This window comes from Amycolatopsis sp. NPDC051903 (assembly GCF_044452505.1).
Taxonomy (GTDB): domain Bacteria; phylum Actinomycetota; class Actinomycetes; order Mycobacteriales; family Pseudonocardiaceae; genus Amycolatopsis.
Map to the genome: position 1 here is coordinate 130,744 of NZ_JBITBT010000013.1, position 87,167 is coordinate 217,910.

Here is an 87,167-nt window from a genome sequence, read left to right on the forward strand (position 1 = left end):
TCGCGCCGGTTTTTTCCAACGGCGGGTGGCACCTCCCCACCCAGGATGACCCCACAACCCGCCGAACCACACCGCGAGATCGCGCCGGTTTTTTCCAACGGCGGGTGTCACCTCCCCACCCAGGATGACCCCACAACCCGCCGAACCACACCGCGAGATCGCGCCGGTTTTTTCCAACGGCGGGTGGCACCTCCCCACCCAGGATGACCCCACAACCCGCCGAACCACACCGCGAGATCGCGCCGGTTTTTTCCTCACGATGTGTTCGGCCCCCCGGGGCCGAGCACATCGTGAGGAAGAAGCCGGCTCAACGGCGATCTCGCCGCCCCGGCGGAGCCGGGGCCAAAAACACAGCCGGGGCCAAAAACACAGCCGGGGCCAACTAGTCAGTTCCCGACTCCATGGCGGCGCTGTCGAGGAGTTCGACGTCATCAGCGCGGCCGCGGGAGGCGATGGCCTGGGCGCCGCCCTCGGGCATGGCGCCGATGAGGCCCGTGGCGGCGGCCTGGGCGGCGCCGATGAGGGCCGGGTGGGCGTTGGTGTTGCCGACCATGCCGAGGCCCGCGTACTGCTCGAGCTTCGCCCGCGAGTCCGCGATGTCGAGGTTGCGCATGGTCAGCTGGCCGATGCGGTCGACCGGGCCGAAGGCCGAGTCCTCGGTGCGTTCCATGGACAGCTTGTCCGGGTGGTAGCTGAACGCGGGGCCCGAGGTGTCGAGGATCGAGTAGTCCTCGCCGCGGCGCAGGCGCAGCGTGACCTCACCCGTGATGGCCGTGCCGACCCACCGCTGCAGCGATTCGCGCAGCATCATGGCCTGCGGGTCGAGCCAGCGGCCCTCGTACATGAGCCGGCCGAGGCGGCGGCCCTCGTTGTGGTAGCTGGCCAGGGTGTCCTCGTTGTGGATCGCGTTCACGAGCCGCTCGTACGCCGCGTGCAGCAGCGCCATGCCCGGCGCTTCGTAGATGCCGCGGCTCTTGGCCTCGATGATGCGGTTCTCGATCTGATCCGACATGCCCAGGCCGTGGCGGCCGCCGATCGCGTTGGCCTCCAGCACGAGGTCGACGGACGTCGCGAACTGCTTGCCGTTGATCGACACCGGCCGGCCCAGCTCGAAGCCGATGGTGACGTCCTCGGCCTGGATCTCCACGTCCGGGTCCCAGAACCGCACGCCCATGATCGGGTCGACGATCTCGATGCCCGTGTCGAGGTGCTCCAGCGACTTGGCCTCGTGGGTGGCGCCCCAGATGTTGGCGTCGGTCGAGTACGCCTTCTCCGTGCTGTCCCGGTAGGGCAGCCCGTGGGCCACCAGCCACTCCGACATCTCCTTGCGGCCGCCGAGTTCGCTCACGAAGTCCGCGTCGAGCCACGGCTTGTAGATGCGCAGGCCGGGGTTGGCCAGGAGGCCGTAGCGGTAGAAGCGCTCGATGTCGTTGCCCTTGTAGGTGGACCCGTCGCCCCAGATCTGGACGTCGTCCTCGAGCATCGCGCGCACCAGCAGCGTGCCGGTGACCGCCCGGCCGAGCGGCGTGGTGTTGAAGTAGCTGCGGCCACCGGACCGGATGTGGAACGCGCCGCAGGTCAGCGCCGCGAGCCCCTCTTCGACCAGCGCCTCCTTGCAGTCGACGAGCCGGCCGAGCTCCGCGCCGTAGGTCGTCGCGCGGCCGGGCACCGACGCGATGTCGGGCTCGTCGTACTGGCCGATGTCGGCGGTGTAGGTGCAGGGGACCGCACCCTTGTCACGCATCCACGCCACCGCCACGGACGTGTCGAGGCCGCCGGAGAACGCGATGCCGACCCGCTCGCCGACGGGAAGGGAAGTGAGCACCTTGGACATGGGTATGATTATGCATCAGGATGTATGACTGTGCATAGTCGGGGTCGGAATCCGTGACGCAGATCGCTGTGTTGTCTGCCCCGGCTCCGCCGGGGCGGCGAGATCGCCGTTGAGCCGGCTTCTTCCTCACGATGTGCTCGGCCCCGGGGGGCCGAACCACATCGTGAGGAAAAAACCGGCGCGATCTCGCGGTGGTGGGCCGGCAGCGCATCGCACGGGCTGGGAAGGGGTGCCGTCGCGGCGTGATTACGGGGCGTGTGCCTGGGTTCGGGGGCCGGGGCTGGTCAGAGGAGGGTCAGTGTGCGGGGCCGGAAGGGGTGCGGCGGGCGGTGGTGGGAGGTGCTGGGGGCCGAGGACGGAGAGCAGGCGGAGTTTGTCGTGGCTGTCGGTGCCGGGGGCGGCAGTGAAGACCAGCAGGGCCTGGTACTGGTCGGGGTCCAGCAGGGTCTGGCCGTGGACTTCGAGTTCGCCGGCTTCCGGGTGCAGGATGCGTTTCGGCTCGCAGTAGGGGCCGAGGACGGGGTGTTCGTCCCACAGCCGCACGAATTCGGGGTGCGGCAGCAGAGCCGTGACGAGCTCGCCGGCCGGTGAGGTGCGGCCCGTTTTCGCGTAGACCTCGGCGAGGCGCGCGACGAGGGTGCGGCTGTGGTGCGCGTGGTCGGGCTCCGGCAGCCGCGAGCGGGCCGACGGGAGCGTGAACCACCGGTAGACCCGGGCGCCTTCCAAGCCCGTGTACGAAGTCTCGTCGCCCAGCAGGGCCACGGCCGGTGGGGTCTGGCGCAGCGTCACGCCCAGGACGTTCTCGATCTGGGCGGGCGTGTCGGACAGGCGGTCGAACACGCGCAGCAACCCGGCGTTGATGTGGTCGCCGCGGCTGACGCGGTGGCCCGTGGCGTGGCCGGCGAGACGGAAGACGTGGTCGCGTTCCTCGAGGCTCAGGTGCAGGCCGTGGGCGATCGCGGCGAGGCTCTGCTCCGAGGGCACCGGGCCGCGCTGCTGTTCGATGCGGCTGTAGTAGTCCGCGGACACGCCGCTGAGCGCCGCGACCTCCTCGCGCCGCAAGCCGCTGGTGCGGCGGCGCGGGCCGCGGGGCAGTCCGACGTCCTCGGGTTGCAACGCTTCGCGCCGCGCGCGCAGGAACTTCGCCAATTCGGAACGATCCACCCCTCCAGTGTCTGCTCGCCGCGCGCGCTCAACCACGGACAACTTTGACCTGGCTACCGCGAACGCTCGCGGGCCGCCGCCGCGGGTGTGAAGCACACCGGATCGAGCCGCGAAATCGCGCATCCGTTCAGCCGACGATCTTCGCGACGTCGCTCAGTCCGGAAACCGGCGCGGTGCGGTTCAGCTTCATTGTGCCGTTGCCACCGGAGGAGTCCTGGTTTCAGAACGTGGGCGGCGTGATGAGCCAGACCGCCTTCAGGTCCTCGCCTTCCCCGACGTGCCACCGGTGCGGGACGGTCGAGTCGAGGTAGATCGCGTCGCCCGCTTCGAGTTTGACCTCGTCGTCGCCGATCCAGAAGATCATCTGGCCGGCGAGCACGATGCCGCATTCCTCGCCGACGTGGGAGTGCGGGTGGCCGCCGCTCGTGGCGCCCACCGGGGCCTCGACCCAGACGACCTCCATCTGGTGCTGCAGGTCGGGGCTCAGCAGTTCGTTCATGATCCCCGAGCCCGGGTACATGATGCGTTTGCGCTCGCCGCGCTTGGAAACCGAGTAGCGCAAGGGGTTCGCGGGCGGCGCCTCGTTGCTGAACAGTTCCCCGACGGTGTGGCCGAGCACGTCCGCCAAGCGCTTCAACGCTTCCAGCGACGGGTTGGCCCGCCCGCGCTCGACCTGGCTGATGTAACCGACCGACAGCCCGACCGCCTCCGACACCTCGGTCAGCGTCGTGCGGCTGTCGTGGCGCCACTCGCGCAGTTTCGCGCCGATGTGCACGCCCTCCGAGGTGCTGCGCGGCTCGTCGGACTGCTCGGGGGGTGAGGCCATGTGTCGCTCCTGCGCCGGCGGGGGGTCGGGTCGGAAGGTCAGACAGCCACTCTACAAGTTTTACCGTGAGTTCAACCAGTAAAACATCACCGGCAGTTTTCAAGATCGTTGTGCGTCGGATGTCGATTTCACAACGACCGTTGCATCCGATTTACGCAGGGAGTAGCGCCCTGAACAGCGGTTTGATCACCAAGGTGCCCCTTGACACCCGGCTGAGGTGACAGTAAAAATCTGCACTCACAGTGCGCCTCCTGCGGATCTGGTCCCCGCCGCCGGCGTCCGTCTTCACGAATCATCCGAACCAATGACGCGGAGGAATGATGGTGACTTCCCCCGGACGCGCGCGACGTCCCCGAACTCTCGCGCTGGTCGCGGCCGTCGCCGCGGCGGCCGCGACGCTCACCGCCTGCGGCTCGAGCGGATCCAGCGGCGACAGCCTCAAGATCGGCGTGCAGTTCGGCCTCACCGGCGCCGACGCCGCGTTCGACGCCGTCTACCAGGACTCCGCGAAGCTCGCCTTCGCGGACATCGCGAAGAACGGCGTGAACGGCCACTCCGTCGAACTGCTCTACGCCGACGACGCGAGCGACCCGGCGACCGCGGTCACGGTGGCGCGCAAGTACATCACGCAGGACAAGGTCTCCGTGCTCTACGGCCCCGCGTTCACGCCCACCGCGCTGTCGACCATGCAGGTCGCGAGCAGCACGAAAACGCCCTTCTACACACCGGGCAGCATCAACCCGCAGCTGACCACGCCGCTCAACAAGTACACGTTCGCACCGGCGTTCTCCTCCAACGACGTCGCCACCGGCATCGCCAAGCTCGTGCACTCCATGGGCGCCAAGAAGGTCGGCATGATGGTGGAGAGCGACGCGTACGGCGACGCCGCGCTGTCCGGCGCCAAGGCCGCGCTCGCGAAGTACGGCCTGAACGTCGACGCCACGCAGAAGATCGCCGCCAACGCCACCGACGCCACCAGCCAGGTGCAGGCGCTCAAGGACGCCGGCGTCGACGCCGTGCTGCTCGGCATCACCGCGCCGCCGATGGCCGCGGTCATCAACGCCGAAATCCACCAGGCGACGTACCTGCCGATGGTCACGTTCGCCGGGTCCAACACCTCACTCGACCAGCTCGCGAAATCCGACCCGAAGGTGCGCTACTACGCGCTGACCCCGTTGGCGTGCCCCGTCGGGGACCCGTGCACGGCGGATTTCATGAAGGCGTGGAAGGCCGAGCACCCGGGCACCGAGCCGATCGTGTGGACCGTGCAGGCCTACGCGGCGGCCAAGGCGTTCATCGCCGGGCTGCAGAACGCGAAGGACACCACGCCCGACGGCCTGATCACCGGCCTGGAGACGATGAAACCGTTCAAGACACCCGAACTGCCGTGCCCCATCGCGTTCTCCGCGAGCTCGCACAAGGGCAACTCCTGCACCAACTTCTACGGCATCGCCGGGGGCAAGGTCTCCTTCTTCGGCAGCGACACCACGCAGAACCAGCTCACCGCCAACTGACCCGGCTCTGTGAGGACTGATCGATGGTCACCACCGCCACCTTCGGCACCGGAATCGTCAACGGGTTCGCCCTCGCCCTCGTCTCCCTCGGGTTCACGCTCGTCTACCGCGCGACGGGCGTGGTGAACTTCGCCAACGGCAGCCAGATGGTCCTCGGCGGTTACGTCGCGTGGGAACTGGCCACGCACGGCTACCCCGCCTGGCTCGTGATGCTCGGCGCGGTCGCCGCCGGTGTCGCGTCGGGCGCGGTCGTGGACCAGATCGCGTTGCGCCCCTTGCGCGGCGCGAGCCTGCTCGCGCAGATCATCGTGCTCATCGCGGTGACGGAAGTCGCGAGTGGACTGTTCCTGTCTTCGTTCGGGGCCGAGGCCAAGTCGATGCCGCCGTACGCGGGCCGCTCGCCGATCGTGCCGGGCCTCGGCTGGTCGGCGATGGACGTGGTGCTCATGGTGGTGAGCCTCGTGCTCATCGCCGGGCTCACGCTGGTGCTGCGCGGCACCTCGGCCGGGCTGCGGATGCGGCTCGTCGCGAGCAACCGCCTCGGCGCCACCGTCGTCGGCGTGAACCCGGCGCGGGTTTCGACGCTCGCGTGGTGCGTCGGCGGCGGCCTCGCGGCCCTGAGCGGCGCGCTGATCTTCCCGACCTACCTGCTCTCCCCCGATCTCGGCCAGCAGTACACCTTCGACAGCTTCGCCGCGGTGGTGCTCGGCGGGTTCGGCAGCCTGCCGGGCGCCGCCGTCGGCGGGCTGCTGATCGGGGTCGTGCAGGCGCTCGTGTCGGGGGCGATCGGGGCCAGCTACAGCGCCTTCGTCTCGCTGGGAGTGATGCTCGTGATCCTGCTGACGCGGCCCACCGGACTGTTCGGAGCACGCGCATGACCACCGTCACCGTCCCACGCCGCGTGCGCGCGATCGTCCGCGATTCCGCGCTGCCGGTCGAGAAGTGGCTGGGCCGGGTGCGCGTGACCACACCGGCGACGGTCACCTCACCGGCCGGCGAGAAGCGCTACCTCGGTTCACCGTGGACGACGGCCGGCGTCGTGCTCGTGGCGGTGGTCGTCGCCGGGTGGGCCGGCGTCGGCGGCGCGTACGTCCAGACTGTGGTCGGGCTCTTCGGCGCGTACCTGGTGTCCGCGCTCGGCTACACGGTCGTGCTCGGGCAGGCCGGGCAGTTCGCCTTCTGCCAGAACGCGTTCATGGCGCTGGGCGCCTACGGGTACGCGATTTCGCAGCCCCGGTTCGGTCCCGTCGCCGGGCTGCTGATCGGCGCGGCCGCGGCCACCGTCGCCGGCACGATCATCGGCTGCGCGATCATCCGCACCCGCGACCTGTACCTGGCGCTGCTGACGCTCGCGTTCTCGCAGGCCGCGCTGCTGGCGATCCAGCTGTGGCCACCGACCCAGGGCGACAACGGGATCCTCGTCGACTTCGGCGGCGACCAGGCCTACCTGCTGGCGGTGGTGTTCGCCACGGTCGCGCTGATCGTGGTGCAGCGCATGACCCGCTCGAAGATCGGCCGCGCGTTCGCCCTCGTGCGCACCGACGAGAAGGCGGCCGCGACGATGGGTGTGAACGTGCCGGTGACGCGCATGCTCGCGTTCGCGTTCAGCAGCCTGCTCGGCGGGCTCGGCGGCGTGCTGCTCGGGGCGGTGCTCACGTTCATCACGCCGACGAACTTCACGCTGGAACTGACCCTGCTGCTGCTCACGATGATCGTGATCGGCGGGGTCGGCAGCGTGTGGGGCGCGGTCACCGGCGTGCTGATCATGGTGGTGGTGCAGCAGTTCCTGCCCAGCAGCGGGAGTTTCGGCAGCTACCTCAACGCGGGCCTGCTGTTCGTGATCCTCGTGCTGCGCCCCGGCGGCCTGCGGTCGCTGGTGAACCTGCGTTCGACGGGTGGTCGTCGTGGCTGACGCGATTCTCGACCTCGACGCCGTGCAGGTCCGTTTCGGCGGCCTGGTGGCCGTCGACCGGGTGAGCTTCTCCGTCGCCCGCGGTTCGGTCACGGGCCTCGTCGGGCCCAACGGTGCGGGCAAGACCACGCTGTTCAACGCGATCAGCGGCCTCGTCCCCGTGGCCGGCGGCACGATCACGCTGCGGACCACCCGCGGCGAAGCGGATCTGACCCGCGTCGGCGCGTGGCGGCGGGCCGGGCTGGGCATCGGCCGCACGTTCCAGGACTCGCGGCTCATCGCCGGCCTGCCGGTGCTCGACCAGCTGTACACGGGCGCGTTCGCCGGGCGCGGCCGGTTCTTCGGTGCCGTGCTGCGCGGCCGCGGCTTCATGGCGGCCGAGCGGCAGCTCGTCGAACGGGCGCACGAAGTGCTGGCGCAGCTGAAGATCGAGCACCGCGCGGCCGTGAACGTCGACCTCCTCTCGGCGCCCGAACGACGGCTGGTCGACCTCGGCCGCGCGCTGATGAGCCGGCCCGAGCTGCTGCTGCTCGACGAGATCAGTGCCGGGATGCCCGTCGAGGACAAGGAGATGGTGGCCGATCGCGTGCTCGACTACGTGCGGTCCGCGGACGCCACCGTGATCTTCGTGGAGCACGACATGGCGTTCGTCCGGCGCGTCGCCGACCGGACCGTGGTGCTGGCCGAGGGCGAGATCCTCGCCGACGGCGGCCCCGACGAGGTGCTGCGCCGCCCGGACGTGCTCGCCGCCTACATCGGGCCCGGAGCCGAAGGAGCGTTGCGATGACCTTTGCGGTGCAGGGGATCCACGCCGGGTACGGGCGGATCCCGGTGGTGCACGACCTCGGCTTCGAGGTCGCCGCCGGTGGTTACCTCGGCGTGGTCGGCGCCAACGGCGCGGGCAAGAGCACGCTCATGAAGGCGCTGGCCGGGGTCGTCACGCCGCACGCCGGAACCGTCCGGCTCGGCGACGAGGACCTCACCGGCGTGCCGGCGTGGGACCGCGCGCGGCGCGGGCTCGCGTTCGTGCCCGAATCACGCGAGCTGTTCGGCGACCTGACCGTCGAAGAACACCTGCACGCTGGCTGCCTGCGAGTGCGCGGGCGGGCCAAGCGCGCCGAACGGATCGAGTTCGCGTACGAGCTCTTCCCCGTGCTGTGCGACCTTCGCCGCCGCGCTGCCGGGCGGCTGTCCGGTGGGCAGCAGCAATCACTGGCCGTCGCACGGGCCGTCGTGGCGCAGCCGCGGGTGCTGCTGCTCGACGAACCTTCGCTCGGCCTGTCCCCGATCGCGGTCAGCGGGCTCGTCGAATCGCTGACCCGGCTCGCGCGCACCACCGACACCGCGGTGGTGATCGCCGAGCAGAGCCTCACGGTCGTGCGCGAGCTGTGCGACGACGTGCTGGTGCTCAACCTCGGCCGGGCGGTCGAGCGCGGCCCGGCCGGTGCCGTGCTGACCCGCACGGTCATCGAGAACGCGTTCCTGTGAAAACTCCCCTGGAGGTGTGCGACAGGTGACAACCAGCAAGATCTCCTCGATCGACGTCATCCCGTTCCGGATCCCGCTCAAGCACGAGGTCAAGTTCGCGACGGGCCGGCTGACCCACGCGGAACACCTGCTCGTGCGGGTCCGCACGGCCGACGGCGCCGTCGGGCTGGCCGAGGCGATCCCGCGGCCGATGATCTACGGCGAGACCGGTGTGTCGATCGCGCACGTGATCGACTCGATGATCGCGCCGGCCGCGCAGTCGCTCGACCTGCTCGAAACCGAGGAGCTCGCGCACCGGCTGCGCCACCTCGCCGGCAACCCCACCGCCCGCGGGGCGGTGGAACTGGCGATGTTCGACGCGCTCGGCAAAACCCTCGGCGTGTCGTGTCACGAGCTGCTCGGCGGGTACGCGCCGCAGGCCCGCGTGACGGCCATCCTCGGCGCGGGCACGATCGACGAGGTCGTGGCCGAAACCGCGGCGGTGCGCGCGGACCACGGCATCACGAGCTACAAGGTGAAGGTCGGGCTCGACCTCGATCGCGACGTCCGGCTCGTCACGCAGCTTCGCGAACAGCACCCGGACGCACTGATCTACGTCGACGCCAACCACGGCTACTCGGCCGCCGACGCGACGACTTTCCTCGACGCCACCAAGGAAACGCGCCTCGCGTGGATCGAAGAGCCGTGCCCGGCCGAGGACGTGCTCGGGCGCGCGGACGTGGTGGCCAAGTCCGCCGTGCCCGTGCTCGGGGACGAGAGCTGCACGACGCCGCGCGAGGTCGCCACCGAGATCCTGGCCCGCCGCTGCACGATGATCAGCATCAAGCTCGCCCGCACCGGGATCCGGGCGTCAACGCGGATCCGCGAGTTCTGCGCGGCCGTGGGAGCGCAGGCGATCGCGGGCAGCCAGGGCGATTCGGCGATCGGCACGTACACGAGCGCAGCGTTCGCCGCCGCCAACCCGGTCACCGCCGAGCACCCGGCCGAACTCGCCTACCTGCTCAACCTCGACGGTGACCTCGTCACCAGCCCGCCCGAGATCCGGGACGGGGTGCTGCGGATCCCCGACGGACCCGGGTTCGGGTTCGCCATCGACGAAGACGCACTCGCGCGTTTCCGGACCGACCGGCCCGGGGAAAGGAGCTGACCCGCGTGTTCCGCTACGACCAGGCAAGGCAGGTGCTCACCGTGGGGGCCGGCACGATCGCGACCGTGCCGGACGAGCTCACCGCTCTGTCGGCCCGTTCCGTCTGCCTCGTCGGCAGCCCCAGCTCACTGCGTTCGACGGCCGGCCAGGCGACGCGCGAAGCGTTGCGCGGCTTCGACGTGCGGCACGAATTCGGCAAGATCGCCCCGCACGCGCCGATCACCGACACCGAGGCGATGGCCCGGCAGCTGCGGGACGACCCGCCCGACGCGCTGGTCGCCGTCGGCGGCGGCAGCGTGAGCGACACGGCGAAAGCGCTCTCCATCCTGCTGGCGGAAGGGTTTCCGCTCGAAGCGAAGTGCAGCACGTTCACCCCGCCCGACCAGCTGCGGCACGTGCAGCTCACCGCGCCGAAGATCCCCGTCGTCACGATCCCGACCACGTTGTCGGGCGCCGAGGTGACGCCGGGCGGCGGCGCGACGGACGCGCGGGGCATCAAACGCGTGTTCTGGGACCAGAAAGTCGCGTCGCGGGTCGTGGTCTACGACCCCGAGCTGCTCACCGACGTCCCCGCCGAACTGCTCCTGACCACCGGCATGAACGGGCTCGCGCACTGCGCCGAGGCGCTGTACTCGAAGTCCGCGTCACCGTTCACGGACGCGCTGGCGGCCGAAGGCGCGCGGCGGTTCGCCGAGGCGCTGCCGCGCATCGGCAGCGCGACCGGGCCCTTGGACGTCGGCCTGCTCGAGGACGCGCTGACGGCCGCGGCCATCGGCGGCCTCGTGATCAGCAACGCGCGCGTCGGCCTGCACCACGCCGTGTGCCACGTGCTCGGCGCCGCGTACGGCGTGCCACACGGGGTCGCGAACTCCGTGATGCTGCCCTACGTCCTGGAGTACAACCACGACCACACCGAAGCGAAGCAGGCGATCCTGGCCCGCGCGCTGGGCGAGGGCCTCGGCACCACCGGCGGCGCCGCCGTGCTGGCCGCCCTCGTGCAGCAACGGGCCGGCGTCCCGCGGACGCTCGCGGACACCGGGCTGGCGGAAGGCGACCTGGCGCGTGTCGCCGAAGAGGTCATGCAGGACCGCGGGTTGTTCTTCAACCCCAAGCGAGTTCCCGACGCCGGCGCGGTGCTGGGCGTGCTGCGGCGCGCGTGGGCCGGCGCCGTGACCGGGGCCGCGTGATGGCGGAGCTCGCGCAGCGCCGTCACGCCCTCGTCGACACAGTCACCTCGCCCCGCAGTGTGGTCGTGGTCGGCGCCTCGGCCGATCCGGCCAAGCCCGCCGGCCGTCCGCTGGCCTACCTGAGCAAGTACGGGTTCGCCGGTGACGTCTGGGTCGTCAACCCCCGCCACTCCGCCGTCGCCGGCTACCCGGCCGTGCCGACGGTGCTCGACGTGCCCGTCGACGCGGCGGAGGCGGCGATCGTCAACCTGCCCGCGGACCAGGTGCCGGGCGCGCTGCACGACCTCGACAGCCGGGGCGTGCGCGTCGCCGTCGTGATCGGCAGCGGCTTCGAACGCCCCGACAGCGCACCGCGTCAGGAACTGAACCGGTTCCTCGCCTCGCCCGATCGGCGGCTGCGCGTGATCGGCCCGAACTGCGTGGGCACGATGAGCGTGGTCTCCGGGGCGCACCTGAACTTCTCGAGCGTGCTGGGCCGCGGTCCCGCCCGGGCTGGTTCGGTCGCGCTGATCACGCAGAGCGGCGCCAGCGGCAACGGGCTGCTGATGTCGATCCTGCGCCGCGGCGGCGGCATCGCGCACTGGTTCAGCACCGGCGACGAGTTCGACGTCGGCGCGCTCGAACTGCTCGCCGGGCTGCTGCCGCGCGACGACGTGCAGACCGTGGGCCTGTTCCTGGAGGCGATCACCGACCTCGAGTGGCTGCCGGAGGTCACGGACGCCATCGCCCGCACGGGAAAGCGGGTGTTCCTGGTCAAGATCGCCGACAGCGACCTCGGCCAGCTCGCCGCGGGCGGGCACACCGGGCGCGTGGTCGGGTCGGGTGACATCTCGCACGCCGTGCTGCGCCGGGCCGGGTTCGTGCGGGTGCCGGGCATCGCGGAGCTGGCCGACTGCCTCGTCACGGCGCAGGTCGTCGGGCCGCTGCCCGCGCGGCCGCGGCTGGCGGCGGCGTCGGTCTCCGGGGCCGGAGCCGTGGTGCTGGCGGACCACGTGCAGCAGGCGCCCGCGTTGTCGCTGCCCGCGTGGGAGACGCCGACGCTCGGCCGGTTGCGCGAGGTGCTGGCCGATCGGGTGGAGCTGCACAACCCGATGGACGTGCCGTTCCTCGGGGAGACCGAGACGTTCGCGCGCACCGTGACGACGTTGTCCGAAGCGCCGGAGTCCGACGTCGTCGTGGCGGTGGAGAGCAGCCTCGCGCACGACCGCGACGTGCTGGCCGACGTGCTGACGGCCCGCGCGCCCGGCGCGAGTCCCGTGGTACTGAGCCACCTCAGCGAGGACGACCCGATCCCGGAAGACCTCGTCGCGCGGCTCGCCGCCGCGCGCGTCGCCGTGGTACCGACGCCGGAACGCGCGGTGCGGGCGCTGGGACTACTGGCCGGCGAACCGGACGCCGTCGCGCCGACGCCCGCGCCCGAAGACCTGACGGGGTATCTCGGACTGCCGGACGTCGCCGCGCTGCTGCCTGCGGATTTCCCCTGGGCGCCTTGGGTTTCCGCACCCGACCGGCAAGCCGCGGCGGAGGCGGCGCACCGGTGGGGTTACCCCGTGGCGCTCAAGGCGGCCGGGCGGACGATCGCGCACCGGTCCGAGCTGGGGGCGGTCGCCGTCGTCCGCGACGACGAGGAGCTCGCGGACGCGTACGAGCGGGTCGCGGCCGTGTGCGCCGAACACGGGGACGAAGTCGTGGTGCAGCAAGGCGCCGGCACCGGGCAGGAGGTGCTCGTGGCCGTGCTGCGCGACCCCGAGTACGGCCTGTCGGCGGTGATCCGGCCCGGCGGGATCGCCGCCGAACTGCTCGACGACCAGGTCGTGCTCTGGCACGGCTGGAGCGAAGCGCAGCGGCTCGCCGTCCTGCGGGAATCGCGGCTCGGTGTGCTGATGTCGGGCTACCGCGGCCGGCCCGCGCTCGACGTGGCCGCGCTCAACACCACGATCACCGCGCTGTTCACGGCGCTCGCCGAGCAGCCGGTGTCGTTCGTCGAGCTCAACCCCGTGGTCGTGCTGCCGCACGGCGTGCGGGCGATCGACGCCATCGGCCGGAAGTGACAGAACGGAAGGGAACGGCATGACCACGAGCAACCGGCTCGACCACTACCAGCAGTCCCTGGGCAACATCCCGCCCGCGATCTCCACGATGTTCGCGATGGACGAGGGCTTTGCGAACGACTACACCGACATCCGCGAGCGCATCTACACCCAGCACGTCGACGGGCTCTCGCTCGCGATGAAGGAGCTGCTGCTGGTCATGTTCGACCTCGCGGTGAGCAACGCCGGCGGCGCGATCAACCACCTGCGCGCCGCCAAGCGGGCCGGGCTCACGGCCGAGCAGCTGCGCGAATCGCTGCAGATCGCGTTCCTCGTGCTGGGTGTTTCGGGCTGGGGCAAGGTCGGCTACAAGCTGTGGGCGGCCTGGGAGAACGACTTCGAGGAAGAGGGGACGAGCACCAATGGCCACCACGCGTCTTGAGTTCAGCACGGAGATCACCGACGAGATGCTGTCCGAGGCGGCGGCGCTCGAAGGCCAGGAGATCCGAGTCGAACCCTGGAACAACGAAGCGACGCTCGACACCATCCGCCACTACGCGTGGGGCCTCGGCGACTACAACCCGCTCTACCACGACGAGGAGTACGCGGCGGCGAGCCCGCACGGCGGCGTGATCGCCCCGCCGACCTTCCTGTACTCCAGCTACGACGGCGCGGTCGGCCTCGGGTTCGCCGGTGTGCAGCCGATCTACTCGGGCACGGAGTGGGTGTTCCACGAGACGATCCGCCGCGGTGACCGGATCGTCCCGAAGGCGCGGCTGGGCAAGGTGACCGTCCACAGTGGCCGCCACGCCGACCGGTTCGCGATCCAGCGCGTGCACACGGAGTACCGGCGCGAGAGCGACGGCGCGCTGGTGGCCGAAGCGCTGGCCGGCACGTTCCGCGTGCCGCGCGCCGCGGCGTCGGGAGGCCTGTCGTACCAGGCTCGCGAGCGGCACACCTACCGCGACGAGGAGCTGGAGGAGATCCGCCGCTGGGCGACGACCGAGGAACGCCGGGGTGCTTCGCCGCGCGACCCGGCGGACGTCCGCGTCGGCGACGTGATCCCCGAGGTCGTGAAGGGCCCGATCGACCAGATCACGATGACGGCGTACTACGCGGGCTGCATCGGCTCCCCCGGCTACAAGGCCGGTGAGATCTCGTGGCTGTACCGCACGTGGGCCGTCGAGTCGCCGGAGCGGCTGCCGAACAACTACGACCCGACCTACTTCAGTGAGCGGGTGCTGCCGAGCCTCGGCCACCAGGATCCCGAGGTGGCCAAGGAGATCGGCATGCCGGGCGCGTACAACAACGGCCCGCAGAAGTGCGGCTGGATGGCCCACCCGGTGCTGAACTGGGTGGGTGACGCGGGGACGATGCGGGCGCTGACCGTGCGCCTGCGCCGCCCGGACATCTTCGGCGACACCGTGTGGTGCGGCGGCACGGTGACCGAGGTGCGCGAGAACGGTGAGGTGCTGATCGCGTTGTCGGCCCGCAACCAGCTCGGGGAGGCGACGGCGGAAGGCAGCGCTCTCGTGAAGCTGCCCTGACTGTCCTGTTGAGACAGATCCGGCGGGCGGGGCTCACGCGCCGCCCGCCGGAACCGTCAGTCGACCTCGGCCGCCACGGGTTCCGCGACCGTCCTCTTGCGCCGGGCCGATTCGGTCACCAGGAACACCGAGCCGAACGACACCGCGGCCATCAGCGCGAGGTACAGCGCGATCGCGTTGGCCGTGTGGAACGACGCGTAGAGCGACGTCGCGATGATCGGCGCCAGCGCGCCACCGGCGACCGCGCCGATCTGGTACCCCACGGACACGCCGGAGTAGCGGACACCGGCGCCGAACATCTCGGAGAACAGCGCCGGGCACGGACCGTACGTGAAGCTGAAGATGACCTGCGCGATCACGAGCGCCACCGCGATCAGCGTGGCGGAGCCCGTGTTCACGAGCCAGAACATCGGGAATCCCCACACCGCCAGCAGCAGGGCCCCCGTGAGGAACACCCGCCGGCGCCCGATGCGGTCGGACAGCGCGGCGGCCGCGGGGATCGTCAGGCCGGACGCGACGGCGGAGATCAGCACGCCCGTGAGGATCACGCCGCGCGACACGTGCAGCGCCTGCGTGGCGTAGGACAGGATGTACACGGTGAGCAGGTAGTACGCGCCGCCGTTGATCACAGTCGCGCCGGCGGCGAGCAGGATTTCCTTGGGGTGCGAGCGGAACAGTTCCAGCAACGGTGCCCGCCGGGGTTCTCGCGCGGCCGAGTGGGTTTCCGACGCCCGCGACTGCGCGTAGAGCCCGATGCCGATCAGCACGATGCTGAACAGGAACGGGATCCGCCAGCCCCACGCGAGGAACGCGTCGGGCGACACCGCCGCCGAGAGCACGAGGAACAGCACGTTGGAGACGACCAGCGCGATGGGTACGCCGAGCTGCGCGAAGCTGCCGTAGAACCCGCGTTTGCCCTCCGGCGCGCTTTCGGTCACGAGCAGCACCGCGCCACCCCATTGACCGCCGAGGGCGAGGCCCTGGATCAGCCGCAGCACCACGAGCAGGATCGGGGCGGCGACGCCGAGCGTGGCGTACGAGGGCAGCAGGCCGATCGCGGTGGTCGCGACCCCCATGATCATCATGGCGGTCACCAGCGTCGGCTTGCGGCCGAACTTGTCGCCGAAGTGCCCGAACACAGCCGCGCCGACGGGCCGGATCAGGAAGCCGACCGCGAACGTGCTGAACGCCAGCAGCGTGCCGGCGACGGAATCGACGGACGGGAAGAAGAGCTTGTTGAGAACCAGCGCCGAAGCCGACGCGTAGATGAAGAAGTCGTACCACTCGATGGCCGAGCCCGCGACGCTGACGAGCACGTTCTTTCTCATCTGCCGGGCCGGTGGGGACAGCTGACTCATGGGCGAACTCCGTTGTTCGGTGGGGAGGGGGAGGGGACTGGGACGGAGAGCTAGCGCGCGGCGAGCACCGAGGCGACCGCGCGGTCGTGTTCGATCAGGTCGACCAGGCCCTGCAGCACGGCGGTGAGGATCGGCAGCGACGGGGAACCCGCCGGCAGTTCACCCTCGCCGAGGGCCTGGTGGGCGTGGGGCAGCACGAACTCGGGCTGTCCCACCACGGCGGCGTTCATCTTGTGCAGCACCTGCCGCAGGTTCAGCTGCGCGCGGATCGTGCCCAGCGGGCCCTGCGAAGCGCCGATGATCGCGACGGGTTTGCGCGTCAGCGCCGGCCCGTCGCCGACGGGCCGCGAAAGCCAGTCCAGCGCGTTCTTCAGCACGCCGGGCATGGCGGCGTTGTACTCGGGGGTGGCGATGAGCACGCCGTCGGCCGCGCGGATCCGGCGCCGCAGGTCGGCGACGGTGGGCGGGGCGGGGTGCTCGGCGTCTTCGTTGAACAGCGGGATCGCCGCCAGCTCACCGAACCCGTCGAAGGTCAGCTCGGGCGGCGCGATCCGCGCCACCGACGAAAGCAGCCGCGTGTTGAGGGAGTCCTTGCGCAGGCTTCCGGACAGCGCGAGGATCGTCAGGTCCGACAAGGCTTTTCTCCACTTCAGGGGTGCTCGGGCTCCATCGACCACAGCTCGGGGAACGGCACCTCGGTGACGGTTTCGGCGAGCCAGCCGAGGCCGCTCGTGCCGTAGTAGCCCGGCCGGTGGCCGAAGGACCGGCGCGTGGCGACGAGGTGCAGGTGCTTGTACTCGGCGTAGCCCTCTGCCACGTGCATCAGGGCTTCACCGCAGAACCGCAGGTCGACGAGCTCAGGATCACCGCCGTAGAAGACGGTCGTCCAGGCGCGCGCCACGTCGGGGTGCGGTTCGTGCTGCGCCGCCGGGTCGCGGCCGAGCACGGCGTCCGGAATGGACAGTCCCCGCCGGCCCATGAGCGCGAGGATCTCGTCGTAGACGCTCGGTTCGCGCAGCGTGGTCAGCAGCGACGAATGCTCGTCGGGCATCGACGACACGGGCTCGGCGAGCTCGGGCGGCCGGATGCCGAGCAGGAACACCAGCTCCCGGTACTTCCACGACTGCAGCGACGACGACTTGCCGTGCGTCGAGCCGAGCCCGGCCTTGATCGGCAGGAAGTCGCCGACCGTCATCCACTCCAGCGACTTCCACGACGCGTTGAGGCCGACGAAGTGGTCGGCCGCCCGCCGCAGCGCCGCCGCGGCGTCCGGGGTCTCCCCGGCCCGCAGGTGCTGCGCGGCGAAGCGCAGCTCGGTGGTGATCAGGCAGAAGTACAGCTCCTGCACCTGGCACACGACGAGGAACGACCGCTCGCCCTCGGTGTCGGTGACCGGCTCCTGCAGCGAGTGCAGCACGTCCGCTTTGAGGTACGAGTTGTACGCGCTCATCTCACGTCCTCCAGCGAAAGGAACTTCGCCGCGTTGCCGCCCAGCAGCAGCGCGCGGTCGGCGTCGCTCAGGAACTGCGCCTTGCGCACGACCTGCCCCACCGGCCGTTCCCCGAGCGGGTACGGGTAGTCGCTGCCGAGCAGCACGTTCTCCACGCCGAGCACGTCCACGAGCAGCCTCAAGGCCGACGGTTCGAACACCACGGAGTCGACGGCGAAGCGCCCGACGTAGCTCGACGGCGGTTTCACCGAGCCGCCGATCACGTCGTGCCGCTCGTGCCAGGCGTTTTCGAGGCGGCCGAGCCAGAACGCGAACGAGCCGCCGCCGTGCGCGAAGCAGATCTTCAGCGATTCCGGCACCCGGTCGAACACGCCGCCGAGGATCAGGGCCAGCACGGACAGGTGCGTTTCGGCGGGCATGCCGGTGAGCCACTGCGCCATCCAGCGATTGAGCCGCGGCGAGCTCGGCATGTCCCACGGGTGCACGAACACCGGCGCCCCGCGCTCGGCGCAGTGCTGCAGGAACGTGACGATGCCGGCGTCGTCGAGGTCGCGATCGCCCACGTGGTTGCCGATCTCGACCCCGCGGTGGCCCGCGGCCAGACAGCGGTCCAGCTCCTCGCACGCCAGGTCCGGGTCCTGCAGCGGCACCTGGCAGAACGGCACGAGCCGCCCGTTCGCCGGTGCGCAGATCTCGAGTGCCAGGTCGTTGAAGACCTTGGCGATCCGCACGCCCTCGGCGGGGGTGCGGTCGTAGGAGAAGAACACCGGGGTCGGTGAGACGACCTGCACGTCGACCCCGTCCTCGGCCATCTCGCGCAGCCGGAAGTCCGCGTCCCAGCAGTTGGCGAGGATGCGGCGGAACTCCCGCGAGCCGACCATGATCGTGGCCTCGCGCTCGTTCTCCACGCGCAGCCACGGCGCCGTGCCGTCGTCGGCCAGCTGCGGCCACCCCTGCGGGACGTAGTGGGTGTGGACGTCGATGATCGGGGTCATCGGGCGGACTTCCCCGGGTGGACGGTGCCGCAGTTCGCGCACTTGCGCACCGACTCGTCGGCGTAGAACTGTTCGAACACCGGCGGCAGGTCGCTCACGATGTCGCGCACTTGCAGCTCGACCTCGTGCACCAGCGACTCGCAGTTGAGGCAGTACCACTGGAACTTCTCGCGCGTACCCTCTTCTCGGATCCGCTCGATCACGATGCCGATCGACCCGGCCTCCGGGCGCTGCGGCGAATGCGGCACGTTGCCGGGCAGCAGCCACATGTCGCCTTCCCGGATGTGGACGGTCTGCTGTCCGTCGTCGGTCATGACGTTGACGTGCATGTCGCCCTTGACCTGGTAGAACCACTCTTCGTAGGGATCCACGTGGAAATCGGTGCGCTGGTTGGGCCCGCCGACGACCTGCACGATGAAATCGCCCGTGCGTTCCCACATCTGCTTGTTGTTCACCGGCGGCTTGAGCAGGTGCTGGTGTTCCTCGACCCACTTCGAGAACGAGAAGACGGGGTTGATGTCGGTCACGGTGATCAGTTCCTTTCGCTCGGCGCGTAGGCGACGGCCTGGATTTCGATGAGCAGGTGCGGGTGCGGCAACTGGTGCACGGCGACGGTCGTGCGCGCCGGGCCGGTTTCGTCGAAGTAGCGGCCGTAGACCTCGTTGTAACCGCCGAAGTCGTTCATGTTCACGAGGTAGCTGGTGACCTGGACGACGTCGGCCAGGCTCGCGCCGACGGAGGCGAGGATGCCGGAGATGTTCTCCAGGACAGCCGCGGTCTGCGCGCGGATGTCGAGCGTCGTGGTACCGAACTCGTCGGCCTCGGCGCCGGCGAACGTGTTGTCCGGCCGGCGGCTGCTGGTGCCGGAGACGAACACGAAGTCACCGGCGCGCTTCACGTGCGGGTAGCGGCCGCGCGGGGTCGCTTTCCCTTCGACGGTCTTGGCTTGGGTCATCACTGTCCTCCTGGGCCGGGTGTCACCGAGAAGCGCGCCCGGCCGAGGCCGGACACGGTGGCGCTCACGTGCGTGCCCGCCCGCAGCGCGACGGCGGGGGTCGCGGCACCGGCGAGCAGCACGGTTCCCGCGGGCATCGGGAGCCCGTACCGGCGGGCCAGCCGGACGGCCGCGGGGATCGCGCGCAGCGGGTCGCCGAGGATCGCCGCGGTGGAGCCCGCGCCGGCGAGGCGACCGTCCACTTCGAGCAGCACGCCGCGGTTGTCGAGCCCCGCGTCGAGTGGCCGCCACGGCCCGAGCACCACGGCGGCGGCCGACGTGTTGTCCGCGACGACGTCGGCGAGGGAGAACTTGAAATCGCGGTACCTCGAGTCGATCACCTCGATCGCGGGGGCGACGGCCTCGACCACCGGCCCGTCGCCGGTGTCCTCGCCCAGCCGGAACGCGACCTCGGGCTCGCAGCGCGGGTGGATGAACGCGCGGAGGTCCAGCTCGCCGCCGTCGACGAGCACCATGCCGGAGGTGAGCCTGCCGATGATCACGTCGGAGACGCCCATCTGCGCGGCCTTGGTCTTGCTGGTGAACCCCAGCTTCACGCCGTATTCGCGTTCGCCGCGGGCCAGCCGCCGGCCGGCGAGCTCCCGCTGCACGGCGTAGGCCTCGTCGAGCGACAGGTCGTAGCCCACCGACAGCTGGGCGCACGGAGTGCGGGTGGTGGCGGCTTCGTCGAGCCGCGTGGCGAAGTCCTCGATCATGCCGGCGCCGCCTCGCGGTTCGCCACCAGGTCGAGCGCGACGTCGACGAGCATGTCCTCCTGGCCGCCGACGAGCCCGCGCAGCCCGGCTTCCAGCAGGATCGCCCGCACGTCGAGCCCGTAGCGGGCGGCGGCGCGTTCGGCGTGCAGCAGGAAGCTGGAGTAGACGCCGGCGTAACCGAGCGTCAGCGTTTCGCGGTCCACGCGCACGGGCCGGGTCTGAAGTGGACGGACGAGGTCCTCGGCCGCGTCCTGCAGCGCGAACAGGTCGCAGCCGTGGTCCCACGCCAGCAGGTCCGCGACGGCGATGAACGCCTCGATCGGCGTGTTCCCCGCGCCGGCGCCCTGCCCGGCGAGGGACGCGTCGACCCGGTACGCGCCGTGCTCGACGGCGGTGACGCTGTTGGCCACGGACAACGAGAGGTTCTCGTGCGCGTGGATGCCGATCTGCGTGCCGGGGTCGAGGACCTCGCGGTAGGCGTCGATCCGGGCGGCGACGTCGCGCATGGTCAGCCGGCCACCGGAGTCGGTGACGTACACGCAGTGCGCGCCGGCCTGTTCCATGATCTTCGCCTGGCCCGCCAGGCCCTCCGGCGAGTTCAGGTGACTGAGCATGAGGAACCCGGCCACGTCCATGCCGTGGTCGCGGGCCCACGCGAGGTGCTGGATCGCGATGTCGGCTTCGGTGCAGTGCGTGGCGACGCGCACGCTGGTGACACCGAGGTCACGGGCGGCTTTGAGGTCGTCGATCGTGCCGACGCCGGGGAGCAGCAGCGTGGTCAGCGTGGCTCGTTCGACGGCCCCGGCCGCGGCGGCGATCCACGCGGCGTCGGTGGCGGCGCCGTGGCCGTAGTTCACGCTGGAGCCGGCGAGGCCGTCGCCGTGCGCGACCTCGATGGCCGCGACGCCCGCTTGGTCGAGCGCGGCCGCGATCGTGGCGACCTGGTCGACGGAGTAGCGGTGCCCGATGGCGTGCATGCCGTCCCGCAGGGTCACGTCCTGGATGTACAGCTTGCCGGTCATCGAACCGCTCCTCCGGTCGGCACGCGCACGAGGCGCTCGGCGGTCCGCAGCGCGGCGGACGTCATGATGTCGAGGTTCCCGGCGAACTCCGGCAGGTAGTGGCCGGCGCCGGAAACCTCCAGGAACACGGCGATCTTGACGCCGCGGAACGCGCGCCCGAGCGAAGGCAGGAACGGCTCGTCGACGCGGTCGAACTGCACGCGCTGCTTGAGCCGGTAGCCCGGCACATAGGCGTGGACCCGGGCGACCATCTCTTCGACCGCCGCGCTCACGGCGCCTTCGTCCACTTCGGACTCATCGGCCAGGCAGAACACCGTGTCCCGCATGGTGATCGGCGGATCGGCGGGGTTGAGCACGATGATCGCCTTGCCGCGGCCGGCGCCGCCGACCGTTTCGAGCGCCCGCGCGGTGGTCTCGGTGAACTCGTCGATGTTCGCCCGGGTGCCCGGGCCGGCCGAGCGCGCGGAGATCGTCGCCACGATCTCCGCGTAGGCCACCGGGGTCACCGAAGACACCGCGGCGACGATCGGCGTGGTGGCCTGGCCCCCGCAGGTGACCATGTTGACGTTCGGCGCGCCCAGGTGCTCGTCGAGGTTGACCGTCGGCACCACGTACGGCCCGATCGCCGCCGGCGTCAGGTCCACGAGCTGGATGCCGTGGGCGCTCAGGATTTCGTTGTTGTGCCGGTGCGCACCAGCCGACGTGGCGTCGAAAACCAGCCGGACGTCCGCGAACTCGGGCAGCTCGACGAGCCCGCCGACACCTTCGTGCGACGTCGCGACCCCGAGCCGGCGCGCCCGCGCGAGCCCGTCGGAGGCGGCGTCGATGCCGGCCATCGCGACGACTTCGAGCTCGGCCGAGAGCCGTTTGACCTTGATCATCAGGTCGGTACCGATGTTGCCCGACCCGATGATCGCCACCGGGGTGCTCATGCGCGTTTCCCTCCGTCCGGTCCGCCGGTGAAGTTCACCCGGACCTCTCCGATGTCTTCGAACCGCGCGAGGTAGCTCCCGGGTGCCGTCACCGGCACCATCGGTCCCCACGCGCCGGCCAGGACCACTTCGCCCGCCCGCAGCGGCGCCCCGCGGCGCGCGACCTCCCCGGCGAGCCACGCGACCGCGACCGCGGGCGAGCCGAGGCAGGCGGCGCCGACCCCGGTCGACACGGGCTCACCGCCGTGTTCCAGCACCAGGCCCAGCCCCGCGAGGTCGGCTTCGGCCGGCTCGCGCGGGCGGGTGCCGAGCACGAGCGCGCCGCTGGAGGCGTTGTCCGCCACCGTGTCCGTGATCCGGATGTCCCAGCCGGCCACGCGCGAATCGACGACCTCGATGGCCGGCAGCACGAAGTCCGTGGCGCGCAGCACGTCGACCACGGTCGCGCTCCCGGGCAGGTCGGCACCGAGGACGAAAGCGACTTCGCCTTCGACGCGGGGCTGCAAGAAGCGCTCCAGCGGCACGTCGGCGCGATCGCCGTAGACCATGTCGTCCAGCAGCACCCCGAAATCGGGCCGGTCGACGCCGAGCTGGCGCTGCACGGCAACCGAGGTGAGGCCGATCTTGCGGCCGACGATCCGGCGGCCGCTCGCGACCTTGGCCTCGATGATCCGGCGCTGCACCTCGTAGGCGGCGTCGAGGTCGTCCTCGCCGATGAGGTCGCGCACCGGCTGCACCGGCGTGCGGTCACGCTCGGCCCGGTTCAGGCGGGAGACCGCGGTGTCGATGGCCGCGTCGACCCGGGCGTTCACAGTGCCACGCACACGTTCGTCGGCTGCGTGTAGAAGTGCAGCGAGTGCCCGCCGCCTTCGCGGCCGATGCCGGAAAGCCCGTTGCCGCCGAACGGAGAGCGCAGGTCTCGCAGGTACCACGTGTTGACCCACGACATGCCCACGCGCAGTGCGCCCGCGACGCGGTGGCCGCGGTCGAGGTTCGTGGTCCACACGGCGCCGGCGAGACCGTAATCGGTGTCGTTGGCCAGCCGGATCGCCTCGTCCTCGGTGTCGAACGGCACGAGTGCGGCGACCGGGCCGAAGATCTCCTCCCGCAGCGTGCGATCGGTGTTGCCGAGGCCCGTCCACAGCGCCGGGCGCACCCAGGCGCCGCCTTCGAACTCCTCGCCGAGGTCCGGGATCCCGCCGCCCGCGAGGAGTTTCGCGCCTTCCTGCTCGGCGAGTTCGTAGTAGGACAGCACTTTCTGCCGGTGCTGGCGCGAGATCAGCGGGCCCGTCGTGGTCTCGGGGTCGTCGGGGCGGCCGAAGCGCAGGGCGTCAGCGCGTTCGGCGAGCCCGGCGGCGACCTCGTCGAACACGCCGCGCTGCACGTAGATCCGTTCGGTGCACAGGCAGATCTGGCCGGTGTTGGTGAACGTCGAACGGGCGAGGCCGTCGACGGTCTTGCTGAGGTCGGCGTCGTCGAACACCACGGCCGCGTTCTTGCCGCCGAGCTCGAACGAAACGGGCAGCACCCGCGGCGCGACGGCCTGCATGATCGCCGAACCGGTGCGGGATTCGCCGGTGAAGGTGACGCCGTCGATGCCCGGGTGCGTCGTGAGGAACTCGCCGGCCGAGCCGGGGCCGAAGCCGTGGACGACGTTGTAGGCGCCGTCGGGGGTGCCGGCTTCGGTGATGATCTCGGCCAGCAGGGTCGCGCTCGACGGCGTCTCCTCCGACGGCTTCACCACCACGGCGTTGCCCGCGGCCAGCGCCGGCGCGACCTTCCACGTGAGCAGCAGCAGCGGCAGGTTCCACGGCACGATCACCGCGACCACACCCAGCGGCTTGCGCAGCGCGTAGTTCAGCGCGCGCCCGGCCGGGGTTTCGGTGAGGAACGAGTCGAGCCCGGCCGAGGCGATCGTGTCGGCCGCGGCGCGGAAGTTCGCGGCGGCGCGCGACACGTCGAGGCGGCGAGCCAGGTCGAGCGGTTTGCCGGTGTCGGCGACCTCGGCGGCGAGCAGGTCGTCGAAGCGCTCGTCGATGCGGTCGGCGATCCGGCGCAGCACCACCACGCGCTCGGCGGCCGAGGCCCGGCCCCACGCGCCGTCCAGGGCGGCGCGGGCGGCGCGCACCGCGCGGTCGACCACCCCCTGGTCGGCTTCCTCGACGCGGGTGACCAGCGTCCCGTCGACGGGGCTGACCTTGTCGAACAGGTCGCCGCCGCTGTCGGTGAACCGACCGCCTGCGAAGCTCTTGAGCACCGTCATGTCCGCCTTCCCGCTCCCTCGATTCGCTCTGTGCTCATGGTCGCCACCTCCAGCTATGCCTGACAAATACCAAAGGCTTAAGTTGATATGCGCAAATGGCTATAGTGCGGGGACAGGAGGCTGAGCGATGGCACCCCACGAGCTCCCGCGGCTGCTCGACGGCCGGATGAAGTTCCGCCACCTCGTGCTGCTCGACGCGATCTCGCGCCGCGGCACGATCGTCGGCGCGGCCGCCGAGCTGCACGTGACGCAACCGGTGGCGACCCGCGGCCTGCGCGAGCTGGAGGAGATCCTCGAGGTCGAGCTGTTCGAGCGCGGCCCGCGGGGCCTGACGCCGACCGTGTACGGCGAGGCCTTCACCGAACACGCGCGGGCGATCCTGGCGCAGGCCCGCCAGGCGGCCCGGCACGTCGTGGAGCTGGCGGGCGCCGAGCGCGGCACGGTGGTCGTCGGCACCCACCTGTTCGGGTCGAACGTGCTGCTGCCGCGGGCGATCGCCGCGTTGAAGGCCGAACGCCCGAACCTGACCGTGGCCGTGCGCGACGGGACCCCGGAGTCGCTGCTCGTGGAGCTCGCGGCGGGCCGGCTCGACCTGATCGTCGGCCGGCTCACGCAGATCTCCGACGAGGGGTTCCTGCGGCAGAAGCTGTACGACGAATCGGTGGTCCTGGTCGTGCGCGCGGACCACCCGCTGGCGGGCGCCAAGACCGTGGACCTCGCGACCCTGGCCGGCTACCCGTGGATCCTGCCCGGGCCCGAGACGGCGCTGCGGCGTGAGCTCGAGGAACTGTTCCACAGCAACGACGTGCTGCTGCCCGCGAACCGCGTGGAGGCCACGTCGTTCCTGACCGTGCGCCAGCTGCTGCGCGACACCGACGTGGTGGCCGCGCTGCCGCGCCTGATCACCGAAGAGGACCCCGGCATCGTGCGACTGCCGCTGTCGCTCGAACCGATCGGCCACAGCGTCGGCCTGACCCTGCCCGCGGCGCGCACGCCGACCCCGTCCGCGAGCGCGCTCATCGACAAGCTCGTGGCCGAGGCCGGCGAGGTGAACCGGCGCCTCGGCCCCGGTTAGCTCCGGCCCGGCCGGGCGAGCTCGTCACCCAGGTCGTGGTAATGCGATTTGTGCCAGACGAGCGGCAGCAGGTCCTCCCGCGGCGTCGACCCGTAGTCGAGGGATTCGCCGACGAAGATGGTGTGGTCACCGCCGTCGTAGGCGGCCCACTTGCGGCACACGAACCACGCCAGCGCGCCGGCCACGGTGGGGCACCCGTGCTGCCAGTCCATGTCCACGTCGAGCGCCACGCTCCACGGCTGCCGCGCGTAGAAGTCGGCCACGGTGCCCTGGTCCTGGCCGAGGATGCTGAGGCCGAAGTGGCCGTCGGTGCCGTGCAGCAGCTGGTGCATGCGGCCGGGCTTGTTCACGCTCACCGCGCACAGCGGCGGATCGAGCGACACGGACGCGAAGGAGCTCGCGGTCATCCCGTGCACCCCACCCGCCCCGTCGGCGACCGTCACCACGGACACCCCGCTGGGGAAGTGGCGCAGCGCCTTGCGGAACCGGAGCGCGTGCGGATCAGTGGGCGCGTACGTGCTGCGTGGTGTCCCCACGGACGTCCTCCTCGACTCCCGCCACCCTCGACCAGCGGCGATGTCCGTCCATCGTCGCCTCCCCCGCCATGCCCGTCCAATGCCGATCCGCACCCCGGCCATGCCCGGACTGTCATACGGTGGGAGCTGTGGGGGACCCTCGCCTGCTCGTGCTGCGCGGCCCGTCCGGCGCCGGCAAGACCACGACCGCACGCATCCTGCGCACTCGCTGGGGCCGGGGCACGGCGCTGATCCAGCAGGACGTGGTCCGGCGCGAGATCCTCTGGGAACACGACGTCCCCGGCGGAGTCACCCCAGGACTCCTCGACGCGATGTGCCGCCACACGCTCGCCGCCGGCTGCCACGTGATCCTCGAAGGCATCCTCCACGAGAGCCGCTACGGCGCGACGCTGCGCCGCCTCGTGGCTGATCACCGCGGACCTTCGCTGGTGTGCTTCCTCGACATCCCGTTCCCCGACACCGTGCGCCGCCACGCGACGCGGCCGCAGTCGGCCGAGTTCACGCCGGCGGACATGCTGGGCTGGTACGTGCCCGACGACCGCCTTCGAGTGCCGGGCGAGGTGGTGCTGGGGCCGGACCTGTCGCCGGCCGACACGGTGGCGCGGCTCGACTCCGCGTTCCCCGGGCCGGCCGGTTGATCGGCCCCCACCCTCGGGGCGGTGCGCGCCACCGCCCCGAGCGTGGGGGCCGCGGTCAGGCCGGCGGGGCGTCGCCGGCTGTCACCTCCGCGGCGGGGCGCACGGGGACCCGGGCGGTCCGGTTGCGGCGCCACAAGGCGAAGGCACACCCCATCGCCACCAGTGCCGGGATCGTGGCGAGGAGCAGGATGGTGCCGGCCGGGACGGTGAGGGCCAGGAGCAAACCGGCGGCTGCCGGGCCGGCGACGGAGCCGAGGCGGCCCAGTGCGGCCGACCAGCCGACGCCGGTGGTGCGGGCGTCGGGGTCGTACAGGGCGACGGCGAGGGCCGTCTGGCCGATGTGGCCCGCGATGATGCCGACGCCGGCGACCGTGAGCACGACCAGCAGCAGCGCGCCGGACAGGTGAGCCGAGCCGGCGATGACCATGAAGACCACGCCCAGGGCGGGCAGCGCGACGAGGGCGCGCGTGATGCCGATCCGGGCGGCGACGGGCATGAGCACCAGGCCGCCGACGATGCCGCCCAGGCTGACGAACGCGAGGCCCAAAGGCGCTTGCGTGCGGGAGAACCCGTAGCTCGTCAGCAGCGTCGGCGCCCACGAGATGAGCGTGTACGACGAGGCGAACACCAGGAACGAGTACGCCCACAGCAACCCGGTGTTCACCCGCAACGCGGACCCGAACAGCCGCTGCACCGAAGCCGCGCGCGGGGAAACGGCGACAGCGACCGCAGGCGGCAGCCCTGCGAGCATCGCCGCGAACACGACTGCCGTCGCGGCGCCGGCGAGCCAGAAGACGCCCGTCGGGCCGAGGGCGGTGATCAGCTTGCCGCCGAAGAAGCCGCCCAGGGTGGCGCCCGCCGCGAGGCCCAGGGTGACCGCGACGGACACCCGCGAGCGGTACACCGGCGAGAAGTGCTCGACCGCGAACGACACCGCGGCGGGCAGCACCGCGCCGAGACCGAGGCCCGACACCAGACGCATCACCGCCAGCAGTGCCAGGGAGTGCGAGGGCAGCACCACCGCCGTCAGCACCGTGCCGGCCGCGAACACGCCGACGCCCGTCAGCAGCACGGGCCGCCGGCCGAAGCGGGCGCACAGCCGGCCGGCCGCGAGGTACCCGACGACCGTGCCGACGTTCGTGGCCACGATCGCGAGCGTGAACGCCGCGGCCGTCGCGTGCCACTCGTGCGCCAGCGACGGGATGGAAAACGACAGCGCGGCCGTGTCGAACCCGTCGACGAGGACCGCGAGGAAGGACAGGACCAGAGCTCTGAACCGCACAGCTTGCCTCCGAAAGACCAAGCCCCCCGCGAACCCCTACGAAAAGTCGTTACCCCACAACGGTTCCGGCACCTCGGCGCCGAACGCGCCGTCCCAGCCGTTGCGCCGCGCCACCTCGTGCACCGGCCGCCGCTTCGCCGCGATCCCCCAGCGGCCGAGCGGGTAGCCGAACGCCAGCATCGCGCCGAGGCTCCAGCCCTCGTCCGGTGGCACGCCCAGCAGTTCGGCCACAGTGGACTCTTCGAACCGCAGCAACGTGCTCAGCACGCCGCCGATGCCCTCGGCGCGCGCGGCGAGCATCGCGCTCCACACCGCCGGGAACACGTTGGCGCCGTAGTGCGCTTCGGCGGTGTACAGGAAGACCAGCAACGGAGTTTCCGCGAAGTGCTCCCCGAAGTAGTCGCCGGAGCGCTTGATCTGCGACCGCATGGTTTCCCACCACTCGTCGCGATCCTCGTACTTCACCACACCGAGCCGGCCCGCCACGATGTCGGCGTACTCGCGCTCGCGGCAGCGCGCGTAGACGTCGGCCAGCTTGGCCTTCAGCCCCGGGTCGTCGACGACCACGAACCGCCACGGCTGCGTGTTGCCGCCGTTGGGCGCGCGGATCGCGGCGTCGAGGATGCGGCACTGGCTCGCCATCGAGATCGGATCGGGCTTCATCCGCCGCATGACCCGCGTGGTGTAGAGCGCTTCGTAGACGTCCACTGCTCACCGAACTCTCATAGTCGAACTCGAATCGAGTTTGAATATTGAGGTCGGAAGACGCCCGTGTCAAGCACTCCAGCTGTGTAAACTCGCCTCGTGACCGCCGGGCAGCAGCCGTGGCAGCAGCTGCTGCCCCCTCAGGAACGCGGGCGAGCGCGCCGCGCGAAGATCGTCGAAGCGGCCACGAAGCTCATCGACGAACACGGTCCGCACAGCCCCGAGGTCACGCTGCGCGCGATCGCCGACGGCGCGGGCACGTCGGCGGCCACGATCTACCACTACTTCCCCGACGTCGACTCCGTGATCGCCGCCGTCGCCGCGCAGTACATGGAGAACCTCATCGCGGCCGTCGAACGCGTGCACGGCAAGCACCACGAGTCGTTCCACGACCTGCTCGACGCCAACATCACCTCGTACCGCAAGCACTTCGCGAAGTGGCCGGGACTGCGCGAGCTGTGGTTCGACCGGCGCGCGTCGGACAACGTGGTCCTCATCCACGCCCACTACCGCGAAACGCTCACCGAGCTGTGGCGGCAGAAGGCGACGGAGTTCAAGGGCGAGCCGGTCGACGCGATGACTTGCCGGATCGCGATCGAGATGGTCGGCGCGCTGTGGGATTTCGCGTTCAGCCTCGACCCGCGCGGCGACGAGCGGGTCGTGGCCGAGATCCGCGAACTCGCCCACGACTACTACCGCCGCCGCGTCGGGATCTGAGCTCAGGCCACCTCACCAGGTGTCGCTGACGACCCACCAGCGGACACCGTCGAACATCAGCGAAGCCTGGGATTCACCCTGTTCCACGGGCTTTCCGCCGGGTGTCGTCGACGCGATGCCGGCGTAGTGCACGATCCCGAGCTCGCCGCCCTTCTTGGCGACCGTCGACACGTCGATGATCTTCGTGACGTACTCGTACCACCCGGACTGGTCGTGCACGTCCTGGACAGCCTTCAGGAAGTCGGCGAGCGAGTTGTTGCCGATCGTCGTCGCACCGGCGTCGGTCTGCCCCAGCGACATGAACACGGCGTTGGGCACGACGAGCGAGCGCAGCCGATCGCTGTTCCACTTCCCCTGGGGACCGTTCAGCGATTCGTGCAGCGCGGTGACGATCGCCCGGGGTGAGGACACATCGGACGGACGCGGCTTCGGGACCAGGCGCGCCAGCTCGGCGTGCGAGTGGGTCCACGACGCGTACACCGAGCCGGGCGGCGGTACGGGAACGTCCGGCGGCTGGGGGCCGGGGGCGGACGTGGCCGCGCCGGCCGTCCCGGCCGCGAACGCCAAGCCCAGGACGGCCGTCAACGCCACCCGCCACACCGTTTTCCGGTTCACTGAGTGCATTCCCATGCCTGCGACGATGGCAGGCCGGCCGGTCCGGACCACACCCCTGGACGGGGCGACGGGGAGGTTCAGGAACGCGGCGTGCCCCTCCGGTGCCGGACAGCCCTAGCTCTCTGGGGCCAGCACCACGTCGAACCGCACTCGGCTCCACGTCGAGTCGCCGAGGTCGCGCCCGTCGGGCGCCGGCGTGCCCGCGGGCTGCTGCTCGAACGGCAGCACCAGCGACTCCCGCACGGCGAACACGACGTCGGACAGGTCGTCGCCCTGTACGAAGATGTGCGTGACGAGCCGCCGGTGGCCCTCGTGGGTGACCATGAAGTGCAGGTGCGCGGCCCGCCACGGCGACCGGCCGGCGGCTTCGAGCAGGCGGCCGACGGGACCGTCGGTGGGCAGCGGGTAGCGCGTCGGCGTGAGCGCCCAGAACCGGTAGTTCCCGTGCTCGTCGGCGAAGACGTGGGCGCGCCCGGCGACGCGGCCGTCGGTGTACTGCACGTCGTAGTAGCCGTCCTCGTCGTTCTCCCACACCTCGAGCCGCGCGCCCGGCAGCGGCTTGCCGTCGGTGTCGGTGACCGTGCCCTCGACCCAGCACGGCTGCCCGTGCGCGCCGGCCGCGATGTCGCCGCCGTTGGGGACTTCGGGCGAACCCTCGTGGTAGAAGGGCCCGAACACGGTGGCCTCGGTCGCGTTCCCGAAGAGCTGGTTGCTCACGGCGACGGTCTGCATCGAAACGCCCAGCACGTCGGAGAGCATGATGAACTCCTGGCGCCGGTCGTCGGTGATGTGACCCGTCTGCGTCAGGAACTCGATCGCCGTGTTCCACTCCTGCTCGGTCAGCCGCGTCTCCCGCACGATCGCGTGCAGGTGGCGCACGACCGAGGTCAGCACCTCGCGCAACCGGGCGCTCGGCGCGCCCGCGAACGACGCCACGACCTCCTCGACCAGGCCTTCTTCGAGCCCGGTCTGGCCGGGCGAAACCGCTCCACTCATCAGGTGTCCTCTCTCCGGTGACCGGACGCCAGCTTCGCGGCGGCGCCAGGCGCGCGCCGGTGGGGCGGCCGGGCCGGGCAAGGGGACGGCCGACGCGGTCAAGCGGAGCGGATCGCCGAGGGTGGCACGCCGTAGTGCTCGCGGAACGCGCGGGTGAAGTGGGCGTGGGAGGCGAACCCGCACGCGTGCGCGACGCGGGCGATCGGTGCCGCCGGATCCGCCGTGAGCCGCTCGTGGGCCGAACGCAGGCGCCGCTCCCGGATCACCCGGCCCACGCCGCCCTGGCTGAACACGCGCGTGAGCTGGCGATTGCTGAGCCCCACGGCGGAGGCGACCGACGACGTCGTGAGCCCGCGGTCGCCGAGGTGGGCGTCGATGTGCGCCAGCACGCGGCGGCGGTGTTCCGCGGCCAGCGGGTGGCGCTCTCCCTCGGCCAGCTCGGTCAGCAGCGCGCGGATCCGCGCCTCCGTGCCGGGCCCGGTGTGCGGCGGTGCGGCCAGCAGATCACGCAACAGGCGCGCCAGCTCCGCGGCCGGGCTGCCGGTGGAGTCGGCGAGGGAGAACCGGCGCGTGGCCGGCGTCGACGGCGCCGGGCCTCCGGTCAGCTCCTCGTACGTGGGCTTCGGGACCATCAGCACGTACTCGCGCAGACCCCGGGCGAACCCGCGCAGGAACGGGTGGTCGAGGTCGCACACCAGCAGCGTGCCCGGGTGCTGCAGCCGGATCCCGTTGTCGTGGTAGAAGAACGCCTCGCCGAACAGCGTGAAGTACAGCGCCACCCGGCCGCTCTCGTCGCGCCGGATCAGCCGCCGGTCGCGCTCCACGACGTGCGCCGTCGCGGTGATGTTCGCGATCTTGAACTCCCCGACGCGAAGCGAGGTCTCCCAGCCCTCGAACGACCCTTGCGTGAGGGTCCGACAGGCCAGCCGCACCAGCGTCTCCTCGTTGTGCTGCTCCCACAACGCGAACCGGCGCGCTTCCCCCAGCCCGCAGGTCGTGAAGGTGCGATAGGGATAGGGCTCCACGCGGTGACGGTAGATCAGGTTTCCCCGCGGAACCAGCGGTTCCCGTGCCAATCACCGAAACGATCGTGCCGCGCAACGCGTTCGGGCAACCCCCGGATCATCCTCACGATCGATGTCCGGCCACTCAGGACGGTGGTTGATTCTCCCCACCACAGCGCACACGAGGGGACTTTTCCGTGGACACCCCTACGAAACCCGTGCCGACGGTCCGGCAGCGGATCCAGTCGATCGACACCCATCCGCGCGATCGCGGTGATGGCGATCCTGCTCGGCAACCTCGGGGCGTACTACACCTACACCAGCCCCACCGGCCGGCCGGCGCCCGAAACGTCGGCCGTGGACACGGTGGCGAGCCCTCTCGTCGACCTGCGGTGCCGACCTCGCCGCCACCGGTGTGGCCCTCGCGGACCACTACGCCGGCGCGGGGATCGGCCAGGTTTCGTGGCTGGCGACGGGCGTCGCGGTCCAGTCATTTGGCCACACCGCGCTCGGGTGCTGGGCGCTGCTCTTGCTGCTGTGCGTGCCGATCTGGGTGGCGCAGCTGGTGTTCAGCCTGTGGCTCTCGCGCTTCGCCGGCTGCCCGCCGGGCGGGTGCGCTGACGCGGCGAGGCCCGGTCCGCGCTGTGCGGACCGGGCCCGTTCGCCGCGATCAGGCAGGCGCGCCGGCGCCCGCGAGGACCTGCAGGGCCTCCTTGCCCTGCTGCCGGAGGGCGGGCAGCAGCGGCCGCACGGGCTCGGGCAGCCCGGAGAGCACGACGTCGACCTCCTCGGGAGTGCCGACCTGGTCGAAGAAGCCGACCATCAGGTGCGGCGCGATCGGCGGGGCCGTCGCGATCACGTGCTGCGAGAACTTCGCCCACGTCTCTGCGGGCAGGTGCTCGCGCAGGGCCGGGAACAGCACCGGTTCCTCGTGCTCCAGGTGCTGGTGGATGAGGTCGCGGACCGCGGCGGCCCCTTCGCGCAGCGCGGCGCGGTCGTCGTCGCTCTCGAGCGGCACGGCGGCCAGTGCGTCGAGCTTGCGGTCGAGCTCGTCGTGCTCGTCGCCGAGGTCCACGAGGCCCTTGCCCGCGTCCGGGGCGACGGCCGTGATCAGCGGCCACAGCTCGTCGTCCTCGGACTCGTGGTGGTGGTGCAGGTTCTGCACGAGGAAATCGCGCAGCTCGGCCAGCGCCGGCAGAGGCACCGCCCGGTCGGCGGCGGCGTCGGTCAGCAGCGTGGTGGCGCGGCGGTGCAGGTCGTGGGTCAGGCGGGTCTCGACGACCGCCACGACGTCAGTCAGGGCTTCGCTCATGGCCTCCACTGTGTTGGGTATAGGGCTCTCCAATCAATCTGATTGCCCCTTCGGACCGCACGTCTGCCCGCTCCGGCACCCGCGCTGACCTGGGTGAACCGTTTCGCCACGGGAGCCGTTGACCACGGTCGGCGGATCCCTCCCGCGCCGCGCACGAGGTGCACGCGATCGGCGTAATCGCGGGACAGGCCCCGGGACAGGAACCTCCCGCGCCGTTGTCCGGGTCCGATCTTGGTCCCTAGCATCGTCGGCACAGCAGCCGACAACGATGTCAGCATCGGGGAACGGAGCCTGCATGTCCGAGCGCACGGGGGAAGCGAAAGTCGGCCGGCGGGGGTTCCTCGCCCTGGCCGGGGCCGGAGCGGCGGGAGCCGCGGGGCTCGCCGCGGCACCACCCGCCTCGGCGGCCGCGCCACCCAGCCCGGCGCCGCGGACCGTCTACACGCTGCCGACGCTCGAATTCTCCGACGAACGCACCCAGCACCTCGTCGGCGCGCGGTACGAAGACGCGCTCACCGACGTCGTCGGCATCAACACCGCCTACGCCGACCCGCCGACCTACGACAAGGCCGGCCTGCTGAGCTACCCGCCGGGCACGTTCGTCCGCGCCGGCGGTGGTTATCCCGCACCGCAGCGCTGGACGCGCGACGCCGCCGTGAACGCGTGGAACGCCGTGAGCCTGCTGGGCCCGCCGGTCGGCCGGAACACGCTGCTGTCCGTTGTGGACGAGGGCCCGATCGTCCAGCAGGACAACCAGTGGTGGGACCAGATCGTGTGGGTGCTCGGCGCGTGGCACCACTACACCGTCACCGGAGACGCGGATTTCCTCGCCACCGCCTACGAAATCGGCGTCGCGACGCTCGCGCAGCGCAAGGCGAAGAGCTTCGACAGCACGCGCGGCCTGTTCAAGGGCCCGAGCTTCATGAACGACGGCATCGCCGGTTATCCCGCGCCGCCGTGGGAGCCGGGCATCCACTCGTCGTTCGTGCTCGACTACCCGCAGTCGGCGGAACTCCTGTGCCTGTCCACGAACTGCCTCTACCACGGCGCTTTTCTGGCGCTGGTGAACATGGCCCGTGCACTGCACAAGGACGGCCGCGCGCACGAGGCCGAAGCCGCGAAACTGCGCACCGCGATCAACTCGCAGTTCTGGCGCGCGGACGCCGGCACGTACGGCTACTTCATCCACGGCACCGGTCCGCTCGCCGGGCAGCTCGACGCGTCGCAGGAAGGAGCGGGCCTGGCGTTCGCGATCCTGCTCGGGGTCGCCGACGACAACCGGGTCGCGTCGGTGCTGCGGAACACGCACTGGGAACCGCACGGGATCGTGAACAGCTACCCCCACTTCGCGCGGTTCAGCGACGAGAAACCCGGGCGGCACAACGTGGTCGTGTGGCCGATGGTGCACTCCTTCTTCGGCCACGCCACCGCGCACGCCCGCCGCCCTGACCTGTTCGGCCGCGCCGTCACCGAGCTCGCTTCGCTCGTCACCGCCACGAAGGGCAACTTCTACGAGATCTACGACAGCAAGACCGGCGCCGTGCAGGGCGGGTGGCAGACCGGTGGCTCGGGCGCCCTCGAGCAGTTCACGTCACAGCCCGACCAGGCGTGGTCCGCGACCGGCTACCTCCGCATGCTCTACTCCGGCCTGTTCGGGCTCACCTTCACCCCGGACGGCCTGCAGTTCGCTCCCTGCCTGCCCGACGGCTGGGGCACGGCGACGCTGCGCGGTCTGTCCTATCGCCACACCACGCTCGACCTCACGCTGCGGGGCTCCGGCACCCGCGTCACGGCGTGCACTGTGGACGGTCACCCCGCTGCGCCGAAGGTCCCGGCGGGGCTGTCGGGCCACCACGAGGTCCGGCTCGCACTCGGGTAGCGGCCACCCTTCGGCGACCTGCGGGCCGAGCCGCGCGCGCAGGTCGTCGGCGACCGGTCGAAGGCAGAAAGGATCCTGGCGGTGGCCCGGCTGCTGCGGCCGTTCGCGGATCACGTGTCCCGCGCGGCGTGGCAGACTGGGCCCACGAGCTACGTCATCACCGAGCTGGACAATTCACTTCCCGTGGAGCTGCAGGAGAACATGGCCACCCGCACGAACGACGTCCGCCTCCTGCCCGCGAGCCATACGCCGCACCCGGCGCGGATGGTCACCGCATGACCGACGTGTTCACCCCGGGGCCGGGGCTGACGGTGTTCAGCCTCCGGCCGCCGGCGGCCCCGGCGGCGCGGTTGCGCGCGGAAGGCGTGTGGCGCGACGGTTCCCCGCTCGACGACCTGGCCCGGTGGCGCGACGAAACGCCGGACGCGCTCGCGCTCGTCGCGCGGTGCGTCGACACCGGGGAGACGACGCGGTTGACCTACCGCGAATACGCGCGACTGGTGTCGGTCTACACCGGGGCGTTGAAGGAGCTCGGCGTCGGGCCGGGCCAGGTCGTGGCGCTGCAGCTGCCGAACGTGTGGCAGGTCAACGTGGTGCTGCTGGCCTGTTTTGCCGTCGGCGCGGTCGTGGCGCCGATCATGCCGACGATCCGGTCGCGTGAGCTGGAACGGGTGCTCGCGCGGGTGGGCGCTTCGGTGTGCGTGACCGCCGACGGTGCCTCGCTGGCCGAACTGGCGCCGCGCCTGCCGCGGCTGCGGCACCGGATCGTGCTGGGGTCGCCCGATTTCGCCGTTTTCGAGCGGGCGCAGCCGATTCCGTTGTCCGAGGCGAAGGTGGATCCGGACCAGGTCAGCCTGGTGCTGTTCACGTCCGGCACCACGGGCGAGCCGAAGGCCGCGCTGCACACGCTCAACACCGAGTACGCCACCGCCGCCGCGCACGTCACCGACGACGAGCCCGGCGTGTTCTCCACGCCGCATTCGCTGACGCACACCGGTGGCATCTTCTTCTGCCTCATGCGCCCGCTGCTCACCGGCGGCTGCGGTGTCGTCGCGGACCGCTGGGATCCGGCGGCCGTCGCGGACCTGCTGGCGGAAACGGGCGTGACGCAATTGCTGATCGCGCCGGTTTTCCTGACCGAGCTGATGCCCCACGTCCGCCGCGGCGCGCTGCAGTTGGTGACGACGCTCGGCACCGCGACGCCGGCTCCGCTCTTCGCGGACGTCGCGCGGGTGCTCGGCCTGCCGCTGCGCACGTGCTGGGGCATGACCGAATCCGGCGGCACCCTCATGCGCGCGGACGACCCGCCGGACTGGGCGCTGCACAGCGTCGGCCGCATTTCCCGCGGCAGCGAACTCGACCTGCGCACGGACCTGCCGGAGATCACCGCCGAGAAACCCGCGCGCCTGTACGTGCGCGGCGCCACCGTCTGCCTCGCGACGGTCGGCCGCGACACCGGCTCCCTCCACGTCCTCGCCGACCACGACGACGGCTGGTACGACACCGGCGACCTCGCGATCCCCGACGGCCGCGGCGGCATCCGCCTCCTGGGCCGCGACGCCGACCGCATCGGCGGCGTCCTCATGATCCCGGCCGCCGACGTCGAATCCGCGCTCCTCGCCCACCCCGCCGTCACCGACGTCGCCCTCGTCGGCTACCCGGACCCCACCGCCGGCGAACTCCCCGCCGCGCTCGTCGTGCCCGGCCCGACCCCACCGACACTGGCCGACCTGCGGGACTTCCTGGCCGGGCTGGGGATGACGGAGTGGTACTGGCCCACCCGGCTGGAGCTGGTGACCGAGCTACCGCGTAACGCTTTTGGCAAGGTCCGCAAAGACCTGCTCGCCCAGCGGCTCGCACAGGAACAAGGGACGGTCTCGTGACTGATCTTGTGGTCGGCGAGACCGGTGGTGCGGGTCAGCTTGTGAGGAGAATGTTGCGCAGGTGCGCGATGCCGGACACCGCGTCGTTCAGCGTGGTGGCGGCGCGGCGGTAGTCGCGCGGGATCTTCGAGCACTTCATCCGGGCCAGGGCGTGTTCGACGCGGACACGGATCTTGCCGCGAGCGGCATCGAGGCCTTCCCGCCAATCTGGCAGATCACCACCGTCACGACGTTCGCCTCAGGGCGTGATCACGGCCGGGTTGCCGTGCCAGCCCGGTCGGCCATCACCCGGCGCCCCACCAGTTCCCGCTCGATCCCAGAGTCGCGGGAGACGGCGCCGCCAACCGGTGATCGCCGTCGGCATCACCGTGCCGTCCACGATCGCGATCGGGCCGATCCGCCGCTTGCGGATCGAGGCCAGTGCCAGCAGCGGCCCGATCCGGCTCATCGTAGGTCGTGAGTCGGTGATTCGTTGGCAGTGCGTCAGAACGTTTCGAGGGCGTGCCGGATGTCGTCGCCGTTGCGCACGACGATCGCGTCGCGCTGGAAGCCGTCGGGCAGGTGCCGGCGCTGAGCCTCCGCTGTCAGCATCGCCGGGCCGTCGGGAGCCAGGATGACGGCGCCGGCCCGGATGGTGAACTCCGCGAGCAGGTCGAGCGGACGCCCTGTGGAGAAGCGTTGGATCATGAAGCTGTGGAAGGTTCCCGCTGTCACGTCGGCGTAGATGTCGGCCTCGCCGCCGTCCGGCGTGCGCACGTGCCAGAAGTGGTGCTCGGAGTCCGCCCGGTCGACGTGCGAGCGGAACACGTCGAAGGCCGACGACGGCATCGGGGCCGCGTCGCCGTCGTCGAAGCCCTGCACGAACAGGTCGTAGCTCATGTCGCGCAGGCTAGCGGCAGCGCTCCGGTCACCCTGAGTCAGTGGTTCGTGGAAAGCCAAGGGGTGTCGCGATGCCCCAAGCTTGAACCCGTCGCGCTCTCCGATGAGGATCGGCCGGTGCGGACCGGGTGGGCGCGGCGCCGCAAGACCGCGCAAGTGCCGGCGTTGCGGTCGCGGATTGTGTTGCACGGCGCGGAAGGCGGGTCGATCGGGGAGGCGGCAACCGCGGTCGGTGGCTCGCGGACCACGGTGTCACTGGAGACGGCAGCCGTGCCCTCCTCGCCCAGCGGCTCAAGGGCGGCTAGAAGAACCACGGCACCGGTTCGTGACCGCGGTCCACGACGTCGCTGAAGCGGCCGCCGAGGAAGCCCAGTGGGGCGCCGTCGCGGGAGCAGACCTTGAGGACCTCGCCGAGGACGACGTCGTGGTCGCCGGCGGTCAGGGTGTGGTGGACGGAGCACTCGAGGTGCACCAGGGCGTCCGGGATGACCGGCACGGCGTGCGAGCCCGTTTTCACCGGCAGGCCCGAGAAGTGGTCTTCGCCGCGGCGGGCGAAGCGCAGGGCGAGTTGTTCCTGGCGCGTGGACAGGACGTTCACCGCGAAGCGGCCCGCCGTGACCACGGCCTCGGTGGTTCGCGCGCCCGTCGTCAGGCAGACGAGCACCAGCGGCGGCGACAGGGACACCGACGTCAGCGAGTTCACCGTCATCCCGTGCGGGACGTCGCCGTCGGTGGTGGTGACCACGGCGACGCCGGTGGCGAAGCGGCCCATGGCGGTCCGCATCGCCACCGCGTCGACGGAACCGGGGCCCGGCGTGCAGTCGGGGGGCATGCTGGTCATGCGCGGTAACGGACCTCGAAGGTGAGCACACCCTCGTCGGTGCGCCAGGGCCCGTGCGGCATGCCCGGCGGACGGCACGCGTACATGCCCTTCGTGAAGGTCTCGCCCAGCGTCAGGTCGGTGAACGAACCCGCCAGGATGTAGACCTCCTCCCAGAAGTCGTGCGCCTGCACGCCCATCGGCGTCGAATCGGCGCCCGGTTCGTAGCGCAGGATGCGCGTGGCCACCCCGTCGTCGTCGGCGAGGACGCGTTCGGTGATCTTCGGGTCGTCGCCCTTGCAGACGGTGAACTCGACGTCCGTGACGGGGAAGAACTCGTGTTCGGGCTTGCTCACGGGGTCTCCTCGGTGTAGCCGGCCAGGAAACGGTCCACTTCGGACAGCGGGCCGTCGAAGCCGTAATTGCGGAACGCGTAACCCTTCACGACGAAGGGCGCGCCCGCGTAGAACAGTTCGTACTGGTGGTGGCGCCCGGCGAATTCGCTGCCCACCGCGTCCCACGCCAGTTTGAACAGCTTCACGCGCTCGGCCGCCGGCGCGCTGGGACTGTAGATGTAGCGGTCGATGTCCGCGCGCGTCTCGGGGCTCGTCATGTCCTCGACGCTCGACGGAACCTGCAGCACCCCGCCGCCGACGAGGTCGCGCAGGATCGCCAGCACCCGCGGGTAGAGCTCCGACTGCATGCCCATCGCGCCGTACAGCGCACGGCTGCCCGGCCGCCAGAACCCCGCGTCGTCCGGCGCGGCGGTGTATTCCGCGGCCAGCACGGCCGATTCGACCAGCGACACGAGACTCGCGAGCTCCCCGAGCTTCTCGACGACCCCGGGGAACTTGTCGACCCCGTTGACCGCCGCGACCTTGCGCGCCAGCCCCGCCAGGAATTGCAGCTTGACCGAAAACCGGATCTGCGCCTGCCAGTTGCCGAGCACGTGGGCGCCCGTCTCGAAGAACTGCCGCCGCACGCCCGCGACGTCGCGGTAGACGAACACGCGCTCCCACGGCACGAACACGTCCTCGAACACCACCAGCGCGTCGGTCTCGTCGAAGCGCGTGGTGAGCGGGTAGTCGTAGTGGCTGGTCGCGGCCGGCGCGTACGGCCGGCGGCAGTAGAGCTTCAGGCCCTCGGTGTCCACGGGCAACGCGAAGCTCAGCGCGAAATCCGTGTCCTCCGGCGTCAGCGGTTTGATGCACGACACGAAGATCTCGTCGGCGACCGCGCCGCCCGTGGCGAGCATCTGCGCGCCGCGCACGACGATGCCGTCGCCCCGTTCCTCGGCGACACCGACCTGCACGAGGTCCCCGTCCCACGCGCTCGCGGTCGTGGCGCGCGACACCTGCGGCGGGATGATCGCGTACGACACGTAGAGGTCCTCGTCGACGACCCGCTTCTGGTACGCCGTCACGTTCGCCGCCCGCTCACCGAACACCTCCGGGTGCGCCGCGAACGCCGCCAGGAACGCCCCGACGTGGTCCGGGCTGCGCCCGACCCAGCCGTGGGTGTGGCGCGCCCAGGCGGTGGCCGCCTCCCGGAACGCGGTCAGCTCCTCGCGGCTGCGCGGCGCCGTGAACAGGCGGTTCACGGCTGCACCGCCCGGCCCGGGCCGCGCGATGCCGGCCTTCGGATCAGCCGCGAGGTCGAACAGCTCCCCGATGGTCTTCGCGATCGGCGCGAACGCGGGATGCCGCGCCACCCCGTCGACCCGCTTACCGTCGAGGTACACCCGGCGGCCGTCGTCGATCGCGGTCAGGTACTCGGAGCCGGTGCGCATCAGGCCCTCCTCAGCTGGGTTTCGTACAGGTGGTTCAGAACGGGCCCGCCGGGCAGGCGCCGCCGGGTGCCGTAGCGGAACTCGCGACCGAGCAGCGCCAGCGTGCCGCAGTAGAGCACTAGGTCACCACCGTCGTCCACACCGGCGGGCAGCCGGCTCACCGTGTCGGTGGGGTGGCGCAACGCCTCGACGCCGCCCTGCTGGTACAGCTCTTCGTCCACCTGGGACTCGGCGAACAGGCGGTCCCAGTCCACAGTGGAGAGTTCGACGACTCGCTCACCGAGCGGCTTCGGGCACGCTGCCTTCGACTGTTCGATGTCCGTGCGCTCCAAGTCGCGGTCGGTGTGGTCCGAGCCGACACCGAGGTAGTAGTGCCCGTCGTGGCGGATCGCCACGGGCTCGACCTCACCGGACGTCGCCGCCGAGCCCACCTCGATCACGGGTGCGGTCGTCAGCAGGTCGGCATCGAGGACGTAGTGGGCCGGCACGGTCGCCGGGCGCGGCACGCCGATCGCCGCGAGCTCGGCGATGTGGTGCTCCACGGCGGCTTCGTCCTTCGCGGTGCACCCCGCGACGGCAGTCCGCTTCGGCTCGATCTGCAGCCGCGCGCCCGTACCCACCACGGTCAGAGAAAGAGACACAGTCCTCCTTTGCAGCGGCCCGGACGGCCGCGACGAGCGCCGGGACAACGGTTCGTGGTCAATCCCGGCCCGCTTCGACGAACTTGCGCGCGGTGAGCTCCGGATTGGTCAGCAGCACCTCGTGGCTGCCCTCCATGCCGACGAGGCGGAACATCACCAGCCGGTTGGACAGGCGCGGGTGCCGGCCCCATTCGCCTTGCGTGATGTCGTTGTCCTCGTACGGCGCGAGGTAGCTGAACGCCTGCGGCACCTTCTCCCAGCCCGTCATGTCGGCCGGGTCGGTGAACGCGCTCCACGGCTGTGGGCGCAGTTCGGCGTAGATCCGCTGGGCTTCCTCGGCCGAGCCGTCGCCGAAGAAGGCGTCGCGCCAGACGGGGAAGGGCAGGACGACGCCGCCGTCGCCGCGTTCGTCGTAGCTCGCCTTCAGCGCGGCCACCAGGTGCGGCGGGATCTCGTCCACGAGCGCCCGGCCGTGCCCGGGCACGAACGCGGCGAAGTACACGAGCCGCCGGATCCGCTCGGGGACCTCGATGGCCACCCGCGAGATCAGGTACCCGCCCCAGCTGTGCCCGACGAGCACCACGTCGGTCAGGTCGTGCTCCCGGAGGTAGGCCACGATGGGCGCCGCGCAGGCCCGCAGGTCGACGTGCTTGTCGTCGTCCGCGCCGAGGCCGCCCGCCGTAGGCGTGTGCACCTCGTGCCCGGCCTCCTCCAGGTGCTTGCGGACGGGGTCCCAGAGTTCACCGAAGTGCCAGGCTCCGTGCACCAGTACGAATCGCATCGGCCGCTCCGTTCCTCACCGCTGAGTTGCGTACGGCCATGCTGCTGTCCGGCCGGGGCAGCGGCTATCGGCGAAACGAGCGCCCGTCATCGGATTCGCGCAGGCACCTCACCGCGCGCCGAGCACGGACGACGGCGTGACCCCGAACCGCGTCCTGAAGTGCGCCGCGAACTCACCCAGGTGGAAGAAACCGCATTCGGCCGCGACCTCCGTGACCGTCGTCTGCCCGGGTTCGCCGGCGCTCAGCAACCGGTGGGCGCGGTCGAGGCGCTGGTCGCGCAGCCACCGGCCGGGCGTGACGTCGAGGTCGCGGCGGAAGCCGGCCTGGACGCTGCGCAGGCTGGTGCCGCAGTGGGCCGCGACGTCGGTCATGGCCACCGGTTCGGCGAGGTGGTCGAGCAGGTACTCCATGGCGCGCCGGACCTGCACGGACGGCACGAGCGCCGGCTCGGGTTCGCCGGGCAGCTGGGCCAGCAGGAACGATTCGATCACCAGCTCACCCAGCTGCTGCCCGACCTCCGGCCGCCCGCCGGGCCCGAGCGTCGGGAGGCTGACGACGCTGTCCAGCAGCCGGTAGAGGAACGGCGGCGGCTCCGGCAGCGAAAGCGCGATGTCGACGGGACCGGACGCGCCGCGGATGCGCCGCGCCGTCGATTCGACCCAGCGCCGGTCCATGCGCAGGATCAGCTGGTCGAACGCGCTGTCGATGTCGAACCGGAACTCGCGGTAGGGCCCGACGATCGCGGGGTGACCGGGCGAGACGTCGGCGACGTCGCGGCCGTAGGTGAAGCGCGCCTTGCCCGCGACGGGGAAGATCACGAGGAAGTTGTCCTCTTCGGGCACGGCGGGCGCCACCGTCACCTCGGCGCCGTAGCGCAGCCGGTTGAGCGAGATCGGGCCGGCCGGCAGGTGTTCCAGGCGGGTGGCGAGGCGCGCCTGGCGCTGCAGCACCAGCCGGTGCGGGCGCAGGGCCTCGGTGCAGGCGTCGCGGACCTTGTCGGGGTCGCCGCTGGCCGCCAGCACGTGCTGCGAGACGCCGGACAGCCCGGCCGCGACCTGCGCTGCTGTCATGCCGCCTCCCGGTTGTCGTCGGCGAGGTCCCAGGACAGCACTCCGGCCGGGGCTTGTCCAGCCGTACCACCCGCGGTGACCGTCCGGGCGGGCGACCGCGCGCACCCGCCGCCCGGTCCCGGCCGGCCGACTACGGTGGAAGCGTGTTCGTGAAGATCTGCGGCCTGCGGACGGCGGCCGACGTGACGTGCGCGGTCGAGGCGGGAGCCGACGCCGTCGGGTTCGTGTTGTGCCGGAGCCCCCGCGAAATCGGCCGGGCGGAAGCGGCGGAGCTGGCGGCGGGGGTGCCGGCCGACGTGCTCACCGTGGGCGTCTTCAAGGGCGTACCCGTCGAGAACGTCCGCGCCGCGGTCGCCGAAACCGGGATCCGCGCGGTGCAGTTGCACGGTTCCGGGTACTCGCGAGCGGACTTCGCCGCGCTCGGGGACTTGCCCGTCAAGCTGATCCGCGCGATCTCGCTCAAGGACGGCGCGACTCCGGAAGCCGGCGAGTACGGGGAAGACCTGCTGCTGCTCGATTCGCCCCAGGCCGGTTCCGGCGAGACGTGGGACTGGTCGGCACTGTCCACTCCGGACGGTGACTGGCTGCTCGCCGGCGGGCTGTCCCCGGGCAACGTGGCCGAAGCCGTCGCTACCGTGAAGCCGTGGGGCGTCGACGTGTCCAGCGGCGTGGAGTCCTCGCGCGGCGTCAAGGACCAGGGGCTGATCCGCGCTTTCCTCGCCGCGGCGAAGAGCTGACGGCCGGGCGGGTCCGGAAACCCGCCCGGCCGCCGGGTCACTTCGTCATGAACTCGTCGAGCCGCAGGGCGCGGTTGACGATGCGCACGTCACCGATCCAGCCGTGGAACACGTTGTCGACGGCGCCGCCGTACTCGTGGCCGCCGAGCAGCCAGGTGAGACCGAGCGAGGCGATGCCGATCGAATCGGTCGACGGGTTGTCGGCGACCAGGGCGCTCTCGATGTACGCCTTGGTGTGGTGGCCGTCGTTGACCACCGCGAGGTGCCACCACTGGTCCTCGGGCATGCCGTGGCTCCAGTTGGTGGTCGGGTAGGTCTGGCTGAGCGGGTAGCAGTTGAACTGCAGCTCACGACCGTTGTTCGTGGTCATGAGCTGGGCCACCGGCTCCTTCGGGTCGGTGTTCTTGCCGTGCTTGCCCGCGTCGCCGGCCGTGCCGCGGCGGACCAGCACCGGCATGTTGCCGTTGTTGCCGCCGTCCCAGTCGAGCGGGATCTTCACGAACGTCTCGATGGTGTAGCCGTTCTTGAAGGTCTCGGTGTTCAGCGGCGCGCGCGAGCCGGTGGTGAGGTACGAGCCGTGCAGCGGGTTCTTGCCGCCCACGAACCGGAGGCTGGCGTGGCCCGGCTGGTCGGGGTGGTGGTCGTCGGACCAGGTGAGCGCGTCGGCCGCCGTGCCCGGGACGCTGAGCAGGGTCAGGTCGTTGCCGTGTCCGGACAGATCGCGCACCTGCTGGCCGGCGGTGAACGCGCTGCCGTTGGCACCACCGTTGTCGAAGCGCCAGTACGCGAAGGTGCCGGGCACCAGCACCTTGTTCGCGGGCCGCGCGGGGCGGACCGGCACCGGGATGAAGCCGGCGAAGCGCTGCTCGAAGTCGAACGGCATCGCGAAGCGGTCGACAGACGTCGTCAGGCGCGCTTCGAGCGCCTCCAGGCGGTTGCGCTCCGCGGGGTCCTTCTCCAGGATCCACGGCGAGACCGTCTCGACGTCGATGGTGTTGCGCTCGAGGTCGAAGTGGTAGAGGCGCAGCATGCCGCCACCGCTCATGTAGCGGTTCTGGTAGTTCGTGATGTGCAGGTGGACGTCGTTGCCCGCCGAGTTCTTCTTGGTCATGCGGCCCGAGGGCCAGTAGTGGCCGTTGAGCGTCAGGAAGATCTGGTCGTTGTCCTTGATCAGCGTGTCCCACACGGTCTGCCCGTAGCCGCTGAGCTCGGCGTTGGCCTCGGGGTTGCCGGACTCGTACGGGTAGACCTCGTCGCCGTAGGTCGGCGCGACGATCTCGTGGCAGGTCAGGATCACCGGCAGGTTCTGGTGGGCCTTGATGACCTGGTTCGCCCACGCGAAGCCGGCGGCCGAGGTGCGCCAGTCCATGGCGAGCAGCAGCCACTCGCGGCCCGCCGCGCGGAAGACGTGCGCCGTGTTGTAGCCGCTCGCGTCGGAGCTCAGGAAGGACTTCTGGCGCTTGAACCGCTGCGGGCCCATGGTCTGCAGGTACGGCGTGGTGCCGCGGGTGTCGTCGCCGGACACGTCGTGGTTGCCCGCGAGCACGCTGTAGGCGACGTTCGCGTTGTCGACGACCTTGAACGCCTTGTCGACGGCCTGGAACGACGTCGCGTCGGCGTCCTGCGTGAGGTCACCGAGGTGGGCCATGAACACGATGTTGTTGTTCGGCGTGCCGCTGTTCTCGATGACGTAGCGGAACGACGCTTCCTGCGGCTCCGGGTTGACGCTGTTCTGGCTGCCCCAGTACAGGTACTGCGTGTCCGGCATCACGGCGAGCGTGAACTGCTTGCTCTCGGTGTCGGGGTTCCAGCGGCCCGAAGGTCTGGCGTTCTGCTGCGCTTCGGCAGGTGCTACGCCGCCGAGCGCGCCGACCGCACCCAGCGCCGTCGCTCCGACGCCCGCGAGCCCCGCGTTGCGCAGGAACGACCGCCGGTTCGGCCCAAGGTTTTCAGGCATTCTCCACCTCATCACTGTGTGTCCGGGAAGACCGACCCGGACGCTATTCAGGCCCCCTTGAGCCACGGCGAACGCCAGGTGGCCGCAGCAGGTCGGCTGCCTTACCGGGAACGGCCGATCGGCCGGATGTGGGATCCCTGTCACGAATCGCGGGCGCACTTGGTCTACGCGGGGTAGGTCCGTTCGGCGTTTCGGAAGGGGTGCGGGTGTCCTGGCTGCTGTCCGCCGCGTTCGCCGCCCTCGCCTGGCCCCCGCTGCACCGCCTGTCCCGCTTCACCCCGGGCTCGCGCGCCGACGACGCCGTCGAACTCTTGCTGTGCCTGGCGATGATCGCCATGACGTCGCCCGTGGGCGGCCCCGTCCCGGCGGCCGGCTGGGAGGCCGTGCTGCTGATCACGTTGGGACGGTCGCTGGTCTCCCGCCGCCTCCACCACACGGCTTCCGCCGCGACCATGCTGTTCATGTTCACGGCCATGCCCATGTCCATGTCCGGTGAGCACGGCCCGTGGCTCACGATGCCCGCCCTGACGCGCGGCTGGTGGACGCCCGTCTGCTACGCCGCCGCCGCGTGGTTCCTGTACGAGGCCGCGCGCTCGGTTCCCTCGTGGCGCCTGGACGCGACGCGCGGATTGTGCCGGACGGGGATGAGCCTGGGGATGGCGTGTGCTCTGGTGGTACCGGGCTGAACGGTCTGTCCGAATCGGACCCGGCCGCGGTGCTAGGCGAGCACGAGAGGATCACCGAGCGCGATGCGGCCCGGGGTGAGGACACGGGCCAGCGCGTCAAGCCGGTTGTCGTGCGCGGCGGCGATCATCTTGAGCACCAGCGAGGAGTGGGGCAGGTCTGCCTGCGCTTCGTTGACCATCACACAGCGTTCGCTGGAGCGGACGAACTCGATCCGGGTTCCTGCCCCGATCACGGCGGTCTTGCCGAGCCAGTCGTCCTCGACGAACGGTGCGGTCCCCGGCGGAGTGCGCACGACGATGTTCGGCCGGAACCGGCGCTCGTCGACACGCACCCCCGGCAGCGTCTGCCGGACCCAGTCAAGGGTCGCCGTCGTCAGCACGCTCACCGGCAGCTGGTCGAAATGCGACACGTCACCCTCAGGTGCCAACGCCACGTCGTCACAGCCGAGATACGTTCGAAGATACGCACCGCTGTCGGCCACCTGCCGTCCATCCGGGGTGAGCAGCCACGGCCGACCACGCCCGTTCGAACAACGCGAACCGAGCCGCAGCAGTCCGGGCATGAGCCGAAACCGGCGGGTGTTCTTGCCGGAACCGCATTTTCCGGCCGCGTCTCGCACGGCCCACAAGCGGTCGCCCGCCAGACCTCGCGGCCCCACCGCCACCTGGTCCAGTCGCTCCCCGCCAGTGGACTTGATCGGATAACGCCACAGTCGTTCAACCACTCCCAGCACCGCCGCACCCTATCCGGGCGAGAGCTGCTCGCCGGCGCGGTTTCGGCGAGGTGAGGGCACTGGCCGCTCGGCCTGATGCTCGCGCTTGGCCGTGTCCTCATCGGCGTCCCGCTCGGCGCGTTCGCCGTGACCGTGGCGTACCCGCTCAGCCTCGAGGAGTCCCACCGCACCCGCCTCGACGCGGATCAGCGGCGGTACCGGCTCGCGAGTTCCGTGCTCTGGCCCGCGAAAGCGGCCAGGTCGGCCTGGAAAACGGCGTCGAGGAGGCTCGGGTCTTCGACGCCGGGAGCGCAGACGACCTCACCGAGTTCCAGGCCGCGCAACGCCGCGGTGACGACATCGGCGGCGCCCATCCGCGGGATCGCGCTCAGGTCCAGGCCTTGGCGTTCGTGGAACTCGGTCGCGACCACCCCGGGGCACACGACCTGCACCCGCACGCCGGTGCCTTCGAGCTCCGCGCTGAGGGTCTGGGACATCGCGACCAGGTGGGCGAGCGAACCGGCGTACACGGCGCGGCGAGGCAGCTGGGCGTGCGGCGCGGGTCCGCTGAAGGCGATCATGCCAGCCACGTTGACGATGGCTCCGCGGCCGCGTTCCTGCATGCCCGCGACCGCGGCGCGGGCGAGCAGCGTGGGCGCGAGGACCTTGACCTTGACCAGTTCCCGGGCCTTGTCGGCGGGCAGTTCGGCGAGCGGCATGTAGTGGGCGACGCCCGCGTTGTTCACGAGCAGGTCCAGTGGCTCCTCGGCGCAGATCCGCGCGACGGTGTCGATGCCGTCGTCGGTCGAGAGGTCGGCGGCCACGGCGCGGACCTTGGTTTCGGTGTGCGCGGCGGCGAACTCCTCCAGCCGCTCCCGCCGGCGGCCGACGAGCACCAGGTCGTAGCCGTCGGCGGCGAGGCGTTCGGCGAACGCCGCGCCGATGCCGGAAGTGGCGCCGGTGACCAGTGCGAGTTTGCTCATGCGCGGTGTTCCCGTTCCGTCGTGGTGATCCGCCTGTCCGGGGCCGGCAGTTCGGCCCGTTCACCACCGTAATCACCGGTGGGCGGGCGTGCCTGGTCCTGCTGCTCCCAGGACTCGCGGGGAACACCCCTGGCCTCAGACGTCGATGCGAGCGGAGCAGAACCAGCCGCTGGCGAACCGGTGGCACAGCGGCCGCGCGCCCGAAACGGCCTTGGGGATCGCGCCCATCGGCAGGATCGCGGCGGCGGACACGGTGCGGCACAAGACCTCCAGGCCTTCCGCGGTCGTCGAGACCACCGTGGCCACCGGTACTTCCTGCTGCTCCAGCACGGTGGCGATGACCCGGCCCAGCACCGCCTGCAGCAGTTCCGCGTCGGTGCGGCCGGTGACCCGGAACGACGACAGCGAGGACGGCGCGGGGCGGGTCGGGCCCAGGAAGCTGCCCACGACCGCGTCCACCGCCTCCGCGATGCAGGCCTCCCGCGTGTCCGCCCACGCCTCGATCCGGAGATCGCCCGCGTGCACTGGACGGCGTGCGGCGGTCTTCGGTCGCTTGACCACAGGTTCACCCCCCGGCACCGGATGGTCGCGGGTGCCCGAGGCACCCACGACTGGAGCGTGCGGGCCACGGACCGCGCGCTCCTCATCCGCTGGAGGTGAGACAGCCGCACGCAACCGTCACCCGCTGTGCGCATCCCGCACCGGCCCTGGCCCTCGGCGGGCCCGGCCCCGGCGTGGCGGGTGTGCAACGGACGTGGCCGGCGGCGCCGGCGAGCACACCTCACGCTTTCCAGGTGGTGCGCGCCGACGGGGATCGGGCGAGCGTTCGTGCGGCGGCACCCTGGCCGCCGTGTCCAGACCGGCGATCGGAGGCATCCGGTGTCGAACTACCCCTTGCTCGACCTCTTCCTGACCTTCGTGTGGTTCTTCCTGTGGATCTTGTGGTTCATCCTGTTGTTCCGCGTGATCGCCGACATCTTCCGCGACGACGACCTCGGCGGCTGGGGCAAGGCGGGCTGGACGATCCTCGTCTGCATCCTGCCGTTCCTCGGTGTCTTCGTGTACCTCATCGCCCGCGGCCACAGCATGGGCGAACGCGAGATGACCCGCGCCCAGCGCCAGGACGAGCAGTTCCGCGCGTACGTGCGCGACGCCGCGCAGTCGCCCCCGCCGTCAGGGAACGGGCGTGACCACGTCGGCGAGCTGGAACGGCTGGCCAGCCTGCGGAAGAGCGGCGACCTCACCGAAGAGGAGTACCAGCAGGCCAAGTCGAAGCTCCTGACCGTCTGACGGCGCGGCACCGGTAACCCCGGCAGCCGAGGATCGGGCCGGCGCACTCGCCGGTTCGATCCGTGCTGAGCAGCCGCCGGTCAGGAAGCGGGTTCAGGTGCGGCCGGCACCGAGAGAGCGCCTTCGGGAAGGCCGAGTGCGTCTTCGGCGGAGCGGATGAAGGTCGTGCGGACGTCGACGATGCCGAGGTTGACGCCGATGGAGGAGTGGACGATCAGGCCGTCCAGTGCGGTCAGCAGCTGCCAGGCCAGTGCGACGGGATCGGGGTGGGTGAACAGTCCCGCCTCGATCCCGTCCTGCAGCAGCTGGAGAAACCGGTCGTGGCACGCGCGCATGGCGTGGTCCACGGCCTCGCGGATGGCCGTCTTGCGGGTGGCTTGGCACCACGCGTCGAGCCACAGCGTCTTGTGCGGCTCGGGGTCCTCGCTGACCCAGTGGTTGAGCAGGTGGCCCAGTGCGGCGGCGGCGTCGGGCTGCTCCTGCGCCTGGGCGAAGCTCGCCTCCAGGTCGGCGGCCACGGCTGTCGCGAACGCCTCGACCTCGAGGCTCTCCACGGACGGGAAGTAGTGGTGGACGAGGCCGCGAGCGCAGTCGAGTTCCTCGGCGACGCTGCGGTAGGTGACCGACTCGAGGCCCGAGGTGAGCGCCACGCGGGCGGCGCCGTCGACGATCTCCTGCCGTCGTTGTTCGGGCGGCATGCGCCGGTAGCGCGGCCGTGCGGCTTGGGTCATGCACCACTTGTATGCGACTTTGCCCGGATGAAGCAAGTCCGCGGAACCCCGCTGTAGGCCTTCGGGCCAATAACTCTTGACGCCCCGGTCCGGGCCGTGCTGCACTGCATGCCCACTCTTACTGGCCTTGAGGCCAACAACACACTCGGAGGCCCCGATGGACCCTGGGCACGCAGCGGACGCCACTGCCGGACCCGCCGAGGCGGGACGGATCGAGACGCGCGGCATCGAGCACGTCCCCGAAGGCGAGCGACACGGCAAGCCGCGGGAGCTGTTCTGGATCTGGCTCGCGGCGAACGTGACGTACCTGTACTTCGTGCTGGGTGGCGTCGTCCTCATGCTCGGCTTGAACCTGTGGCAGGCGATCCTGGTCGTCGTCGCGGGCAACCTGTACTGGCTCGGTGTGGGTGCGCTGGCGGTGCCGGGCCCGGCGTCGGGCACGCCCTCGGCGGTGGTGAGCCGGGCCATGTTCGGCGTGCGGGGGAACCGGCCGCTGAGCGCGGGGATCGGCTGGCTCACCGCGATCTGCTACGAGGCGATCAACCTGGCGCTGGGCGCGGTCGCGGGCTTCGCCCTCGCCGACCACCTGGGCCTGACGGTGTCGGTGCCGATCAAGGGGGCGATCCTCATCGGCACCGCGGTGTTCACCTTCGCGATCAGCATCTACGGGCACGCGACGATCGTGAAGGTCAGCCCCTGGTTCACGGCCGTGCTGAGCCTGTTCATGGTGGTGCTGGCCGTGTTCGTCGTCGCCCACACCGACCCCGGCTACGCCCCGCCGCCTGAGCAGGCCGGCACGAACACCCTGGCCACCGTGACGATCGGGGTCGCGGTCATCGCGGCCGTGCCGCTGTCCTGGGCCAACGGCGCCGACTACTCCCGTTACCTGCCCCGGCGGGTGTCCAAGTTCCGCGTCCTCGCGTTCACGGCCTTGGGTGGCTTCGTGCCCGCCGTCGTGCTCGGCGTGCTGGGTGTGCTGGCCGGGACCAGCATCGACATGACCGATCCGCAGACCACGCTGGCGAGCATCGTACCGGGCTGGTTCTACCCGATGGTGCTGCTCGTGATCTGGCTCAGCTCGGTCAGCAACAACGTGCTCACCGCGTACTCCTCCGGTCTGTGCCTGCAGTCGGTCGGGGTCCCCGTCAGCCGGGCGGGCGCGGTGTTCATCGCGGCGGTGCTCAGCGTGGCGATGGCCGCGTACGCCTTGTTCGTCGACAACTTCATCGACTCCCTCAGCCGGCTGCTCGAGGTGACCGTGGTCGTCCTCGCGCCGTCGATGGCGCTGTTCGTCGCCGACATCCTGTTGCGCCGCAACCGTTACGACGGGCTCGCGCTCAACGACGAGCGCCCCGCCAGCCCGTTCTGGTACCGCGGCGGGTTCAACGTGGCGGGGATCAGCGCCTTCGCCGCCGGCATCGCCATCTCCGCGCTGTGCGTCAACACGGCCGCCTACCAGGGGCCGCTCTCGCGGGCGCTGGGCGGCTCGGACCTGACGTTCCTGGCCGGACCGGCCGTCACCGCCTTCGTCTACTGCCTGCTGTGGCCGCGCGGGACCCGCCGCGTGCGCCCGGCCGCGCCCGCCGTCGCCAAGGAGCACGACCATGCCTGATGCCCTGACGCAGGACGACCTTCCCGCACTGGCGCTGGGCTGCGCCGTGCTGGGGACCGGCGGAGGCGGGGACACCTCCGTCGAAGAGCTCGCCGCCCACCTCGCCCTCGAGGCCTGCGGCTCCGTTCCCCTGCTGCGCCTGGACGAACTCGACCCCGGCGACCTGGTTCTCCCGCTTTCGATGATCGGCGCGCCCACCGTCGCGAGCGAGATGGTCGGTTCCGGACGGGAGGCCGCCGCCGTGCGCGAACTGGCCGAACACACGACGGGCCGCCGGGTCGCGGCGGTCATGCCCACCGAGATCGGCGGGGCCAACGGTCTCGCCGCCGTCACGTGGGCCGCTCAGCTCGGCCTTCCCCTCGTGGACGCGGACGGCATGGGCCGGGCGTTTCCCGAGCTGCCCATGGTGTCGTTCCACGTCGCCGGTTTGCGGTCCGAGCACCTCTTCCTCGCCGACACGCTGGACAACCGCGCCGTCCTGCAGCCGCGGGACGCGGGGTGGGCCGAGCGCTGGGCCCGCGCGCTGTGCGTCGCGTCCGGCTCCCAGGCCCTCCTGTGCGACTGCCTCCTCACCCCCGCCGACGAGCACGCCGTCATCCCGGGAACGGTTTCCCACGCCCGTCGTCTGGGCCGCGCGATCCGCAGCGCGGACGAACCGCTGACCGCGCTCGTCGCCACGCTGGGAGCCCACCTGCTCATCAGCGGGACGATCGACGACCTCGCCCGCGACACGCACGAAGGGTTCGTCCGCGGCCAGGTCACCGTCGGCGGGCGCGGCAGCAACCACGGGCGCCGCGTGAGCATCGACGTGCAGAACGAAAACCTCGTCGCCCGCGAGGACGCGCGGGTCCTGGCGAGCGTGCCCGACCTGATCACCGTGTGCGACACGGCCACCGCCATCCCCCTGGCCACGGAAGCGCTCGCCTACGGCCAGCGCGTGAGCGTGCTTGCCTGGCCGTGCCATCCGCTCTGGCGCAGCCCGGAAGGCCTGGCCGTCGCCGGGCCGCAGGCCTTCGGGTACCGCCACCCCTACCGGCCGGTCCCGCACACCGAAAGGCACGCCACCGCATGAACTCCCCCGTCCCGGGCCCGCTGCGCCTCGGTATCGACGTCGGCGGCACCAACACCGACGCGGTCGTCCTCGACCCGGCCGACCGCATCGTCGCGCACACCAAGCAGCCCACCACCGACGACGTGACCACCGGCGTGCGCGCCGCGCTCGACCAGGTCCTGACCCGGCTCGGCCCCGACGGCCGGCGGGTGCGGGCGGTGATGCTCGGCACCACGCACGCCACCAACGCCATCGTCGAACGCCGGAACCTGGCCAAGGTCGCCGTGCTGCGCATCGGCCGCCAAGTCGCCGAAGCCATCCCGCCGCTGGCCGCGTGGCCCCGGGGTCTTCGCACGGCGGCGATCGCCGGGGCGACCCAGGTCTCCGGCGGGCAGCTGCTGGACGGCTGCCGCATCGCGCCCCTCGACGTCGAAGCCGTCAAGAAGTTCCTGGGCAGCGTCGCCGGCACCGCCGACGCGCTCGCCGCCACCAGCGTCTTCGCCCCCGTCCACCCGGAGGACGAGGTCCAGGTGGCCGACCTCGTCCGGCGCGAACTCGGCGACCTGCCGATCTCCCTGAGCCACGACCTCGGCGCACTGGGGCTCTTGGAACGGGAGACCACCACCACGCTCAACGCGGCGCTGGGGCCCGTCATCACGCGCGTGACCCGGGCGCTGCGCGAGGCCACCGCCGCGCACGGCATCGACGCCCGCACCTACCTGGCCCAGAACGACGGCACCCTGATGGACGCCGACCACGCCGCCCGCTACCCCGTGCTGACCATCGGCTCCGGCCCGTCCAACTCCCTGCGCGGCGCGGCTCTGCTGTCGAACGTCACCGACGCGATCGTCGCCGACGTCGGCGGCACCACCACGGACCTGGGCGTGCTGGTCGACGGCTTCGCCCGCGAGAGCCGGGCCGGCTGCACCATCGGCGGCGTGCGCACCAGCTTGCCCATGCCCGACGTGCTCGCCATCGGCTTCGGCGGCGGCACCGTCCTGCACCCCGACCGGATCGGCCCGGACTCCGTCGGCCACACCATCACCCGCGAAGCCCTCGTCTTCGGCGGCACCACCCCGACCCTCACGGACGCCGCCACCGCGCTGGGCCGCACGGCCTTCACCCTGCACCCCGTGGAATCCCTGACGCACCGCTTCAAAACCGCCCTCGACACCTACGACGACGCCCTGGAACAAGCCGTCGCACTCGTCTCCCACGGCCACCGCGACCAACCCGTCCTCGCCATCGGCGGCGGCGCCGAGCTGGTGCCCGACCGCATCGGCCCGCACCCCGTGATCCGCCCCCACCACGCCGGCGTCGCCAACGCCGCGGGCGCCGCCATCGCCCTCGTCACCGGCGAGAACGAAACCCTCATCCCCACCGGCCCCGACCGCACCGAAGCCCTCGCCGCGGCCAAAACCGCCGCCACCACCCGCGCCATCCAGGCGGGCGCCGATCCCGACACGGTGACCATCACGCGCCTGCAGGAAACCCCGATCGCTTACGACAGCGCGCGCTCGTTGCGGGTGCGCGTCACAGCTGCCGGACGGCTGGCGCTGTAACGCCAACACCCCTGTTCACGTCCGACGGCGGGGCATTGTCCCATGTGGACAATGCCCCGCTTCCGGCAATCGATTCGCCGGCTCGCCCGGAACAGGTGTCGCCATGTCGACCCGCCGGGCCGACGATGGTCCCGAGGCACTCCTGTGGCGAAGCACACGCCGCGCCTCTGACGCGGCGAGCGGGCAACGCTAAGGTGTCTGCGCCCCCGTAGCCCAACTGGCAGAGGCAGTCGACTTAAAATCGACCCAGTGCGGGTTCGAACCCCGTCGGGGGCACTCCCGGCCAGGTCAGGACGCCTTTCCCCGCTCTTCAGCAAGATCAACAGCCCGGGTTAGCCCTGGAATTGGCCGAACTCTCGGCACGCTGCGCGCCTGCCGTCCATCACGACGACCTCGCGAGGGCTCATTCGACCTCGACGACGAGACCGCGGGCGGCTGCGGACGCTCGAAGGTCGTTCAGGATGACGGCACGCTCGCCGTCGGTCACCTCGGCGCCGTCGTTCCACCGCGTGATTTGCGCTGTGATCACGAGAAAGTCAAGCGGACCACGATGAAATCCTTCTCCCTGGAGCCTGATCGTCCGGCCGTCGACGTCAAGGTCGATATGTCCGCGAGTGATGTTGGTGATCATCGTGAACCTGGCTTTCAGGGGCATTGCTTGTGCGGGCTGCTGAAGTTATCAGCCGCTTGACTCACGAGCTGGTCGCATGTCCGGTCGAGCAAAGCCGAGATCGGCCCCCCGGGATCAACAACCCACTTTTCGCCCTTCAAGCGCCAGAGAGCCACCTCACGGACATCCATCGCGGAAGTGAGCGCCTGGCTTCCCCGCCCCTGAACCCTCACAGGGGCGGCGTGTGCTCCGCCACCGGAGACACCGGCGCGAGTGCCGACGCGCCCTCCGGAGACAGCGCGTCCATCAGCAAATCCAGGTAGCGCCGCCAACCCTCGGGCGCCGAGGTGGGGAACGAGGGCAGCGTGCCGAGCAGCATCAGGACCAGGCGGGGGACGTCGTCGGGGACGAGGTCGGGGCGGAAGGCGCCCGTGGACTGGCCGCGGGACACCAGGGTGGCCACCGGGGAGAAGTAGCGCCAGGCCAGGTCCATCGTCAGCGCGCCCACGTTGTTCGCCGCGGCGAGGGTGGGGCGTTCGGACGAGGCGAGGGAAACCACGGACTCCAGGGCGAGGTACACGGCCTCGCGCGGGTCGTCGACGGCGGCCACCCGCGCGAGGACCGGCGTGACGACCTCCTCGAACCGCGCCTCCAGCACCGCCCGCACCAGGTCCTGCTTGTGCGGGAAGCGCCGGTACAGCGTGGCGACCCCGACGCCGGACGCGGCGGCGATCTCGTCCATCGGCACCGTGACGCCGCCGTCGGTGAAGACCTGGTGGGCCGCGTCGATGATGCGCTGGGCGTTGCGGGCGGCGTCGGCGCGAAGGGGCATGGCCTACACTAACAACTGATAGTGAACTATCAGTTGTAGAGGAAGGCTTCGATGGCCGAAGGCATCTCCCGCCGGCGAGCACTGGCAGCGGCAGCCGCCGCGGCAGCAGCGACAACCGCGGCCGCCGCGCCGCCGGCGCGAGCCGAGCTCGATCCGCGCACGTTTCCCAGCCCCGAGCTGCGGCCCTACGTCGACGAGCTGCCGAGACCGCGGACCATCACCGGCGACCAGACGATCGCCATGGCCGAAACCACCCACCGCTTCCACCGCGACCTCGCCCCGGCGCCCACGTGGTCCTACGGCGGCGCCGAATACCTCGGCCCCACCATCGAGGCCCGCGCGCACCACACCACCCACCTCACCTTCACCAACAACCTCGGCAAGCACCTGTTCGCCGCCGACGTCGACCCGACCCTCGACGGCGCGTCGGAAGAAAGCCGCACCCGGCCGCACACGTCCGTCCACCTGCACGGCGCCGTCACGCCACCCGACCAGGACGGCCACCCCATGGACGTCTTCCTCCCCGGCGAAAGCCGCGCCTACCGCCACGAAAACCGCCAGCCCGCCGCCGGCCTCTGGTACCACGACCACGGCATGGGCCTCACGCGGCTGAACGTCCACGCGGGACTCGCGGGCCTCTACCTCCTGCGCGACCACGAGGACACCGGCGACCGCACCAACGCGTGGCAGCTGCCCAGCGGCGAGTTCGAAGTCCCGCTGATCCTCGCCGACCGCCGCTTCCACCCCGACGGCTCGCTGAACTACCGCGCCCTCACCCTCGTCCCGCAGGGCCACTGGGACGGCGGCCAGATCGGCGACCGCCTGACGGTGAACGGCAAGGTGTCGCCGTACTTCGAAGTCGCGCGCGGGCAGTACCGGTTCCGGGTGCTCAACGCGTCGAACTTCCGCGCGTACCACCTGTTCTTCCGCGACCGCCGCCCCTTCCACGTGATCGGCAACGACGCGGGCCTGCTCGACACCCCGGTCGTCACCACGGAAATCCGCCTCACGCCCGGCGAACGCGCGGACCTCGTCGTCGACTTCTCAGACCTGGGCGGGGGCGAGCACGTCGACCTGATCAACGACCAGCGCGAAGCCGCCCTCATCGCGCTCGTCACGGGTGCGCAGCCGCTGCCCGACGTCGTCCGTTTCACCGGCACGGGCGCGAAAGGACACGCGAAAGCCCTGCCGACGCGCCTGCGCCTCACGCCGAAACCCGGCGCGCCCGACCGCCGCCGCGTCGTCACGCTCACCCAGGACCTCGAGCTCACGCGCTGGCCGCCGATCGGCATGTCGCTCAACAACCTGTGCTTCGAAGACGATCCGATCGCGAGGCCGCGCCAGGGCACCACGGAGCTGTGGGAGGTGGTGAACCTGACCGTCGAGGACCACCCCGTGCACCTGCACCTGGTGAACCTGCACCTGGTCAACCGCCAAGCCTTCGACCCGACGGGCTACTCGCTCGCGCACCCGCGCCCGGCCATGGGCACGGAGTGGGCGCCGCCACCGGACGGCTTCCTGCTCGGCGCACCCCAGCCGCCCGCGCCGTGGGAATCAGGCCCGAAGGACACCGTGAACTGCCCCCAGAACACGGTCACGCGCTTCCTCGTGCACTTCCCGACCGCCGACGAACTCGGCTTCGACCCCGACGCGCAGTTCGGCACGGACCTTCGGGGTTACGTCTGGCACTGCCACATCCTCGACCACGAGGACGACTGCATGATGGCCCGCTACCGGCTGGTCCCGTGAACGAAGAAGGAGCCGGACCCACCAGCGGTCCGGCTCCTTCCGTGAGCACATCAGCCCTTCGAAACGCGGGCGAACTCTTCCTTCGGGTTGTTGATCTGGCCCAGCGAGATCACCTCGCGGCGGAACAGGCCGCCGAGCATCCAGTCGAAGAGGATGCGGATCTTGCGGTTCCAGGTCGGCATCGCCTTGAGGTGGTACGCGCGGTGGAAGAGCCAGGCCGGGAAGCCCTTGATCTTCAGGTTCAGCGCGTCGGCGACGCCCTTGTGCAGGCCGAGGCTGGCGACCGCACCCAGGTTCTTGTGGTAGTAGTCCTTCGGCTGGCCGCCGCGCAGGACCTTGATGATGTTCTTGGCCAGCAGGGTCGCCTGGCGCACGGCGTGCTGCGCGTTGGGCGGGCACGTCGCCGTCGGGTCCTGCTCGGTGCGCGCGAGGTCGGGGATCGCGGCGTTGTCGCCGGCGGTCCACACGTCGGGGTGGCCGACGACCTGCATCGCGGCGGTCGCCTCGACGCGGCCGCGCTTGTCGAGCGGCAGGTCGGAGCCCGCGAGCACCGGGTTGGCCTTCACGCCGGCCGTCCAGATGAGCGTCTCGGTGTCGAACTCGGTGCCGTCCGAGAGCACCACGTGGCCGTTCTCGAACGACTTGGCCGCCGTCGACAGGTAGACCTCGATGCCGCGCTTCTCCAGCTGCTGCACCGTGTAGACGCCGAGGGTCTCGCGGACCTCGGGCAGGATCCGCCCGGCCGCCTCGACGAGCACCCACCGGATGTCGGCCGGCTTGATGTTCGGGTAGTAGTTCTCCACCGCGAACCGGGTCATGTCCTCGAGCTCGGCCAGCGCCTCGATGCCGGCGAAGCCGCCGCCGACGACCGTGAAGGTCAGCAGCTTCTTGCGCAGCTCGGGGTCGAGCGTGCTGGCCGCCTCGTCGAGCTTGGTCATGATGTGGTTGCGCAGGTAGATGGCCTCGCCGATGGTCTTGAAGGCGATGCCTTCCTCGGCCAGGCCGGGGATCGGGAGGATGCGCGCGACGGCGCCGAGCGCGACCACGAGCACGTCGTAGTTCAGCGTCTCGATGTGGCCGTCGGCCGCCTCGACCGTGACGGCCTTGCGCTCGTTCTCGATCTTGGTGACGCGCGCCGTGAGCACGTGGCAGCGCTTGAGCACGCGGCGCAGGGGCACCACCACGTGGCGGGGTTCGATCGCGCCGGCCGCCGCCTCGGGCAGGAAGGGCGCGTAGGTCATGTGCGGCTGAGGGTCAACGACGGTCACGGAGGCCTCGTTGGCGCGCAGCATCTTCTGGAGCCCGTACGCCGTGTACAGGCCGACGTAACCACCACCGAGGATGAGGATCCGAGTCGGTTCCGACTTAGCAGCCATGACTCCATAGTCGCACTCGCGAAGCGGAATCGCTCGGGTACCCCGTCCCGCTGTGACCAGCGTCGCCATGCAGGCGGTAACGATTCAGAAGAGGCCCGCCGCCGAGGCCGCGGCGGTGAAGACGTCACACACCATCGCGTGCGTCACCTTGCCCGTCTGGACATTGCGCGGCGACACGTGGTAACAGCCGAACAGCCGCAGGTCGCCGAGCGCGAGGTCGGCGCCGTGGGCGAACGCCGGCCGCGGGGACGGCACGGGCCAGCCGGCGTCGGCGAGCACCGGGAGGAGAGCTTGCCAGCCGAACGCGCCGAGCACGACGACGGCCCTCAGCGTCGGCGCCAGCAGCCGCAGTTCGTCGGCCAGCCAGTGGCGGCACGTGTCCCGTTCGAGCGGCGTCGGCTTGTTCTCCGGCGGCGCGCAGCGCACCGGCGAGACGAGCCGGGTGCCGCGCAGTTCGAGCCCGTCACCGATCGCGGTCGACGTCGGCTGCGACGCGAGACCGACCTCGTGCAGCACGCGGAACAGGAAGTCCCCCGACGGGTCACCGGTGAACATCCGCCCGGTCCGGTTGCCGCCGTGCGCCGACGGCGCGAGCCCGACCACGGCCAGCCGCGCGTCCTCCGCGCCGAACCCGGGCACGGGCTTGGCCCAGTAGTCGTCGTCCGCGTAGGCGGCGCGCTTGGTCACCGCCACCTCCTCGCGCCACGCCACCAGCCGCGGACACGCCCGGCACCCGACGACGGCGGCGTCCAGCTCGGCGAGGGTGCGCATCAGGACCCCGCCAGCGCCGCGCGGCACAGGTGGTCGGCGGCGCGCGTCGTCTCGGGCAGCCGGTAGCGCGAGGCCAGCGCGAGCGTGAGCCGGCAGGCGTGGTCGAGGCTGATCAGGTGCCCCGCGGAGACGTAGACGGGCTTCACCCCGCGCCGCGTCCGCAGGACCGCGCCGACCTCCTCGCCGCCGTCCAGCAGCGGCGCGGTGTCGCCGGGTTCGGGGCCGGGTTCGTCGTGCGTGCCGACGAGCCGGGTCTTGCCGACGCCGAACGCCGGCGTCTCCATGAGCACCCCGAGGTGGCACGCGAGCCCGAAGCGACGCGGGTGCGCGAGGCCGTGACCGTCGCAGGCGAACACTTCCGGCGGGTGCTCGAGCGCCGTGATGGCGTCCTGCAGCGGCGGCAGCTCGCGGAAGGCGAACAGACCCGGTTCGTACGGGAAGGTGACCTCGCCCGTGACGACGCGCTCCTCGATCACGCGCAGGTCGTCGAGGGCGAGCGTGACCGCGGCGGCGGCGAGGCGCGGGCCGGCCGGGTCATAGGCGACGTCGAGGCCCGTGACGGTCGCGGGGTGCGGGCAGGCGTCGGTGAGGTCCAGCCGGCCGCGGAGGCGGTCCTGGGCCTTGACGGCTTCGGGAACCGTGGCGGGCCAGCGCATTCCGTCAGCTTTCCACAGCTTCCGGCCGCCGGGTTGGCTAGGTTGGGGCCATGCCCGACACCACCGAAGAGAAGAAGACCGACGCCGCCGACTCCGCCGAGAGCAAGGCGCCGGAGCCCGTCGACGACCTCGTCACCACCCACCACACGCTCACGGTCAAGCGCCGCAAACTGGCGTACACCGCGCAGGCCGGGCGCGTCGTGCTGCGCCAGGAAGTGGTGAAGGACGGGAAGTCGGAGGGCCACAAGCCCAAGGCCGAGGTCTTCCTCACCTCGTACACCCTCGACGACGCCGAGCCGGGTTCGCGCCCGGTGACGTTCGCGTTCAACGGCGGCCCCGGCTCGTCGAGCATCTGGCTGCACATGGGCCTGCTGGGCCCGCGGCGCGTGCTGTCCGGCGACGTCGACGACCTGGTCGCGCCCCCGTACGGGCTCGAGGACAACCCCGAATCCCTCCTCGTGCACAGCGACCTGGTTTTCATCGACCCCGTTGCCACGGGGTACTCGCGGGTGGCCGAGGGCGGCGAGTCGCAGGACTACACGGGCTTCAAGGGCGACATCGAGTCCGTCGCCGAGATCATCCGCCTGTGGGTCTCGCGCAACGAGCGCTGGCTCTCGCCGAAGTTCCTGGCGGGCGAGTCGTACGGCACGCTGCGCGCGGCCGCGCTGGCCGGGCACCTGCAGGACCGCTACGGCCTGTACCTCAACGGCCTGCTGCTCATCTCGTCGGTGCTCGACATGGGCACGCTGCGCTTCCACGAGGGCAACGACCTGCCGTACTCGCTCTACGTGCCCACCTACGCGGCCATCGCGCACTACCACGGCTTCCACGGCGAGCGCCCCCTCGACGACGTCCTCGCCGACGCGGAGGACTTCGCCGCGAAGGAGCTCCCGTGGGCCCTCGCCCGCGGCGCGCGGCTGTCCGCTCAGGACCGCGCCGAGACCGTGGCGACGCTGGCTTCGCTGACCGGGCTTTCGGAGTCCTACGTGGACCGGGTGAACCTGCGCATCGAGCACGTGCGCTTCTTCACCGAGCTCCTGCGCGACCGCGGCCTGACCGTCGGGCGCATGGACGGCCGCTTCACCACCTGGGAGGTCGACGGCGGCCGCGAGCACATGAGCGACGACCCGTCCGTGTCGCGCATCATCGGCGCGTACTCGGCCGGCTTCAACCACTACATCCGCAGCGAGCTCGGTTACCAGAACGACCTGCCGTACGAAATCCTCTCCGGCGACGTCTTCAAGGCGTGGTCCTACAAGGACTTCGAGGGCCGGTTCGTGTCCGTTGTGGACTCCGTGAGCGCCGCGCTGCGCGCGAACCCGCACCTGCGCGTCCACGTCGCGTTCGGCCACTACGACGGCGCCACGGCCTACTTCGCGGCCGAACACGTGCTCGCCCACCTCAAGATCCCGGACGAGCTGCGCGAGAACGTCGAAACCGCGTACTACCCGGCCGGCCACATGATGTACGTCCACGAACCGACGCGGATCCAGCAGTCGAAGGATCTGGGCGACTTCGTCAAGCAGTCGAGCAACCGGTAGCCCGACCTCGGTCTGGCCCGGTAAAGCGAGGGGGCGCCGCCGACTTCGGTGGCGCCCCCTCTGCGGTCAAGACTGTGCGGGCCGCCCCGACGAGGACGACCCGCACGGTCCGACCCGGTCGAGTCCGGGTCCGGGGGTGGTCAGAACTTGCCGGCCTTGACGTCGGCCAGCGTCACCCGGGAAGACTCGTAGGTCGCCGTGACCGGCTTGCCGGTCTTCGGCGTCGCGACGGCGCTGATCGGCAACCCGGTGCCGGCGTTGATCGTCAGCACTTCCTGCTCATCCCCCTGGAACAGCGCGGGTCCTGCGGTGAGGACCAGCGAGGGCTGCCCGCCGGTCTTCGAGTTCGTGACGGTGACGTCCGGGATGGTGGAGATCAGCCGGAGCACGCCCGCCCGGACGTCGGGGTTGCCCGCGCCCAGGTCCAGCGCCTGGATCGTGTTGGTCCACAGGGTGTTGTCGATGCCGTCCTGCAAGGCCTTGCCCGTGGGCCGCGGCTTCTGCGGCGGGTTCGCGACCCCCTTCTCCTGCAGGATCTGCCGCGCCTGGGCCTGGCCCTCGTCCCAGAGCTTCTGCTGCTGTTCGGCGCTGAGGCCCAGCCCCCAGTAGTTGTTCGTGGCGTTGACCATCTGCTCCCGGGCCTGGTCGAGGTCGCCGCTCGCCGCGAAGCGCGCCGCCGCCACCTCGCGGGCCTGCGAGGGGTCGTCGACGTTTTCGTTGCGGGCGACCAACGCGGGGAGACCGCTCTTGGATTCCGCGAAGTAGACGTGGCCGCTGTCGGAGTAGACGGCGTAGGTGACGTACGGCTCTCCGTTCGGAGCGGTCGTGCTCCTGATGACCAGCGACGCGTCCCCCGTCACCGAGCCGCCACTCGCCTTCACGTCGGCCGCCAGGGTCACCAGCGGGGAACCGGCCGCGGACTCGTGCGGGGTCGGTCCGGCCGGAGCGGCGGGGTGGGGAACCGCGACCGACACGACCACGGCCGCGGCCGCGAGCGCACCGACGGCGCCGATCCCGACCTTGCCGGCCACACCGAGCCGGAAGTCGCGCAGCCAGGAGAACTTCTTCCGCGCGGTGGCCGCGGCCGCATCCGGCACCCCCGACGTCTGAGCCGCCGCCATCGCGGTCCCCAGCGCCGAGCGCGCCCGCTCGTACGCCTCGGGCCGCAACGCCGGCGCCTCCTTCAACTGCCTGACCAGGTCCAGTTCGTCCATGATCACAAGCTCTCCTTCACGGTGTTGACTTCGGTCAAAAGCGCGGCTACTTCCGGCGCGTTCCGCAGCGCCTTCCGGGCCTGGTGCAGCAGCCGGCGCGCCGTGCCGGCCGGGAGGTCGAGCACGCGCGCGGCATCGGCGACGGTCAGGTCCTCCCAGGCGACCAGGGTCAGGACCTCTCGTTCCTCGGGCTTGAGCTCGGCCAGCGCCGCCCGGAGCACCGCCTGGACGTCCACGCGGGAGACCACCGCCGACCAGGGATCCCACCCGTTCGCCAGGCCCGTCAGGTCCGGGACGAGATCCTCGGCCGGGCGCGAGCGCCAGTAGCGCCGCAGCGTGTTCAGCGCCACCCCGTACAGCCACGGGCGCGCCTCGGCGTACGCCTGGTCGTAGGTCCCGCGGGACTCGAAGGCCGCCACCCACACCTCGCCCAGCAGGTCCTCGGCGGCCTCCCGCCCCACTCGCCGCGCGAGGTAGGCCCCGAGTGCGCCCTCGTGGCGGCGGATCACCTCCGCAAAAGCCTCCCGTTCGCCGTCCAGCGATCTGCCGATCAGTTCCGCGTCTGACGTCATGGCGCTCCTCGCCTCCGGCTTGCCCTTCCACCCGGTGATTGCCGGCTCACCCGGAAAGTGTTCAGGGCAGCTTGGGCGGCTGTGCGGGTGCTCGTCCCGGTGACCGGTGGGAGGCCGGTCACCGGGACGTGCTCAGTGCCTGCCGAGGGCGCGGACGAACGACGGGGTCGGCGAGCCGAGACCGGTCGCGTCGTCGTAGCCGCGCGTCGCGGTGAGCGTCTCGTCCTCGCCGAACGTGGTCAGCCGGCCGGGATCGACGCTGGTGATGTCCTGCGCGCCCAGCGCGATCGGCGGGTCGGTGGGGTCGACGGGCAGGATGTCGCGCAGCGCCTTGCTGCCGGCCAACTGGTACAGCACCGGGTTGGCGAACCCGAGCGGATGACCGATGGCCTGCATCGCGTCGGCCTCCATGCCTGCGATCAGCGGTGCCGACGCGCTCGTGCCACCGCCCTGCGGGAATTCCTCGTACCCGTCGCCCGGCTCGAACATGCCCGTGGCGCCGACCAGCCACGGGTTACCGGCGTCGGCCGAGATGTCGGGCAGGACGCGAGCGGCCGGCGCGGTGTCGTTGCTCGTGGCCAGGCCGGTGGGCACGACCGCCTTCTGGTAGCCGGGCTCGCGGAACATCGTGCTGACACCACCGCCGGTGCCCTCCAGGTACGTTCCGGGCGGCGCTTCGTCGTACCCGGTGCCGGCTGCGTTGAGCGGTGTCAGGTTGTCACCCCAGGCGTAGTCGGCCACCACTGAGCCGTTCTCGCCGATGGCGAGGCTCGTCCCACCGACCGCCGTGCTCCACGGGTCGGAGGCCGGGAACTGTGCATTGTGGACATCTCCGCCATCGCCGGAGTCGCCGGTGGAGAAGTCGAACCCGATGCCCTCCAGCGCACCCTGCTGCAGGATCGCGTCCCACGGGGCCATGTCGGCGGGCGCCCAGCCCGGCTCCCAGCCGCCCCAGGAGCCGCTGGCGACGTCGGCCAGGTGCTGATCGACCACGCGCGACACCCCGTCGAGCCAGTTCGGCAGGAGGTCACCGGCGGAGCGGACGCAGTCGACGGCGACGTAGACGATGTGCGCGTCCGGTGCCGCGAGGTGCGCGGACTGCACGTCGATGGACTCCTCCATCGGGTCACCGTTCGGGTCGCCCAGGGCCGCGCACGTGCTGTCCACGTCCGGGCCGATGTTCTCGGTGTACTGGCCCGGGGCGAACGGGGGTTCGCCGTGGGCAGCGAAGAACCGGTTCGAGTCGGCCAGCTCGGTGGACGAGTGGCCGTCGAGAACGAGGGCGATGGTGGTGCCCTTGCCGGTGTACGGGCTGGACGAAAGGCCGTACGCCTGCCGTATCTGGTCCGGGGTGTAGCCGCACAGCTGGGTGGGTGCCGTGGTGTGGCCGAAGGCCGGCGGGATCGCGTGGGTGTGCTGGGCCCAGTACTGCGAGCACTGGAAATCGGTGGCCGACGGGTCGGCGTGCGCCTGCCGCAGCGGTGTGGTGGCGGGGCGGGCGGTGGGATCGGCGCCGGTCGTGCCGAGGTCGATCTGGTTGATCCCCGTCACGCTGACGATGTCCCCGGCCAGCGCCGCCGGCACCGAGAACCCGCCCACGACACCCGGCGAGCGGCTCGTGTGCGTTCCTGTTTTGGGGTCTGTGGTGGTGGTGTCGAACTCGCTGACCTGCGTGCCGAACGCGGCGTCGGCCTGCGCCACGGTCGCGGTCACAGCGAGGTAGTGCGGCGTGGTCGCGGTGATCTTCACGCCCAGCCCGGTCAGCCACGTGCTGACGGCGGCGACCTGCGCCGCAGTGGTGCCGTACCGCTGGGCGGCCTGGGCGGGCGTGAGGAACCGGGCGTAGCCCGGGTTGGCCGGATCGGACACCGCCTGCGCGGCGGCCGCCAGCCCGGGCCGGGCGGCCAGGTACACCCGAAGATCCAGCTGCCGAGCCGGATCGAGCGGCTGCGGGGTTCCGGTGGTGAGAGCGGAATTCGGACTGGGCAGCGCAACCCGCTCCGGCGTGTCCGCGGCAGCCGGCAACGCCGTGGCGATACTCAGCGCCAGTGCGGCCGACCCGACCAGGACACCACCTCGGCGGAACAACCTCGTCTGTGTTTTCACACCGGGTTGTTGGGCTCCACGGGTGTGAACCGTTCAGAACGCGATCCCGCCCGTTCCGTCAGGCAGGCCCCGAGCCGCCGACACCGATGGGCACCCCCGGCGCGCCGGCCATCCCCGCCACCACAGCGCGGATCGTCGGCCGCCGGTACAGCTCCCGCAGCCGCACTGACGGCAGCCCCCGTTCGTCGAGCGCCGCGTTGATCCGCACCGCGAACAGGGAGTTGCCGCCCAGCTCGAAGAAGTCGTCGTCGAGGCCGACCGGCACGCCGAGCACGGTGCTCCAGACCGTGCGCAGCGTCGCGGACAGGTCGCCGCCCGCCGCGGGCTCGGGTGGCTCGGCCGACGGCCCGGCGGGCGCCGGCAGCTTCGCCGCGTCGAGTTTTCCGTTGGTGGTCAACGGAAGCGCCGGCAGCGGGGTGATCGTGGCGGGCACCATGTACTCCGGCAGGAACCGCATCGCCCGTCGGCGCACCTCGGCCGGGGCGCCGCCCGGTTCGAGCGTGACGTAGGCGTCCAGCCGGGCGGTGGCCGCGTCGGCCGGATCGTCGCGGCGGACCACCACCGCGGCGGCCCGCACGTGCGGGTCCTCCAGCAGCACGGAGCGGATCTCGTCGAGCTCGATGCGGAATCCGCGCACCTTGACCTGGCTGTCGATCCGGCCGAGGTGCTCGAGCGCACCGTCCGGACGCAGCCGGCCGAGGTCGCCGCTGTGGTAGACGCGCCCGTCCGGTCCTGCCCGGAACCGTTGCGCCGTCAGCTCTTCCTGGCCGAGGTAGTGCGACGCGACCCCCGCGCCGCCGACCACGATCTCCCCCGCGACCCCGGGCGGGACCGGCCGCCCGGCCGGGTCGAGCACGGACACCGACCAGCCGGGCAGTGCCGGGCCGACCGAACGCGAGGCGGCGAGCGCGTCCGCGCGGGTGACGGTGGTCGCGGTGACGTGCACCGTGGTTTCGGTGATGCCGAACATGTTCACCAGCCGGCACGACCGTTCGGGGTGCCGGTCGAACCACGGCAGCAGCATCCGCGCGTCCAGCGGTTCCCCGCCGAACACGACCAGGCGCACCGCGAGGTCGTCGTGGGCCACCGAAAGCAGCTGGGCGAACGCCGAGGGCGTCTGGCTCAGCACCGTGACGCGCTCGGCGCGGAGCAGGTCGCGGAACTCACCCGGGTCCCGGGAGACGAAGTAGGGCACCACGACGAGCCTGCCGCCCGTCAGCAGGCAGCCCCAGATCTCCCACACCGAGAAGTCGAACGCGCTGGAGTGGAACCACGTCCACACCTCACCCGGGTCCAGCCCGTACTCCGCGCGGGTCGCGTCGAGCAGCGCGAGCACGTTGCGGTGCGGGACGACGACGCCCTTCGGCCGCCCGGTCGAGCCGGACGTGTAGATCACGTACGCGGGGTCGTCCGGCGTGATCGTCGTCGCCACGGGACCGGCGGTGCCCGGCTCGTCCGGCGTGACGCGGATTTCCACCGGCAGGTCGGGCGAACGCGTGACGGCCACGCGCAGGCCGGCGTCGGCGGTGGTGTGCGCGAGCCGTTCGGCCGGGTAGGCCGGGTCGAGGGGCACGTACGTGGCGCCCGCTTTCAGCACGCCGAGCAGCGCGACGACGAGCTCAGCCGAACGCTCGAGACACACCCCCACGTGTTCGCGGTCCCGCACTCCCCGGGCGCGCAGGCCCGCGGCCAGCGTTGTCGCCCGCTCGTCCAGCTCGCGGTAGGTCAGCCGGAGGTCGCCGTCGCACAACGCGATCGCGTCCGGCTGCGCGGCCACCACGCGGGCGAACGCCTCCGGCACCGTTGCGGGAACGGTGACCAGCTCGGCGTCCGGACGGCCGAGCGCCACGGCTCGCGCCCGTTCGCCGGCGTCGAGGAGTTCGACGTCCTCGACCCGCGTTTCCGGCGCGGTGAGCACCTGCGTGTGGACGTGACGCAGGTGCCGCAGGAACCCGGTGGCGATCTCCGGGGCGACGAAGCGGAGCAGGTGATCGCACCGCAGCCGGACGCCCTCGGGGCCGGGCAGCACGGAAACGGTGAGCGGGAACGGTGGCGCGAGACAGGGCACGTACTCGCCTTCGTCCGGGCCGCCGTGGAACAACCCGGCCGACACCGGCCGATCCACTGTGGATGGTCGCAGCTCGCCGATCGCCGCCGCCGGCGGGAATTCCACCGCACCCCGATCCGTGCCGACCGCCGGGCCCGCCGTGCCGTACCGCGCCAAGGTGATCGCCAACGCGGCCAGCCAGCTGCGTTCGGTGCCGGCTTCCGCGGCCAGGAAGGCGGTCCCGGACCCGGTGGCCCGGGGATCGCCCAGGCCCCATTCCGGGACCTCGGCGGAGACCGCGACCGGGGTGTCCGGTCGCGCCGCGAGCCCGAACGCGGCCAGGTCGCCGACGTCGCGCCGGGCGACGAGGACCAGCTCCGCGCTGTCGGTGTACCGCAGCAGCACCGCCCGCGAAGGCGCGGCCGGACGGGCCAATTCGGCCGCGCGACGACGTCGCGCGAGCGGGTCGCCCGCCGCCGCCGGAACGTCGGTCACCCACGCTCCCGGTGGCGGAACCGCCTCGGCCACCCGGACCGCGAGCGCGTGGCAGCGTTCTCCCGACACCGATCCTCCAGACACCGTTCCTGCTCTCCTGCTCTCAGCGGGCGCTGAACCCGCCGTCGACGGTCAGCACCGATCCGGTCACCTGCCGGGCGTCGTCGGAGGCCAGGTAGACCACCGCGCCCGCCACGTCCTCCGGCTCGACCAGCGCGTTCATCGGCTGCGCCTGGACGAACGTCTCCTCGTGCTCGGCCACCGGAACCTCCAGCGACCGCGCGATCTCCGCGAGCATCCGGCCTTCGACCGCGGGCTCGTCGCGGACCGAGCCCGGGCAGACGGCGTTGACGCGCACCTTCATCGGCGCGTAGTCGAGCGCGGCCGCCTTCGTCAGCCCGATCAGCCCGTGCTTCGCCGCCACGTAACCGGCGAAGTGCCGGTAGCCGACCAGCCCGGCGGTGGAGGCGATGTTCACGATGCTGCCCGAACGCTGCTCGCACATCGCCTTGCCGACGGTCCGGATCAGCCGCCACGCGCCGGACAGGTCGACGTCGAGCATCAGCGCCCATTCGTCCGGCCCGATCTCGTGCACCGGTTTGCCCGAGGGTGCGGCGATCCCGGCGTTGTTGACCACCACGTCGAGCCGGCCGAACCGATCGGCCGCGGTGGCGACCACGCGTTCGACCGACGCCAGGTCGCGCACGTCCGCCCGTTCGGTCAGCACCACCGCACCCGCCTCGGCGCACCGGCGCGCGGTGTGCTCGAGCTGTCCTTCCGTGCCCAGCGGATAGGGCACGCCCGGGAGGTCGGCCGCGATGTCGACCAGCAGCAGGTCGGCTCCCTCGGCGGCGCAGGCGAGAGCGGTGGCCCGGCCGAGGCCGCGGGCCGCGCCGGTGATCACCACCGTCTTGCCGCTCAGCCGCATCCCAGGCTCCCGCGGATCAGGCCGAGCAGCTCGGTGCCCGAGTCGACCAGGTACATGTGCCCGCCGGACAGTTCGGCGTAGTCGAAGTCGCGGCCCGCCACCTTCGCCCAGCCCGCGACCTCGTCCGCGGTCACCAGCTCGTCGTCCCGCCCGCGCAGTGCGGTGATCGGCACGGGCAACGCCTCGTCCGCGCGGGGCCGGTAGTTCTCGTGCATTTCGACGTCGGCCCTCAGCGTCGGCAGGATCAGCTCGCGCATCTCCTCGTCGGCCAGCGCGTCGTGGCGGTAGCCGGCGAACTCCGCGACCCTGCGCAGAAACTCGTCGTCGGGCAACCCGGTCGCCCGCTGCCGCCGGGGGCTGCCCGGCTCCGGCGAACCACTGGCGAACAGCCGCCGCACCACCACGCCCCCGGCGACGAGCCGGTGCGCCAGCTCGTAGGCCAGCACGGCGCCGAGGCTGTGCCCGAACAGCGCGACCTCGTCGTGCTCCCCGGACAGCTCGGCGAGCAGGCCCTCGACCGCCGCGAAGACGTCGGTGTACGGCTCGTCGTCGATCCGCCGTTCCCGGCCGGGCAGTTGCAGCGGCACCACGGCCAGGTCGTCACCGGCTTCCGCTCGCCAGGGCTGGAAGAACGACGCACCCGCCCCCGCGAACGGCAGGCAGAGCAGAGCCGTCCTCATCGCGGGAGCTTCTCGTCGTAGGACACCAGCAGTTCGGACAACCCGCGGCTGGTCGAGTTGTCGTAGAGCCACTTCGGCGCCTCGGCCAGGCGCAGGCCCGGCAGCCGGCGCAGCAGCGTGGTGAACGCGATCTGGCCCTCCACCCGGGAAAGCGGGGCGCCCGCGCAGAAGTGCGCGCCGTGCCCGAACGACAGGTGCCGGTTGGGCGAGCGGGTGATGTCGAGCCGATCGGGATCCTCGAACTGCTCCGGGTCCCGGTTCGCCGACGTCATCATCAGGTGGACGAACGCCTCCTTCGGGATGTCCACGCCGGCGATCTGCATGTCCTCTGCCGCGACGCGCAGCGTGCCGCGGAACACCGGCGCCTCGAAGCGCAGGAACTCCTCGATCGCCGACGGCGCCAGCTCGGGCCGCGTGCGCAGCAGCTCCAGCTGGTCCGGGCGGCGCAGGAGCGCCTCGGTGCCGTTGCCGATCAGGTTCGCGGTGGTCTTGTGCCCGGCGATGATCAGCAGGACCAAAGTGGACACGAGCTCGTCGTCGCTGAAGACGTCGTCCTCGTCGGCGGCTCGGACCAGCGCGCTCACCAAGTCCTCACCCGGCTCGGTCCGGCGCGCGGCGATCTGCTCGGTGAGGTAGCTCTCGATCTGCTCGCTGGCCCACTTGAGCCGCAGGTTCGTTTCCTCGTCCGGGTAAGGCGCGCCGGAGAGCAGGGTGCCCCACTCGTGCAGCCGTGGCCGATCCGCCAGCGGCACCCCGAGGAATTCGCAGATCACCCGCATCGGCAACGCGAAGGCGAACTCGGAGACCAGGTTGACCGGACCGGTCGCGGGCAGGGCGTCGATCAGCTCGTCGGTGATCTCCTGCACGCGGGGGCGCAGCAGTTCCATCCGCCGCGGGGTGAACGCCTTGGCGACCAGCTTGCGCAGCCGCGTGTGCTCCGGCGCGTCGGCGACGAGCATGTTCTTCGTCAGCACCGGGCTCGAATCGGCCAGCAGCGCGCGGAACCACTCCGGCGCGTTGTCGGTCCGCTTCGACAGCCGCGGGTCGCTGAACGCCGCGCTGACGGTCGCGTAGTCGACCACGATGTAGGCCTCAGCGCCCGGCGGGTGGTTGATCTTGTGCACCGGGCACTGCGCGCGCAGCGCCGCCAGGTCGGCGTGCCGGTTCTCCCCGGGATCGTTGAAGAACTCCGGCGGCAGCGCGGCGGCTTCCGGGGCGGAACGTTCGATCGTCATGACTCTCCTCCAGGATCGGGAACAGCGGGATCAGGCGACGGCGAGTTCCTCGGGCGGGCGCAGCCGGAAGATCGTCTTGCTGAGCATCGGCAGCGCGAAGACCGTGCCGACGATCGCCATCGTCCCGAACACCCAGGCGGGACCGGCGTTGTCGAAGATCGCCCCGACGCCGAAGATGCCCAGCGGCTGGGCGATCAGGGAGATGAACATGACCACGCCGATCACGCGGCCCTGCAGCCGGTCGGGCACCAGTGCGCCGATGTAGCTCATGAACAGCGCGCCGAACACGCCGGCGCGCAAGAAGATCAGCGCGACCAGGAAGCCGAGCGGGATCGCGTTCGGCACCACGATCAGCAGGACCGCGGCGACCGGGCCGACCCACGTGGCGTACATGATCACCACGACCGGGCGCAGCCGCTTCAGCAGGAAGTTGGACAGCAGCGCGCCGGTCAGGCCGCCGGCCCCGGCCACCGCCAGTGTCACGCCGATGGTGCTGTCGCCGGCGCCGCGTTGGTGCGCGGTGGCGATCAGGGCCAGGAACACGCCGGAGTGGTTGAAGGCCATGTTCGAGCCCATCACCCAGAAGATCATCCGGCCCAGGATCGGCTGGCGGATGATGAAGCGGAAACCGTCCAGCGGCCTGCTCTTCGCCACCGGCGCGGCAGCTTCTTCCGCGGCGGGCTCGGGTGCCATCGGGGCCTGCGTCGGCTTGCGGATGAAGAAGAACACCACCCACGACGCCAGGAACGCCACCGCCGCCGACAGGAACGGGAAACCGCGGCCGAGACCGTAGAACCAGCCGCCGATCGGCGGACCGACCACGGTCGCGCCGAAGAACCGGATCTGCGTCTGCGACGTCGCCTGCGTCAGCTGCGACGCGGGCACCAGTTGCTTGATCGCGGCCAGCCCGGCCGGCTGCTGCACACCGAGACAGGCCGAGGAGAGCACGGCCAGCCCCATCACCAGCGGCACCGACACGTGGCCGGTCGTGGCCAGCACGCCGAAGACGGCCAGCAGCACCATCCGCACCGCGCTGGTGACCATCAGGATGAGCTTGCGGTCGAACTTGTCGGCGATGCTGCCGCCCGGGATGGACAGCAGGCCCGCGGTGAGCAGCTGCACGGACCCGACCGCGCCGGCCCAGGTGGCCGAGCCGGTTTCGGCCAGGATCAGCAGCGGGTAGGCGATCTCCGCCGATTCCTTCGCCACGGAGGCGAGGAACTCCCCGATCCACAGCGCCTGGAAATCGCGGTTGCGGCGCAGCGGGAGTTCCCGTTTTTCCGGCGGCGCGCCGATCTGTGCTTCGGTCACGTTCGGTTCAGCGGACATCATCTGCCATTTCTGTGGGACGGGCTCGGGTCGGGTTCTCGTCGGCCGGCGGCAGCGCCGCGCGGAGGGTTTCGGCCAGTTCGGCGACGTGCGGGGGCGCGAGCATCGACCAGTGATCGCCCGGCACCGGCACGATCGAGACACCGTGCGGGTAGAGCCGCCGCGGCGGCGGTCCGCTGGGGGCGGCCGGCAGCAGCAGCACCGGGCAGGGCACCGGAAGCGGGCGGTAACGCAGCAGTGCGCTCAGGTTCCGCACCATGCGCCGGCGCAGCTCGGGAGCGGCGCGCAACGCGCTGCCCGCGGGCCCCAGCCCGCACAGCACTGCCAGCTGCAGCCGCACCGTGCCGGCCAGGTGGCCCGGGTCCCGGCCGACCGGCCACCCCGGCCGGTCCGGTGGCCGGCCGTCGAGGCAGACCAGGGTGTCCACGCGCTCCCCGGCCGCGGCGAGCTGCACCGCCATCTCGTGCGCGACCACGGCGCCGAACGACCAGCCGCCGACGGTGTACGGCCCGGCCGGCTGGACCCGCCGCAGCTGCGCGACGTGCACCGCCGCGATCCGCTCGATCCCGGCGACGCCGGGCGGCGCGTCGAGACCGTGCACCGGCCGGTGCCCGGCCAGCTGCTCCGTCAGGGCGCGGTAGGGCAACGCCGTCCCGGTCGAATCCGCGGCGAGGAACAACGGCCGCGCGACGGGTCCGGCCACGGCTTCCCCTCCGGCGAGCCCGGCCAGCCGCAGCAGCCCACCGAACGTCGGCGTCCGGCTGAAGTCCGCCACCGACACCGCCCGCCCGGTGCGGCTGACCGCCCCGCACAGGTCCAGCGCCAGCAGCGATTCCCCGCCCAGCGCGAAGAAGTCATCCCCCTCGTCCACCGACGCGACGCCGAGCGTCGCACACCACAGCCGAGCCAGCTCGGCTTCCGGCGCCTCGAGCACGACCGGAACGCTCGCCACCGGGGCCGTTCGGGCAAGACCGGGACCCGCCGCAGCAGGAGGATTCCCGTGCGACTCAACCCGAACGCCGGCAGCGTCGAGCCCGGCGCCCTGAACCTCGACCGGAACCGGCGTGCTCCCCACCGCGAGCTGGCGGGCAAGTTCAGGAACCGCCGCAGCGTAAGGACCTCCGCGCCGCCCAACCCCCACACCACCGTCGTCCAGAGCAGTCCCCGGCGCCGTGACCGGAACCGGCCGCACCGGCGCGACCCTCGCGGCGGGCGGAGGCACAAGTTCAGGATTCTCCGCTGTGTAAGGATGTCCGGGCAGTCCGACCCGCACGCTGCCGTCGTCGAGGGCGTCGATCGCGGCGTCGACGCCGTGTTCCCACAGGGCGCCGAGGGCGTGCAGCAGGGCGCGTTCGGCGTCGTCGTCGGTTCGGCCGAGAAGCGGTATCGCCGGGATCGATGGGCGCCACAACGGGTGCCGGCGCAGGGTCGCGATCATCGAGCTGCCCGGGCCGAGTTCCAGAACCGCGTCGCAAGAGCTGGCGAGGAGCGTGGCCGCGCCGTCGCCGAGGCGGACGGGCCGGCAGAGCTGGTCCAGCCAGTACTCCGGCTGCCGGATGTGGTCCGGGTCGGCCCAGTCGCCGGTCTCGTCGGCGATCAGGGGGATCCGGGGCGCGCGGGCCGGGATCGCGGCGAGCGCCGGCCGCAACCGCGCTGCCGCCGGGACCATCGAGGGCGAGTGGAACGCCCGCCGGTTCGCCAGCTCGCGCACGGCCAGGCCGGCCAGCGCGGGGCCGGCCAGCAGACTGTCCACAACGGACTCCGGACCGGACAGCACGGTGGCACCGGGTGCGGTGATCGCCATGACCACCTCGGGATGACCAGTCAGCCGCTCGGCGAGTTCGTCCGGTTCGGCGCGCACCGACACCATCCGGCCTGTTTCGGTCGCCGCCATCGCCCGGCCGCGCGCCAGCACGAGCCCGGCGGCTTCGGCCGGCGTCCACACCCCGGCGAGCACGGCGGCGGCGTACTCGCCGACGCTGTTGCCGAACAACGCCGCCGGCCGAAGTCCCCACTCCCGCAACTGCGCGCCGAGCGACACCCCGAGCGACACGAGGCCGAGCTGCTGGTGCACGGTGTCGGCGAACCACGGCTCGCCGGCCGTCCCGTCGCCCACCACCGGACCGAGTTCCGGCCCGCCCGCGCAGAGCACGGCGGCGCGAAACTCCTCGAACGCCGACCGGAACTCCGGCAGCAGGCGGTACGCGGCCCGCCCGGCGGGCCCGCGGAGCACCCCCTGGCCGGGAAGGAGAAACGCCACCTTCGCGGGTACGTCGGACACCGGCGCCTGCGCAGCGCCCAGCCGGGCCACGGCGGCGTCGACGTCGTCCGCGACGACCGCCGTGCGGTGGCGGAACATCCGGCGGGTGGCCAGAGTCCGCGCCACCGCGGGAAAGGCCGGTGGCTGCGCGGCGCCGCCCAGGTGCCCGGCCAGCTCCGCCCGCAAGCCGGCGAGCGCGTCCGGCGTCGCGGCGGACAGCGCCAGCAGCCGCGGCCGGTGCGACGGCGCGGGCACGGCCCGCCGCGGCGGTTCCTGCAGCACGACGTGGGCGTTCGTGCCGCCGACGCCGAACGCGCTCACCGCCGCGAGCCGCACCCCGCGAGCCGGCCACGGCCCGGCCTCGGTGACCACGTGGAACGGCGAGGAATCCAGGTCCAGCAACGGATTCGGCCGGCCGAAGTGGACGGTCGGCACGAGTTCACCGTGCTCCAGCATCAGCACCGTCTTGATCAGCCCGGCCACGCCGGCTGCCGCCCCGGTGTGCCCGAGGTTGCTCTTCACCGCCCCCAGCCCGCAGCTGCCGCGCTCAGCGGAGCTCGCCGCGAACACGTCGGTGAGCGCGGCCAGCTCGACCGGGTCGCCGAGCCGGGTCGCGGTGCCGTGGGCTTCGACGTAGCCGAGGTCGGCGGGGTCGATCCCGGCGACCTCGTAGGCCAGCCGGACCACCTCGCTCTGCCCGGCCACGGCGGGCGCGGTGTAACCGAGCTTGTCACCGCCGTCGTTGTTGACCGCCGAACCGGCGATGACGGCAGCGATCCGGTCCCCGTCGGCGAGGGCGTCGGACAGCCGTTTCAGCACGACCACACCGACCCCTTCGCCCGGCACCGTGCCCGCGGCCCGCTCGTCGAAGGGACGGCAGTGCCCGTCGGGCGAAAGGATCCCGCCCTCCTGGTACACGTAGCCGCACTCGCCGGGCGGGAACACCGCGACGCCACCGGCCAGCGCCGCGTCGCATTCGCCACCGGCCAGCGCCCGCACGGCGAAGTGGACGGCGGTGAGCGACGTCGAACAAGCCGTCTGCACGGTGACCGCCGGCCCGCGCAAGCCCAGCTTGTACGCGACGCGCGAGGTCAGGAAGTCCTTCTCCGCACCGATCACGCGCGCGAGCGGACCGGCGTGCTCACCACCGCGCGGGTTGAACCGCTCGGCACCGCCGTACACCCCGATCCGGCCGGCGTACCGGCTGGGATCCAGCCCGGCGTCGTCGATCGCGGCGGAGGCGCACTCGAGGAAAACCCGGTGCTGCGGATCGGTTCCCGCGGCTTCGGCGCGGCTGTACCCGAAAAACGACCAGTCGAAGCCCGCCGCACCGGGCAGCACCCCCTTGGCGGGCACGAAACCCGGCTGCCGGACCAGCGCGGGATCCGCGCCCACGGCTCGCAGCCCGTCGGCGGTGAACCGCGTAATGCCCTCACGGCCGGCCCGCAGCAGCGACCAGAACCGCCCGGCGTCCGGGGCGCCGGGGTAACGGCAGGCCAGGCCCACCACCGCCACGGCCATCACGCGGCGCTCGCTTTCCGGACCAGCAGCTGCAGCCCGGCCGCGGTCGGCGTGCGCAGGAAATCACGCAGCTGCACGCGGACGCCGAGCCGGTCGCGGATCAGGCGGATCAGCCGGACCGCGCCCATCGAGTTGCCGCCGATGGTGAAGAAGTCCGTGTCCGCGCTGATCTCCGCGGCGGCGCCGTCCAGCGTCTCGGTCAGCAAGGCGATCATCGCGGCCAGCCCCGGCTCGTCGGCCTCGGCCGGGGGCGCGCTCGCCGGCCCCGCTCCGGCGGACAGCGCTCGGCGATCCACCTTTCCGTTACCCGTCAACGGAATCCGCTCAAGAACCGACCACAGCGCGGGCACCATGTACGCCGGCAGCCGCTGCGCCAGCGCCGCTCGCAGCGCGGCGGTGTCGGCCGGCTGTCCCGCGGCCGGCACGATCCCGGCCACCAGGCGTTTCGTGGCGCTGTCGTCGCCGGCGACGACCACCACCGCGTCCTGCACACCCGGTTGCCCGGCCAGCACGTCGCTGATCGCGGACAGTTCGATCCGGTAGCCGCGCAGCTTCACCTGATCGTCTCCGCGGCCGAGGAACCGCAGCTGTCCCTGGCTGTCGAGGCGGACGAGGTCCCCCGTGCGGTAGAGCCGTTCCGGCACCTCCGGGGAGAACCGGCCGAACCGGCGTCCGGTCTCCGCCTCGTCGCCGAGGTACCCCAGCGCCAGGCCCTCGCCGCCGGTGTACAGCTCGCCGACGGCACCGGGCGGCACGAGCCGGCGGCGTTCGTCCAGCACGTAGACCCGGGTGCCGGGCAGCGGGGTGCCGATCGGCAGCGGACCGGCCACCTCGTCCGGTTCGCGAACGCTGCAGGTGGTGGTGAACGTGGTGTTCTCGGTCGGGCCGTAGCCGTTGGTGACGACCAGGCCGGGGTGGCGGCGCAGGAGGCGGGCCACGTGGTCGTGCGGCACGACGTCGCCGCCGGTGAGCAGCTGGCGCAGCGTGCCAAGGGTGTCACCGGCGAACTCCTCGACCAGCCGGAACAGCCCCGCGGTCAGCCAGGCCACGGTGACCTCTCGCTCGTGCAGGAACTCGCCGAGCTCGCGCGGCGCGGCGAACCCGGCCGGGTACACCTCCAGCGTCGCGCCCGTGAGCAGTGCGCCCCACAGCTCCAAAGTGGACGCGTCGAAGGCCAGCGGGGAAAGCCGCAGCATCCGTTCCCCGGGACCGAGGCGGACGTAGCCCACCTTGTGCACCAGCCGGAGCACCGCCCGCTGGGGCACCACGACGCCCTTCGGGACCCCCGTCGACCCGGAGGTGAACGCCACGTACGCCGGACGATCGGGATCCTCGCCGGGGAAGACCGGCTCACCGGCCGGCGCGGGCCAGTCCGCCCGCCACGCCTCGACGACGGGGATGCCGCGCACCCGGTCCGCCGACCGGGGTTCCACCAGCGCGGCGGCCGGTGCGGCCGAGGCCAGGATCCGGTCGGTGTGCGCGGCCGGCTGATCCAGCTCGACGCCGACGTACGCCGCGCCCACCGACACGGTGCCCAGCACCGCGACGACCTCGGCGATCGACCGGTCCAGGGCGACCAGCACCCGGTCGCCGGGCCCGACGCCGGCCGCCCGCAACAGCTCCGCCTGCCGCCGCACCGCGCGCGCCAGCTCGGCGTAGCTCAGCTCCGTGTCCCCCGCGCGCACCGCCGGCGCGGCCGGCCGTTCCCCGGCGATCTTGCGGAACAGCGCGTCGAGCGTCACGCGCGGGAACTCGCGACGGGTCTCGTTGAGCGCTGTGAGCAAGGCGCGTCGTTCCGGCGCCAGGCACCGGACCTCCTCCAGCGCCGGGTCCCCTTCGGCGGCCAGCTGCCCCACGGCTTCGCGGAAATCGGCCGCGAACGCCGAGGCCTCCGCCTCGCTCCAGACCGCGGTGGCGTACTCCACGTGCCCGGCCAGCGCGGGCTCGGACCGGCCGATCAGCAGCGTCAGGTCGAACTGCGCGCCACCGCCGTGCAGCTCGTCCACGCGCAGTTCGACGTCCGGAGTGGACAGGCGCGGCGGGACGAGCTGGTCGTGCATGCCGAAACACACCTGGACCAGCGGATGCGCCCCGAGCGTCCGCTCGACGCCCAGCGCCGCCACGATCTCCTCGAACGGCAGGTCGCCCGCTTCCATGCTGCGGGCCAGCGACTCCTGCACCGAGCGCACGTACTCGGCGGCCGGCCGATCGTCGTCGACGTCCACCCGCACCGGCACCAGGTTCCCCGTGACCGCAACGAGTTCCGCGAGTTCCGACGTCCCGCGCCCGGTGAGCGGGACCCCGATCAGCAGCCGCCGGGCCCCGGTCCAGCGGCTCAGCGTCAGCCCGAACGCGGCCAGCAGGACCGCGAACCGGGTCACCCCGAGCGTGTTCGCCCGCGTCGCGACCGCGTCGCTCACCGCCGGGCCGAGGTCGAGCGGCAGCCGCGCGCCGGACGCGTCCTGTTCCGCCGGGCGCTGCCGGTCCGCGGGCAGCTCCAGCACCGACGGCACGCCGTCGAGCTGAGTCCGCCAGAAGGCCAGCTGCCGGTCGCGGTCGCCGCGGGTGGCTTCCTGGTGCTCGGCCAGCACCCGCACGCCGATTCCCGCCTCGGGCAACGGATCGGCGGCACCGCGCACCAGCGCGTCGTACCGGGTGAAGATCTCCTTCAGCAGCAGGCCGACGGACCAGCCGTCGAGCACCATGTGGTGCGCCTGCACGACCAGCGCGGCGCGCCCGGTGCCGGTGAGGAACGCGAACCGGACGCCCGGCGCGGCGGTCAGGTCGAACGGCTTCCGTCCGGTCTCGGTCGCGATCCGCCGGACGAACCCGTCGAACTCGCCGGCCGCACCGTCGTCGACGTAGCGGGTGAAGGGCGCCGCGAAGGGCGTGACGACTTTCCGCACCACGTCGCCGTCCTCCTCGCGGAAGACGGTGCGCAGGTTCTCGTGGCGGTCGACGGTGGCCTGCACCGCTGTGGCCAGGTGGTCCTCGGCGAGCTCGCCGCGCTCGGTCACGCACGCGAACACCAGGTTGTACGGCGAACCTCCGGTGAACCGCTCGATCAGCCACATCCCGCGCTGGGTGGCGGAAATCGCCGCCCGCTCGGGTGCGGCCGGCACCGGGGCCGGCGCGTCCGCGGCGGGTAGGTCGGCGAGGATCTCGTCCAGTGGTGCGCCGGACAGCAGCCGGGCCACCGGGATCCGCACCCCCAGCCGTTCCCGGGCCAGCGCGACGAACCGCATCGCCCGCAGCGAATCTCCGCCGAGCTCGATGAAGCTGTGGGTGGCAAATCTGCGGGCGTCGGCCTCGCCGCCCAAAGCGGCCGCCGCGCACTCGTGCAGGGTCATCGACAGGTTCTCCCCGGAAGATCGTCGAGCGGGCTCAGGAATCGTGGTCGGCGGAGTTCGCGCGCAACGCGCCGAGCAAGCGCTCCCGGCTGCCCGGCGTCGCTCCGGCCGGCGCCTGTCCGGCCGGGGCGGCGATCAGCTCGGCCTGTCCGCGCACGGTGCCGGCGCGGAACAGATCGGTGGTGCGCAACGGGCGTCCCGACACCTGGCTCAGCTTCTCCACCAGGATGACCAGCCGCAACGAGTCACCACCCGCGTCGAAGAAGCTCACGTCGTCGCCGACGTCGCCGGTGTCGAGCACCTCGCACCAGACCGACCGCACCAGTGCGCGGCGGGCGGCCGGATCGGCCGGGTCGAAGACGGGGTTGGGTTCTTCGGCGAGCACGGTTTCCTCCACGGATCGGGCGAGCGCGGCGGCGCTGGCGCGCAACGCGGTGAGCAGGCCGGCCACGGTGGCCGGCCGGAACAGCGGGGCCGGGTGGTCCAGGAGCAGCTCGAGCCTGGCGTCGTCACACAGCCGGACGAACAGGGCCAGGTCGAACTTGCTGTACTGCGGTTCGAGCGGCCGGTACCGCACGGTGAGCCCGGACGCGAAGAGCGGCACCTCCGGCACTTCGGCGAGGTTCACCAGCACGGAGGTGAGCGGAGTGCGGGCGACGTCGCGCCCGGGAGCCAGCTCGGCGGCGACGTCGGGCAGCGGCGCGTCGGCGTCCACGAACGCCGCGGTGCTCGCCGCGCGGCTCTGCCGCAGCAGCTCGCGCCAGGTCGTCCTCTCGTCGACGGTCATCCGCAGCACCAGCGTGCTGCCGAACATGCCGACGACACCGGCCGCTTCGGGGTCGTCGCGCCCCGGCCAGACCACGGCGAACAGGAAGTCCCGCTGCTCGGTGGTCCGGGCCAGTGTCGCGGCGAGCAGCGCCACGCCGGCCATGAACACGGTGGCGCCCTCAGCCGTCGCCGCGGCCAGCACCCGCTCGGTCACGTCGGCCGGGAGCACCGTCTCGGCGGAAGAACCGACCAGCGACAGGTCCGGGTCCTCCGGCGGGTGGTCGTAGGGCAGCGCGATGTCCGTCGGCGCGCCCCGCAACCGCTGCACCACGGCGGCGACCTGCTCGGCCACGTCTTCCGCAGGCGCCGGACGGAGGACCTCCGCCGGGTGCGGCGCCGGCGGCAACCCGGGTTCCGCGCCGGCGCACCACGCGCGGTAGACGGTCGCGATTTCGTCCACCACCAGCCGCCGCGACCAGCCGTCGAAGGCGATGTGGTGCACGGTGAGCACGAGCAACGTGCATTCACCGTCCACTTTGAGCACTTCAGCGCGCGCGGGTGGTTCGGCCGCCAGGTCGAACGGTGAGTAGCAAAGGGCTTCGACCATTCGGCCCAGTTCTTTCCGCGGCCACCCGTCCCGCTCGAAGTCGATTAATCCGACTTCCGGAGCGGTCCCTTCGGCGCAATATTCGACCCGGCGCAGAGCGTGATTCAGCCGAAAACGCGAGCGCAACGACGGATGCCGCCCGAAAACGTGCTCCACCGCCGCGCGCAGCACCTCGTGCCGCACCGCGCCGGCGAATTCGAGAACCGTCGGCAGCAGGTACGACGGGCGCAGCCGGTCGATCTGTTCCAGCACCCAGATACCCTGCTGAGCAGCGGTAACCGGCGTCCAGGAGGCATCCTCGCGCACGACAGGCACCCTCGTTCCCCGCACCTTCCTCAGGCGCAGCACGGCAAAATCGGACAAAACGAAATAGAAATACAGGTCGTCCCACACCGCACGCGGAAGCCGCGGGCATTTACCCGCCTTCGCGTCGAGTGATCAACCTCTTCCCCAGTGGCCGGAAAAACGTGCCGACCGACAGCGCCGATGTTAAGAACCAGCCGGAAGCGCTGTCAAGCGATCGCATCCCCGCCGAAGGTCGCATTGACATGATCTTGAATGCGCTGCTTCAATACGACACCGCGGGAACCGATGCCGCGCACCAAGGGCGATGCGCGCACCGGCACATGGGGGACCACGAAATCGAGCATTAGTCCACTGGGGTGGAACTTTTTTGGCGTGCGCGCCCACCTGCATTCCGATACCCGCGGCCGCCGGCTGTCCTGGCCGGCGGCCGGCGCGGTGTGCCATTTTTTCCGAAGGTGCAGGACGGGGCGCGAATGCGAGAACAGGAGACGTCGAGCATGACCCTCAGCGAGGCCAGACCCACCGGATGTCCGGTGCACGCCGCCTCCGACGATCTTGTCGATCCGCACTTCTACACCGGCGGCGACGCCCGCCGCGTCTGGCAGGAACTGCGCGCCCTCGACCGGCTGAGCTGGCACCAGGTCGACGAGCACCGCGGATTCTGGTCGGTCGTCAAGTACCACGACGCCGACCGGGTCCTGCGCGACTACGCCACTTTCACCTCGGAGCGGGGCACGCTGCTGGAGCTGCTCGGCACCGACGATCCGGCGGGCGGCCAGCAGCTGGCCGTCACCGACCCGCCGCGGCACACCAGCCGGCAGGCGCAGCTCAAGAAGGCGCTGGCCCGCAAATCCGTCGACCGGCAGCGCGACATGATCCGCCCGCTCGTGATCGACCTGCTCGCACCGCTGGCCGACCGCGGCGTTTTCGACTTCGGCCGGGCCATGCTGGCCATGCCGATGTCGGTCACCGGGACGATGATGGGCCTGCCGCCGGCGGATTGGCCGGCGCTGACCCGGCTGACGACCCAGTGCATCGCCGCGGACGACCCGGATTTCCAGGAACCGGGCGGGAAAACGGCCACGCTCGAAACCGCGCACCGGGAACTGTTCGCCTACTTCCAGGATCTGGTCCGCTTCCGCGGCGACCACCTGGGCGACGACCTGCTCAGCGTGCTGATCTCGACGCGGTTCGAGGGCCGCCGGATGTCGCCGGGCGAAGTCGTCGCGAACTGCTACAGCCTGCTGCTCGGCGCGAACGTCACGACGCCGCACGCACCGACGTTCGCCCTCGCCGAGCTGCCCGGCACCGGCGTGCTGGAGGACTGGGCGGCCCACCCTGAGCTCACCACGTCCGGGATGGAGGAGGCGCTGCGCTGGGCCTCCCCAGTGAACCACGTGCTGCGCTACGCGACGAAGGACACCGTTCTGCGGAACACGCCGATCGAGGCGGGGCAGGCGGTGGTCGTCTGGCTGGGCTCGGCGAACCGCGACGAGGACGTCTTCGCCGAGCCGCACACCTTCGACATCCGCCGCCGGCCGAACAAGCACCTCGCGTTCGGCATCGGCCCGCACTACTGCGTCGGGCACAGCGTCGCCCGCGTCAGCCTGAAGATCCTGTTCCACGAGCTCTTCGCCCGGTATGAAGGATTCGAGTCCGCGAGTGCTCCCGAGCGGCTGATCTCCAACTTCGCCTCGGGGTACAAGAGCGTGCCCATCACCGCCCGACCACGAAAGGGAAAGACTGCATGAAGCTCCGCACGATCGGCACGGACCCGGCGACCCGCCGCGAGGTGAGCGCGCTCTGCCTCGGCGCGATGACCTTCGGCACCGCGGTGGACGAGGAGACGTCGTTCGCGATCCTGGACCGGTTCGTCGCCGCCGGAGGCACCTTCATCGACACCTCGAACAACTACGCGTGGTGGGCCGAAGGGACCCAGGGCGGGGAGAGCGAGGCGCTGCTCGGCCGGTGGCTCAAGAGCCGCGGCGTCGGCGACGAGGTCGTCATCGCGACGAAGCTCGGCGCCCGCCCGCGGGTGCCCGGCGGCGGCTTCGCCGACCCGGAAGGCTTGTCCGCCAAGGTGATCCGCGAATCGGCCGACCGCAGCCGGGAAACGCTCGGGGTCGACAAGCTCGGCCTGCTCTACGCGCACATCGAAGACGCGAACACGCCGCTGCAGGAGACCGTCGAGGCCTTCGGTGAACTGGTCGCCGACGGCACCGTCGGCCTGCTCGGTGCGAGCAACCACTGGATGTGGCGCGTGGAGCGGGCCCGCAACCTCGCCGCGGCGGCCGGTGTGCCCGGCTACGACGTGCTCCAGTACCACCACAGCTACCTGCGGCCGCGCACCGACGTTCCCAGCCGCCGCGCCAAGGACGGCAACCAGGGCGTGGCCACCGGCGAGGTGCTGAGCTACCTGCGCGAGCAGGAGGGCACGGCGCTGGTCGCCTACTCCGCGCTGCTGGGCGGTGCCTACGTGCGCGACGACCGTCCGGTCGACGCCGATTTCGTGCACCCGGGTACCGACGCCAGGCTCGCGGCGCTGCGCGAGGTGGCGAAGGAAACCGGGGCGAGCGCGAACCAGGTCGTGCTGAGCTGGATGATCGGCCACGAGCTGCCGATGTTCCCGCTGATCGGTGCTTCCTCGGTGGCCCAGCTGGAAGACAGCCTCGCCGGGGTGGAGCTGGAACTGTCGGCGGACCAGCGGGCCCGGCTGGACGCCGCGCAGTGACCACGGTTTCCGGTGCCGTGGGCGCGAACGCGTGGCTGCGCGTTTTCGCCCCGGTTCCGCAAGCCCGCGCCCGCCTGCTGTGCTTCCCGCACGCCGGCGGCGCCGCGGGCCTGTACCGGCCGCTCGCGGCGGCGCTGGCACCGGAAATCGAGCTCGTCGCGGTGCAGTACCCCGGCCGGCAGGACCGGTTCGCCGAGCCGTGCGAGGACTCGGTGGCCGGGCTGGCCGGCGGTGTGCTGGCTTCGCTCGGCGCGTTCGCCGATCGCCCGCTGGCGCTGTTCGGGCACAGCCTCGGCGCGACCGTCGCGTTCGAAACGGCTTGTGCGCTCGAGAAATCCGGCCGCGTGGAGCCGACGCGCCTGTTCGTGTCGGCCCGGTCCGCGCCGCACCACGCTCGCGCCGTCGACGTCCGGCTGGACGACGACGCGGACCTGATCGGCTACGTCCGCCGGCTCGGCAGCGCGAACGGGGCCTCGCTGGAACTGAGCGAGGAGCTGTGGCCGATGGTCCTGCCCGCGCTGCGGGCGGATCTGCGGATCGTCAACACCTACCGCTTCGCCGGCGGTGCTCGCCTGCGCTGCCCGATCAGCGCGCTGGCGGGCGACGCGGACCCGGAGTACCCGCTCGCCCAGATCCGCGACTGGGCGGCGTACACCTCCGGCGGATTCGACCTGGAAGTGCTCTCCGGCGGGCACTTCTACCTGGAGCAGCACACCACCCGCGTGGCCGGGCTCGTCGCGGGGCGGCTCGGACCGAGCTGACCGATCGAACTGGGGGATCCGTGAAACGTCTTTTCACCACCTTGCTCACCGTGGGCGCGCTGGCGGCGGCCACCACCGTCCCGGCGGCCGCCGCGCCGCCCGACATCGTCACCCGGCTGCACCACCTGCCGGGCGTGACCTACCGGTCCGAGGACCCGCACCCGCCGGCCGGGTTCCGCGAGTTCCACCTGTCGTTCCGCCAGGCGGTGGATCACCGCGACCCGCGTTCGGGCACCTTCGAGCAGCAGCTCACCCTGCTGCACCGCGACACGGCGGCGCCGATGGTGGTTTACACCAATGGGCACTGGATCGACAGCACGATCGCCGAGCCCACCACGCTGCTCGGCGCCGACCAGCTCGACATCGAGCACCGCTTCTTCGGCGATTCCGTGCCCCAGCCCGAAATTTGGGCGAACCTGACGGTGTGGCAGTCGGCCGCCGACGAGCACGAGGTCGTCAACGTCCTGAAACACCTCTACCGCGGGCACTGGCTTTCGGCGGGAACCGGTGAAGGCGGCGAGGGCGCGATCTTCCACCGCATGTACTTCCCCGGCGACTTCGACGGCACGTTCGCCGACAACTCGCCCGACGACGTCACCGACCACGGCGATTCCTACCAGCACTTCCTCAACGACCAGGTCGCCACCCCCGAATGCCGCGCGGCGCTGCAGGCCGTGCAGATCGAGGCGCTGAAACGCCGTCCCGCGCTGGAGGCTCGGATGGCCGCGGCCGCCGACGCGGCGGGCGTCACCTTCACCAAGGACATCGGCTCGCTGGACAAGGCGTACGAGTTCAACGTCCTCGACACCCCGTTCGCGTTCTGGCAGTTCGCTTCCACCAGCCCGTACAACTGCGCGAACATCCCGCCGGCCACCGCGTCGGACGACGACATCTACCGCTTCGTCGACGTCGTCAGCGGCGGCAGCATCCCCGGCGGCATGCTCGCCGAGGCCGACCAGAACCTCGACCCGAGCGTGCCGTTCCTCTACGAGGCGGGCACCGAACTGGGTTATCCGGTGGAGCCCCAGGCCCACCTCGCCGGCCTGCTGCACTACCCGAACCAGGAAGCGGCCCGCGAATACGTGCCCCGCACCATCCCGATGCACTACGACCCGCAGGTGATGCGCTCCGCCGCGCAGTGGGTCGCCACCCGGGGCAGCCGGCTGATCTTCCTCTACGGCAGCCTGAACCCGTGGAGCGCCAACCCGTTCCGCCTCGGCCCCGGCAGCCGGGACTCCTCCGTCCACGTCCAGCAGGGCGGCGACTACAGCGCCAGCATCGCCGCCCTCCCCGCCGCGGAACGCGACGGGATCGTCAGCACCCTGCACCGCTGGGCGCGCCGCTGACCGGGCTTTCGGGGTCAGAGGACGAGGTCGGCCAGCCGGTCGACCTCGTCCGGGTCCGCGACGGTCGGGGTGAACGTCAGCTCGTTCAGGCCCGCGGACTCGAAGTCGCGGAGGATGGCCTTGGTGGCATCCGCGGTGCGGACCGCACCGTCGGCGATGGTGTCGGCGTGGGAGCCCGCGTAGGCGTAGTAGGAGCGCAGGTAGGCGTCGCCGCGGTCGGCCGCAGTGGTCGAGAAGTACGCCAGACCCAGCAGCCGCGGCTCGCCCACGCGGCCGCCGGCCGTCCACGCCTCGCGGATCTCCTTGACGGTCGGCTCCGCCCGCCGCGGTCCGCCGCCCGCGCCCGTCCAGCCGGCGGCGTGCTCGACCGTCCGGCGCACCGCGCGCTTGCTGTGCCCGCCGATCAGCAGCGGGATCTCCGCCGTCGCCGGCACCACGGCCCGCTTCTCCCCGGAGAAGTCCCCGTCGGCCACGGGTTCACCGCGCCACGCGAGCTTCAGGTACAGCAGCTGCCGGTCGAACGCCGCGCCGCGCCCCCCGAAATCCCGCTCCGCCGGCACGTAGTCCGACTCGCGCGCACCCACACCCAGCCCCAACGTCAGGCGCCCCTCCGACAGCGACGCCACCGTGCCCGCCACCTTCGCCAGCACCGCGTCCGGGTACGTCGGCCCCAGCACGGCGTTCGTCACCAACCCGAGCTCCGACGTCGCCCCCGCCACGCCCGCCAACGCCGTCAACGAGTCCAGCGACGGGTACGCCACCCGCCCGATCGTCGACACGAACGCGAACCCCCGCGCCTCCGCCCGCCTGGCCCACTCGAGCACCAGCGCTCCACTCGTGCCGGGCACCGTGTTGGGAATTCCGATACCGATCCGCATGGTGCCCAGTCTGCCGTTGTGGGTGGGTGGTTGCAGGCTCACCACAGAGGCCTGGCCGCCAAGGCGACGGACCCCCACTTACCCAACCGCCACCCGACAACGCAACAACACCCGCACCCAGCCCCCCGCCCGGCACCTCGATCCGAAGCCCCCACGCGGTCTGGATCACCTTGT

The 87,167-nt window shown here is 71.5% G+C and carries 79 protein-coding genes, 1 tRNA gene and 2 pseudogenes; 30 read left to right on the forward strand and 52 right to left on the reverse strand.

Translation table 11 applies throughout. The features are described from left to right. Window positions 1-382: 382 nt before the first annotated feature. From argG to ACIA77_RS26230, 3 genes are all read right to left on the reverse strand, one after another. Window positions 383-1,834 carry an argininosuccinate synthase gene (gene argG, locus ACIA77_RS26220; protein WP_395888616.1) on the reverse strand — a complete coding sequence of 484 codons (1,452 nt, stop codon included), beginning with the start codon at window positions 1,832-1,834 and terminating at the stop codon, window positions 383-385. A 246-nt stretch (window positions 1,835-2,080) separates the two neighbouring features. After that, complete coding sequence (locus ACIA77_RS26225; RefSeq protein WP_395888617.1) at window positions 2,081-2,998, reverse strand: helix-turn-helix transcriptional regulator; 918 nt, start codon at window positions 2,996-2,998, stop codon at window positions 2,081-2,083. Between the two features lie 220 nt (window positions 2,999-3,218). Beyond that, a complete protein-coding gene (locus ACIA77_RS26230) occupies window positions 3,219-3,824 on the reverse strand; it encodes a helix-turn-helix domain-containing protein (RefSeq protein ID WP_395888618.1) in 606 nt (201 codons plus the stop codon). Between the two features lie 323 nt (window positions 3,825-4,147). Here ACIA77_RS26230 and ACIA77_RS26235 point away from each other — a divergent pair, with 323 nt between their 5' ends. The 10 genes from ACIA77_RS26235 to ACIA77_RS26280 are packed head-to-tail and all read left to right on the forward strand — an operon-like array spanning window position 4,148 to window position 14,649. Beyond that, the gene (locus ACIA77_RS26235; RefSeq protein WP_395888619.1) at window positions 4,148-5,338 is read left to right on the forward strand and encodes an ABC transporter substrate-binding protein; all 1,191 of its coding nucleotides are present in this window, start codon (window positions 4,148-4,150) and stop codon (window positions 5,336-5,338) included. A gap of 23 nt (window positions 5,339-5,361) precedes the next feature. Then, the gene (locus tag ACIA77_RS26240) at window positions 5,362-6,216 is read left to right on the forward strand and encodes a branched-chain amino acid ABC transporter permease (protein WP_395888620.1); all 855 of its coding nucleotides are present in this window, start codon (window positions 5,362-5,364) and stop codon (window positions 6,214-6,216) included. After that, entirely contained in the window at window positions 6,213-7,250 is a 1,038-nt protein-coding gene (locus tag ACIA77_RS26245; RefSeq protein WP_395888621.1) for a branched-chain amino acid ABC transporter permease, read from the forward strand. Before ACIA77_RS26240 ends, ACIA77_RS26245 begins: the two co-directional genes overlap by 4 nt. Continuing rightward, window positions 7,243-8,037, forward strand: a complete 795-nt coding sequence (locus tag ACIA77_RS26250; RefSeq protein ID WP_395888622.1) for an ABC transporter ATP-binding protein — start codon at window positions 7,243-7,245, stop codon at window positions 8,035-8,037. Before ACIA77_RS26245 ends, ACIA77_RS26250 begins: the two co-directional genes overlap by 8 nt. Next, on the forward strand, window positions 8,034-8,738 hold the full coding sequence (locus ACIA77_RS26255; RefSeq protein WP_395888623.1) for an ABC transporter ATP-binding protein: 705 nt from the start codon (window positions 8,034-8,036) through the stop codon (window positions 8,736-8,738). The genes ACIA77_RS26250 and ACIA77_RS26255 overlap by 4 nt, the downstream gene beginning before the upstream one ends. A gap of 25 nt (window positions 8,739-8,763) precedes the next feature. Next, a complete protein-coding gene (locus ACIA77_RS26260) occupies window positions 8,764-9,885 on the forward strand; it encodes a mandelate racemase/muconate lactonizing enzyme family protein (protein ID WP_395888624.1) in 1,122 nt (373 codons plus the stop codon). Window positions 9,886-9,890: 5 nt separating this feature from the next. Further along, window positions 9,891-11,072 carry an iron-containing alcohol dehydrogenase family protein gene (locus tag ACIA77_RS26265; RefSeq protein WP_395888625.1) on the forward strand — a complete coding sequence of 394 codons (1,182 nt, stop codon included), beginning with the start codon at window positions 9,891-9,893 and terminating at the stop codon, window positions 11,070-11,072. Continuing rightward, window positions 11,072-13,123 carry an acetate--CoA ligase family protein gene (locus ACIA77_RS26270; protein WP_395888626.1) on the forward strand — a complete coding sequence of 684 codons (2,052 nt, stop codon included), beginning with the start codon at window positions 11,072-11,074 and terminating at the stop codon, window positions 13,121-13,123. The genes ACIA77_RS26265 and ACIA77_RS26270 overlap by 1 nt, the downstream gene beginning before the upstream one ends. A gap of 19 nt (window positions 13,124-13,142) precedes the next feature. Beyond that, window positions 13,143-13,544, forward strand: a complete 402-nt coding sequence (locus tag ACIA77_RS26275; RefSeq protein WP_395888627.1) for a carboxymuconolactone decarboxylase family protein — start codon at window positions 13,143-13,145, stop codon at window positions 13,542-13,544. After that, on the forward strand, window positions 13,525-14,649 hold the full coding sequence (locus ACIA77_RS26280) for a MaoC family dehydratase N-terminal domain-containing protein (RefSeq protein ID WP_395888628.1): 1,125 nt from the start codon (window positions 13,525-13,527) through the stop codon (window positions 14,647-14,649). Before ACIA77_RS26275 ends, ACIA77_RS26280 begins: the two co-directional genes overlap by 20 nt. 56 nt (window positions 14,650-14,705) lie before the next feature. Here the strand turns inward: ACIA77_RS26280 and ACIA77_RS26285 are convergent, their stop codons facing one another. From ACIA77_RS26285 to ACIA77_RS26335, 11 genes are read right to left on the reverse strand one after another with little or no spacing between them, the layout of a single operon-like run. Then, window positions 14,706-16,007 (reverse strand): MFS transporter, encoded by a 1,302-nt coding sequence (locus tag ACIA77_RS26285; protein WP_395888629.1) that lies wholly within the window; start codon window positions 16,005-16,007, stop codon window positions 14,706-14,708. 50 nt (window positions 16,008-16,057) lie between these two features. Continuing rightward, window positions 16,058-16,642 carry an NADPH-dependent FMN reductase gene (locus ACIA77_RS26290; RefSeq protein WP_395888630.1) on the reverse strand — a complete coding sequence of 195 codons (585 nt, stop codon included), beginning with the start codon at window positions 16,640-16,642 and terminating at the stop codon, window positions 16,058-16,060. 14 nt (window positions 16,643-16,656) lie between these two features. Further along, complete coding sequence (locus tag ACIA77_RS26295; protein WP_395888631.1) at window positions 16,657-17,457, reverse strand: tryptophan 2,3-dioxygenase family protein; 801 nt, start codon at window positions 17,455-17,457, stop codon at window positions 16,657-16,659. Beyond that, entirely contained in the window at window positions 17,454-18,452 is a 999-nt protein-coding gene (locus ACIA77_RS26300) for an amidohydrolase family protein (RefSeq protein WP_395888632.1), read from the reverse strand. The genes ACIA77_RS26295 and ACIA77_RS26300 overlap by 4 nt, the downstream gene beginning before the upstream one ends. Then, window positions 18,449-18,979 carry a 3-hydroxyanthranilate 3,4-dioxygenase gene (locus ACIA77_RS26305; RefSeq protein WP_395888633.1) on the reverse strand — a complete coding sequence of 177 codons (531 nt, stop codon included), beginning with the start codon at window positions 18,977-18,979 and terminating at the stop codon, window positions 18,449-18,451. The genes ACIA77_RS26300 and ACIA77_RS26305 overlap by 4 nt, the downstream gene beginning before the upstream one ends. A gap of 5 nt (window positions 18,980-18,984) precedes the next feature. Further along, a complete protein-coding gene (locus ACIA77_RS26310; RefSeq protein WP_395888634.1) occupies window positions 18,985-19,407 on the reverse strand; it encodes a RidA family protein in 423 nt (140 codons plus the stop codon). Next, entirely contained in the window at window positions 19,407-20,162 is a 756-nt protein-coding gene (locus ACIA77_RS26315) for a 2-keto-4-pentenoate hydratase (RefSeq protein WP_395888635.1), read from the reverse strand. The genes ACIA77_RS26310 and ACIA77_RS26315 overlap by 1 nt, the downstream gene beginning before the upstream one ends. Continuing rightward, window positions 20,159-21,184 carry a 4-hydroxy-2-oxovalerate aldolase gene (gene dmpG, locus ACIA77_RS26320; RefSeq protein ID WP_395888636.1) on the reverse strand — a complete coding sequence of 342 codons (1,026 nt, stop codon included), beginning with the start codon at window positions 21,182-21,184 and terminating at the stop codon, window positions 20,159-20,161. The genes ACIA77_RS26315 and dmpG overlap by 4 nt, the downstream gene beginning before the upstream one ends. Beyond that, on the reverse strand, window positions 21,181-22,116 hold the full coding sequence (locus tag ACIA77_RS26325; RefSeq protein ID WP_395888637.1) for an acetaldehyde dehydrogenase (acetylating): 936 nt from the start codon (window positions 22,114-22,116) through the stop codon (window positions 21,181-21,183). Before ACIA77_RS26325 ends, dmpG begins: the two co-directional genes overlap by 4 nt. Then, a complete protein-coding gene (locus ACIA77_RS26330; protein WP_395888638.1) occupies window positions 22,113-22,928 on the reverse strand; it encodes a 2-keto-4-pentenoate hydratase in 816 nt (271 codons plus the stop codon). The genes ACIA77_RS26325 and ACIA77_RS26330 overlap by 4 nt, the downstream gene beginning before the upstream one ends. Then, window positions 22,925-24,379 carry a 2-hydroxymuconic semialdehyde dehydrogenase gene (locus ACIA77_RS26335; protein ID WP_395888639.1) on the reverse strand — a complete coding sequence of 485 codons (1,455 nt, stop codon included), beginning with the start codon at window positions 24,377-24,379 and terminating at the stop codon, window positions 22,925-22,927. Before ACIA77_RS26335 ends, ACIA77_RS26330 begins: the two co-directional genes overlap by 4 nt. A 127-nt stretch (window positions 24,380-24,506) precedes the next feature. Here ACIA77_RS26335 and ACIA77_RS26340 point away from each other — a divergent pair, with 127 nt between their 5' ends. After that, a complete protein-coding gene (locus ACIA77_RS26340) occupies window positions 24,507-25,454 on the forward strand; it encodes a LysR substrate-binding domain-containing protein (RefSeq protein ID WP_395888640.1) in 948 nt (315 codons plus the stop codon). On the opposite strand, the gene ACIA77_RS26345 is transcribed toward ACIA77_RS26340, so the two are convergent. Next, window positions 25,451-25,990: a flavin reductase family protein gene (locus tag ACIA77_RS26345; RefSeq protein ID WP_395888641.1), complete on the reverse strand. Its 540-nt coding sequence runs from the start codon at window positions 25,988-25,990 to the stop codon at window positions 25,451-25,453. The two genes, ACIA77_RS26340 and ACIA77_RS26345, sit on opposite strands and share 4 nt — an antisense overlap. 128 nt (window positions 25,991-26,118) lie before the next feature. Here ACIA77_RS26345 and ACIA77_RS26350 point away from each other — a divergent pair, with 128 nt between their 5' ends. After that, a complete protein-coding gene (locus tag ACIA77_RS26350; protein WP_395888642.1) occupies window positions 26,119-26,628 on the forward strand; it encodes an AAA family ATPase in 510 nt (169 codons plus the stop codon). Window positions 26,629-26,683: 55 nt separating this feature from the next. Here the strand turns inward: ACIA77_RS26350 and ACIA77_RS26355 are convergent, their stop codons facing one another. Next, entirely contained in the window at window positions 26,684-27,910 is a 1,227-nt protein-coding gene (locus ACIA77_RS26355; protein ID WP_395888643.1) for an MFS transporter, read from the reverse strand. A 36-nt stretch (window positions 27,911-27,946) separates the two neighbouring features. Then, complete coding sequence (locus ACIA77_RS26360) at window positions 27,947-28,618, reverse strand: nitroreductase family protein (protein WP_395888644.1); 672 nt, start codon at window positions 28,616-28,618, stop codon at window positions 27,947-27,949. A gap of 96 nt (window positions 28,619-28,714) precedes the next feature. On the opposite strand from ACIA77_RS26360, the gene ACIA77_RS26365 reads away from it, so the two are divergent. Next, complete coding sequence (locus ACIA77_RS26365; protein ID WP_395888645.1) at window positions 28,715-29,332, forward strand: TetR/AcrR family transcriptional regulator; 618 nt, start codon at window positions 28,715-28,717, stop codon at window positions 29,330-29,332. A gap of 12 nt (window positions 29,333-29,344) precedes the next feature. Here the strand turns inward: ACIA77_RS26365 and ACIA77_RS26370 are convergent, their stop codons facing one another. The 4 genes from ACIA77_RS26370 to ACIA77_RS26385 all read right to left on the reverse strand — a co-directional run bounded on the left by ACIA77_RS26370 (window position 29,345) and on the right by ACIA77_RS26385 (window position 33,259). Continuing rightward, window positions 29,345-29,962, reverse strand: a complete 618-nt coding sequence (locus tag ACIA77_RS26370; RefSeq protein ID WP_395888646.1) for a hypothetical protein — start codon at window positions 29,960-29,962, stop codon at window positions 29,345-29,347. A gap of 99 nt (window positions 29,963-30,061) precedes the next feature. Continuing rightward, on the reverse strand, window positions 30,062-30,943 hold the full coding sequence (locus ACIA77_RS26375) for a dioxygenase (protein ID WP_395888647.1): 882 nt from the start codon (window positions 30,941-30,943) through the stop codon (window positions 30,062-30,064). A 98-nt stretch (window positions 30,944-31,041) separates the two neighbouring features. Next, window positions 31,042-31,968: an AraC family transcriptional regulator gene (locus tag ACIA77_RS26380; RefSeq protein WP_395888648.1), complete on the reverse strand. Its 927-nt coding sequence runs from the start codon at window positions 31,966-31,968 to the stop codon at window positions 31,042-31,044. Between the two features lie 649 nt (window positions 31,969-32,617). Then, the gene (locus tag ACIA77_RS26385) at window positions 32,618-33,259 is read right to left on the reverse strand and encodes a hemerythrin domain-containing protein (RefSeq protein WP_395888649.1); all 642 of its coding nucleotides are present in this window, start codon (window positions 33,257-33,259) and stop codon (window positions 32,618-32,620) included. 295 nt (window positions 33,260-33,554) lie between these two features. Here ACIA77_RS26385 and ACIA77_RS26390 point away from each other — a divergent pair, with 295 nt between their 5' ends. The 3 genes from ACIA77_RS26390 (at window position 33,555) to ACIA77_RS26400 (ending at window position 37,021) form a co-directional block, all read left to right on the forward strand. Next, window positions 33,555-35,138: an MGH1-like glycoside hydrolase domain-containing protein gene (locus ACIA77_RS26390; RefSeq protein ID WP_395888650.1), complete on the forward strand. Its 1,584-nt coding sequence runs from the start codon at window positions 33,555-33,557 to the stop codon at window positions 35,136-35,138. Window positions 35,139-35,219: 81 nt separating this feature from the next. After that, the gene (locus ACIA77_RS26395; protein ID WP_395888651.1) at window positions 35,220-35,417 is read left to right on the forward strand and encodes a hypothetical protein; all 198 of its coding nucleotides are present in this window, start codon (window positions 35,220-35,222) and stop codon (window positions 35,415-35,417) included. Next, window positions 35,414-37,021, forward strand: a complete 1,608-nt coding sequence (locus tag ACIA77_RS26400) for an AMP-binding protein (RefSeq protein ID WP_395888652.1) — start codon at window positions 35,414-35,416, stop codon at window positions 37,019-37,021. Before ACIA77_RS26395 ends, ACIA77_RS26400 begins: the two co-directional genes overlap by 4 nt. 34 nt (window positions 37,022-37,055) lie before the next feature. Here the strand turns inward: ACIA77_RS26400 and ACIA77_RS26405 are convergent. The 8 genes and pseudogenes from ACIA77_RS26405 to ACIA77_RS26440 all read right to left on the reverse strand — a co-directional run. Continuing rightward, window positions 37,056-37,493 (reverse strand): annotated as a pseudogene (locus tag ACIA77_RS26405) (IS5/IS1182 family transposase); the annotation flags it as partial. An 11-nt stretch (window positions 37,494-37,504) separates the two neighbouring features. Next, on the reverse strand, window positions 37,505-37,900 hold the full coding sequence (locus ACIA77_RS26410) for a hypothetical protein (RefSeq protein WP_395888653.1): 396 nt from the start codon (window positions 37,898-37,900) through the stop codon (window positions 37,505-37,507). Window positions 37,901-38,201: 301 nt separating this feature from the next. After that, complete coding sequence (locus tag ACIA77_RS26415) at window positions 38,202-38,741, reverse strand: flavin reductase family protein (protein WP_395888654.1); 540 nt, start codon at window positions 38,739-38,741, stop codon at window positions 38,202-38,204. Next, window positions 38,738-39,076 carry a cupin domain-containing protein gene (locus ACIA77_RS26420; RefSeq protein ID WP_395888655.1) on the reverse strand — a complete coding sequence of 113 codons (339 nt, stop codon included), beginning with the start codon at window positions 39,074-39,076 and terminating at the stop codon, window positions 38,738-38,740. The genes ACIA77_RS26415 and ACIA77_RS26420 overlap by 4 nt, the downstream gene beginning before the upstream one ends. Continuing rightward, window positions 39,073-40,509, reverse strand: coding sequence for a 4-hydroxyphenylacetate 3-hydroxylase family protein (locus ACIA77_RS26425; protein ID WP_395888656.1), 1,437 nt, complete (start codon window positions 40,507-40,509; stop codon window positions 39,073-39,075). Before ACIA77_RS26425 ends, ACIA77_RS26420 begins: the two co-directional genes overlap by 4 nt. Continuing rightward, entirely contained in the window at window positions 40,509-41,150 is a 642-nt protein-coding gene (locus tag ACIA77_RS26430; RefSeq protein ID WP_395888657.1) for a DUF2848 family protein, read from the reverse strand. The genes ACIA77_RS26425 and ACIA77_RS26430 overlap by 1 nt, the downstream gene beginning before the upstream one ends. Before the next feature lie 58 nt (window positions 41,151-41,208). Beyond that, complete coding sequence (locus ACIA77_RS26435; protein WP_395888658.1) at window positions 41,209-41,931, reverse strand: alpha/beta fold hydrolase; 723 nt, start codon at window positions 41,929-41,931, stop codon at window positions 41,209-41,211. A gap of 108 nt (window positions 41,932-42,039) precedes the next feature. Continuing rightward, complete coding sequence (locus ACIA77_RS26440) at window positions 42,040-43,002, reverse strand: AraC family transcriptional regulator (RefSeq protein WP_395888659.1); 963 nt, start codon at window positions 43,000-43,002, stop codon at window positions 42,040-42,042. Window positions 43,003-43,145: 143 nt separating this feature from the next. On the opposite strand from ACIA77_RS26440, the gene ACIA77_RS26445 reads away from it, so the two are divergent. Beyond that, window positions 43,146-43,739 (forward strand): phosphoribosylanthranilate isomerase, encoded by a 594-nt coding sequence (locus ACIA77_RS26445; protein ID WP_395888660.1) that lies wholly within the window; start codon window positions 43,146-43,148, stop codon window positions 43,737-43,739. A 37-nt stretch (window positions 43,740-43,776) separates the two neighbouring features. Here ACIA77_RS26445 and ACIA77_RS26450 read toward each other — a convergent pair whose 3' ends face one another. After that, window positions 43,777-45,696: a LamG-like jellyroll fold domain-containing protein gene (locus ACIA77_RS26450; RefSeq protein WP_395888661.1), complete on the reverse strand. Its 1,920-nt coding sequence runs from the start codon at window positions 45,694-45,696 to the stop codon at window positions 43,777-43,779. A 206-nt stretch (window positions 45,697-45,902) separates the two neighbouring features. Here ACIA77_RS26450 and ACIA77_RS26455 point away from each other — a divergent pair, with 206 nt between their 5' ends. Beyond that, on the forward strand, window positions 45,903-46,382 hold the full coding sequence (locus tag ACIA77_RS26455) for a DUF5134 domain-containing protein (protein WP_395888662.1): 480 nt from the start codon (window positions 45,903-45,905) through the stop codon (window positions 46,380-46,382). Between the two features lie 32 nt (window positions 46,383-46,414). Here ACIA77_RS26455 and ACIA77_RS26460 read toward each other — a convergent pair whose 3' ends face one another. The 4 genes and pseudogenes from ACIA77_RS26460 to ACIA77_RS26475 all read right to left on the reverse strand — a co-directional run bounded on the left by ACIA77_RS26460 (window position 46,415) and on the right by ACIA77_RS26475 (window position 48,639). Next, entirely contained in the window at window positions 46,415-46,945 is a 531-nt protein-coding gene (locus ACIA77_RS26460; protein ID WP_395888696.1) for an MOSC domain-containing protein, read from the reverse strand. Between the two features lie 45 nt (window positions 46,946-46,990). Next, a pseudogene (locus ACIA77_RS26465) lies at window positions 46,991-47,116 on the reverse strand (MOSC N-terminal beta barrel domain-containing protein); the annotation flags it as partial. Between the two features lie 185 nt (window positions 47,117-47,301). Beyond that, window positions 47,302-48,078, reverse strand: a complete 777-nt coding sequence (locus ACIA77_RS26470; protein WP_395888663.1) for an SDR family NAD(P)-dependent oxidoreductase — start codon at window positions 48,076-48,078, stop codon at window positions 47,302-47,304. 135 nt (window positions 48,079-48,213) lie between these two features. Continuing rightward, on the reverse strand, window positions 48,214-48,639 hold the full coding sequence (locus ACIA77_RS26475) for an archease (protein ID WP_395888664.1): 426 nt from the start codon (window positions 48,637-48,639) through the stop codon (window positions 48,214-48,216). A 318-nt stretch (window positions 48,640-48,957) separates the two neighbouring features. Between ACIA77_RS26475 and ACIA77_RS26480 the strand changes: the two genes are divergently transcribed. Then, window positions 48,958-49,368, forward strand: coding sequence for an SHOCT domain-containing protein (locus ACIA77_RS26480; protein ID WP_395888665.1), 411 nt, complete (start codon window positions 48,958-48,960; stop codon window positions 49,366-49,368). An 80-nt stretch (window positions 49,369-49,448) separates the two neighbouring features. On the opposite strand, the gene ACIA77_RS26485 is transcribed toward ACIA77_RS26480, so the two are convergent. Beyond that, window positions 49,449-50,099, reverse strand: a complete 651-nt coding sequence (locus ACIA77_RS26485) for a TetR/AcrR family transcriptional regulator (protein ID WP_395888666.1) — start codon at window positions 50,097-50,099, stop codon at window positions 49,449-49,451. Window positions 50,100-50,256: 157 nt separating this feature from the next. Here ACIA77_RS26485 and ACIA77_RS26490 point away from each other — a divergent pair, with 157 nt between their 5' ends. The 4 genes from ACIA77_RS26490 to ACIA77_RS26505 all read left to right on the forward strand — a co-directional run bounded on the left by ACIA77_RS26490 (window position 50,257) and on the right by ACIA77_RS26505 (window position 54,600). Beyond that, window positions 50,257-51,711 (forward strand): purine-cytosine permease family protein, encoded by a 1,455-nt coding sequence (locus tag ACIA77_RS26490; RefSeq protein ID WP_395888667.1) that lies wholly within the window; start codon window positions 50,257-50,259, stop codon window positions 51,709-51,711. Further along, entirely contained in the window at window positions 51,704-52,783 is a 1,080-nt protein-coding gene (locus ACIA77_RS26495) for a DUF917 domain-containing protein (protein WP_395888668.1), read from the forward strand. The genes ACIA77_RS26490 and ACIA77_RS26495 overlap by 8 nt, the downstream gene beginning before the upstream one ends. After that, window positions 52,780-54,324: a hydantoinase/oxoprolinase N-terminal domain-containing protein gene (locus ACIA77_RS26500; RefSeq protein ID WP_395888669.1), complete on the forward strand. Its 1,545-nt coding sequence runs from the start codon at window positions 52,780-52,782 to the stop codon at window positions 54,322-54,324. Before ACIA77_RS26495 ends, ACIA77_RS26500 begins: the two co-directional genes overlap by 4 nt. A 202-nt stretch (window positions 54,325-54,526) precedes the next feature. Beyond that, window positions 54,527-54,600 (forward strand) — tRNA-Leu (locus ACIA77_RS26505). Window positions 54,601-54,727: 127 nt separating this feature from the next. Here the strand turns inward: ACIA77_RS26505 and ACIA77_RS26510 are convergent. Beyond that, window positions 54,728-54,955, reverse strand: a complete 228-nt coding sequence (locus tag ACIA77_RS26510; protein ID WP_395888670.1) for an Imm74 family immunity protein — start codon at window positions 54,953-54,955, stop codon at window positions 54,728-54,730. A 208-nt stretch (window positions 54,956-55,163) separates the two neighbouring features. Next, entirely contained in the window at window positions 55,164-55,766 is a 603-nt protein-coding gene (locus ACIA77_RS26515; protein WP_395888671.1) for a TetR/AcrR family transcriptional regulator, read from the reverse strand. Window positions 55,767-55,817: 51 nt separating this feature from the next. On the opposite strand from ACIA77_RS26515, the gene ACIA77_RS26520 reads away from it, so the two are divergent. Next, a complete protein-coding gene (locus ACIA77_RS26520) occupies window positions 55,818-57,515 on the forward strand; it encodes a multicopper oxidase family protein (RefSeq protein ID WP_395888672.1) in 1,698 nt (565 codons plus the stop codon). Window positions 57,516-57,565: 50 nt separating this feature from the next. On the opposite strand, the gene ACIA77_RS26525 is transcribed toward ACIA77_RS26520, so the two are convergent. The 3 genes from ACIA77_RS26525 to ACIA77_RS26535 form a co-directional block, all read right to left on the reverse strand. Further along, the gene (locus tag ACIA77_RS26525; RefSeq protein ID WP_395888673.1) at window positions 57,566-58,891 is read right to left on the reverse strand and encodes an NAD(P)/FAD-dependent oxidoreductase; all 1,326 of its coding nucleotides are present in this window, start codon (window positions 58,889-58,891) and stop codon (window positions 57,566-57,568) included. A gap of 84 nt (window positions 58,892-58,975) precedes the next feature. After that, window positions 58,976-59,662 (reverse strand): uracil-DNA glycosylase, encoded by a 687-nt coding sequence (locus ACIA77_RS26530; protein WP_395888674.1) that lies wholly within the window; start codon window positions 59,660-59,662, stop codon window positions 58,976-58,978. Next, a complete protein-coding gene (locus ACIA77_RS26535; protein WP_395888675.1) occupies window positions 59,662-60,318 on the reverse strand; it encodes an endonuclease V in 657 nt (218 codons plus the stop codon). Before ACIA77_RS26535 ends, ACIA77_RS26530 begins: the two co-directional genes overlap by 1 nt. Before the next feature lie 50 nt (window positions 60,319-60,368). Between ACIA77_RS26535 and ACIA77_RS26540 the strand changes: the two genes are divergently transcribed. Then, window positions 60,369-61,859, forward strand: coding sequence for a S10 family peptidase (locus tag ACIA77_RS26540; RefSeq protein ID WP_395888676.1), 1,491 nt, complete (start codon window positions 60,369-60,371; stop codon window positions 61,857-61,859). Window positions 61,860-61,999: 140 nt separating this feature from the next. On the opposite strand, the gene ACIA77_RS26545 is transcribed toward ACIA77_RS26540, so the two are convergent. From ACIA77_RS26545 to ACIA77_RS26595, 11 genes are all read right to left on the reverse strand, one after another. Further along, on the reverse strand, window positions 62,000-63,073 hold the full coding sequence (locus tag ACIA77_RS26545; RefSeq protein WP_395888677.1) for a hypothetical protein: 1,074 nt from the start codon (window positions 63,071-63,073) through the stop codon (window positions 62,000-62,002). A 2-nt stretch (window positions 63,074-63,075) separates the two neighbouring features. After that, complete coding sequence (locus tag ACIA77_RS26550; RefSeq protein ID WP_395888678.1) at window positions 63,076-63,645, reverse strand: RNA polymerase sigma factor; 570 nt, start codon at window positions 63,643-63,645, stop codon at window positions 63,076-63,078. Window positions 63,646-63,777: 132 nt separating this feature from the next. Further along, window positions 63,778-65,751, reverse strand: coding sequence for a protease pro-enzyme activation domain-containing protein (locus ACIA77_RS26555; protein ID WP_395888679.1), 1,974 nt, complete (start codon window positions 65,749-65,751; stop codon window positions 63,778-63,780). Between the two features lie 58 nt (window positions 65,752-65,809). Continuing rightward, window positions 65,810-68,293, reverse strand: a complete 2,484-nt coding sequence (locus tag ACIA77_RS26560; protein ID WP_395888680.1) for a non-ribosomal peptide synthetase — start codon at window positions 68,291-68,293, stop codon at window positions 65,810-65,812. 103 nt (window positions 68,294-68,396) lie between these two features. After that, window positions 68,397-69,221 carry an SDR family oxidoreductase gene (locus ACIA77_RS26565; protein WP_395888681.1) on the reverse strand — a complete coding sequence of 275 codons (825 nt, stop codon included), beginning with the start codon at window positions 69,219-69,221 and terminating at the stop codon, window positions 68,397-68,399. Further along, complete coding sequence (locus ACIA77_RS26570) at window positions 69,212-69,901, reverse strand: thioesterase II family protein (protein ID WP_395888682.1); 690 nt, start codon at window positions 69,899-69,901, stop codon at window positions 69,212-69,214. The genes ACIA77_RS26565 and ACIA77_RS26570 overlap by 10 nt, the downstream gene beginning before the upstream one ends. Further along, on the reverse strand, window positions 69,898-71,136 hold the full coding sequence (locus ACIA77_RS26575) for a cytochrome P450 (protein ID WP_395888683.1): 1,239 nt from the start codon (window positions 71,134-71,136) through the stop codon (window positions 69,898-69,900). The genes ACIA77_RS26570 and ACIA77_RS26575 overlap by 4 nt, the downstream gene beginning before the upstream one ends. Window positions 71,137-71,166: 30 nt before the next feature. After that, a complete protein-coding gene (locus tag ACIA77_RS26580; protein WP_395888684.1) occupies window positions 71,167-72,468 on the reverse strand; it encodes an MFS transporter in 1,302 nt (433 codons plus the stop codon). Continuing rightward, on the reverse strand, window positions 72,455-76,246 hold the full coding sequence (locus tag ACIA77_RS26585) for a type I polyketide synthase (protein WP_395888697.1): 3,792 nt from the start codon (window positions 76,244-76,246) through the stop codon (window positions 72,455-72,457). The genes ACIA77_RS26580 and ACIA77_RS26585 overlap by 14 nt, the downstream gene beginning before the upstream one ends. Next, complete coding sequence (locus tag ACIA77_RS26590) at window positions 76,246-79,596, reverse strand: amino acid adenylation domain-containing protein (protein ID WP_395888685.1); 3,351 nt, start codon at window positions 79,594-79,596, stop codon at window positions 76,246-76,248. The genes ACIA77_RS26585 and ACIA77_RS26590 overlap by 1 nt, the downstream gene beginning before the upstream one ends. A gap of 34 nt (window positions 79,597-79,630) precedes the next feature. Further along, the gene (locus tag ACIA77_RS26595) at window positions 79,631-81,319 is read right to left on the reverse strand and encodes a condensation domain-containing protein (protein ID WP_395888686.1); all 1,689 of its coding nucleotides are present in this window, start codon (window positions 81,317-81,319) and stop codon (window positions 79,631-79,633) included. Window positions 81,320-81,405: 86 nt separating this feature from the next. Between ACIA77_RS26595 and ACIA77_RS26600 the strand changes: the two genes are divergently transcribed. From ACIA77_RS26600 to ACIA77_RS26620, 5 genes are all read left to right on the forward strand, one after another. Then, window positions 81,406-81,624 (forward strand): hypothetical protein, encoded by a 219-nt coding sequence (locus tag ACIA77_RS26600; RefSeq protein WP_395888687.1) that lies wholly within the window; start codon window positions 81,406-81,408, stop codon window positions 81,622-81,624. 150 nt (window positions 81,625-81,774) lie between these two features. Beyond that, window positions 81,775-83,028: a cytochrome P450 gene (locus tag ACIA77_RS26605; RefSeq protein ID WP_395888688.1), complete on the forward strand. Its 1,254-nt coding sequence runs from the start codon at window positions 81,775-81,777 to the stop codon at window positions 83,026-83,028. Beyond that, window positions 83,025-84,008 carry an aldo/keto reductase gene (locus ACIA77_RS26610; protein ID WP_395888689.1) on the forward strand — a complete coding sequence of 328 codons (984 nt, stop codon included), beginning with the start codon at window positions 83,025-83,027 and terminating at the stop codon, window positions 84,006-84,008. The genes ACIA77_RS26605 and ACIA77_RS26610 overlap by 4 nt, the downstream gene beginning before the upstream one ends. Then, the gene (locus tag ACIA77_RS26615) at window positions 84,005-84,769 is read left to right on the forward strand and encodes a thioesterase II family protein (protein WP_395888690.1); all 765 of its coding nucleotides are present in this window, start codon (window positions 84,005-84,007) and stop codon (window positions 84,767-84,769) included. Before ACIA77_RS26610 ends, ACIA77_RS26615 begins: the two co-directional genes overlap by 4 nt. A 20-nt stretch (window positions 84,770-84,789) precedes the next feature. After that, a complete protein-coding gene (locus ACIA77_RS26620; protein WP_395888691.1) occupies window positions 84,790-86,115 on the forward strand; it encodes a S28 family serine protease in 1,326 nt (441 codons plus the stop codon). 14 nt (window positions 86,116-86,129) lie between these two features. Here ACIA77_RS26620 and ACIA77_RS26625 read toward each other — a convergent pair whose 3' ends face one another. Continuing rightward, window positions 86,130-86,993 carry an LLM class flavin-dependent oxidoreductase gene (locus ACIA77_RS26625; protein WP_395888692.1) on the reverse strand — a complete coding sequence of 288 codons (864 nt, stop codon included), beginning with the start codon at window positions 86,991-86,993 and terminating at the stop codon, window positions 86,130-86,132. Window positions 86,994-87,167 lie beyond the last annotated feature (174 nt).

Bases quoted from the DNA above. Each gene is read 5' to 3' on its own strand.
- ACIA77_RS26485 (WP_395888666.1), bottom strand. From the start codon at position 50,099: ATGACCCAAGCCGCACGGCCGCGCTACCGGCGCATGCCGCCCGAACAA.
- ACIA77_RS26440 (WP_395888659.1), bottom strand. From the start codon at position 43,002: ATGACAGCAGCGCAGGTCGCGGCCGGGCTGTCCGGCGTCTCGCAGCAC.
- ACIA77_RS26525 (WP_395888673.1), bottom strand. From the start codon at position 58,891: ATGGCTGCTAAGTCGGAACCGACTCGGATCCTCATCCTCGGTGGTGGT.
- ACIA77_RS26400 (WP_395888652.1), top strand. From the start codon at position 35,414: ATGACCGACGTGTTCACCCCGGGGCCGGGGCTGACGGTGTTCAGCCTC.
- ACIA77_RS26470 (WP_395888663.1), bottom strand. From the start codon at position 48,078: ATGAGCAAACTCGCACTGGTCACCGGCGCCACTTCCGGCATCGGCGCG.
- ACIA77_RS26435 (WP_395888658.1), bottom strand. From the start codon at position 41,931: ATGCGATTCGTACTGGTGCACGGAGCCTGGCACTTCGGTGAACTCTGG.
- ACIA77_RS26565 (WP_395888681.1), bottom strand. From the start codon at position 69,221: ATGCGGCTGAGCGGCAAGACGGTGGTGATCACCGGCGCGGCCCGCGGC.
- ACIA77_RS26285 (WP_395888629.1), bottom strand. From the start codon at position 16,007: ATGAGTCAGCTGTCCCCACCGGCCCGGCAGATGAGAAAGAACGTGCTC.
- ACIA77_RS26280 (WP_395888628.1), top strand. From the start codon at position 13,525: ATGGCCACCACGCGTCTTGAGTTCAGCACGGAGATCACCGACGAGATG.
- ACIA77_RS26515 (WP_395888671.1), bottom strand. From the start codon at position 55,766: ATGCCCCTTCGCGCCGACGCCGCCCGCAACGCCCAGCGCATCATCGAC.
- ACIA77_RS26340 (WP_395888640.1), top strand. From the start codon at position 24,507: ATGGCACCCCACGAGCTCCCGCGGCTGCTCGACGGCCGGATGAAGTTC.
- ACIA77_RS26315 (WP_395888635.1), bottom strand. From the start codon at position 20,162: ATGATCGAGGACTTCGCCACGCGGCTCGACGAAGCCGCCACCACCCGC.
- ACIA77_RS26325 (WP_395888637.1), bottom strand. From the start codon at position 22,116: ATGAGCACCCCGGTGGCGATCATCGGGTCGGGCAACATCGGTACCGAC.
- ACIA77_RS26370 (WP_395888646.1), bottom strand. From the start codon at position 29,962: ATGGGAATGCACTCAGTGAACCGGAAAACGGTGTGGCGGGTGGCGTTG.
- ACIA77_RS26230 (WP_395888618.1), bottom strand. From the start codon at position 3,824: ATGGCCTCACCCCCCGAGCAGTCCGACGAGCCGCGCAGCACCTCGGAG.
- ACIA77_RS26255 (WP_395888623.1), top strand. From the start codon at position 8,034: ATGACCTTTGCGGTGCAGGGGATCCACGCCGGGTACGGGCGGATCCCG.
- ACIA77_RS26295 (WP_395888631.1), bottom strand. From the start codon at position 17,457: ATGAGCGCGTACAACTCGTACCTCAAAGCGGACGTGCTGCACTCGCTG.
- ACIA77_RS26520 (WP_395888672.1), top strand. From the start codon at position 55,818: ATGGCCGAAGGCATCTCCCGCCGGCGAGCACTGGCAGCGGCAGCCGCC.
- ACIA77_RS26590 (WP_395888685.1), bottom strand. From the start codon at position 79,596: ATGACCCTGCACGAGTGCGCGGCGGCCGCTTTGGGCGGCGAGGCCGAC.
- ACIA77_RS26540 (WP_395888676.1), top strand. From the start codon at position 60,369: ATGCCCGACACCACCGAAGAGAAGAAGACCGACGCCGCCGACTCCGCC.
- ACIA77_RS26575 (WP_395888683.1), bottom strand. From the start codon at position 71,136: ATGACGATCGAACGTTCCGCCCCGGAAGCCGCCGCGCTGCCGCCGGAG.
- ACIA77_RS26270 (WP_395888626.1), top strand. From the start codon at position 11,072: ATGGCGGAGCTCGCGCAGCGCCGTCACGCCCTCGTCGACACAGTCACC.
- ACIA77_RS26410 (WP_395888653.1), bottom strand. From the start codon at position 37,900: ATGAGCTACGACCTGTTCGTGCAGGGCTTCGACGACGGCGACGCGGCC.
- ACIA77_RS26580 (WP_395888684.1), bottom strand. From the start codon at position 72,468: ATGATGTCCGCTGAACCGAACGTGACCGAAGCACAGATCGGCGCGCCG.
- ACIA77_RS26490 (WP_395888667.1), top strand. From the start codon at position 50,257: ATGGACCCTGGGCACGCAGCGGACGCCACTGCCGGACCCGCCGAGGCG.
- ACIA77_RS26460 (WP_395888696.1), bottom strand. From the start codon at position 46,945: ATGCCCGGACTGCTGCGGCTCGGTTCGCGTTGTTCGAACGGGCGTGGT.
- ACIA77_RS26530 (WP_395888674.1), bottom strand. From the start codon at position 59,662: ATGCGCACCCTCGCCGAGCTGGACGCCGCCGTCGTCGGGTGCCGGGCG.
- ACIA77_RS26375 (WP_395888647.1), bottom strand. From the start codon at position 30,943: ATGAGTGGAGCGGTTTCGCCCGGCCAGACCGGGCTCGAAGAAGGCCTG.
- ACIA77_RS26240 (WP_395888620.1), top strand. From the start codon at position 5,362: ATGGTCACCACCGCCACCTTCGGCACCGGAATCGTCAACGGGTTCGCC.
- ACIA77_RS26415 (WP_395888654.1), bottom strand. From the start codon at position 38,741: ATGACCAGCATGCCCCCCGACTGCACGCCGGGCCCCGGTTCCGTCGAC.
- ACIA77_RS26495 (WP_395888668.1), top strand. From the start codon at position 51,704: ATGCCTGATGCCCTGACGCAGGACGACCTTCCCGCACTGGCGCTGGGC.
- ACIA77_RS26385 (WP_395888649.1), bottom strand. From the start codon at position 33,259: ATGAGCGAAGCCCTGACTGACGTCGTGGCGGTCGTCGAGACCCGCCTG.
- ACIA77_RS26425 (WP_395888656.1), bottom strand. From the start codon at position 40,509: ATGCGCACCGGCTCCGAGTACCTGACCGCGATCGACGACGGCCGCCGG.
- ACIA77_RS26500 (WP_395888669.1), top strand. From the start codon at position 52,780: ATGAACTCCCCCGTCCCGGGCCCGCTGCGCCTCGGTATCGACGTCGGC.
- ACIA77_RS26300 (WP_395888632.1), bottom strand. From the start codon at position 18,452: ATGACCCCGATCATCGACGTCCACACCCACTACGTCCCGCAGGGGTGG.
- dmpG (WP_395888636.1), bottom strand. From the start codon at position 21,184: ATGACCGGCAAGCTGTACATCCAGGACGTGACCCTGCGGGACGGCATG.
- ACIA77_RS26545 (WP_395888677.1), bottom strand. From the start codon at position 63,073: ATGGACGAACTGGACCTGGTCAGGCAGTTGAAGGAGGCGCCGGCGTTG.
- ACIA77_RS26390 (WP_395888650.1), top strand. From the start codon at position 33,555: ATGTCCGAGCGCACGGGGGAAGCGAAAGTCGGCCGGCGGGGGTTCCTC.
- ACIA77_RS26625 (WP_395888692.1), bottom strand. From the start codon at position 86,993: ATGCGGATCGGTATCGGAATTCCCAACACGGTGCCCGGCACGAGTGGA.
- argG (WP_395888616.1), bottom strand. From the start codon at position 1,834: ATGTCCAAGGTGCTCACTTCCCTTCCCGTCGGCGAGCGGGTCGGCATC.
- ACIA77_RS26585 (WP_395888697.1), bottom strand. From the start codon at position 76,246: ATGGCCGTGGCGGTGGTGGGCCTGGCCTGCCGTTACCCCGGCGCCCCG.
- ACIA77_RS26610 (WP_395888689.1), top strand. From the start codon at position 83,025: ATGAAGCTCCGCACGATCGGCACGGACCCGGCGACCCGCCGCGAGGTG.
- ACIA77_RS26510 (WP_395888670.1), bottom strand. From the start codon at position 54,955: ATGATCACCAACATCACTCGCGGACATATCGACCTTGACGTCGACGGC.
- ACIA77_RS26275 (WP_395888627.1), top strand. From the start codon at position 13,143: ATGACCACGAGCAACCGGCTCGACCACTACCAGCAGTCCCTGGGCAAC.
- ACIA77_RS26550 (WP_395888678.1), bottom strand. From the start codon at position 63,645: ATGACGTCAGACGCGGAACTGATCGGCAGATCGCTGGACGGCGAACGG.
- ACIA77_RS26535 (WP_395888675.1), bottom strand. From the start codon at position 60,318: ATGCGCTGGCCCGCCACGGTTCCCGAAGCCGTCAAGGCCCAGGACCGC.
- ACIA77_RS26335 (WP_395888639.1), bottom strand. From the start codon at position 24,379: ATGACGGTGCTCAAGAGCTTCGCAGGCGGTCGGTTCACCGACAGCGGC.
- ACIA77_RS26310 (WP_395888634.1), bottom strand. From the start codon at position 19,407: ATGACCCAAGCCAAGACCGTCGAAGGGAAAGCGACCCCGCGCGGCCGC.
- ACIA77_RS26605 (WP_395888688.1), top strand. From the start codon at position 81,775: ATGACCCTCAGCGAGGCCAGACCCACCGGATGTCCGGTGCACGCCGCC.
- ACIA77_RS26570 (WP_395888682.1), bottom strand. From the start codon at position 69,901: ATGAGGACGGCTCTGCTCTGCCTGCCGTTCGCGGGGGCGGGTGCGTCG.
- ACIA77_RS26245 (WP_395888621.1), top strand. From the start codon at position 6,213: ATGACCACCGTCACCGTCCCACGCCGCGTGCGCGCGATCGTCCGCGAT.
- ACIA77_RS26450 (WP_395888661.1), bottom strand. From the start codon at position 45,696: ATGCCTGAAAACCTTGGGCCGAACCGGCGGTCGTTCCTGCGCAACGCG.